General features: G+C 64.7%; 78 protein-coding genes, 1 tRNA gene and 1 pseudogene. 49 read left to right on the plus strand and 31 right to left on the minus strand.

The window, feature by feature from the left end; all coding sequences use genetic code 11:
* Window positions 1-760: 760 nt before the first annotated feature.
* Genes edd through zwf form a run of 3 tightly spaced genes read right to left on the minus strand, consistent with a single transcriptional unit; the run spans window position 761 to window position 4,766 of the window.
* Complete coding sequence (edd, locus tag L610_RS06815; RefSeq protein WP_144703744.1) at window positions 761-2,587, minus strand: phosphogluconate dehydratase; 1,827 nt, start codon at window positions 2,585-2,587, stop codon at window positions 761-763.
* A gap of 15 nt (window positions 2,588-2,602) precedes the next feature.
* Window positions 2,603-3,295, minus strand: a complete 693-nt coding sequence (gene pgl, locus L610_RS06820) for a 6-phosphogluconolactonase (protein WP_246658954.1) — start codon at window positions 3,293-3,295, stop codon at window positions 2,603-2,605.
* Window position 3,296: 1 nt separating this feature from the next.
* Complete coding sequence (zwf, locus tag L610_RS06825) at window positions 3,297-4,766, minus strand: glucose-6-phosphate dehydrogenase (protein ID WP_144703750.1); 1,470 nt, start codon at window positions 4,764-4,766, stop codon at window positions 3,297-3,299.
* A gap of 204 nt (window positions 4,767-4,970) precedes the next feature.
* Between zwf and L610_RS06830 the strand changes: the two genes are divergently transcribed.
* Together L610_RS06830 and L610_RS06835 are read left to right on the plus strand one after the other, a co-directional pair.
* Window positions 4,971-6,446: an aldehyde dehydrogenase family protein gene (locus L610_RS06830; protein WP_144703753.1), complete on the plus strand. Its 1,476-nt coding sequence runs from the start codon at window positions 4,971-4,973 to the stop codon at window positions 6,444-6,446.
* Window positions 6,447-6,455: 9 nt separating this feature from the next.
* Window positions 6,456-7,205 carry an SDR family oxidoreductase gene (locus tag L610_RS06835; protein WP_144703756.1) on the plus strand — a complete coding sequence of 250 codons (750 nt, stop codon included), beginning with the start codon at window positions 6,456-6,458 and terminating at the stop codon, window positions 7,203-7,205.
* Between the two features lie 48 nt (window positions 7,206-7,253).
* Here L610_RS06835 and L610_RS06840 read toward each other — a convergent pair whose 3' ends face one another.
* The 4 genes from L610_RS06840 to L610_RS06855 form a co-directional block, all read right to left on the minus strand.
* Window positions 7,254-8,552: an FAD-binding oxidoreductase gene (locus tag L610_RS06840; RefSeq protein ID WP_144703759.1), complete on the minus strand. Its 1,299-nt coding sequence runs from the start codon at window positions 8,550-8,552 to the stop codon at window positions 7,254-7,256.
* Window positions 8,553-8,615: 63 nt separating this feature from the next.
* On the minus strand, window positions 8,616-8,999 hold the full coding sequence (locus tag L610_RS06845; RefSeq protein ID WP_034330242.1) for a four helix bundle protein: 384 nt from the start codon (window positions 8,997-8,999) through the stop codon (window positions 8,616-8,618).
* 44 nt (window positions 9,000-9,043) lie between these two features.
* Window positions 9,044-10,477, minus strand: a complete 1,434-nt coding sequence (locus tag L610_RS06850; RefSeq protein ID WP_024848602.1) for a glutamine synthetase family protein — start codon at window positions 10,475-10,477, stop codon at window positions 9,044-9,046.
* Window positions 10,478-10,550: 73 nt separating this feature from the next.
* Window positions 10,551-11,969 carry a short-chain fatty acyl-CoA regulator family protein gene (locus tag L610_RS06855; protein ID WP_024848603.1) on the minus strand — a complete coding sequence of 473 codons (1,419 nt, stop codon included), beginning with the start codon at window positions 11,967-11,969 and terminating at the stop codon, window positions 10,551-10,553.
* A gap of 231 nt (window positions 11,970-12,200) precedes the next feature.
* On the opposite strand from L610_RS06855, the gene aceA reads away from it, so the two are divergent.
* From aceA to L610_RS06900, 9 genes are all read left to right on the plus strand, one after another.
* Window positions 12,201-13,490: an isocitrate lyase gene (gene aceA / locus L610_RS06860; protein WP_024848604.1), complete on the plus strand. Its 1,290-nt coding sequence runs from the start codon at window positions 12,201-12,203 to the stop codon at window positions 13,488-13,490.
* A 23-nt stretch (window positions 13,491-13,513) separates the two neighbouring features.
* Window positions 13,514-13,765 carry a hypothetical protein gene (locus L610_RS06865; protein WP_024848605.1) on the plus strand — a complete coding sequence of 84 codons (252 nt, stop codon included), beginning with the start codon at window positions 13,514-13,516 and terminating at the stop codon, window positions 13,763-13,765.
* Window positions 13,766-13,989: 224 nt separating this feature from the next.
* Window positions 13,990-14,427 (plus strand): hypothetical protein, encoded by a 438-nt coding sequence (locus tag L610_RS06870; protein WP_024848606.1) that lies wholly within the window; start codon window positions 13,990-13,992, stop codon window positions 14,425-14,427.
* Window positions 14,428-14,561: 134 nt separating this feature from the next.
* Window positions 14,562-15,503, plus strand: a complete 942-nt coding sequence (locus L610_RS06875) for a DMT family transporter (protein ID WP_024848607.1) — start codon at window positions 14,562-14,564, stop codon at window positions 15,501-15,503.
* Window positions 15,504-15,702: 199 nt separating this feature from the next.
* A complete protein-coding gene (locus L610_RS06880; protein ID WP_024848608.1) occupies window positions 15,703-17,046 on the plus strand; it encodes a glutamine synthetase family protein in 1,344 nt (447 codons plus the stop codon).
* Window positions 17,047-17,165: 119 nt separating this feature from the next.
* On the plus strand, window positions 17,166-18,263 hold the full coding sequence (locus L610_RS06885) for a polyamine ABC transporter substrate-binding protein (protein ID WP_024848609.1): 1,098 nt from the start codon (window positions 17,166-17,168) through the stop codon (window positions 18,261-18,263).
* 76 nt (window positions 18,264-18,339) lie between these two features.
* Window positions 18,340-19,479, plus strand: coding sequence for an ABC transporter ATP-binding protein (locus L610_RS06890; protein ID WP_024848610.1), 1,140 nt, complete (start codon window positions 18,340-18,342; stop codon window positions 19,477-19,479).
* A 15-nt stretch (window positions 19,480-19,494) separates the two neighbouring features.
* Window positions 19,495-20,466, plus strand: coding sequence for an ABC transporter permease subunit (locus tag L610_RS06895; RefSeq protein ID WP_144703763.1), 972 nt, complete (start codon window positions 19,495-19,497; stop codon window positions 20,464-20,466).
* A 1-nt stretch (window position 20,467) separates the two neighbouring features.
* Window positions 20,468-21,289 (plus strand): ABC transporter permease, encoded by an 822-nt coding sequence (locus tag L610_RS06900; protein WP_024848612.1) that lies wholly within the window; start codon window positions 20,468-20,470, stop codon window positions 21,287-21,289.
* Between the two features lie 9 nt (window positions 21,290-21,298).
* Here the strand turns inward: L610_RS06900 and L610_RS06905 are convergent, their stop codons facing one another.
* The gene (locus L610_RS06905; protein ID WP_186441374.1) at window positions 21,299-23,164 is read right to left on the minus strand and encodes an AsmA family protein; all 1,866 of its coding nucleotides are present in this window, start codon (window positions 23,162-23,164) and stop codon (window positions 21,299-21,301) included.
* A 188-nt stretch (window positions 23,165-23,352) separates the two neighbouring features.
* Between L610_RS06905 and L610_RS06910 the strand changes: the two genes are divergently transcribed.
* The 3 genes from L610_RS06910 to L610_RS06920 all read left to right on the plus strand — a co-directional run bounded on the left by L610_RS06910 (window position 23,353) and on the right by L610_RS06920 (window position 28,278).
* On the plus strand, window positions 23,353-25,311 hold the full coding sequence (locus L610_RS06910; RefSeq protein ID WP_144703769.1) for an acetoacetate--CoA ligase: 1,959 nt from the start codon (window positions 23,353-23,355) through the stop codon (window positions 25,309-25,311).
* A gap of 400 nt (window positions 25,312-25,711) precedes the next feature.
* On the plus strand, window positions 25,712-26,698 hold the full coding sequence (locus L610_RS06915) for an iron ABC transporter substrate-binding protein (protein WP_144703772.1): 987 nt from the start codon (window positions 25,712-25,714) through the stop codon (window positions 26,696-26,698).
* Window positions 26,699-26,784: 86 nt separating this feature from the next.
* Window positions 26,785-28,278 carry an iron ABC transporter permease gene (locus tag L610_RS06920; protein WP_246658949.1) on the plus strand — a complete coding sequence of 498 codons (1,494 nt, stop codon included), beginning with the start codon at window positions 26,785-26,787 and terminating at the stop codon, window positions 28,276-28,278.
* A 6-nt stretch (window positions 28,279-28,284) separates the two neighbouring features.
* On the opposite strand, the gene L610_RS06925 is transcribed toward L610_RS06920, so the two are convergent.
* Complete coding sequence (locus L610_RS06925; protein ID WP_144703778.1) at window positions 28,285-31,812, minus strand: histidine kinase dimerization/phospho-acceptor domain-containing protein; 3,528 nt, start codon at window positions 31,810-31,812, stop codon at window positions 28,285-28,287.
* A gap of 256 nt (window positions 31,813-32,068) precedes the next feature.
* On the opposite strand from L610_RS06925, the gene L610_RS06930 reads away from it, so the two are divergent.
* The 3 genes from L610_RS06930 to L610_RS06940 all read left to right on the plus strand — a co-directional run bounded on the left by L610_RS06930 (window position 32,069) and on the right by L610_RS06940 (window position 33,348).
* The gene (locus L610_RS06930) at window positions 32,069-32,524 is read left to right on the plus strand and encodes a phasin (RefSeq protein ID WP_144703781.1); all 456 of its coding nucleotides are present in this window, start codon (window positions 32,069-32,071) and stop codon (window positions 32,522-32,524) included.
* A gap of 215 nt (window positions 32,525-32,739) precedes the next feature.
* Window positions 32,740-32,816 (plus strand) — tRNA-His (locus L610_RS06935).
* Between the two features lie 154 nt (window positions 32,817-32,970).
* Entirely contained in the window at window positions 32,971-33,348 is a 378-nt protein-coding gene (locus tag L610_RS06940) for a hypothetical protein (protein ID WP_144703784.1), read from the plus strand.
* Window positions 33,349-33,354: 6 nt separating this feature from the next.
* Here the strand turns inward: L610_RS06940 and xseA are convergent, their stop codons facing one another.
* Both xseA and L610_RS06950 read right to left on the minus strand, forming a co-directional pair.
* Window positions 33,355-34,926 carry an exodeoxyribonuclease VII large subunit gene (gene xseA / locus L610_RS06945; RefSeq protein ID WP_144703787.1) on the minus strand — a complete coding sequence of 524 codons (1,572 nt, stop codon included), beginning with the start codon at window positions 34,924-34,926 and terminating at the stop codon, window positions 33,355-33,357.
* Window positions 34,927-34,962: 36 nt separating this feature from the next.
* Window positions 34,963-35,919: a LysR substrate-binding domain-containing protein gene (locus L610_RS06950; protein WP_024848621.1), complete on the minus strand. Its 957-nt coding sequence runs from the start codon at window positions 35,917-35,919 to the stop codon at window positions 34,963-34,965.
* Between the two features lie 175 nt (window positions 35,920-36,094).
* On the opposite strand from L610_RS06950, the gene L610_RS06955 reads away from it, so the two are divergent.
* Window positions 36,095-36,385 carry a DUF1127 domain-containing protein gene (locus L610_RS06955; protein ID WP_144703790.1) on the plus strand — a complete coding sequence of 97 codons (291 nt, stop codon included), beginning with the start codon at window positions 36,095-36,097 and terminating at the stop codon, window positions 36,383-36,385.
* Window positions 36,386-36,488: 103 nt separating this feature from the next.
* Here the strand turns inward: L610_RS06955 and L610_RS06960 are convergent, their stop codons facing one another.
* The 4 genes from L610_RS06960 to L610_RS06975 all read right to left on the minus strand — a co-directional run bounded on the left by L610_RS06960 (window position 36,489) and on the right by L610_RS06975 (window position 40,397).
* The gene (locus tag L610_RS06960; protein ID WP_144703793.1) at window positions 36,489-37,406 is read right to left on the minus strand and encodes a DUF937 domain-containing protein; all 918 of its coding nucleotides are present in this window, start codon (window positions 37,404-37,406) and stop codon (window positions 36,489-36,491) included.
* A 52-nt stretch (window positions 37,407-37,458) separates the two neighbouring features.
* Window positions 37,459-38,832: a glutamate--cysteine ligase gene (locus L610_RS06965; RefSeq protein WP_144703795.1), complete on the minus strand. Its 1,374-nt coding sequence runs from the start codon at window positions 38,830-38,832 to the stop codon at window positions 37,459-37,461.
* A gap of 126 nt (window positions 38,833-38,958) precedes the next feature.
* On the minus strand, window positions 38,959-39,696 hold the full coding sequence (locus tag L610_RS06970; RefSeq protein WP_144703797.1) for a 16S rRNA (uracil(1498)-N(3))-methyltransferase: 738 nt from the start codon (window positions 39,694-39,696) through the stop codon (window positions 38,959-38,961).
* Window positions 39,697-39,764: 68 nt separating this feature from the next.
* Window positions 39,765-40,397, minus strand: coding sequence for a hypothetical protein (locus tag L610_RS06975; RefSeq protein WP_144703869.1), 633 nt, complete (start codon window positions 40,395-40,397; stop codon window positions 39,765-39,767).
* Window positions 40,398-40,476: 79 nt separating this feature from the next.
* On the opposite strand from L610_RS06975, the gene L610_RS06980 reads away from it, so the two are divergent.
* The 7 genes from L610_RS06980 (at window position 40,477) to L610_RS07010 (ending at window position 46,150) form a co-directional block, all read left to right on the plus strand.
* Complete coding sequence (locus L610_RS06980; protein ID WP_144703800.1) at window positions 40,477-41,193, plus strand: type 1 glutamine amidotransferase; 717 nt, start codon at window positions 40,477-40,479, stop codon at window positions 41,191-41,193.
* 140 nt (window positions 41,194-41,333) lie between these two features.
* The gene (gene groES, locus L610_RS06985; protein WP_024848629.1) at window positions 41,334-41,630 is read left to right on the plus strand and encodes a co-chaperone GroES; all 297 of its coding nucleotides are present in this window, start codon (window positions 41,334-41,336) and stop codon (window positions 41,628-41,630) included.
* 82 nt (window positions 41,631-41,712) lie between these two features.
* A complete protein-coding gene (gene groL, locus L610_RS06990) occupies window positions 41,713-43,353 on the plus strand; it encodes a chaperonin GroEL (RefSeq protein ID WP_144703802.1) in 1,641 nt (546 codons plus the stop codon).
* A gap of 126 nt (window positions 43,354-43,479) precedes the next feature.
* Entirely contained in the window at window positions 43,480-43,668 is a 189-nt protein-coding gene (locus L610_RS06995) for a CsbD family protein (protein ID WP_186441376.1), read from the plus strand.
* Between the two features lie 103 nt (window positions 43,669-43,771).
* Window positions 43,772-44,188: a YqaA family protein gene (locus L610_RS07000; RefSeq protein ID WP_246658950.1), complete on the plus strand. Its 417-nt coding sequence runs from the start codon at window positions 43,772-43,774 to the stop codon at window positions 44,186-44,188.
* 68 nt (window positions 44,189-44,256) lie between these two features.
* On the plus strand, window positions 44,257-45,648 hold the full coding sequence (gene fumC, locus L610_RS07005; RefSeq protein ID WP_024848633.1) for a class II fumarate hydratase: 1,392 nt from the start codon (window positions 44,257-44,259) through the stop codon (window positions 45,646-45,648).
* A 130-nt stretch (window positions 45,649-45,778) separates the two neighbouring features.
* Entirely contained in the window at window positions 45,779-46,150 is a 372-nt protein-coding gene (locus L610_RS07010) for a DoxX family protein (protein WP_144703806.1), read from the plus strand.
* 293 nt (window positions 46,151-46,443) lie between these two features.
* Here the strand turns inward: L610_RS07010 and hisG are convergent, their stop codons facing one another.
* From hisG to hisS, 3 genes are read right to left on the minus strand one after another with little or no spacing between them, the layout of a single operon-like run.
* Entirely contained in the window at window positions 46,444-47,139 is a 696-nt protein-coding gene (hisG, locus tag L610_RS07015; RefSeq protein ID WP_024848634.1) for an ATP phosphoribosyltransferase, read from the minus strand.
* The gene (locus L610_RS07020; protein WP_144703808.1) at window positions 47,136-48,251 is read right to left on the minus strand and encodes an ATP phosphoribosyltransferase regulatory subunit; all 1,116 of its coding nucleotides are present in this window, start codon (window positions 48,249-48,251) and stop codon (window positions 47,136-47,138) included. Before L610_RS07020 ends, hisG begins: the two co-directional genes overlap by 4 nt.
* Window positions 48,248-49,669, minus strand: a complete 1,422-nt coding sequence (gene hisS / locus L610_RS07025; RefSeq protein ID WP_144703810.1) for a histidine--tRNA ligase — start codon at window positions 49,667-49,669, stop codon at window positions 48,248-48,250. Before hisS ends, L610_RS07020 begins: the two co-directional genes overlap by 4 nt.
* Before the next feature lie 250 nt (window positions 49,670-49,919).
* Between hisS and L610_RS20185 the strand changes: the two genes are divergently transcribed.
* On the plus strand, window positions 49,920-50,057 hold the full coding sequence (locus L610_RS20185) for a hypothetical protein (RefSeq protein ID WP_186441378.1): 138 nt from the start codon (window positions 49,920-49,922) through the stop codon (window positions 50,055-50,057).
* 13 nt (window positions 50,058-50,070) lie between these two features.
* On the opposite strand, the gene L610_RS07030 is transcribed toward L610_RS20185, so the two are convergent.
* The 4 genes from L610_RS07030 to L610_RS07045 are packed head-to-tail and all read right to left on the minus strand — an operon-like array spanning window position 50,071 to window position 53,541.
* A complete protein-coding gene (locus tag L610_RS07030) occupies window positions 50,071-50,823 on the minus strand; it encodes a metallophosphoesterase (protein ID WP_024848638.1) in 753 nt (250 codons plus the stop codon).
* Window positions 50,824-50,832: 9 nt separating this feature from the next.
* On the minus strand, window positions 50,833-51,984 hold the full coding sequence (locus L610_RS07035) for an alpha-hydroxy acid oxidase (RefSeq protein WP_024848639.1): 1,152 nt from the start codon (window positions 51,982-51,984) through the stop codon (window positions 50,833-50,835).
* Window positions 51,985-51,995: 11 nt separating this feature from the next.
* Window positions 51,996-52,760, minus strand: a complete 765-nt coding sequence (locus L610_RS07040; RefSeq protein ID WP_024848640.1) for a (Fe-S)-binding protein — start codon at window positions 52,758-52,760, stop codon at window positions 51,996-51,998.
* A 10-nt stretch (window positions 52,761-52,770) separates the two neighbouring features.
* Window positions 52,771-53,541, minus strand: coding sequence for an FCD domain-containing protein (locus L610_RS07045; RefSeq protein ID WP_144703812.1), 771 nt, complete (start codon window positions 53,539-53,541; stop codon window positions 52,771-52,773).
* 170 nt (window positions 53,542-53,711) lie between these two features.
* Here L610_RS07045 and L610_RS07050 point away from each other — a divergent pair, with 170 nt between their 5' ends.
* Genes L610_RS07050 through glcF form a run of 3 tightly spaced genes read left to right on the plus strand, consistent with a single transcriptional unit; the run spans window position 53,712 to window position 57,723 of the window.
* Window positions 53,712-55,208, plus strand: a complete 1,497-nt coding sequence (locus L610_RS07050; protein ID WP_024848641.1) for an FAD-linked oxidase C-terminal domain-containing protein — start codon at window positions 53,712-53,714, stop codon at window positions 55,206-55,208.
* Window positions 55,208-56,413, plus strand: coding sequence for a glycolate oxidase subunit GlcE (gene glcE, locus L610_RS07055; protein WP_144703816.1), 1,206 nt, complete (start codon window positions 55,208-55,210; stop codon window positions 56,411-56,413). The genes L610_RS07050 and glcE overlap by 1 nt, the downstream gene beginning before the upstream one ends.
* The gene (gene glcF / locus L610_RS07060; protein ID WP_024848643.1) at window positions 56,413-57,723 is read left to right on the plus strand and encodes a glycolate oxidase subunit GlcF; all 1,311 of its coding nucleotides are present in this window, start codon (window positions 56,413-56,415) and stop codon (window positions 57,721-57,723) included. Before glcE ends, glcF begins: the two co-directional genes overlap by 1 nt.
* 642 nt (window positions 57,724-58,365) lie before the next feature.
* Here glcF and L610_RS07065 read toward each other — a convergent pair.
* Complete coding sequence (locus tag L610_RS07065) at window positions 58,366-59,178, minus strand: L,D-transpeptidase (protein ID WP_144703819.1); 813 nt, start codon at window positions 59,176-59,178, stop codon at window positions 58,366-58,368.
* Window positions 59,179-59,332: 154 nt separating this feature from the next.
* Between L610_RS07065 and L610_RS07070 the strand changes: the two genes are divergently transcribed.
* From L610_RS07070 to L610_RS07095, 6 genes are all read left to right on the plus strand, one after another.
* The gene (locus L610_RS07070; protein ID WP_144703822.1) at window positions 59,333-59,971 is read left to right on the plus strand and encodes a DNA-3-methyladenine glycosylase I; all 639 of its coding nucleotides are present in this window, start codon (window positions 59,333-59,335) and stop codon (window positions 59,969-59,971) included.
* Between the two features lie 96 nt (window positions 59,972-60,067).
* Window positions 60,068-60,919: a TIGR01459 family HAD-type hydrolase gene (locus L610_RS07075; RefSeq protein WP_246658951.1), complete on the plus strand. Its 852-nt coding sequence runs from the start codon at window positions 60,068-60,070 to the stop codon at window positions 60,917-60,919.
* Window positions 60,920-60,922: 3 nt separating this feature from the next.
* Window positions 60,923-61,909, plus strand: coding sequence for a bifunctional riboflavin kinase/FAD synthetase (locus L610_RS07080; protein WP_144703828.1), 987 nt, complete (start codon window positions 60,923-60,925; stop codon window positions 61,907-61,909).
* Window positions 61,910-61,989: 80 nt separating this feature from the next.
* Window positions 61,990-62,787, plus strand: a complete 798-nt coding sequence (locus L610_RS07085; RefSeq protein ID WP_144703831.1) for a MipA/OmpV family protein — start codon at window positions 61,990-61,992, stop codon at window positions 62,785-62,787.
* 232 nt (window positions 62,788-63,019) lie between these two features.
* Complete coding sequence (ileS, locus tag L610_RS07090) at window positions 63,020-65,929, plus strand: isoleucine--tRNA ligase (RefSeq protein WP_144703834.1); 2,910 nt, start codon at window positions 63,020-63,022, stop codon at window positions 65,927-65,929.
* 188 nt (window positions 65,930-66,117) lie between these two features.
* The gene (locus L610_RS07095) at window positions 66,118-66,663 is read left to right on the plus strand and encodes a hypothetical protein (protein WP_034330272.1); all 546 of its coding nucleotides are present in this window, start codon (window positions 66,118-66,120) and stop codon (window positions 66,661-66,663) included.
* A gap of 36 nt (window positions 66,664-66,699) precedes the next feature.
* Here L610_RS07095 and L610_RS07100 read toward each other — a convergent pair whose 3' ends face one another.
* Entirely contained in the window at window positions 66,700-67,128 is a 429-nt protein-coding gene (locus L610_RS07100) for a nucleoside deaminase (RefSeq protein ID WP_246658952.1), read from the minus strand.
* A gap of 97 nt (window positions 67,129-67,225) precedes the next feature.
* Here L610_RS07100 and L610_RS07105 point away from each other — a divergent pair, with 97 nt between their 5' ends.
* From L610_RS07105 to lpxK, 11 genes are all read left to right on the plus strand, one after another.
* Entirely contained in the window at window positions 67,226-68,752 is a 1,527-nt protein-coding gene (locus tag L610_RS07105) for a pseudouridine synthase (RefSeq protein WP_051473244.1), read from the plus strand.
* 27 nt (window positions 68,753-68,779) lie between these two features.
* A complete protein-coding gene (rsmD, locus tag L610_RS07110; RefSeq protein ID WP_024848652.1) occupies window positions 68,780-69,334 on the plus strand; it encodes a 16S rRNA (guanine(966)-N(2))-methyltransferase RsmD in 555 nt (184 codons plus the stop codon).
* Window positions 69,335-69,437: 103 nt separating this feature from the next.
* The gene (locus L610_RS07115) at window positions 69,438-70,790 is read left to right on the plus strand and encodes a pitrilysin family protein (RefSeq protein WP_144703837.1); all 1,353 of its coding nucleotides are present in this window, start codon (window positions 69,438-69,440) and stop codon (window positions 70,788-70,790) included.
* The gene (locus L610_RS07120; protein WP_084465979.1) at window positions 70,790-72,154 is read left to right on the plus strand and encodes a pitrilysin family protein; all 1,365 of its coding nucleotides are present in this window, start codon (window positions 70,790-70,792) and stop codon (window positions 72,152-72,154) included. The genes L610_RS07115 and L610_RS07120 overlap by 1 nt, the downstream gene beginning before the upstream one ends.
* Window positions 72,155-73,015, plus strand: coding sequence for a patatin-like phospholipase family protein (locus L610_RS07125; protein ID WP_024848655.1), 861 nt, complete (start codon window positions 72,155-72,157; stop codon window positions 73,013-73,015).
* Window positions 73,016-73,126: 111 nt separating this feature from the next.
* Entirely contained in the window at window positions 73,127-74,470 is a 1,344-nt protein-coding gene (locus L610_RS07130; RefSeq protein ID WP_144703840.1) for a TldD/PmbA family protein, read from the plus strand.
* Complete coding sequence (locus tag L610_RS07135) at window positions 74,457-75,257, plus strand: 3'(2'),5'-bisphosphate nucleotidase CysQ (protein ID WP_024848657.1); 801 nt, start codon at window positions 74,457-74,459, stop codon at window positions 75,255-75,257. The genes L610_RS07130 and L610_RS07135 overlap by 14 nt, the downstream gene beginning before the upstream one ends.
* Window positions 75,258-75,400: 143 nt before the next feature.
* Window positions 75,401-75,637 carry a DUF4170 domain-containing protein gene (locus L610_RS07140; RefSeq protein ID WP_034330257.1) on the plus strand — a complete coding sequence of 79 codons (237 nt, stop codon included), beginning with the start codon at window positions 75,401-75,403 and terminating at the stop codon, window positions 75,635-75,637.
* A 15-nt stretch (window positions 75,638-75,652) separates the two neighbouring features.
* A complete protein-coding gene (locus L610_RS07145) occupies window positions 75,653-76,438 on the plus strand; it encodes a lysophospholipid acyltransferase family protein (RefSeq protein WP_024848670.1) in 786 nt (261 codons plus the stop codon).
* The gene (gene waaA / locus L610_RS07150; protein ID WP_144703843.1) at window positions 76,435-77,757 is read left to right on the plus strand and encodes a lipid IV(A) 3-deoxy-D-manno-octulosonic acid transferase; all 1,323 of its coding nucleotides are present in this window, start codon (window positions 76,435-76,437) and stop codon (window positions 77,755-77,757) included. The genes L610_RS07145 and waaA overlap by 4 nt, the downstream gene beginning before the upstream one ends.
* Window positions 77,758-77,763: 6 nt before the next feature.
* Entirely contained in the window at window positions 77,764-78,795 is a 1,032-nt protein-coding gene (gene lpxK, locus L610_RS07155) for a tetraacyldisaccharide 4'-kinase (protein WP_024848659.1), read from the plus strand.
* A gap of 14 nt (window positions 78,796-78,809) precedes the next feature.
* Here the strand turns inward: lpxK and L610_RS07160 are convergent, their stop codons facing one another.
* The 5 genes from L610_RS07160 to L610_RS07180 form a co-directional block, all read right to left on the minus strand.
* Window positions 78,810-79,049 carry a DUF2093 domain-containing protein gene (locus L610_RS07160; RefSeq protein ID WP_024848660.1) on the minus strand — a complete coding sequence of 80 codons (240 nt, stop codon included), beginning with the start codon at window positions 79,047-79,049 and terminating at the stop codon, window positions 78,810-78,812.
* A 76-nt stretch (window positions 79,050-79,125) separates the two neighbouring features.
* Window positions 79,126-80,949, minus strand: coding sequence for a DNA mismatch repair endonuclease MutL (gene mutL, locus L610_RS07165; RefSeq protein WP_144703846.1), 1,824 nt, complete (start codon window positions 80,947-80,949; stop codon window positions 79,126-79,128).
* Window positions 80,950-81,016: 67 nt separating this feature from the next.
* Complete coding sequence (locus L610_RS07170; RefSeq protein ID WP_246658953.1) at window positions 81,017-82,069, minus strand: amino acid ABC transporter permease; 1,053 nt, start codon at window positions 82,067-82,069, stop codon at window positions 81,017-81,019.
* Window position 82,070: 1 nt separating this feature from the next.
* Window positions 82,071-82,898, minus strand: a complete 828-nt coding sequence (locus L610_RS07175; RefSeq protein ID WP_024848663.1) for a transporter substrate-binding domain-containing protein — start codon at window positions 82,896-82,898, stop codon at window positions 82,071-82,073.
* A gap of 98 nt (window positions 82,899-82,996) precedes the next feature.
* Complete coding sequence (locus tag L610_RS07180; protein ID WP_186441380.1) at window positions 82,997-84,175, minus strand: acyl-CoA dehydrogenase; 1,179 nt, start codon at window positions 84,173-84,175, stop codon at window positions 82,997-82,999.
* A gap of 258 nt (window positions 84,176-84,433) precedes the next feature.
* On the opposite strand from L610_RS07180, the gene L610_RS07185 reads away from it, so the two are divergent.
* The gene (locus L610_RS07185; RefSeq protein WP_144703853.1) at window positions 84,434-86,485 is read left to right on the plus strand and encodes a bifunctional diguanylate cyclase/phosphodiesterase; all 2,052 of its coding nucleotides are present in this window, start codon (window positions 84,434-84,436) and stop codon (window positions 86,483-86,485) included.
* Here the strand turns inward: L610_RS07185 and L610_RS07190 are convergent.
* The gene (locus tag L610_RS07190; RefSeq protein ID WP_144703856.1) at window positions 86,482-86,931 is read right to left on the minus strand and encodes a MarR family winged helix-turn-helix transcriptional regulator; all 450 of its coding nucleotides are present in this window, start codon (window positions 86,929-86,931) and stop codon (window positions 86,482-86,484) included. The two genes, L610_RS07185 and L610_RS07190, sit on opposite strands and share 4 nt — an antisense overlap.
* 110 nt (window positions 86,932-87,041) lie before the next feature.
* On the opposite strand from L610_RS07190, the gene hmgA reads away from it, so the two are divergent.
* On the plus strand, window positions 87,042-88,403 hold the full coding sequence (gene hmgA, locus L610_RS07195) for a homogentisate 1,2-dioxygenase (protein ID WP_144703859.1): 1,362 nt from the start codon (window positions 87,042-87,044) through the stop codon (window positions 88,401-88,403).
* A 55-nt stretch (window positions 88,404-88,458) separates the two neighbouring features.
* Window positions 88,459-89,472: a fumarylacetoacetate hydrolase family protein gene (locus L610_RS20330; protein ID WP_144703862.1), complete on the plus strand. Its 1,014-nt coding sequence runs from the start codon at window positions 88,459-88,461 to the stop codon at window positions 89,470-89,472.
* A 113-nt stretch (window positions 89,473-89,585) separates the two neighbouring features.
* On the opposite strand, the pseudogene L610_RS20485 reads toward L610_RS20330, so the two are convergent.
* Window positions 89,586-89,859, minus strand: a pseudogene (locus L610_RS20485) (transposase); the annotation flags it as partial.

The following is an 89,859-nucleotide window of genomic DNA, read 5'->3' on the forward strand; positions in this document are numbered from 1 at the left end:
ATCGAGGGTGTCCTTGGAGACGTCGCAGCCGATGAAGTTTGGGTGTAAGGTCATGGGGCCTGTTCCTGTGGTGCGAGGTCTGGGTAAGCAGCCTCGTGCAACTGTTCAGGTTCAAAGCAGCACTGCGGGAAGGGGCCAGGCCATGCCACGGTCTGCTTTCCCAAGCGGAGGCGACCAGGATSCCMKCGGCCTCCTTCCCGCAACCATTCTACACCTCCGCAAACACACAGGACCCCCGGGTCGAGCCCGAGGGTGACGAGGGAAAAAAGTTTCGGAACAGGTCTGCGGCGTTGGCGCGTTCCATCAGGTAGTTTAGCGGGTGAGAACTTGATAAGGGTTTGGGGCCTTCCCTGCTCCGTCACTCGCGGGCTGCGGTAGCCGATCCCGCAACGCTGGCACGCTGCCGAAGCGTTCCGGCATGGACCCTCGGGTCAAGCCCGAGGGTGACGATAGGAAGAATGTTTCGGAACAAGTCGGCAGCGTCGGCGCGTCCCAATGGGCGTTCGGGAGTCAAGGGGTTAGAGGCTCCCGACCGAAACTACATTTGCGGCTTCTCCCCCGCTGCGTCAGATGAGGGTTGCAGCTCCTCCCCGCTCGTCACCCTCGGGCTTGACACGAGGGCCCATGCCTGAAGGGCAAAGGTGAACCGGCGGGGCAGGTATGACCGCGGTGCGGCGGCGTTTTCGGGATCGCGACCCGAAGCTCGCGGATTGCCGCTGCGCCGGCATAACGGCTTTTCAGGCCACGTCACTACCCCTCGTCACGCCGCCTCGCCGAATGCCGAGGCGCCCTGATCGGCGCGGGAGGCAAGGGCGCGCATGCCGGCGAAGAGCTCGCGGCCGAAACCGAAGCTGTTGCCGGAAAGGTCAGCGACGACAGGCTCGCGTGCGGAAAATTCGGCCTCGTTGACCATGACTTCCAGCGTGCCGGCTTCCGCGTCGAGACGGATGATGTCGCCGTTTCGGATGCGCGCGATGGGGCCGCCGTCGAGCGCCTCGGGCGTGACGTGGATCGCCGCAGGGACCTTGCCGGAGGCGCCCGACATGCGCCCATCGGTGACGAGCGCGACCTTGAGGCCGCGATCCTGGAGTACGCCGAGCACCGTGGTGAGGCGGTGCAGCTCTGGCATGCCGTTCGCCTTCGGGCCCTGGAAGCGCACCACCGCGACGAAGTCGCTGGTAAGCTCGCCCGCCTTGAAGGCGGCGTTGAGCTCTTCCTGGCTATGGAAAACGCGGGCAGGCGCCTCGATGATGCGGCGCTCCGGCTTCACGGCCGAGGTCTTGATGATCGCGGCGCCCAGATTGCCCCTGAGCACCTTGAGGCCGCCTGTCGGCTGGAACGGCGCGCTGGCGGTCGCAAGCACCTTCGGATCGCCGCTGACAGCAGGTGCCGGCACGCGGGCGACGGTGCCGTCGTCGGCAAGGTGCGGCTCGATCGTGTAGGCGCGCAGGCCATCGCCCCAGACGGTCTTCACGTCCTCGTGCAGGTAACCCGCGTCGAGCAATTCGCGGATCAGGAAGCCCATGCCGCCGGCCGCGTGGAAGTGGTTCACGTCGGCAAGGCCGTTCGGATAGACGCGCGCCAGCAGCGGCACGACGTCGGAGAGATCAGAAATGTCCTGCCAGGTCAGCCGGATGCCAGCAGCAGCCGCCATCGCGATCAGGTGGATGGTGTGGTTGGTCGAGCCGCCGGTGGCATGAAGGCCGACGACGCCGTTGACGATCGAGCGCTCGTCGATCATGCGACCGACAGGCGTGAACTCGTTGCCGAGCGCAGTGATCGCGAGCGCGCGCTTTGCCGCCTCGCGGGTGAGCGCATCGCGCAGAGTCGTGTTCGGGTTGACGAAGGACGAGCCCGGCGTGTGCAGGCCCATGATCTCCATCAGCATCTGGTTGGAGTTGGCCGTGCCGTAGAAGGTGCAGGTGCCGGGGCCGTGATAGGACTTCGACTCGGCCTCGAGCAGCTCGGCGCGTCCGACCTTGCCCTCGGCGTAAAGCTGGCGCACGCGCGCCTTCTCGTCGTTCGGCAGGCCGGAGGTCATCGGCCCGGCGGGGATAAACACGGCAGGGAGGTGGCCGAAGGTGAGCGCGGCAATGACGAGGCCCGGCACGATCTTGTCACACACGCCGAGGAAGACGGCCGCGTCGAACATGTTGTGCGACAGGCCGACAGCCGCCGCCATCGCGATCACGTCGCGCGAGAACAGCGACAGCTCCATGCCGGGCATGCCCTGGGTGACGCCGTCGCACATTGCGGGCACGCCGCCCGCGACCTGCGCGACGCCGCCGGCTTCCGCGGCTGCCTGCTTGATCAGCGCCGGGAAGGTCTCGAACGGCTGGTGCGCCGAGAGCATGTCGTTGTAAGCGGTGATGATGCCGAGGTTGGGCACGCGGTCGGCGGCAAGCAGCGCCTTGTCAACGGCGCCGCAGGCGGCAAAGCCGTGGGCGAGGTTGCCGCATGAAAGGGTGGTGCGATGCGGGCCCTGCTCGATCGCGGCGTCGATGCGCGCAAGATAGGCTTCACGCGTTGGCTTCGAGCGCTCGGCAATGCGGGCCGTGATCGCTGCGATTTCCTGTCTGACTGTCATGGCGTCACCGATTGCTCAGCCGGCCCAGTAGACCGGCAAGGGTTCCCGTGCGTGCCTCAGGACGGCGCTGACCGGGAGTTCCGATCCCGGCTGCATTGCCGCGTCCAGCACGCTGCGCTTTTCCTCCCCTTCGATATGCAATGCGACGAAGCCGGCATCGATCAGCCGGGCAAGCGGCAATGTCAGGCGCGGCTCTCCTCCCGCGACCGTGTCGACCGCTTCCACTAGCGTCGGACGCGCCGGGTCGAGCAGGGTGGCAAGGTTTGGCGCGTCCGGAAAGAACGATGCCGTGTGGCCATCCGTGCCCATGCCGAGGATCGCGACGTCGAGTGGCCAATTTTGGACGACGAGGTCCTCGGATGCCTGATGCGCGGCAGAATTGGCGTCGCGCGCATTGTGGTAGAGGCCGATGAAGCGGGCCGCCGCCGCCTCGTTCTGCAAAAGGTTGTTGCGCACCAGCGAGGCGTTGGAACGGTCGGACGCTTCATCGACGAAACGCTCGTCGACGAGGGTGACGGTCACCTTCGCCCAGTCGAGCGGCTTGCGCGACAGCGCCGCGAAGAACTTCTTCGGCGTCGAACCGCCCGAGACGGCGATGAACGCGCTGCCGCGCGTGGCGATGGCCTCGCCGAGCTTCGCGGCCACGGTCGAGGCGAGTGCCTCGGCGAGCGCCGCGGAATCCGGATAGGTCTGCCAGTTCACCTGCATCTCAGACACTCTCATGCCAGGTGCGGCCGTCGCGCTCGATCAGCGCGATCGACGAGGAGGGGCCCCAGGTGCCGGCGGTGTAGCCCTGCGCACTCTGCTGGTTGGTCGCCCAGGCAGCGTGGATTGGATCGATCCACTCCCACGCAGCCTCAATCTCGTCGCGGCGCATGAACAGCGTCTGGTTGCCGCGCACGACGTCCATGATCAGGCGCTCATAGGCATCCGGATTGCGGACCTCGAAGGCGTCGGCAAAGCTCATGTCGAGCGGGACGTGACGCAGGCGCATGCCGCCCGGGCCCGGATCCTTGATCATGATCCACTGCTTGACGCCTTCGTCCGGCTGCAGGCGGATGACCAGCTGGTTGGCCTGCATCACCCCGGCGCTTTCCGGAAAGAGCAGGTGCGGCACCGGCTTGAACTGGATGCAGATTTCCGAGACGCGCTCGGCAAGTCGCTTGCCAGTACGCAGGTAGAACGGAACGCCCGCCCAGCGCCAGTTGCCCACTTCGGCTTTGATGGCGACGAAGGTTTCGGTGTCGCTGGGGGCGCCGAGCTCCTCGGCATATCCCTTAACGACGCCGCTCGCCGAAGCGCCGGCGCGGTACTGGCCGCGCACGGTGAGCTTGGCTGCGTCACGCTCGGAGATGCGGCGCAGCGAGCGCAGGATCTTCAGCTTCTCGTCGCGCACCGCATCGGCATCCATCGATGACGGCGGCTCCATGGCCGTGAGGCAGAGCAGCTGCAGCATGTGGTTCTGCACCATGTCGCGCAGCGCACCAGCCTTGTCGTAGTAGCTGACGCGGTCCTCCAGGCCGACGGTCTCGGCGACGGTGATCTGCACGTGGTCGATATGCGCCGAGTTCCACAGCGGCTCGTAGAGCGCGTTGGCAAAGCGCAGCGCCATCAGGTTCTGCACCGTCTCCTTGCCGAGATAATGGTCGATGCGGAAGATCTGGTGCTCGCTGAAGACGCTGCCGATGGCGTCGTTCAGCTGCTTGGCGGTCTCAAGGTCGCGGCCGATCGGCTTTTCGACGACGATGCGGACATTGCCCCGGTTGAGTTCGTGCGCGGCAAGGTTCTTCGCGATGTCGCCGAACAGGCTTGGCGCGACGGCCAGGTAGAATACCCGAACAGCTTCGCTGGTGCCGAGCGCCTGCTTGAGATTGTCGAAACCCTCGCCGCTCCTGGCGTCGACCTGCTGGTAGCTCAGCCTTGCGAGGAAGGATTCGAGCTGGCCATTGTCGATCTCTTCCTTCTTCACGAAGGAAGTGATGGCGGTGCGGGCAAAATCCCTGTAGGCGTCGTCGCTGAGCGGCGAGCGCGAAGCGCCGATGATCCGGGTCGGTTCCTGGAACTGGCCTGCCATCTGGCGCTGGTAAAGGGCCGGCAGCAGCTTACGTTCGGCGAGGTCTCCGGTACCGCCGAAGATGACGAAGTCGAACGGGTCGACGGGGATGATCTGGCTGCTCATGTAGGTCGTGAATCCTGCTTCCGCATTTGCACTGCGGTATAATCTAATCGATTTAATAAGGCCAGAGCCAATTGCCTGAGCGCCTTAGGTCCCGGTCTTTTTCTTGACACTACGGCGTGCGCTGGTTTTGTCACGAGTAAGAACTGGTCCATGGTCCGCCGGCTTTCAAGCCGCTATGGGCAGGGACAACGGGAGGATATTGGCATGAGTACAGCCCTTTCGCAGACCGTCGCCGAAGGCGTGGCCTTCATGAACCTCATCGACGGCAAGCCGGTCGACGCATTGTCCGGCGAGCGAATCGACGTCGTCTGCCCGTCCGACGGCAAGGTGTTTTCCTCGATCCCGGCCTCCGGTGCCGCAGACGTCGACCGCGCGGTGAAAGCCGCGCACAAGGCGTTCTATGAAGGCCCGTGGAGCAAGATGCCCGCGGTTGAGCGCGGCCGGTGCCTGACGCGGCTTTTCCATCTGGTCGAGAAGCACGGCGACGAGCTCGCGGCACTCGAATCCCGCGATACCGGCAAGCCGGTGCGCCAGGGCAAGGCAGACGTCGTAGCCACCATGCGCTACTACGAGTTCTATGGGGGCGCGGGCGACAAGATCCACGGTGACACGATACCGTTCCTAGATGGCTATACGGCGCTGACGCTGCGCGAGCCCCACGGCGTCGTCGCCGGTATCATCCCCTGGAACTACCCGATGCAGATTCTGGCGCGCGTTGCGGGCGCGGCACTTGCGATGGGCAATACGCTGGTGGTGAAGCCAGCCGAGGATGCCTCGCTGACGGCGATCCGCATCGCGCAGCTGGCGCTCGAAGCCGGTGTGCCGGAGGGCGTGTTCAACGTTATTACCGGCTATGGCCGCGACGCGGGCGCGGCGCTTTCCTCGCATCCGCTCGTCGATTACGTCACCTTTACCGGATCGACCGTGACCGGCACGGCGATCCAGCAGGCAGCTGCGGTCAACAACCGCGGGACGACGATGGAGCTCGGCGGCAAGTCGGCGCAGATCGTCTTTGCCGATGCAGACATCGAGGCGGCGCTGCCGGTGCTCGTCAATGCGATCATCCAGAACGCCGGCCAGACCTGCTCGGCGGGCAGCCGCGTGCTGATCGAAAAGCCGATCTACGAAAAGGTCGCCTCGGCGCTGGCCGACCGCTTCTCGAAGTTGATCGCCGGTCCGCATGAGGCCGATCTCGACCTTGGCCCGCTCATCAACGCCAAGCAGCGCGACCGCGTCGCCGGCATGGTGAATGCCGCGCGCGAGGCCGGCATTGCGGTGCTCGCCGAAGGCTCAATCCATCCGGATGCGCCGGAAGGCGGCTTCTACCACCCGGCGGTGTTGTTCGGCTCGGTCGACCCGAACGCGACAATCGCGCAGGAGGAAGTGTTCGGGCCGGTGCTGTCGCTGTTCTCGTTCGAGGGCGAGGAGGAGGCCGTTCGCCTTGCCAACGGCACCGACTACGGCCTCGTCGCCGGTGTGTGGACGAAGGACGGCTCGCGCCAGCACCGCGTCGCCAAGCGCGTGCGCGCGGGACAGGTCTTCGTCAACGGCTACGGCGCGGGCGGCGGCATCGAACTGCCGTTCGGCGGCTTCAAGAAGTCCGGCTTCGGGCGCGAGAAGGGTTTTGAAGCACTCTATGACATGAGCGCGACCAAGACGGTCGTGTTCAACCACGGCTAGGGGGAATTAATGGCACGTCTGAAAGACAAGGTTGCGATCGTCACTGGTGGTGCGTCCGGCTTCGGAGAGGGGATCGCCAAGCGTTTTGCCGAAGAGGGCGCGAAGGTGGTGGTGGCGGACCTCAACGCCAGGGGCGCGGAACGCGTGGCCGAGGAAATCGGCGAGAATGCCGTCTGGGTGCAGACCGACGTGTCCATGAAGTCCGAGATCGACGAGATGGTCGCCAAGGCGATGGACGCCTTCGGCCGCATCGACATCATGGTCAACAATGCCGGTTTCACGCACCGCAACGGCGACCTGCTGGGCGTCAGCGAGGACACCTTCGACCTCATCAATGCCGTCAACATGAAGGCGATCTACTACTCAACGCTGGCGGTGGTGCCGATCCTGGAAAAGCAGGGCGGCGGTTCGATCATCAGCACGGCGTCGACGGCGGGCCTGCGACCGCGTCCGGGGCTGACCTGGTACAACGCCTCCAAGGGCTGGGTGATCACCGCCACCAAGTCGATGGCGGTGGAGCTCGCCCCGAAGAACATTCGCGTCAACTGCCTCTGCCCGGTGGCGGGCGAGACCGGCATGCTGGCGCAGTTCATGGGCGCCGACACGCCGGAGCTTCGCGAGAAGTTCAGGTCGTCGATCCCGCTAGGCCGTCTGTCGACCCCGCTCGACATTGCAAACGCTGCGCTGTGGCTGGCCTCGGAAGAAGCGGCGTTCATCACTGGCGTTGCGCTCGAGGTCGACGGCGGCCGCTGCATCTAAACTTGCAAGATTGCGATGGGCCGTGCCTGCGGGCGTGGCCCATTTTTCTCAGAACCTGTCGCGCAGGGCGTACCAGTTGAGCGCTAGGAAAAGCAGCGGCGTGCGCAGCTTCGTGCCGCCGGGGAATGGCGGGATCTTCAGTTCCTCGAAAAGTTTCAGCCGCTCGCGGTTGCCCAGCACCGTCTCGGCGAACAGCTTGCCGACGAAGTTCGACAGCATCACGCCGTGGCCCGAATAGCCGCCGACCGAGATGACGTTCGGCATCACCTCACGCACGAACGGCGTGCGCGGCATCGTGATGCCGACATAGCCGCCCCAGGTGTGAGTGAGCTCGACGTCCTTGAGCTGCGGATAGACCTCGATGATCTGCCGCCGGATCGGCCCGTGCAGGTCCTTCGGATCGCCCGGCGCGTAGATCTCGCGGCCGCCGAACAGCAGCCGCCCGTCCTTCGAGCGGCGGAAGTAGCGGACGACGAAGCGTGAGTCGTCGACGGATTCGAAGCCCGGCAGGATCGGACTGTCGTCGCCGAGCGGCGGCGTCGCGCCGATGAAGGAGCCGATCGGCATCACATGCGCGGAGGTGATCGGCTCGAGCTTCTCGTTGTAGGCGTTGACGGCGATCAGCGCCTTTGACGCAGCGATGGTGCCGCGCGCGGTCGTCACGCGCACCTTGCCGCCCTGCGAAGTGATACCGTTGGCACGCGTCTTTTCATGCAGCCGCGCGCCGGCCGCCGCGGCCACCTCGGCCGTTCCGACGAGCAGCTTCAGCGGGTGGATATGGCCGGTGCCGGTGTCGCGAATGCCGCCATAGTAGTGGGTCGAGCCCAGCCGCTCCGCCGTCTCCTTCTGGTCCATGAAGGAAATGTGCGGGTAGCCGTAGCGCGTCGCCATGACTTCGGCATGCTCGCGGTAGTGGCGCACGTAGCGCGGCTTGTGCGCGACCGAAAGCTGGCCCGGCATGAAGTCGATATCGATGCCGTTGCTCTGCGCAAAGGAGAGGAGGTGCGACTTGGCTTCCTCAGCAAGGTCGAACAACGCCTTGGCGCGGGTAAAGCCGAGCGCGGCTTCCGTATCCTCGGCCCATTCGCGCTGGCCGGTGCCCATCTGACCACCATTGCGGCCCGACGCGCCGTCGCCGAAGCGATGTTCCTCGATGAGGACGACACTTGTGCCGGCTCTGGCGAGATGAGCAGCCGCGGACAGTCCGGTAAACCCGCCACCGATGATGACGACGTCAGCGGTCACATCGCCGTCGAGCGGCGGATATTCCGGCCGCTCGCCGACGGTGTCCTCGTACCAGGAATAGCCGGGCGAGATTGGGGAGAGGTACTTGGGTGAATGGGACATTAGGTGCTTCGGGGCTTAGGTGAATAAGTGAGTAGGTGCTTAGGGACTTATGTAATTAGGTAGCTAGGGCTGATCGGGCACGAGTTTCCAGATCAGAAGTCGTAGTAGCTTGCCGACACTTTCCGTTTGGGCCAGCAGCGGCTCAATTTCGGCCTCAGGAGCAATTTCGACGCGGACAGCGAGCAGCACGTGTGTCTCCAGTTCCTTCAGCGATCCCTGCGCAATGCGGAGGAACTGGACGTAGGAACCGCGGTTCCCCCGTCCAAAGCCCTCGGCAATGTTGGCCGGAACTGAAGCTGCTGCTCGCCGGGCCTGGCTGGTCAGGCCGTACAGTTCTTCCTTCGGCCAGCGGGCAGTGAGGCGGTAGGTGTCGGCGGCGAGCTGCATGGCCTGCTGCCAGACCAGAAGATCCTTGTATGACCTGATCTTCTCGACGCTTCCAGCCACTCCCTAACGCCCCTAGCCCCCTAAGCCCCTACTCCCCTAAATCATCACACGTTCAGCAGCAGATACTCTCTCTCCCAGGGGCTGATGACCTCCATGAAGGTCTCGAACTCGGCCTTCTTGATCGCGGCGTAGGTGGTGACGAACGAGTCGCCGAGGATTTCACGCAGCGTCGTGTCCTTCTCGAACAGTTCGACCGCTTCGAGCAGGCCGCGCGGCAGGTCGATGGCGTCCTCGTTGGCGGCTGACTGCACCGGCTGGTCGCAGGCCTCGTTCAGCACCATGCCGATCAGGCCGCAGGCGAGCGATGCCGCGAGCGCCAGATACGGATTGGCGTCCGACGACGGGATGCGGTTTTCGACGCGGCGCGCGGCCGGGTCCGAACGCGGCACGCGGAAGGCGACCGTGCGGTTGTCGTAGCCCCACTTGGTGTTGACCGGTGCCGATGCTGCCTGGGTGAGGCGGCGGTAGGAGTTCACGTACGGAGCCAGCATCACCAGCGCATTCGGGATATGCTTCTGCATGCCGCCGATGAAGTTGCGGAATTCGTCGGTTTCCTCGCCGTTCCGGCCGGTGAAGATGTTCTGGCCCGTCTTGATGTCGACGATCGACTGGTGAATGTGCATCGCCGAACCGGGCTGGCCCTGAATGGGCTTTGCCATGAAGGTCGCGTAGGTGCCGTGCTTCAGCGCCGCTTCGCGGATCGTGCGCTTGAACATGAATACCTGGTCGGCGAGCTCGATCGGGTCGCCATGGCGTAGGTTGATCTCGAGCTGTCCGGCGCCTTCTTCATGGATGAGCGTGTCGATCTCGAGGCCCTGGCCTTCCGAGAAGTGGTAGATGTCGTCGATCAGTTCGTCGAACTCGTTGACGCCGGCGATGGAATAGCCCTGTCCGCCACCGATGGCGCGACCGCTGCGTCCCACTGGCGGCTCCAGCGGATAGTCCGGGTCGGGGTTCATGCGCACGAGATAGAATTCAATCTCCGGCGCGACGACCGGCTTCAGGCCGCGCTTTGCATAGGCATCGACTACGCGGCGCAGCACATTGCGCGGCGTAAATTCGACGAAGCGGCCGTCCTGGTGGACGAGGTCGCAGATCACTTGCGCGGTCGGGTCCGTCTCCCACGGCACTACCGACAGCGTCGACAGGTCCGGCATCAGCTTCAGGTCGCCGTCGTCTTCCGGATAGACGAAGCCGTCGCCATCCTCCGGATAGCGGCCGGAGATCGTGGTCATAAAGACCGCCGAAGGAAGCGCCAGCGAGGTATTGGAGGTGAACTTCTTCGTCGGCATCATCTTGCCGCGGGCCACACCGGCCTGATCGGGCGTGATGCACTCGATGTCTTCGATGCCCCGCCATTCAAGCCAGGACGAGGCTTCCTGCCAGTTCTTCACGCCTCGCTGCTTTTCGACGAATTCCGGGACGCGCGGACGGGCACCGCGATTTGAGGAGCGGATTTCCTTTTTCTTGACTGACATCAATCACCAATAGAGTTGGAATGATGCGACTATAAACGCGGCATGCGAGGAAAGGGAAGGGTGACAAACCGCGCTACTGGAAGTCAAAAGCGCTCAGTCCCGTCACCATTTCATCAAGCCCCAACGGTCGCGTCACCGGCGGTTCCGCGCGGGCAAGGCAGCCGACACGCTCGCACAGCCGGCAGGCCGGGCCGATCGGCGTTGGCGGCGAAGCAAAGGGCAGGGCGGCGGCATAGACGATTTCGTCGCAGTGCTCGATCTCGCAGCCGATCAGGATCGCGGTGCGGCGCGGCCGCTCGTTGAACGCGCCCTGCGGGCCTTCGAGGGTGCGGGCGATGGTAAGGAACTTCCCTCCGTCCGGCATCTCGACCACCTCGACCAGCACCTGGCCCGGCTGGGCAAAGGCAGCATGCACGGCGAGCTTCGGGCAGCCGCCGCCGAAGCGGCCATGCGGAAAGCCCTCCGCGCCGGCGCGGCGAAAGCGGTTGCCGGCATTGTCGACCTCCTGCATGAAGAACGGAACGCCGGACGCGCCCTTGCGCTGCAGGGTCGTCAGCCGGTTCGCGGCCTGTTCGAACGAGACGCCGAAGCGCGAGCGCAGCACGTCGATGTCGTAGCGGGCGCGCTGGGCAGCGGAGAGGAACGGCTGGTAGGGCATCATCAGCGCATGCGCGGCGTAGCGGGCGAGCTCGAAGCGGGCGAGGCGCCGTGCTTCATCGCTCGATAGCTTCAGCGCCTTGAGTTCGGCGGCGATCGCCACCTGCATGCGGATGAGGCACGCTTCCATCGCTACTTCGCGCAGCTGATCGAACGGCGACAGCCGCTCGGAGATGAACAGGCGCTGCGAGTGGCGGTCATAGCGGCGACGCCAGTTCGGCATTGTGGCGACTGGGAGCGTGCGCACGACGATGCCGTATTCGCGCTTCAGCCATTCTTTCAGCGCGCCGAACAAATCATCGCCCGGATCGAGCAGCTGGACGAAGGCCTCGGCCTCTTCCTCGATCGACTGGAAATAGTTGGGCCGGCGCTCGAACGTCTCGCGCACCTCGTCGACCGGCAGCCGCGCCGAGATCAGCGACGTCGCGCGGCCCTCGCGCGCAAGCATTTCGGAGAGGTCCGACAGCCGCTCGGCCTGCTCCTTGTAGGCGCGAAAGAGCTTCACCATCGCCGCCGCCGCATTGGGTGCCGAGTCGGCCACCTCGATCAGCTCCTGGTCGCCGGGTAGTTCGCCGACCAGGAGGGGATCGGCGAACACCTCGCGCAGCGCCGTGACCGTGCCGCCAGCCTCGCCCTGCAGCTCCTCGGGTTCGACGCCGTAGACGGAGGAGAGTTTCAGCAGCAGCTGCACGGTGAGCGGCCGCTGGTTGCGCTCGATGAGGTTGAGATAAGAGGGCGAGATGCCCAGCCCCTCGGCCATCGCCGTCTGGGTCAGCCCCTTGGCGAGGCGCACGCGGCGGATGCGGGGGCCCGCGAAGATCTTCTGCTCGGCCATAACGACGCCTTTTGTATGAGCGTTTTACAGCTGCGGCTGATGCTCATGTTTTACAGTTTTCACAAATTTACAACCGGCATCTGTGAACCGCAATACAAGTTCACCCGAATTTTCGGAGCCGAGATCGCATTTTCCTCGTTGGTTTTCGCACCGCAATGTAAATCAAGGCACGAGAGAGACGCGGGCAAGGGCGCTTCCGACGACGAACGCCAGCGACGGAGTAATTTCATCATGACTGATTTTTACAACTTGATCCCGGGTGCAGCTGAAGGCCGCTTCGACGGCATCGAGCGGCCGTACACGCCGGCGGATGTCGAGCGGCTGCGCGGCTCGGTCCAGATCAAGTACACGCTCGCGGAGCAGGGGGCGAACCGCCTGTGGAAGCTCATTCACGAGGAAGATTTCGTCAACGCGCTGGGCGCCCTGTCGGGCAACCAGGCGATGCAGATGGTTCGCGCCGGCCTCAAGGCGATCTATCTCTCCGGCTGGCAGGTCGCTGCTGACGCCAACACCGCGTCGGCGATGTATCCGGACCAGTCGCTCTATCCGGCGAACGCGGCTCCTGAGCTGGCGAAGCGCATCAACCGCACCCTGCAGCGCGCAGACCAGATCGAGGTTTCGGAGGGCAAGGGCCTGTCGGTCGAGACCTGGTTCGCGCCAATCGTCGCCGACGCGGAGGCCGGCTTCGGCGGCCCGCTGAATGCCTTTGAGATCATGAAGGCCTTCATCGAGGCCGGTGCCGCTGGCGTTCACTTCGAGGACCAGCTGGCTTCGGAAAAGAAGTGCGGCCACCTCGGTGGCAAGGTGCTGATCCCGACCGCGGCGCACATCCGCAACCTCAACGCGGCGCGTCTTGCGGCTGATGTGATGGGTGTGCCGACGCTGATCATTGCGCGCACCGATGCGGAAGCGGCGAAGCTGCTGACCTCGGACATCGATGAGCGCGACCGTCCGTTCGTGGACTACGATGCCGGCCGCACGGTCGAAGGCTTCTACCAGGTGAAGAACGGTCTCGAGCCGTGCATCGCCCGCGCCATCGCCTACGCGCCGCACTGCGACATGATCTGGATGGAGACCGGCAAGCCGGATCTCGAGCAGGCGCGCAAGTTCGCCGAGGCCGTGCACAAGGTGCATCCGGGCAAGAAGCTCGCCTACAACTGCTCGCCGTCGTTCAACTGGAAGAAGAACCTCGACGACGCGACGATCGCCAAGTTCCAGCGGGAGCTGGGCGCGATGGGCTACAAGTTCCAGTTCATCACGCTCGCCGGCTTCCACCAGCTGAACTATGGCATGTTCGAGCTGGCCAAGGGCTACAAGGAGCGCCAGATGGCGGCCTACTCCGAACTGCAGGAAGCCGAGTTCGCGGCCGAGGCCTATGGCTACACCGCGACCAAGCACCAGCGCGAGGTTGGCACCGGCTACTTCGACGCCGTTTCGCTCGCCATCACCGGCGGTCAGTCCTCGACCACGGCGATGAAGGAATCCACCGAACACGAACAGTTCCGCCCGGCGGCGGAGTAACAAGCTCCAGGAAGGAGAGCATCATGAACACGACACCCAGGACACGCGTCAGGGAAAGGGCGGAGGAACAGGCCTCGGCCATGAACGAGGACCAGCAGGTGGTCATCCGCATGGTGGCAAACGACCTCCATCGCCTGAACCAGTCGGTGATGAAGGCGGTGGAAGCCGGGGTGTCCGTCGAGCTGGTGCGCTCCGCCCGTCATCACAGCGGCGAAGGCAACTGGGGAGATCTTCTGATCCCGGTGATCGTAACCCAATCGCGCAACGCGGCCTGAAAACGGCCTGTGCACATGCGTCCCGGCACCATTGCCGGCAGGTAGGGTATGAGGAGCACCCAAGGAGCGGCATGTCATCCATGCTGCTCTTGCCTGTTTATTGTTAAGTAATGTTCATATTCGCAAATACGAACGGTTGACTTTACGTCACCCGTGAAAACAATGCCGCCATTCCGTCTGAGTAGAATCCCAATCACGATTTCAGAAGAAGTGGTGGCAGTCTCATGCCGAACCAAAACATGGCGGGTTCCGATATAAAGGAACCGCGTTTTCCTCTGCCAGATACGAAGCTCGCGCTTATCGTCGGGTCTTCGCGGGTAAATCAGATCGTCGTCGCCAAGATCGCCGAGCGCGCGGGTCTGAAAGTACTGAGCGAATCACCTGACAAGGCGCGGCTTGTTCTTCCGGCAAAGGAGCCAGGCTTCGTCATAATTGACGCCGGTCAAGACGAAAAGGAATGGGAGCATCTTCTGACCCCGCTGGCCGAACGCCGGCGCGAGCGAGCACAAAAGCTTCCCTATGTGATCATCCTCTGCACCTCGCCGCACTGTCCGCGCGCCGCGGACAATGACACCATCTTCGACGCCGTCGTGGTGAAGCCGATCACGCCCGAACGCCTGCAGCCCGTCATCGAGAGCCTCCTCGTCCGCATTTCCGACTAAGCGGGCGAGTGGCCCGCAGCAGGGAATTTTCGGCCCCGTCGCGTGTGCCAATCCGCCGGTCGCTTTTGGACCACCAAGGCGACCGTGGAACTCGCTAGCGATCGTCCCGATAGTTCTCGATCCGGGCCCCTCCGATGACCAGCGTAGTCTCCCCGACACCGGCGCCTGCCACTCAGGATGAGCGGCTGGGGTTCGTCCTCGTCTTCCTTTCGGCGTTGTGCTGGAGCTTCGGCGGCACGGTGGCTCGCTTCATCGAGACGGGTGACTCCTGGACCGTGATCTTCTGGCGCTCTTTCTGGGCTGCTTCCTTCCTGTTCGGCTTCATGGTCTGGCGCGACGGTCTGCGCGGCACGCTCAGCCTGTTTCGCGGCATGGGGCTCGTCGGCGTCGCGGTGGCGGCGTGCCTTGCCGTCTGCACTTCCTCGTTCGTGGTGGCGCTTGGCCATACCACGGTCGCCAACATCCTTCTCATCCAGGCTGGCACACCGCTGGTTGCCGCGCTGCTCTCGTTCATTTTCCTTGGCGAGCGTATCTCGCTTTCGACCTGGATCGCGATCTTCGCCGTGATCTTCGGCGTTGGCGTCATGGTATCGGACTCGCTCGGCTCCGACACTTCGCTGATCGGCAACGGGCTTGCGGTCCTGATCGTCATCATGTTCGCCATCGTGACCGTGCTGACGCGCCGCTTCTCCAACGTGCGCATGACCCCGGCGATGTGCCTCGGAACGGCGCTGGCGGGCGCGTTTGCAGCGAGCCAGGCGTCAGGACTTGCGGTATCCGGCCAGGACATGGGCTTCCTGTTCGCCTTCGGCGCGGTGACGCTTGGCCTCGGCCTTGCCCTGTTCGCCACGGGCGCGCGCATGATCGCTGCCTCCTATGCCGCGCTGCTTGGCACCTTCGAGACGCTGCTTGGTCCCGTGTGGGTCTGGCTGGTCCATGGCGAGGTGCCGGCGACGCGCACGCTGATCGGCGGCGCGATCGTGCTCGGCGCACTCATGTCGCATATCCTGCTTCAGTTCGCGCGAATGTCTCGTCCGCAACGTCCCGGCGTAACCGGTATTGCGGGGCCGAAGTAGCAAAGGTTTGCCCCGTTGACAGCCGCAAGACGCACGGGCACCCTGCTATAATCGGCAACAACGATACAGGTTTATCTTGCGAGAAACTTTAGCTGGGGCTCCTGGAAGCGGGAGTCTGAAACTTGCGGAAATAGAGAGAAAAGCCCCTGAACTAGAAAATACCAAAACCGTCGATCCCGGCGGCTCAAGCGGTCCGGGTATGTGCGAACATGAGCACGAATATCACGCCTTCATGCAGGAACATCCTGACCTTGAGGCGGTAGAATTTCTGCTCGTTGACCCGAACGGGGTCATGCGGGGGAAATGGGCGCCCGCAGACGCGCTCAAGAAGGCCTTCCGGGAGGGCGTTAATTTCCCGATGTCGCTGCATGGCCTCGACGTCTGGGGCCGCGAAGTTACCGAAACAGGGCTTCATATCGAGACTGGCGACCAGGACGGCTACTGCCGTGCCACGCGAGACACCCTCGCCATCGTTCCCTGGGCCAAGCGCAAGACTGCTCAGGTCCTTCTCCAGACCTTCACGCCCGAGGGCGAGCCGTTCCTGGCCGACCCGCGCCAGGTGCTCAAGAAGAAGGTTGCCGAGGTGAACGCCAAGGGTTTTTACCCGGTCGTCGCCTTCGAGCTCGAATTTTATCTCCTCGATCCGGAAACCGACTGGGACGACGGCATGCCGGCGCCGGTGGGCGCGATGGCAGGCCCGGACCGGTTGCGCATGTACGGCCTCGACGATCTCGCCGAGCATGCCGACCTGTTCGAGATGATCCGCGACGCGGCCCAGGCGCAAAAACTGCCGATCGACACGATCATCAAGGAGGCGGCTCCCGGCCAGTTCGAGGTCAATCTCAAGCACCGCGCCGATCCGCTCAAGGCGGCCGATGACGTCATCCTGCTGCGCCGCATCGTGATGGGCTGCGCCCGCGCGCATGGGCTGACCGCGACGTTCATGGCGAAGCCTTTCCTGGAATATGCCGGTAACGGCATGCATGTGCACGCTTCGATCCTCGATGCCGAAGGCAAGAACATCTTCGCCGGCAAGGAAGGGCGCCCCGTGCTGGAGTCGGCGGTTGCCGGGCTCCTCAAGACCATGCCGGAGTCGCTGCTTCTCTTCATCAACACGTGGAACGGCTTCCGCCGCATCACCCCCGGCTCGTATGCGCCGACCCGTGCAGTCTGGGCCGAGAACAACCGGTCGGTCGCGCTGCGCATTCCAGTGTCGAACGACGAGAACCGGCGTGTCGAGCACCGCATCGCCGGTGCGGATGCCAACCCCTATCTCGTCATGGCCGCGGTCATCCAGGGCATGATCGAAGGCATCGAGAACAAGCAGGTCCCGCCGCCGCCGATCCAGGGCAATGCCTATGACGACGAAGGCCTGCATCTGCCCGACGACATGGACGAAGCGCTTCAGCTGATGGAGAAGGGAGACTTTGCCGAACGGGCTCTCGGGCCGCTGCTAGCCAAGGTGTACAAGGACCTTAAGCGTGCGGAAATCATGGCATTTTGGGGCGAAATCACTCCGCTGGAACGAACAACTTATCTTTGAAGTTGAATGACGTTTTTCCCGCTTGTCGCACTGCAAAAACGTCAATAGGCTTTCCACAAAATGCAGCGGGAGGGCAGGGTGTCGGCCCGGGGCAAAAACACTTTTCAGAGGAGAACATCATGATCCGCAAAGCGCTGTTGCTTTCGTCGGCTGCACTCGCCGCTGTGGCTTTTTCGGCGGCAGCTCAGGCACAGGACCGCGTCGTCAACGTCTACAACTGGTCCGACTACATCGACGATTCCATCATCAGCGAGTTCCAGGAGAAGACCGGCATCCGCGTCGTCTACGACGTGTTCGATTCCAACGAGCTTCTGGAAACCAAGCTTCTGTCGGGCGGCTCGGGCTATGACGTCGTCGTGCCGACCGGCAACTTCCTCTCGCGCCAGATTCAGGCGGGCGTGTTCCAGAAGCTGCAGAAGGACAAGCTGCCGAACCTCAAGCACATGTGGGACTTCGTCAGCCAGCAGACCGACAAGTACGATCCGGGCGGCGACTACTCGATCAACTACATGTGGGGCACGATCGGTCTGGGCTACAACGTCCAGAAGATGACCGAGATCATGGGCACCGACAAGATCGACTCGTGGGACGTCCTCTTCAAGCCGGAGAACGCGGCGAAGTTCGCCGACTGCGGCGTCTACATGCTGGATTCCCCGAGCGACATGGTGCCGATCGTGCTGCAGTATCTCGGCATCGATCCGAACAGCCATGAGGCCGAGGACCTGGCCAAGGCCGAGGAAGTGCTGCTGTCGATCCGTCCGCACATCCGCAAGTTCCACTCGTCGGAATACATCAACGCGCTCGCCAATGGCGACATCTGCCTGGCCGTCGGCTGGTCGGGTGACGTGCTGCAGGCGCGCGACCGTGCCGCCGAGGCCGACCAGGGCGTGACCGTCGCCTATGTGGCGCCGAAGGAAGGAACCCAGATGTGGTTCGACCAGATGGCGATCCCGGCCGACGCGCCGCACATCGAGGAAGCGCACGAGTTCCTGAACTTCATCATGGAGCCGGAAGTCATCGCCAAGGCGACCAACTACGTCTACTTCGCGAACGGCAACCTCGCCTCGCAGGAATTCATCGACGAGGAAGTCCTCGAAGACACGGCGATCTATCCGGACGACGAGGCGAAGAAGACGCTCTTCACGCACCTGCCGTATGACAGCCGCACGCAGCGTCTGGTGACGCGCCTGTGGACCAAGGTCGTCACCGGCCAGTAAGCAACATAGCGCGGCGCCGGCACAAGCTGCCGGCGCTGCCTTGCCAGCGCAATGATCGGGACGGGGAACCTCGACAATGAAATCGCTTGGTAGCATCCGCAGGAGCTTCGCACCCTGGAATGATCCACAGGCGCGGCCCTACATCTCGTTCCAGAATGTGACCAAGCGTTTTGGCGACTTCACTGCGGTCAACGACCTGTCGCTGGACATCTACGAACGCGAGTTCTTTGCGCTGCTCGGCGCGTCCGGCTGCGGCAAGTCCACGCTGCTGCGCATGCTGGCCGGCTTCGAGACGCCGACTTCGGGTCGCATCCTGCTCGACGGCCAGGACCTTGCCGGCATTCCACCCTACAAGCGGCCGGTCAACATGATGTTCCAGTCCTATGCGCTTTTCCCGCATATGACCGTGGAAGCCAATATCGCCTTCGGCCTCAAGCAGGACGGCATGCCGAAGGCTCAGATTGCCGAACGTGTCGCCGAAATGCTCAAGCTCGTCCGGCTCGAGCAGTTCGCCAAGCGCAAGCCACATCAGCTGTCGGGCGGCCAGCGCCAGCGCGTCGCGCTTGCCCGCTCGGTCGCCAAGCGCCCGAAGGTGCTGCTCCTCGACGAACCCCTCGGCGCGCTCGACAAGAAGCTGCGCGAGGCAACCCAGTTCGAACTCATGGACCTGCAGCAGGATCTGGGCCTTACCTTCGTCGTCGTCACGCACGACCAGGAGGAGGCCATGACCATGGCCGACCGCATCGCCATCATGGACAAGGGCAAGGTGATGCAGGTCGCAACGCCCGCCGAAATCTACGAAGCGCCGAGCTCGCGCTTCGTCGCCGATTTCGTCGGCAGCGTGAACATGCTGGAAGGAACCGTCACCAGCCGCAACGGCAACAGCGTCGTCATCAAGGGTAACAGCGGCGCGCAGATTTCGGTCGAGAACGCCGGCGACGCCGCCCCCGGCGCGGACGTCGCGTTTGCGATCCGTCCGGAAAAGATCAGGGTCACGTCCAAGCGGCCGGAGACCGCCGCCAACGCGATGGAAGGCGAGGTCTGGGATATCGCCTATCTCGGCGACATGACGGTCTACCACATCAAGCTCGGCGACGGTCAGGTCGTGAAGGCGAGCGCGCTTAACAGCGCCCGCGTCAGCGAGGACCCGCTGACCTGGTCCGATCGGGCATGGATTTCCTTCGCGCCGGATGCCGGCGTGGTTCTGACCCGCTAGCCTGGAGTAGATGACATGTCCCAGGCGAGCGCAGTGACCCGACCGGCGAGCGAGGCAAGTGCTTCGCACGGGCCGGGCGGAACCGTCCTGTCGGCTATCCTCAGCCGGCTGGTGATCGTCGTCCCCTATCTCTGGCTGCTGGTCTTCTTCCTCGCGCCCTTCGCGATCGTCTTCAAGATTTCGCTGTCGGAGACGGCGATCTCCATGCCGCCGTATTTCCCGGTGTTCAGCTGGGAGGACGGGCTTTCGGGTTTCTGGGAGAACGTGAAGGAGCTGTCCTTCGCCAACTATCTGTGGCTGGTTGACGATCCGCTCTACTTCAACGCCTACATCTCCAGCGTCGTCATCGCCGCGATCTCGACCTTCCTTGCGTTATTGGTCGGCTATCCGATGGCCTATGCTATGGCGCGCGCGCCGAGCTCGATCCGCATGGTGCTGCTGATGCTGGTCATCCTGCCGTTCTGGACGAGCTTCCTGATCCGCGTCTACGCCTGGATCGGCATCCTCAAGCCGGAGGGCCTCCTCAACCAGTTCCTGATGTGGGCCGGCGTCATCGACTCGCCGCTGCAGATCATGAACACGCACACGGCGATCTACATCGGCATCGTCTATTCGTACCTGCCGTTCATGGTGCTGCCGCTCTACGCTACGCTCGAGAAGATGGACTTCTCGCTGATCGAGGCGGCGCAGGACCTCGGCTGTCCGCCGATCTCCGCCTTCTGGAAGATCACTTTCCCGCTGTCGCTGCCGGGCGTCGTCGCGGGCTGCCTGCTGGTGTTCATCCCGGCTGTCGGCGAGTTCGTCATCCCCGACCTACTCGGCGGCTCGCAGACGCTGATGATCGGCAAGACGCTGTGGAACGAGTTCTTCGGCAACCGCGACTGGCCCGTGGCATCGGCGGTGGCGGTGGTCCTGCTTTTGATCCTGGTGGTGCCAATGATGTTCTTCCAGCGTGCCCAGGCGCGTTCTCAGGAACAGGAGCGCTGACATGCAGGGCAAGCTCAGCCGCTTCAACATCACCGCGCTCGTCCTCGGCTTTGCCTTCCTTTACCTGCCGATCGTGCTGCTGGTGATCTATTCGTTCAACGACTCCAAGCTGGTCACGGTCTGGGGAGGGTTCTCGACGAGGTGGTACGCCTCGCTGCTGTCGAACCACCTTCTGCTGGATGCGGCATGGGTTACGGCGCGCGTCGCCTTCATCTCGGCGACGGTTGCCACGGTGCTCGGCACGCTCGCGGCCCTTGCGCTCGTGCGCTACACACGCTTCCGCGGCCGTTTCCTGTTCTCCGGCATGGTATTCGCGCCGCTGGTGATGCCGGAGGTGATCACCGGCCTGTCGCTGCTGCTGCTGTTCGTGGCAGTCGGCCTCGATCGCGGGTTCCTGACCATCGTTCTCGCGCACATCACATTCACCATGTGCTTCGTGGCGGTGGTGGTGCAGTCGCGCCTGATGAGCTTCGACCGTTCGCTCGAGGAAGCGGCGATGGACCTTGGCGCCACGCCGTTCAGGACCTTCATCCATGTCACGCTGCCGGTGATCCTGCCTGCGGTCGTTTCCGGCTGGATGCTGGCCTTCACCCTGTCGCTCGACGACCTGGTGATCGCGAGCTTCACCTCGGGTCCAGGCGCAACCACGCTGCCGATGCGCATCTACAGCCAGGTCCGCCTCGGCGTGACGCCGGAAATCAATGCGGTCTGCACGCTGCTGATCGGGGTGGTGACGATCGGCGTGCTGGCGGCGGCGATCGTCAACAAGCGGCGCGACATCCAGCGCCAGCGCGACGAGCAGGCGGCGGCGCAGGCAAACTAGGCCTGCGCTCTACTGCTGCTGTTCTGCCTGCGGTTGTGGCCGGGCCTCTTCCTGCTGCTCAGAGGGAACGACCGGCGCGACATAAGGCGAATCCCAAGCCCCACCGATGAAGAACGGCAGCTCGGCAAGGCCGCGCGTGCCGTCCGGCAGGATCGGCTCGAGCTTGCCTGAGATTGCAAGCGCGCGCCCGAAATAGGGGATGATGCCAGTAAAGGAGAAGACGCGCTGGTCGTCGAGGAAGACGTCCGCCTTCTCGATCCGCGCAACGCCACCGGTCACCTTGGCCTTGAAGTCGGCACCCTTGAGGGCGATGGGACCGCCCGCCACTTCCGACAGCGCGAAGAAGCCGCCGGCCGCCCAGCGGTTGCGGAACTTGGCGAGGTCGAGGCCGCCGAGTGAGCCCTGGCCAAGGGTTGTGGTGACGGAGCCTTCCGCCGAGCCAAGCACGGCGTTCCAGTCATCTCCGGTGCCCTTGAGCATGACGGAAATATTGGTACGGCCCTGCGGCAGCAGCTTTTCTGCTCCCGCCGCCTTTGCAAGCTGCAGCGCCTCCACCTCGGTGGCTATCATTCGGATCTCGACTGTCTTCTTGTCGTCGGCCTTGTCGATGCGAAGGCCCGCCTGCAACTCGCCGCCGAAGCCGTTGGCGTGCGACAGGTCGAGCGCCATCAGCGGCCCCTTGACCTGCGTCGAGGCGGCGACGTCGGTGAGCTCGGCGTTGCCGAGCGTGGCCGTTGCCGCAGACAGCCGCAGGTCGAGGGCCATCTGGTGGGCGATGCCGGTCTCAAGCGGTTGCGACAGGCTGCCCCTGCCGGTTGCGATGGAGGTGAAGCCGGCGAGGTAGGTGCGAAGGTCCAGCTTGTCGAAGGCGAGCGTGCCGGAGATCGCGGGAACGGGATCGGCAAAGGCGATGTCGATGACACCGGTGCCGTTATTGCCGCCGAAGTTGAGCGCGACAGATTCAAGACGCACGCGCTGGGCGTTGCCCCGGATGTTGCTGGTCAGCGTAACCGGGCCGATGGTGCCGCTCGGCGTGATCGGTATCTGCGCCCAATCAAGCATGCGCCGCAGCGCCGGCGTGTTGATCTGCCCGTTGCCTTCGAAGAAGCGCTCGCCGCTGAAGTTGACCTTGCCCTCGAATGAGGCCTCCACCAAGGCCGATTTGAGCGATGCCGTCACGTCGCCGTTGCCGCCGCCCATCAGGATCAGCGGCGTAGCCGCCGACGCCTCGACATTAACGGATTCCCCGCGCCAGACGCCGTTTGCAGTGATGCGCAGCGTGCGGTTGAGCGCCGGCCAGGTGATCTTGCCGGTCAGGTTCGTCAGGCTCTCGATATTGTCGCCGTCAACGAGGGCGATCCTGCCGTCAGAGAATTCCACGGTGCCGAAGGCGTCAGAGGGGAGGGAGGTGACATCCGGGTTCTTCGGATCCGCGGTGATCAGCCGTTTGGCCGCCTGGATCGCCTGAACAATGCGGCCGCCGCCGGGGGAAGCGGGGAGCTCCAGTGAGGTCTCGGTACGCGTAAGCCGCAGCGACGGACGGTACATAGCGATCGCGGACATCTCGATGCGCCCGCGTACCGCAGCAAGCGGCGACAGCGACACGACGAGCCGGTCAGCCTCCAGGACCGCTTGCGATTCGCCCGACCATTCATGGAACGAGACGTCGCGCAGGGTCGCGCGGAAGGCGGGCCACACCTCGAGCTGCGGCGCCTCGCCGAGCGCGACGCGATAACCGCTCCAGAGGGAGAGCTCATAGGCGATGCGGTCGCGCACGATCTGTGTCGACGCGATCCATGGCAGGATAGTCACGAACAGCAACGCGAGCAGAAGGAGCAGTGCGAGCGCAGCGATACCCTTCTTGACCGTAGACAAGCCCATCCGACCTCGCATTCACCCTGAGCGTGGAGCGTATTACGCCCTTTCGTTCCCACCTATAGGCAATTTCAACCTTTTGTGGCCCCGAGGTGGCGTTTTCCAACAGGACATCTGCCGGTCGGGTGCTTGCGTAGTCCGTTCGGCCTGTGCTTAGTCCGACGCGACATGCATTTGGAGGAAGGCATATGTCGCAAGCATCCCCGCTCTGGAGTCCGTCACCCGAGGCTATCGCAAGCGCCGCGATCAGCCAGTTTGCAAGGCGGGCAGAACAGCTAAGCGGCACGAAGCTGGACAGCTACCGGGCCCTCCACGACTGGTCGATCAACGACCGCGAGGCCTTCTGGTCGCTCATTTGGGATTATTGCGGCATCGTCGGCGAGCGTGGCGAGCGGGTGCTGGTCGACGGCGACAAGATGCCGGGCGCAAAGTTCTTCCCCGACGCGAAGCTGAACTTCGCGGAAAACCTCTTGAAGAAGAGCGGCAGCGCGGAGGCGATCGTCTTCCGCGGTGAGGACAAGGTTGAACGCGTACTGTCGTGGGACGAGCTGCGCGCGCTGGTCTCGCGCATACAGCAGCTGTTCCGCGCTCATGGGGTCAAGGCGGGCGACCGCATAGCGGCGATGATGCCGAACATGCCGGAGACGGTTGCGGGCATGCTGGCGGCTGCATCGCTGGGGGCGATCTGGTCGTCCTGTTCGCCCGACTTCGGCGAACAGGGCGTGCTCGACCGCTTCGGCCAGATCGAGCCGGTGCTGTTCATTGCGCCCGACGGCTACTGGTATGCCGGCAAACGCATCGACGTCGGCGCCAAGATTGCGGCGGTGCTCGACAAGCTGCCGACGGTGCGCGCGGCATTTGTCGTTGACTATCTGGGAGCGGCGGCAAGCGTTGCTGCGAAAATCGACAAGGCCGAGGCGCTTGAGGCGGCGCTTGCACCTTATCAGCCTGCGGAACTCACCTTCGAGCGGCTGTCGTTCAGCCACCCGCTCTACATCCTGTTTTCGTCGGGAACGACTGGCGTGCCGAAGTGCATCGTCCACTCGGCCGGCGGCACGCTGCTGCAGCATGTGAAGGAGCACCGGCTGCACGCCGGGATTCGCGACGGCGACCGCTTCTTCTACTTCACCACCTGCGGCTGGATGATGTGGAACTGGCTCGTCACCGGCCTCGCCTCCGGCGCGACGCTGCTGCTCTACGACGGCTCTCCGTTTCATCCGGACGGCAATGCCATCTTCGACTACGCCCGCGACTGGAAGATGACCTACTTCGGCACCTCGGCGAAGTTCATTGACAGCGTACGTAAGGCGGACCTGCGCCCGATCGACACGCACGACCTGTCGTCGGTTCGCGTCATCTCTTCGACCGGCTCGCCGCTTGCGCCCGAGTGCTTCCGCTTCGTCTATGAGGGCATCAAGGAAGACGTGCATCTTGCCTCGATCTCGGGCGGCACCGACATCGTCTCCTGCTTCGTGCTCGGCGTGCCAACGCTGCCCGTATGGATCGGCGAGATCCAGGGGCCGGGCCTCGGCATGGCGGTGGACGTGTGGAATGACGACGGCAAGCCGGTGCGCCTGGAGAAGGGCGAGCTCGTTTGCACGAAGGCGTTCCCGTCGATGCCGGTGATGTTCTGGAACGACCCGGAGGGCAAAAAGTACCGGTCGGCTTATTTCGAGCGCTTCGACAATGTCTGGTGCCATGGCGACTTCGCCGAATGGACCGAGCACGACGGCATGATCATCCATGGACGCTCGGACGCGACGCTCAACCCCGGCGGCGTGCGCATCGGCACGGCGGAAATCTACAACCAGGTCGAGCAGCTCGACGAGATCCTCGAGGCTATCTGCATCGGTCAGGATTGGGAGGGCGACGTGCGCGTCGTCCTGTTCGTGCGGCTGGCGCCGGGCGTGAAGCTCGATGCGGCGCTCGAACAGAAGATCCGCACGAAAATCCGCACCGGGGCGAGCCCCCGCCACGTGCCGGCGAAGATCGTTACCGTCGCCGACATTCCTCGCACCAAGTCCGGCAAGATCACTGAGCTGGCGGTACGTGACGTCGTTCACGGCCGCGAAGTGAAGAACAAGGAGGCGCTGGCAAATCCCGAGGCGCTGGAGCTTTTCCGCGACCTGCCGGAACTGCAGAACTAAGGGTTAACGGTTCCTTGCCCCGGAATTTACCTAGATTTCAGGGAGACTATCGATCGGTAAAACTGTCAGGACCCCGGCAAGGATTTGTTAACTCCGGCGGCCCGATAGTCGCACACAACTTGAGGGACATTGTTGTCCGTCGCTCCGGCGAAGGGTCGCTCAAGCCCTTGTGTGACAGCCTTTCTGAGAAAACTTTTCAGGCGCTCCTTCGGGAGCGCTTTTTTTTATTGCTTAGCGGGTTAAGCAAGTAGTTCTGGTAGCAGAATGGGCCGTTCCGAATAAAACTTGAACTTCTCGCTCATCTAATGTACCGGTCTTTCAGGGCATCTAAAGGAGAGGATGGTTGTCCCGCCGTGATGCTCCCAATGTCATCTGTTCAACCTTGAACTGGAGCATGAGCATGAGGAGCCTTATCGCAGGTTTTATTGCGCTGGCGCTAAGTATTCCGGCTGCTGTACAGGCGCAGGAACTGACGATCTATTCCGGTCGCGGCGAGGCGCTGATCGGCCCTGTCATCAAGAAGTTCGAGGAAGATACCGGCATCAAGGCCAACGTCCGCTATGCCGGCACGGCCGAGCTCGCGACGCTTCTGCAGGAAGAGGGCGATCAGTCGCCGGCCGACGTGTTCTGGGCGCAGGATGGTGGCGCGCTTGGTGCCATTGCCCCGCTGTTTGCTGACCTTCCGCCCGAGATGAACCAGGGCGTGGCCGAGGCCTTCAGGAACGTCAACAACAAGTGGGTTCCGACCAGCGGCCGCTCGCGCGTGCTCGTCTACTCGAAGGAGCGCGTGCAAGAGGCCGATCTTCCGGCCTCGATCGACGACCTGACCGACCCGAAGTACAAGGGCAAGGTTGCCTGGGCGCCGACGAATGGTTCGTTCCAGGCGTTCGTGACCGCCTACCGCGTCGCCAATGGCGACGACGCCGCCAAGAAGTGGCTCGAAGGCATGATCGCCAACGAGGCCAAGGTCTACAAGAACAACGGCGCGCAGATCGAGGGCATCGCCAATGGCGAGGTCGATTTCGGGCTGGTGAACAACTACTACCTTGGCCGCTACCTCGCGACGGATCCGGACTATCCGGTGGCGATGACGCACTTCAAGGCAGGTGACATCGGTAACCTCTTGAACGTCGCCGGGGCCGGCATCGTCAAGGCGAGCGACAACCAGGAGAACGCGAAGAAATTCCTCGAATATCTCCTGTCGCCGGTCGCGCAGCAGTACATCACGCTGCAGGGCAACGAGTATCCGGTGATCCCGGGCCTCATCGTCAACACGACGCTGGAATCCTTCGCGACCGTGCAGGAGATCAGCCCCAAGATCGACATCGACCAGATCAGCGACCTTGAAGGAACGCTGGCTCTGCTGCGTGAAGTAGGCCTGCTCTGACAACCATGCTTGCATCCTCGCGGGCGTCGCAGAAGCGGCGCCCGCATCTGTTTCTGCTGGTCCCTGCCGTGATTGTAGCAGTGGGGATGCTTTTGCCCTTCGTCTACCTCGTTGCCCGCTCACTCGAGGCCGACGCCGCGACGCTTGCCGAGATTGTCTTCCGCGAGCGCAATCTGCTTCTCCTGCGCAACACGCTGGCGCTCACGCTTGGTGTCCTGTTGATGACGACGCTGATCGCGCTGCCGTTGGCGTGGCTCGTCGTGCGCAGCGACCTGAAGTTCAAGAAGTTCCACGCCACCATGGGCGTGCTGCCGCTGGCGGTGCCGGGCTATGTGATGGCCTATGCGCTCATCGGCCTGTCGGGCTACTACGGCTTTGCGAGCCACTTCTTCGGCATCCGCCTGCCGCGCCCGGAGGGCCTGACGGGCTCGGTGCTGGCGCTGTCGCTCTACACATTCCCCTATCTCTTCCTGAACCTGCGCGCCTCACTGCTCGGTCTCGATCCCGGTCTCGAGGAGACCGCCCGCAGCCTCGGCCGCACGCCGTGGCAGACCTTCTTCGCGGTGGTCGTGCCGCACCTTGTGCCGGCACTGCTGTCCGGCTGGCTGGTGATCGGCCTCTATGTCCTCGGCGACTTCGGCGTCATCGCACTGATGCGCTACGAGGTGTTCAGCTACGCCATCTACACGCAGTATTCCGGCGCCTTCGACCGCGTCTATGCGGCCTGGCTGTCGCTGATGCTGATGGCGGTGACGCTCTCCTTCATCCTGATCGAAGCGCGGCTGCGCGGGCGCCGCTACGTCCGCACCGGCAAGGGCGCGGCGCGACGGGCTGCACCGATTCCCCTCGGCCGGGCGCGCCCGCTCGTCTGGCTGTTCCTCACCTCAGTCTACATTGCCTCGATCGGCCTGCCGCTGATGGTGCTGAGCTACTGGATCTGGCGCGCCGGCCCGCTCGTCGACCCTGGCGAGGTCGCGACTGCCTTCTACCGGACCGCGCTGGTCGCCGTGCCGGCGGCACTGATTGCAATCTCCCTCGCGGTGCCGGTGGTCTACCTCACCGTCCGCTTCCCGTCGCCTGCGTCCTCCGCGCTCGACCGACTGGTCTATCTCGGCTACGCGGKCCCGCCGCTCGCCTTCGCCCTGTCGATGGCGTTCTTCGCCCTGCGTGCAGCACCCTGGCTCTACCAGACCGCGACGCTGCTGATCTTCGCCTATGTGATGACGTTCCTTGCGCTTGCGATCGGCCCGGTGCGCAGCCGGTTGCTGCAGATCGGCCCGCGCTACGAGGAAGTGTCGCGCTCGCTGGGGCACGGGCCGTTCGCGTCCTTCATGCTGACGACCTTCCCGCTACTGCGCACCTCGATGCTGTCCGGCGCGCTGCTGGTCTTCATCATGATCGTGAAGGAATTGCCGATCACCTTCCTGCTCGCGCCTATTGGCTACAGCACGCTGGCAACGACCGTGTTCTCCCGCACGTCAGAAGGCATGATGGCGGAGGCGGCTCCGCACGCGCTGATGATCGTGCTGTTCTCCAGCCTGTTCGTGGGACTGATCCTGCGCCACGAGGGCCGCAGATAAGGCTCGCTATTCTGCGAGCACGCGGGTCGACGGGAAGACGACTTCCACCATCGTGCCTTCGCCCGGCGTCGAGGTAATCGTGAAGCGGGCGCGGTTGGCTTCCACCATGGCCTTCGTCAGCGGCAGCCCGAGGCCGGTCCCGTCGCGGCGGCCGCGCTTGAGCGCATTGATCTGCTTGAACGGCTTCAGCGCCTGGTCGATCTCGGCGAGCGTCATGCCGATGCCGGTGTCGCGCACCCGCATCACCACATCGCCCGACGGCTCGTAGGAGGTGGAGACGATCACCTGGCCGCCCGCCTGCGTGTAGCGGATCGCGTTGGAGAGAAGGTTCAGCGCGATCTGGCGCACGCTGCGCAGGTCCGCCACCACTTCCGGCAGGTTCGAGGCGAGCGACGAGCGGATGATGACGCGCTCGCGATTGGCCTGCGGCTGCATCATCGCCACCGTCTCGGCGAGCGAGTCGTTCAGCGACACCGCCTCGTAGTGCATCTCCTGCTCGCCCGCCTCGATCTTAGAGATGTCGAGGAGGTCGTTGACGAGGTCGAGCACGTGATTGCCCGAGCGGTTGATGTCGCGCAGGTAGTCGCGGTAGCGGTCGGAGCCGATCGGCCCGAACTTTTCGTCCATCATCAGCTCGGAAAAGCCGATGATGGCGTTCAGCGGCGTGCGAATCTCGTGGCTGACTCGCGCCAGGAACTCGGTCTTCTGTGAGGAGGCGCGTTCGGCCTGAGCGCGGGCCTGGGTCAGCTGCTCCTCGGCGCGCTTCCACTGGGTAATGTCGCGCAGAACGGCGCAGTAGCCGCTGTCTTCCGGCAGCTTGCCGATGGTCATGAACAGCGGGATGAAGCGCCCCTGTGCCTCACGACCGATCACCTCGCGCCCGTCATTGAGGATGCTGGCGACGCCGTTGCCGTAGAGGCCGGCGAGGTAGTCCTGCGCCGCCTTGCGGCTTTCGATGGCAAACAGCGTGTGGAATGGCTTGCCTTCGACCTGCGCGCTGTCGAAGCCGAACAGGGCCTCGGCGGGCTTCGAGATCGAGCGGATCGTCGTGTCCGCATTGATGAGGACGACGCCGTCGGTGGCCGTGTCGATGATGGTGCGCAGCATCGCGACCTCGCGGTCGACGTCTTCCTGCCGCGGCTCCGCCGCGCGCGCCGGCTCGGGCTGCTGCACGATCACCTGTTCCGGCTCCTTGCGGCGCAGCGACAAAAGCAGCGCCGAGCGGCCGTACCAGCGCACCGACTGCAGGTGCGCGTCGACGGGAATTTCCTCGCCGCCGAGCGTTCGGACGGTGACGCGGCCGGCGTGGCCCTCGCGCTCCTCGCCATTGCAGTCGACGAACAGCCGGTCGAGCCCGCCCTCGCGGCGGATCTGGTCGAGGCTGGCGTAGCCCGTCAGCGACAGGAACTCGCGGTTGGCGAAATAGAGCTCGTCGCCGGCGTGAATCAGCAGCGGGATCGGCAACCCGGCCACCAGCTCGGGATCGACGCTCGGCCGTCCGCCACTGCTGGCGAAGGCTGACGGCATCAGGCCCTGGAGCGTTGGCGGCGTCTGCGTCTCGGCCTCAACAGGTTGCGGGCGGACAGGCTCGGGCTGGACCGGTTCCTCGGCGACGGCTTCGGGCTCCGCCTCTGCGTCCTCTGCCTCAGCCGGTTCGCCCGCTTCGGCTTCTCTAGTCTCTTCAGACTCCGCTCTTACGGTTTCGGCTGACTCTTCGGCGTCTTTGGCCTCGACGGGCTCTTCTGCAAGCTCTGCCGACAGGGGCTCCTCGGTAACTTCCGCGTCGGAGCCGCCGTCCATCTCGGTCAGGTGATTGACGGGTTCGGGCGCGGGAGATGTGTGCTCTTCCTGCGGCGCGAGAGTCTCGGGCTGGATTTCCTCGGGAAGCTCCGTGATCGTCGCGGCCTCTGGTTCCTCAGCCGGAGCCTCAGCTTCTTTCGCGGTCTCCTGCTCAGCCTTTTTCTCGGCCTCGCTGGCCAAGAAATCCTGCTGCAGCCGCGCGCGGATTTCTTCAAACGCCGAGCGATCAGAGGGCGACAGACGGCGTTCATGCCGCTGCTGCGAGCGGTGCTCGGCGAGGCGGATCACCTTGTTGTCGTTGGTCTGCACAACCTGCGGTGCCGCTGTTTCTTCAGGCGCAGCGTCGGCCGTAACCGCAGGCTGCTCTGTTCCAGCCGGCGGCTCTCCCTCGGCTGTTTGCGGGATCTCGAACGCCGGGGGGCGAAGTTTCAGGCCGCGCGCTGCCGGATCCTCCACGGCATCGCCGATACGCACCACGCCAAACCCCCGAAAGCCTTCGAACACCCGGTCGCGGTTGTAGACGGGCAGCGCTGCGAGATCGACGGGTGCGGCGCGGTCAGTGCCGGCAATTGGCCACAGCACCGTGCGGCCAGACCAGGTGTCGCGCCGCTGCAAGAGCTTGATGATCTCGCCGGACGGGTCCAGCGCCAGCTGTTCGGACACTTCCCCGAACGGGCGGCCGATCACGTTCGCCGCCTCGGGGCCGACTGCCTGCACGAACTCATCGGATATAGAGCTGAACGCGTCGTTCGCGTCCGTGCGCCAGACGAAGCGGACCGGGTCCGGCTTTGCCGGGGCAGGGGCGGGCGAAGAACTGACGGTGTCGTCCGCTTCAGCGTCCGGTTCCGCTCCCTGCTTGTCGCCGGCAAAGTACCAGTCGTCGGGTTCGCCGGGGGCCGCAGCTTCCAAACGCGGCGCTTCCGGAGCCGGTGCAGCCTCTGCAACGAGATCGGGAAGGTCGGCATCGGAAGGGAGGGGAAGATCGTCCACCGGCTCTGATTCGGAAACCGGCTCGACCGGCGCGGCTGCCGCTTCCTGCGCGGGGGCGGGGATCTCCGCCTCCGTCTCCACCGGCGTCTGTGCCGTGATCAACAGGTGAGTCGCCGGCTCGTCGGTGAGGCGGGCAAGACCCGCCGGAATCATCCCGCCCCTAGCTGGGATGAGACGCTTGACCAGCCGGTCGCGCTCCTGCGCGACGTCGGCGACCAGTGTCTCCAGCGTCGCGGGTGCAATACCGAGCTCGCCGAAGCCGGGGGACGAGGCTGACAGCCTGCCGGATGCATCCAGCATCGCGGCGAAATAGCCGGCCTCGCCAAAACCCTGGATCGCCCGCGCGGCCGCTTCCGATTCGTCGAGCGAGGTGCTGACCTTCGCGGGCTCCGCCAGCAGGATCACCGGTGTTCCGTCGGGAAGGGTGATGCCGCTTGCAAGGAAGGGCACGAGCCGGCTGCCGGTCCCGCTGGCAAGGCGCACGGCAACAGGCCGGTTGCGGCCGATTCGCGGAAAGCCGGGCGTGGCCTCGATCTGCCGGCGTGCGGCGAGCGCGAGGCCGGGTGAAGCGCCCATCACGGTTTCGATGTCGGGATAGCCGAGCAGCGCGGCACCCGGGCCGTTGGCCCAGATCACCTCCTCAAGGTCGATCGACAGAATCGCCAGCGCATCGCCCGTAGCAAAGCGCGCCCGTACATCTTCCAGGACGGCGATGTCGATAAACGAGACTGCACCAGACGCCATTCACGAACCTGAACTGCTCGGGCCGCAGGGCCCCCGACACTTAACTGATTGTTAATAAAGGGCCCAGGCCCCAACGTCCAGAAAACGCGCTGTTGTGCGCCTTCAATTCTCGCGTGTTGGTTAACGCCGGCACGGTTGCTGCTTTGTGCGTCGCAACATCATTGTTGCAATGCAGCAAAAAATGTCCTATATAGCATTCAACATGTTCTGCGGCGCCTATCCTGCTGTTGACACAGAGAGTTTGAAGGACAGAGCTATGAATAAAGCCACTGCCAATACCGCCGAGACTATCGAATTCCCGACTTTCGACGCCGCCAGGACCACGGAACAGTTCCGTGCTTTCACCGAGCAGAGCGTCGAACAGTCGAAGGAAGCCTACGCCAAGTTCAAGTCCGGCGTCGAGACCGCACAGAAGGCCTTCGAATCGACCTTCGAGACCGCACGCAACGCCGGCACCGAGATTTCCCTGAAGTCAATTGCCGCCGCCCGCGCCAACACCGAGGCTGGTTTCTCGCACCTCGAGGCGCTGGCGAAGGCCCGCACGTTCTCGGAAGTGATCGAGCTGCAGACTTCGTACTTCCGCAAGTCGGCCGAATCGGTTGCCGAGCAGGCCAAGGAGTTCCAGTCGCTGACCCAGAAAGCTGCGGCGGACGTCTCCAAGCCAATGAAGGACGCTTTCGACACCACCCTGGCGGAACTTAAGTTCGCCTGAGGCATTAGTTCGACAAGTTCCCTGCGAGACGGATCCTCCTCCCTCCCGATCGCAGGATAGAAGGCCGGCTCCTCCTCCCGCCGGTCTCTCACAGAGAAAGGCCGGGTCCTCCTCCCCCCGGCCTTTTTCTATTTCTCTACAAACTTCGTGCGGAACGGGCTTGAAATCTGATCCGATAGCCCGTAATAGCCAGCCAGCCCGTGAGGCTGCCGTGTGCGGTTGTAGCTCAGCTGGTTAGAGCGCCGGATTGTGGATCCGGAGGTCGCTGGTTCGATCCCAGCCAACCGTACCATCTCTTCCCCCTACATTCAGTTTTTCCAAGGCATTTCCTGGCTTTGGTCGTGCGTGGCTCGCCTCCATGGTGATCCCGGAGCGGACGGAGGCAAGGCGAGGAACATTAGGCGACGCTAATCTGTTCGGTGCTCCCAGGATGAAAGGGCTCCGACATGAAACTTTTTAAGACGATGACGCTCGCAGCTGCGCTCACGGCTTTGCCAATGGGCATGGCGATAGCCGACTGTGTCGATCCAACCACCAGCGCCAGCACCTCAGACCAGCCGAAGACGGCACCGGTCGCCAAGGACGGCTCGACCGCGCCGCTCGAAACCGAGGCAACCAGCAACTCCACCACGACCGCAAATCCGCCCGCTCAGGAAGAAACGGCCCAGAAGGACGGCGGCACCATGCCGCTGGCCTCTCAAGAAGGTGGCGGCAACACCGACATCGCCACCTCGCAGCAGGACGTGGAAGCGCAGCAGGAAGGCGAGGAAACCGCGGCAGCCAAGGCCGCAGATCAGGCCGAGAACTGCCCGGATAAGGGATAGCTCGGCCTAGAACAGCGAGCCCTGCTCGCCACCTGGCGCTTTTGCGGCGGGTTTTMCCTTCGGCTTTGGGGGCTGGCCGCCGCCGGAGGCGATGACCGCGACCTTGCCGTCACAGAATTCGAGAGCCAGCTCGTCGCCGCGCGTAACGTTCGCGGCGCGGCGGACGAGTTCGCCGGAAGGGGTTGTCACCAGCGCAAAGCCACGGTCGAGGATCGACTGGTAGGAAACGCTGCGCAGCAGGCGTCCGGCCTGTTCGAGCCGGCGGCGGCGTTCGCGCAGCTGGACTTCGATGGGTTCGATGCGCAGGCGCAGCGATGCGCGATGCAGGCGCTCGGCAGAGCGTTCCAGACGGCGCTCGAGGCAGGCGTCGCCCCGGCGCGTCAGCAGGCTAAGCGACTGTGCATGCTGGGAAAGTCGGCGCGACAGCGCTTCCGGCGAAACCCGGGCCGCGTCGCGGTCGAAGCGGCGACGTGCTTCCCGAACGCGGCGGTCGAGGATAGCCGGTGAAAGGCGCAGGCCCCGCAGCTGCAGCCGTTTTGCTTCGGTGTTGCCAACGAGCGCACGTTCCAGCCGGCTTGACGCTTCATCGAAGCGGCGGCGCGGCAGAGCAAGCAACTGGTCGGGCGAGGGGAGGGCGCGCGCGGCCGCGCGCAGCGACTGCCGCTTGCGGTCCGTGCAGCGAGAGATCGCGCCTTTGAGGCGCGCCGCAAGGCTCGCCACCGTGGCTTCGAGTTCTGCTTTCACCGGGACCGCAAGCTCGGCCGCACCCGTCGGTGTCGGTGCACGCACATCGGCAGCGTGGTCGATCAGGGTCCAGTCGGTTTCGTGACCCACCGCGGAAATAACGGGGATGGCAGACGCAGCGACTGCCCGCACCGCCGCCTCATCATTGAAACCCCAAAGATCCTCAAGGCTGCCACCGCCGCGCGCCACGATCAGCACGTCGGGGCGCGGGATCGGCACGTTCGGGTCGAGCGCGTTGAAGCCGGCAACAGCCGCGGAGACTTCCGCGCCGGTCGTCTCGCCCTGCACGCGCACCGGCCAGACGATGACGTGCAGCGGGAAGCGGTCGGAGATGCGGTGGATGATGTCACGGATGACGGCGCCCGTCGGCGAGGTCACCACGCCGACGACCATCGGCATGAATGGCAGCCGCCGCTTGCGGGTGTCGTCGAACAGGCCCTCGGCGGCAAGCTTGCGGCGGCGCTCTTCGATGAGCGCCATCAGCGCGCCGGCGCCGGCGGGCTCGAGGCTTTCAATGACGATCTGGTATTTTGAAGAGCCCGGATAGGTGGTCAGCTTGCCGTGAGCGATCACTTCCATGCCCTCTTCGGGCCGGAATTTCAGGCGGGCGAAGCTGCCCTTCCAGATCACCGCCTCCAGGCGGGCACGCTCGTCCTTCAGCGCGAAATAGGCGTGGCCCGATGAGTGCGGTCCGCGATAGCCGGAGATTTCGCCGCGCACCCGTACATTGCCAAACGTGTCCTCGACGGTGCGCTTCAGCGCGCCGGAGATCTCGCTGACCGTGTATTCGGCAGCGTTGGTCGGCGAATCGTTGCCGGGGAAGAAATCGCTCATCCGCTGATTGGGCAGAGCCAAGCAGGTGAGGTCAAGTCACCATCCCGGCAATATGTGGCTGGGGCGCAGGCGTTTTCCCCGGCCGTAGGTAACGCCGGCGAAGTCGAACTGGCCTGCCTCGTCGACCTGCGGCAGCGAGATGTTGTCGAGGCTTTCGGCGATATGGCGCGCAAGCGCGTCGACCAGCTCCGGCTGGCTGGTGTGACCGCGCATGATGCCGATGCGCACGTCGGGCAGCTGGCCGAAGCCGTCCGCCTCGCCGAGCACGCGCATGCCGGGACGGAGCGCGCATTCCGGCAGCACCGACACCGCCTGGCCGGACAGCACCGCTGCGATGATGACCGTCGCCGACCAGCTGGTGAAGAGGATGCGGTAGTCGCGCCCCATCGCGTCGAGCATGTCGCAGGCAGCGCGACGCCACATGCATGTGGTGCGCCCGACGGCGATGGGCAGCACCTCTTCCTTGTGGATCGAATGGTTGGCCGAAGTCACCCACAGCAGCGGCTCGCGCCGGACGACCTCGGAGGTGCCGCGATCGTTGTCATGCGTGACGATGGCGATGTCGAGCTGGCCACGCCGGATCTGCTCCTGCAGGTTGATCGTCGGCTCGCACGTTACCGAAAGTTCGACGCGAGGATTGGAGCGGGCAAATCTCGCCATGATCTCGGGGAGGAACCGGTCGGCATAGTCGTCCGGCGTGCCGATGCGGATGCTGCCCTCCAGGCTGGTGTCATCGAAGGCGGCAAGGATTTCGCGGTTGAGGCGCAAAAGGCGTCGCGCATAGGTCAGCAGACGCTCGCCTTCTTCGGTAAGACGGTTGGTGCGTCCCTCCTTGACGAAGAGGTCCTTGCCGATCCGCTCCTCCAGCCGGCGCATCTGCATCGAGACGGCCGACTGGGTGCGGTGAACCTCTTCCGCAGCCTTGGTGAAGCTGCCGGAGTCGGCAATGGCGACGAATGTCTGCAACTGGTCGAGGTCGAGCGGCGCGGGCATTTGAGCAATCCATCAAAAATGCTGAACCCAAACATTAAAACATTCGTTGGATTAATCAATGCGCCTGTGCGATCCATAATTCGCACAACAGCTGGCATTGAGAGAGTTTTTTAGCGCTGCGGGATGGTCCCGGAGAGCGGCTCTGCTCGTGCCTTCGTCAAAGAGGAGAAAGACGATGATCGCCCTGGAATCCGCCCCGAAGGTAGCCGCCGCACCCGCGCGCCCGGTTACGACCTGGGAGCAGGTATTCAACGGCCTGCGCGCCATTATGCGTGCTCTCATCAATCGTCGTCATCTCAGCGAGCTCAATGACATGACGGATATTCAGCTCGAGGACATCGGCCTGGACCGCGAAGACCTGCGCGCGGCAATGAACATGCCGCTGCATGTCGATCCGACAACCCAGCTTGGCCGCCTCGCACACGAGCGCGCGCAGATCATGGCCGCCGCACGGCATGTCTGCTGACAAAGGTTTACGCAGGCACAGAGCTCCCAAGCCCCGATGTCCCCTTCGGAATGCCTGCAGCCTGCCCGGCCGTCGCAAGATGGCCGGGCTTTTTTATTGAAGCCTAGTTGCGCCTCATGCCCTGCAGGAACTGGTCGAAGATCGAGCCGACATTCTTCTCGTAGTCGTCGCGCGTCTTGCGGCCGGCCTCGAACATGTCGCCGAACAGGTCGTCGTAAGGACTGCGCTGGCGCCCGCTGGGGTTCGCGCGCGGCTGGGCGCGCTGCGTCGTCTGGCGCGGCGCAGGCTCCTCTTCCTCGGCCTGGCGTCCGCCGCGCAGCATGTCGCTGAAAATCCTTCCGAGCGGATTGTCGGCAAACGGGTCCTGCGGTTGCGTCCGCGAGGTCGGCCGCTGCGGCTCGCTTGCCTGGCCGCCGCCGAACATGCCCTCAAGGATCTTGCCAAGCGGATTGTCGAAGGGAGAAGCCTGCTCGGGTTCAGGCTCCGGCGCGCGGCGCTGCTGTTGGGGCGATGCCCCGCCGCCTGCCTGGCGCATCATCTGTTCGATGATTTCCTGCAGCGGATTGCCTTGACCGCCAAAGCCGGCCGCCGCCTGCGTCTGGCCGGCGGTCTGCTTGAACAGTCCGCCCATGATCATGGTGGCAAGCGCCGGCAGCATCTGCTTCAGGATTTCCTGGCCGATGCCGGTCATCTGCGAGGCCTGCGCGGCGACTGCGCGCGAAAGGTCCTTGGACCCGAACAGGTGGCCGAGGATGCCGTTGCCTTCGGCGACGCCCTGCGGCGAGAAAGCGTTGGTCGCGTCATCGAAGTACCTGGCGTGCTGGCCGGATGCGAGCGCCTGGAGAAAGGAGCCGAGGTCGTAGGGGTTCGACGCGTTGCGCTTAAGCCCCTGACTGAAAGCAGGCAGCAAGGCTTCCAGCGCGGCCTCAACCTGCTGTTGCGAAAGACCGAACTGGCGGGCCATCTGCTGGATGGCCTGGCCGTTCTGCGCGCTGGTCAGCATGTCGAATAGTGACGACATGGCATTCTCCCTCGTTGTCGATCCGAGGGAGCGTAGCGCAATCGCGCCGGACTCAATAGGCGAATTCGAGGAACACCGGTTCGATCGAACCGCCCCAGCGGGTGTGGAAGGCCTTGACCATTTCCTCGGCGCTGGTGCTGCCGCGCGCGACGATTTCCTCAAGCGGGGCAAGATAGCCGGTCTCGTCGTAGCCTTCGCGGTTCTTCTGGTTGCGGGCGGCAAGGCCCGAACGGGAAATTTCCAGAACCTCGCGCGCGACTTCGCGCAGCGTGCGATTGCGCAGCTTGGTGGCGAGCCCCTGTGCCGGCACCTCGTCGCGCATCTGGATGACTTCGTTGTAGGTCCAGTCGCTGGTCAACGTCTCGGCGGCATCGAGTGCGGCGTCGTCGTAGAGCAGGCCGACCCAGAAGGCAGGCAGCGCGCAGATGCGCCGCCACGGGCCGCCGTCCGCGCCGCGCATCTCGAGGAAGCGCTTGAGGCGCACATCGGGGAACAGGGTCGACAGGTGGTTCGCCCAATCGCCCATCGTCGGGACGCCGTTCGGGATTTCGTCCTTCAGCGCGCCGTTCATGAACTGGCGGAAGGTAACGTGGGTAGCGTCGAAATAGCGGCCCTCGCGGATGATGAAGTACATCGGCACGTCGAGCGCCCACTCGACATAGTCGGCAAAGCCGAAGTTCGGCGCGAGGAAGAACTCCTTGATGCCGGCGCGTGCATTGTCGGTGTCGCGCCAGATGTCGCCGCGCCAGCTCTGCAGGCCATTCGTCGTGCCCTCGGTGAAGGGCGAGCTCGCAAACAGCGCCGTCGCAAGCGGCTGCAGCTTCAGCGAGGTCTGCATCTTGCGGCGCATGTCGGCTTCCGAGGAGAAGTCGAGATTCACCTGGATCGTGCAGGTGCGGTACATCATGTCGAGGCCCTTGGTGCCGACCTTGGGCATGTAGGCGGTCATGATGTCGTAGCGCGACTTCGGCATGCGCGGCGTTTCCGCCAGCGTCCATTTGGGGCTGCCGCCGAGGCCGAGGAAACGGATGCCGAGCGGCTCGGCGATTTCGCGCAGCTGCGCAAGGTGGGCGTTGCCCTCGCGGCAGGTCTGGTGGATCGTCTTCAGCGGTGCGCCGGACAGCTCGAACTGGCCGCCGGGCTCGAGGCTGATCGCGCCCTGGCCGGTCGGCTCTACAAGGCCGATTATGTGGCCGGCATCGATGATCGGCTCCCAGCCGAGCAGGCGCTGCATGCCTTCGAGCAGGGCACGGATGCCCTTGTCGCCGCCATAGGGGACCGGCCGGTTGCCGTCGACGTAGAACGGGAACTTCTCGTGCTCGGTGCCGATTCGCCACTCTTCCTTGGGCTTGTTGCCGGCTGCGAGGTAGGAAACGAGTTCGTCAAACCCCTCAATCGGCCGAAAATCGGTCGTGTCACGCGCCATTTCGTTTCCTCAACTCGTGGGGCCGCCCTCAATATACGGCAGCGAGGCGAGTGTTGACCGCAAGAGAGGCTGGCGATCAAGTGAAAAATCCTGAGCGTTCGATGACAGGAAGTTGATCCTGAACCTCTACCGCCAGTCGCCCAGCGTCGCCTGCATCACCGCCATCGCTGCAACCGCAGCCGTATCGGCGCGCAGGATGCGCGACCCGAGCGGGATAGCTGTGACGAAGGGGAGGGCGGTCAGCATCTTCCGCTCCTCGTCCGAAAAGCCGCCTTCGGGGCCGACCAGCAGGCCGAGTTTCCTTTCCTCTATCGTCTGCAGGATCGGCAGCGGATTGTCGCCCGCCGCGCTCTCGTCGCAGTAGATCAGCCGCCGGTCTTTCTCCCATTCGGCGAGCAGCCGCTCGAGCTTCACCGGCTGGCGCACCGCAGGGACGGCCAGTACGCCGCACTGTTCGGCTGCCTCGATGACGTTGGCCTCGTATTTCTCGACCGGCACCTTCGGCGCCTGCGTGTGCTGGGTCAGCGTCGGCTGCAGCACGCCCGCGCCCATCTCGACTGCCTTTTGCACGAGATAGTCGAGGCGGCCCACCTTCAGCGGCGCGAAGGCGTAGATGAGGTCCGGCGTTTCGGGCTGCGGGCGCGTCTGCTCCTCGACGGCGAGCTGCACCGCCTTCTTGCCCACCGCCTTGACCGTGGCCTTCCACTCGCCGTCGCGGCCATTGAAGACGAGCAGCTCCGCGCCTTCGGCCATGCGAAGGACGTGAGCGAGGTAGTGGCTCTGGCTCTTGTCGGCGTCGAAGGAGACGCCGGAGCTGAGGTCGTGCGGCACGAACAGCCGCTGAAGACGATAGTTTGCACGCATCGGCTGGTGATGCGGCGCGCGCGCGGCCGGGTCAAGTCCTGGCGCGTTCCCCGTTGAGAGTTCCCTTGTCAGCGTTCGGCGGCAGTAGGATGCCAGGTGGGGGAGTAGCCGTTGCGCAGCACGGCGACGGTCGATGGTGGCGTCAGCAACCAGCAGTCGGCGCTCTGAAGAACGGGCATCGGGCCGCCGTACCCGCCGAAGCTCCATGGAAGCAGCTGGCCGGAGCGAACAGCAAATGCTCTTTCGCTGTCCGCAACGAATGCACCGTCCGGCAGGACGGCGACCTTGGCGGGCGTAAGCTGCTGCGCAGTGCCGCCGCTTGCGAGTCGTTCCGCATGGAGGACGGCGTCCATTTCCGGCGCGGACGGCGAGCCGGAAAAGCACCGGCGAAACAGCTTCGCCGCCTCGCGCCGGCAGTAGAAGCAGGGGCGATGCCCGGCAGCAAGGGCGGTCGGCTCATCGAGAAAGAAAAGCTCGGTCCAGCCCGCGCCGCCGGAAGGCGAGTTCCTGCCCATGGGCTCGCGGCGGATGCCTCGCGGATGTTCCAGCGTGCAGATGATCCAGGCCTTCGTCGTCCATCGCCGCCGAAGCAACGTCCGGGTTTCAGGATCGTGGATCACGCCTCGATTGCCGGTGAATATCCCGCGCTGCTGTGCCGCATGAATTTGTCCGTACGGATCCACCCGATTTTGCAGTGGCACAGGCCATCTCTCTTTCTGTCGCGCGAGCCTCATGCTATCGCTCGCAGCGCTTTTTGCACCACATGAAGAAGAGGCTTTGATGCGCGTCCTTGTCGTCCAGAATTTCCAGGGCACTGGTCTTGGTCTTCTCGGAACAGCACTGGATGAGGCCAAAGCGCAAATAGAGACGATTTTCCCCTATCTCGGCGACCCGTTGCCGAAGGATGCCTCGGCGCACGATGCGCTGATCGTGCTCGGCGGAGGCCAGAATGCGCTCGCGGACGACACCCATCCCTACTTCCCGGACCTGCTCAAGCTGATCCGCAAGTTCACCGACGCGGGTCGCTCTGTGCTCGGCATCTGCCTCGGCAGCCAGCTGCTCGCCCGAGCCTACAACGCGGAAAACATCATCGGTGGCGCGACGGAATTCGGTTGGCAGAACATCGAGCTGAACGATGAGGGTGAGTCGGATCCGATCTTCAGGGGCGTCGACCCGTCCTTCCCGATCTTCCAGTGGCACGATGACACCTTCATCCTGCCGCGCGGCGCCACCCGCCTTGCCGGCTCGATCAAGGTGCACAATCAGGCGTTCCGCCTTGGCCGCGCCACATATGGCATTCAGTTTCACTTCGAGGCTGACCGCAAGGTCGTCGAGCAGTGGAGCGCCGAGTTCGCCGACTGGATTGCGGAGAAGCAGCCCGACTGGCCCGAGCGCCACCCGCAGGATGCCGCGCGTTTCGGCCCGGCTGCCGATGCGGTGGGCCTGAAGATCGCCCGCAACTGGGTGGCGACGATCAGGCGTTCTTCCGCCCGGTAACCAAAACGTTGCCCTCGATATTGACTCCCCTTGGGCCCCTCACTATCTCTCGCGGCATGTTAGCACTCTCCCTCGGTGAGTGCTAAACAGCCGGCGCCCTGCCGGAAGAGGGAACCTTTATCCTGTTGAGGAACCAAGAGATGGCAAATACGAATTTCCGCCCGCTCCATGACCGTGTCGTTGTGCGCCGGGTTGAGTCCGAGGAGCGGACTGCTGGCGGCATCATCATTCCGGACACTGCCAAGGAAAAGCCGCAGGAAGGCGAAGTCATCGCGGTTGGCTCGGGCGCTCGCGACGAGACCGGCAAGCTGCTTCCGCTGGACGTCAAGGTTGGTGACCGCGTCCTGTTCGGCAAGTGGTCGGGCACCGAGGTCAAGCTCAATGGTCAGGACCTCCTGATCATGAAGGAATCCGACATCATGGGCATCATCGGCTGATTTCAGGCCGCCCCCTCTCGAATTCTCATTTCTCATTCCGGCTGGTTCGTTTCGCGAACGGCCGTGAAAATTGGAGCTGAATATGGCTGCTAAAGAAGTACGTTTCTCCCGTGATGCTCGTGAGCGCATGCTGCGCGGCGTCAACATCCTCGCCGATGCGGTGAAGGTTACCCTCGGCCCGAAGGGCCGCAACGTCGTCATCGACAAGTCGTTCGGCGCTCCGCGCATCACCAAGGACGGCGTCTCGGTCGCCAAGGAAATCGAGCTTGAGGACAAGTTCGAGAACATGGGCGCCCAGCTGGTCCGCGAAGTCGCTTCGAAGACCAACGACCTCGCTGGTGACGGCACCACCACCGCGACCGTTCTCGCTCAGGCGATCGTCCAGGAAGGCCACAAGGCTGTCGCAGCCGGCATGAACCCGATGGACCTGAAGCGCGGTATCGACCTCGCTGTCGCTGACGTCGTCGCACAGCTGGCCGCTGCCACGAAGAAGATCAACACCTCGGAAGAGGTTGCTCAGGTCGGCACCATCTCGGCTAACGGCGAGAAGGAAATCGGCGAGATGATCGCGTCGGCCATGCAGAAGGTCGGCAACGAGGGTGTCATCACCGTCGAGGAAGCTAAGACCGCCGAGACCGAGCTCGAGGTCGTCGAGGGCATGCAGTTCGACCGCGGCTACCTGTCGCCGTACTTCGTGACCAACCCGGAGAAGATGGTCGCCGATCTCGAGGATGCCTACATCCTCCTGCACGAGAAGAAGCTCTCCAACCTGCAGTCGATGCTGCCGGTCCTCGAGGCTGTCGTCCAGACCTCGAAGCCGCTCGTCATCATCGCTGAGGACGTCGAGGGCGAGGCTCTTGCCACGCTCGTCGTCAACAAGCTGCGCGGCGGCCTCAAGATCGCTGCCGTCAAGGCTCCGGGCTTCGGCGACCGCCGCAAGGCCATGCTCGAGGACATCGCGATCCTCACCGGCGGCCAGGTGATCTCGGAAGACCTCGGCATCAAGCTCGAGAACGTCACTCTCGACATGCTCGGCCGTGCGAAGAAGGTGCAGATCTCCAAGGAGAACACCACCATCGTCGACGGCGCTGGCCAGAAGGCCGAGATCGAGGGCCGCGTTGCCCAGATCAAGCAGCAGATCGAAGAGACCACTTCGGACTACGACCGTGAGAAGCTCCAGGAGCGTCTCGCCAAGCTCGCTGGCGGCGTTGCCGTCATCCGCGTCGGCGGTGCGACCGAGGTTGAGGTCAAGGAGAAGAAGGACCGCGTCGACGACGCTCTGAACGCAACCCGCGCCGCTGTGGAAGAGGGTATCGTTCCGGGTGGTGGCACCGCGCTCCTGCGCGCTTCGGCCAACCTCTCGGCCAAGGGCGCCAACGCTGACCAGGAAGCCGGCATCAACATCATCCGTCGCGCTCTGCAGGCTCCGGCTCGCCAGATCGCCACGAACGCTGGTGACGAGGCTTCGGTCGTTGTCGGCAAGATCCTCGAGAACGCGTCGTCCACCTTCGGCTACAACGCCCAGACCGGCGAGTTCGGCGACATGATCGCTGCCGGTATCGTCGACCCGACCAAGGTCGTCCGTACCGCTCTGCAGGACGCTGCTTCGGTTGCCGGCCTGCTGATCACCACCGAGGCCATGATCGCCGAGGCTCCGAAGAAGGACACCCCGGCTCCGGCAATGCCGGGCGGCATGGGTGGCATGGGCGGCATGGACTTCTAATAAGTCCGGCTACCAGCCAGTTATCAGCGGGGCGGCAGCGATGCCGCCCCGTTTTTTTGTGCCCGCGCGCAACCAAAGCGACATGAGCCCGTTTTCCTGCACGGCCGCGATCGGCTGTTATGAAGGATGGAAAACATGCCCAATACAGATCAGGTCAAAGGTGTGGCCAAGCAGGCCAAAGGTGCGGTGAAGGAAGCAGCCGGCAAGGCGACCGGCTCCCGCAAGATGGAAGCTGAAGGCAAGGTAGATCTGGTCGCTGGCAAGACACAGAAGGCCTACGGCGACGTGAAGGACAAGGTTAAGAAGGCGCTCTGAGGCGTCCCACTCAGGCAACGTAAACTGAGGAGCGATCCTAGCGGCTCGCTCCTTTTTATATTTCGCGGTGGACCTGCTGCTGCCTGCCAGCTAACCACGTCCGGTGCTCACCGACGCTTCCCTCATTGGCCTTGCGCTTTCCGCCTTCACCTCGGCGACGATCCTGCCCGGTGCGTCGGAGGCGGTGCTGGCGGCAATGCATGCCGCCGAAGTGCGGCCTGCGGGGATGCTGCTTGCAATCGCCAGCATCGGCAACATCACCGGATCGTGCGTCAACTGGATTCTCGGCCGCTATCTCTCCCGTTTTTCGGACCGCCGCTGGTTCCCGGTTTCGCCCGCCCAGTTGGAACGCGCGAGTGGCTGGCCGAGCCTGTTGCTTTCCTGGCTGCCGGTCATAGGTGATCCTCTGACGGTCGTTGCCGGCTTGCTGCGCACGCCGTTTCCGGTGTTTCTTTTGGTGGTGGCAATCGCCAAGACGGCGCGGTATGCAGCAGTACTGTGGCTGATCGACCAGATTTGACCACCCACTGCCGGCCTCGCCAGCCAACGGACGAGCAAGCCAAGGACGGCTCTGAACTGGAGACCGACATGAGCAGTACCCGCACCGAAACAGATACCTTTGGCCCGATTGAGGTTCCCGCCGATCGCTACTGGGGCGCGCAGGCGCAGCGTTCGCTGGGCAATTTCAAGATCGGCTGGGAAAAGCAGCCGCAGCCGGTCATCCGTGCGCTCGGCATCGTCAAGCGCGCCGCCGCCGAAGCCAACCGCGAGCTCAGCAAGCTGGACGCACAACTTGCCGACGCCATCATCGCCGCGGCGCAGGAGGTAATCGACGGCAAGCTCGACGATCATTTCCCGCTGGTCGTCTGGCAGACCGGTTCGGGCACGCAGTCGAACATGAACGCCAACGAGGTGATCTCGAACCGCGCGATCGAGATGCTTGGCGGCGAGAAGGGCTCGAAGAAGCCGGTCCATCCCAACGACCACGTCAACATGAGCCAGTCTTCGAACGACACCTATCCGACAGCGATGCATGTTGCCTGTGCTGAGGAGATCGTTCACCGCCTGCTGCCGGCGCTGAAGAAGCTGCACGCCGCGCTCGACGCCAAGGCGCAGGCCTGGAACCACATCATCAAGATCGGCCGCACCCACACGCAGGACGCGACCCCGCTGACGCTCGGCCAGGAGTTTTCGGGCTACGCGGCGCAGGTCGCGAACGGCATCGCCCGCATCGAATCTACGCTTCCCGGCCTGATGCAGCTCGCGCAGGGCGGCACCGCTGTCGGCACCGGCCTCAACGCGCCGATCGGCTTTGCCGAGAAGGTGGCGGAACGGATCGCGTCGATCACCGGCCTGCCGTTCACCTCGGCGCCGAACAAGTTCGAGGCGCTGGCGGCACACGACGCGATGGTGTTCTCGCACGGCGCGATCAACACGGTCGCGGCCTCGCTGTTCAAGATCGCCAACGACATCCGCTTCCTCGGCTCCGGCCCGCGCGCGGGTCTCGGCGAGCTGGCGCTACCGGAAAACGAGCCGGGCTCGTCGATCATGCCGGGCAAGGTGAACCCCACCCAGTGCGAGGCGATGACGCAGGTCTGTGTGCAGATCTTCGGCAACCACGCCGCGCTCACCTTCGCCGGCAGCCAGGGCCATTTCGAGCTCAACGTCTACAACCCGGTGATGGCCTACAACTTCCTGCAGTCGGTGCGGCTGATGGCCGACGCGGCCGTCTCCTTCACCGATAATTGCGTGGTTGGCATAGAGCCGCGCGAGGACAACATCCGGGCAGGCGTCGAGCGCTCGCTGATGCTGGTCACGGCGCTGGCGCCGAAGATCGGCTACGACAATGCGGCAAAGATCGCCAAGACCGCGCACAAGAATGGCACCACGCTGCGCGAGGAAGCGCTGGCGACCGGGCTGGTGACGGCGGAAGAGTATGACGCGATCGTGCGCCCGGAGGCGATGACTCGTCCGGGCTGAGCAACACAAAAATCTGTGAACGACCGTTTACCTGCCGTTCTCTTTTTGTGAACGATGAGTTCGGCATTAGCTGGCTTGTTGTTGCGTCGGAAAGCTTTATTTCCGGCGGGACCAAACGGAGAGCCTTTGCATGTCCAACGCCAACGATATTCTTCTTCTTGCTGCCCGCATTCTGCTGGCGCTGATGTTCCTCGTCTCGGGCTTCCCGATGATCTTCGGTGCGGCTGGWTTTGCCGGCTMCCTCGGCAGCCTCGGCATGCCGATGCCGCTGGTCGTGACCTGGCTGGTCATCGCCCTCAAGGTCCTCGGCGGCATTGCCCTCGTCATCGGCTTCCAGACGCGCCTCGTCTCGTGGGCGTTCATCGCCTTCTGTGTCGCCACCGCCTTCATCGGCCACTTCCCGGCGGAAATGACGGTGTTCTGGAAGAACATTGCCGTTGCCGGCGGCTTCCTCGCCCTTATCGCCGCAGGCCCCGGCGCGCTGTCGGTCGACAAGCGCTAGGCGGCTGCAGCACTGAACACGAAAGGCCCGGAGCGATCCGGGCCTTTTTTGTCTGTGGGCGCGGGTCTGATTTGCGCCTGGCTTCGGACGCGTTGCGAGTGGAGAGGTTCAGGCCTGGATGCCCCGGTCGAGCCGGGGCATGACGAAGAAGGAGAGGCAGGCGTGAAGGTCGGTAGTGGAGAGGGGTGCGCTCATCTCACGGCTTTTGCGCGCCAGATCTCAGCCTTCGTCATCCTCGGCCTTGAGCCGAGGATCCATGCCGGAACGTTTGCCGTAGAACGAAGCGGTGGAGACTACCTGCCGTTCAGCGCCGCGAAGACCGAGGTGATCGTTGCCTCGTCCTCGGCGTTGCGCGGCTTGAGCGACTGCACCAGGCAGGCTTCCGAGCGCAGAATGACGCCATCCTCGAGAATCTTCAGCTTGTTCGCGCGCAGCGTCGAGCCGGTCGAGGTGATGTCGACGATGACGTCTGCCGAGCCTGCCGCCGGGGCGCCCTCGGTCGCGCCGAGGCTTTCGACGATGCGATAGACCTGGATTCCGTGCTGGCTGGAGAAAAACCTTTGCGTCAGCCGCCAGTACTTCGTCGCAATCCGCAGCCGGCGGCCATGCCGCTGGCGGAATTCTGCTGCCACGTCATCGAGGTCGGCCATTGTGTCGACGTCGAGCCAGGCTTCCGGCACCGCAACGATGACGTCGGCACGGCCAAAACCGAGCCGTGCGCCGATGGCGACGCGGTTCTCCCAGTCGGCGATGGTTTCCTGCACCAGGTCCTCGCCGGTAACGCCGAGGTCGATCGTGCCGGCGCCAAGCTCGCGCGCGATCTCCGAGGCCGACATGAAGGCGATCTCAACGTCGCTGCGGCCCTCGACCGTGGCGCGGTAGCTGCGTGCATCGGTCGGCGCGTTGACCTTCAGCCCCGCACGTTCGAGCGAGGCGATCGACTCGTCCTTGAGGCGGCCCTTGGAGGGGAGGGCGATCGTGATCGTCATGCCGCGTCTCCCCTGAGGTTGGCGATGCGGTCGAGCCACACCGAGAAGCCGACGCCGGGGATCGGCTCCTTCGCGCCCAGCATGGTGAGCAGGCGGTCGTAGCGGCCGCCGATCAGCGGGCGTCCGTCGCCCGAGGTGATCTCGAAGACGAGGCCGGTGTAGTAGTCGAGCGGGCGGCCGAAGGCGGCGTCGTAGACGACCAGCCCTTGCGGCAACTCATGCGCGGCGATCGCCGCCGCGCGGGCGCAGAACAGCTCCATCGCCGAGCCCAGCGACACGCCGGTGTCCTTCGCGAAGGCTTCGAGCGCGTCGGTCGCCTGCTCCAGCGGCGCGCGGATGGCGAGGAAGGTCTTCAGCGCGTCGAGCGCTTCCTTCGACAGGCGCACGCTGCGCAGCTGCTGCTTTTCGGTGAGGCGCTGGGCGATTTCCTGCGGCGTGCGGCCGGCGGAGGCGGAAAGCCCTGCTTCCTCCATTCGCTCGGTCACATAGCGCACCAGCCCGTCGTGGTCGCCCATGGCGATCAGTTCCGCCGCCTTCTGGTCGGTGGTCGCCGAGTGCGACGGGTTCGCAAGGTCTTCGAGCGCGCTGGCAAGCTGCGGTGCCGAACCGAAGGCGCGCGCAAGGCGCTTCTGCCAGCCGCGCGGCAGCCCAAGAGCAGCAAGCACCGCTTCGAACACGCGCTGGTCGCCAAGCGTGATCTTCAGCGGCACGCCGGGAAGCGTGCGCGAGATCAGCGCGTGCGCGTCGGCAACGGAACGGGCGTCTGCTTTGGCAATGTCCGTCTCGCCGAGATCCTCGATCCCGGCCTGCAGGAATTCCGCCTCGCCGTCGCGGCGCTGGCGGAACACGTTGCCGAGATAGGCATAACGGCGCGGGGTGCCGGCCTGCGAGGCAATGTGGTCGAGGCAGACCGGAATGGTGAATTCCGGACGCAGGCAGAGCGTCTGCCCGGTCTCGCTTTCGGTCAGGAAGATGCGGCGGCGCAGGTCCTCGCCCGCCATGTCGAGAAAGGGGTCTGCCGGCTGCAGCACGGCGACCTCGGTGCGGGTCGCGCCGCGTTCATCGAACAGAGCGAGGATGTCGGCGGCAAAGGGTGGCAGGCGCTGGATCATTGCGCCCCGCTTTGCTCGGCCTTCTGCGCTTCGAGAACGCCCCGGACTGCGGCGACCAGCTCCTCTTCCTTGACGGAGAACTGGGCCGGGCGGCTGGCGCGCCATTCGGTGTTGTCGGTGATTTTGGCCGCGGCCTTGGCGCCGGCAACAAGGTCCTTGATCTGCACTTCGCCATTTGCGCGCTCGTCGCCGCCCTGGATGACGACGCACGGCGCGCCGCGACGGTCGGCGTACTTCATCTGCGCCTTCATACCCGAGCCGCCGAGATACATCTCGGCGCGGATGCCCGCCTGGCGCAGCGCCGACACCATCTTCTGGTAGCGGCCAAGCGACTCGGTGTCCTTGTCCATGACGAGGACAACGACCGGAGCGGTCACATCGGTGTTTTCGAGCTTGCCGAGGTTCTTGAGCGCGGCCGTCAGGCGCGACACGCCGATCGAGAAACCGGTGGCCGGGACGGGCCCGCCGCCGGCGACCGAGCCGAAGCGGACGATCTCGCCCTGGTCGTTCGGCACCTCGAACAGCAGCTCGGCCTCGTAGACCGGGCCGGTGTAGTATTCGAGGCCGCGCACGACCGACGGGTCGATCTTGATGCGGCCGTCATCATAGCCGGCAGCCGCGATCAGCTCGCGGATCTGGGCGAGTTCCTCAACGCCCTCGTTGCCGGCAACCTCGCCGGTTTCGATATAGGCGAGCACCTTGGAGATGGCGTCGTCGTCGAGCTGGGCGCCCTTGGTAAAGTCGCCGCTTTCGTCGAGGCGGCCCTTGCCGAGGAGCAGGCGCACGCCTTCCGGCCCGAACTTGTCGAGCTTGTCGATGGCGCGCAGGACGGTCAGGCGGCGGCCTGCGTTCTCGTCGCCGCCGAGGCCAATCGACTCGAGCACGCCGTCGAGCACCTTGCGGTTGTTGATGCGGATCACGTAGTCGCCGCGCTTGATGCCGACCGCCTCGAGCGTGTCTGCCATCATCATCGCCATTTCGGCGTCAGCGGCGAGGCCCGGCGTTCCGACGATGTCGGCGTCGAACTGCATGAACTGGCGGAAGCGGCCCGGGCCCGGCTTCTCGTTGCGGAACACGTAGCCGGAGCGGTAGGAGCGGAACGGCTTCGGGATCGACTCGAAGTTTTCGGCGACGAAGCGCGCCATCGGCGCGGTCAGGTCGTAGCGCAGCGACAGCCACTGCTCGTCATCGTCCTGGAAAGAGAAGACGCCTTCGTTGGGGCGGTCCTGGTCGGGCAGGAACTTGCCGAGCGCGTCGGTGTATTCGATCATCGGCTGCTCGATCGGCTCGAAGCCGTAGAGCTCGTAGACCGCACGGATTTTCGCGGTCATGGCGTCGACCGCGCGGATGTCGGCCGAATGGCGATCGACGAAGCCCCGCGGGAGCCGCGCCTTCATCTTTTCCGCCTTCTCAGCCATCGCCGTATTCCGTCCGTTCTGTGTTGGAGATCTTGTGCCGAATGAGCGCCGGTTTCCTACCCGATAAGAGGAAGAGCGGCAAGGAGAGGACGCAGTTGCATTTCAGCAACTCTGCAAAATATCCAGATGAAACCAAAGCGGGGGCTATGGAGTTTGCCTCAAAGCAGGATTATGAGCCCCCCAACCTCGCGCCACGTCCTAACCGGATCGTAACCAAGGCGCCCTAAAACTCCGCTGAGAAGCAACCGAGATGACCCCCGTGAAAGCCGCATTTTTGTCCGTGTTCATGCTGTCCGGCATTCTGATGTGGGGCGCAGCCATTTATTCCGCAGATGCCGCAAGCGGCCACCGCGTGGTCGATGGCTACGGGGTCGCGGAAGCCCGCTGATCGCTGAGCCTGGCTAGCGGCCGAGATCGGTCGCGATAAAGCGCTTTTCCTTTCCGTCTATCACCAGTGCCGTCAGCCTGCCGGTGGCGAATGCCTTCGTGTCGACGTTGACGCGGCTGGGCAGCACCTCCGGCTCGCGGCACGGCGTGTGCCCGTGCACGATGACCTTGTCGTACAGGCCGCGGTGGTTGTGGAACTCGCCCCGGATCCAGCACAGATCGTGCGTCGACTGCGAGTCGAGCGCGACGCCCGGCCGCACACCCGCATGGCAGAAGAAGAAGTCGCCGAACGTGACGGAGTGCTTCAGGTCGCGCAGGAACTGCAGGTGCGAGTCCGGCATCGCCGAAAGAAGCTGGCAATGGCTCTCGAAGAGCTCGTCGCGCCGCATCGTTCTTAGCTCCACGCCGTAGGACGCGGCCGTGTCGAATCCGCCATAGTCGATGAAGAGATAGGCGTCCTGCGGATTGGCGAGGAAGTCGAGGAAGCCCTCATCGTGATTGCCGCAGAGGGCAATGATCCGCTCGTCGCGCGCTGAAGCCCTCGCCAGGAAATCCAGCACTTCGCGTGACTGCGGCCCACGGTCCGCATAGTCGCCAAGATGGATGATGCGCCAGTCAGCGATGTGATCGCGGGCGATCTCGTCCGCGATCATCTCGTGCATCCGGCTCAGGCAATCGAAGCGGCCATGCACGTCGCCGATGGCATAGATGCGTATGCCATCGGGACCTGTCGCGTTCGTATAGTCGATGCCCTTGCCGAGGTTCATGCCCCCAGTCTAGCCGCGTTCCCTCGGCTTGTAGAGCATGTCTGGTCCTGCATCGCGGATGTCGCGTTTGCCACAGAGTGCCAGCGTGATGTCGAGCTCGCGACGGATGATCTCGAGCGCGCGCGTGACGCCCGCCTTGCCCCCGGCGCCGAGGCCATAGAGGAACGGGCGGCCGATGAAAGTGCCCTTCGCGCCGAGGCACAGCGCCTTGAGCACGTCCTGGCCGGAGCGAATACCGCCGTCGATATGGACCTCGATGCGGTCGCCGACCGCATCGACGATCTCCGGCAGCACCGAGATCGACGACGGCGCGCCGTCCAGCTGGCGGCCGCCATGGTTGGAGACGATGATCGCGTCGGCGCCCGTGTTGGCCGCCATCTTCGCGTCCTCGACGTCGAGGATGCCCTTGATGATCAGCTTGCCGCCCCAGCGTTCCTTGATCCAGGCAACGTCCTTCCACGACAGCTGCGGATCGAACTGCTCGGCGGTCCACGATGAAAGAGAGGACAGGTCCGTCACGTTCTTCACGTGGCCGGCGATGTTGCGGAAGGTGCGGCGGCTGGTGCCGAGCATGCCCATGCACCAGGCTGGGCGGGTCGCCATCTGCCAGATGTGCCTGGGCGTGAACTTGGGCGGCGCGGACAGGCCGTTGCGCAAATCCTTGTGGCGCTGGCCGAGGATCTGCAGGTCGGCGGTGAGCACCAGCGCAGAGCATTTCGCCGCCTTGGCGCGGTCGATCAGGTCGGCCACGAAGTCGCGGTCGCGCATCACGTAGAGCTGGAACCAGAACGGCTTCTTCGTGACCGAGGCGACGTCTTCGATCGAGCAGATGCTCATGGTCGACAGCGTGAACGGCACGCCGAACTCCTCAGCGGCCCGGGCCGCGAGCATCTCACCGTCGGCGTGCTGCATGCCTGTGAGGCCCGTCGGCGCGAGCGCGACCGGCATCGAAACTTCCTGGCCGACCATGGTCGTCTTCAGCGAGCGGTTGGTCATGTCGACCAGTACGCGCTGACGCAGCTTGATCTTCTGAAAATCTTCCTCGTTGGCCCGGTAGGTGCCTTCCGTCCATGCGCCCGAGTCGGCGTAGTCGAAGAACATCTTCGGCACACGGCGGCGCGCGCACTCCTTCAGGTCGGCGATAGTCAGGTACTTGTCCATCCTTGCCTCATTCATGTTCGGATTTGTCTGGTCGCGCCGCCGATCGGCGGTGTCTCGTTCATGCCGGCAAGAACTTCGGCAATGTGCCGAACCTCGATTGCCGAACCATCCCGCTTGAGCTTGCGGGCAATGCCAAGCAGGCAGCCGAGTTCGCTGGAAACCAGCATGCCGGCGCCTGCGTCACGAATGTCGTCGGTGAGCGCGGCGGAAGAGGATGAGCAGGCGCTGGCGCCGAAGCCGCAGCATTTTGCGGCGCCGGGAAGCTCCCGGAGCGCGACGCCCTCGACTGCCGAAAGCAGCGCGCGCGGTTGTTCGCGGATGCCGAGTTCTCCGAGTGCCGTGCAGCTGTCGTGCAGCGCAATGCTTGCATCGACGCGTGTCGAGCCGGGTTCAGCCTGCATCACGTCGGCGAGGAACGCCGTCAGCTCATAGGCCTTTTCGGAGAAGCGTGCGGCGCGTTCCGCCCATTCCGGCTCATCGGCAAGGAGCGCGGCATAGCGCTTCAAAACGCTCGCGCAGGAGGGGGAAGGCGCAACGACGAAATCATAGCCGTCGAAGGTGTCGATCACCCGTTCGGCATGGCCACGCAAATCGTCGAGGTCATCCGCTCGCAGGGCAGGGCGGCCGCAGCAGTGCTGCGCCTCTGGCACTTCAACCCGGCAACCGGCCTCTTGCAACAGCCTGATCGCGGCGTAGCCAACGGCCGGCCGGAACGACTCGACCAGGCACGTGGTGAACAGGCCCACGCGCGGACGAAGGTTTTCTGATAGCCCCATTGCCGCTCGCCTAACCGCCGCGCTGGCGAAGGCGCAGGCGCGAGACGCGCTGCCATTCGCCACTCCGCTCGGCTTCATTCATTGCCCGCTCGACATAGTCGATATGCGCCCGCGCCGCCTCGCGCGCGGCATCGGGATCGCCGGCGACGATGGCGTCGTAGATCGCTCGGTGCTGGGCAAGCAGCACCTCCTGCGTCGCCGGGGTCTTGTAGATCAAGGTGCGGCTGAGAAAGACGCCGTCGGCCAGCAGCCGGTAGCAGGAGCGCAGCGTGTGGAGGAGAATGATGTTGTGCGCGCACTCGCCGACCGCGTTGTGGAACTCGACGTCGATGGCAACCTCGTCCTCGAAATTGCCGCTGGCGTTGGCCTCCTCCATCCGCTGCATGATGCGTGCAAGCAGGGCACGGTCGTCCTCGGTTGCACGGCGCGCGGCGAACTCGGCTGCGACGCCTTCGATTTCCCGGCGGTATTCGAGATAATCGGCCGCGGCCTTGCGATTGCCGGCAATGAGGTCCATCACCGGCGGCGCGAACACCTCGCCGATGACGTCAGCGACGTGGGTGCCGCCGCCCGGCCGCGTCACAACCAGCCCGCGTTGTTCGAGTTCCTTGAGCGCATCGCGTACAATGGGCCGCGACACGTCAAACTGCCGCGCCAGCTCGCGCTCGCCCGGCAGCTTGTCGCCGGGGCGCACGACGCCCTCGAGAATCAGCATCTCGACCTGGCCGATCACGTCGTCGGCGGTGCGGGAGTGGGTAACGCGGGAGAATATCTCGTTCACGGCTTATGAGGCCCGTTCTTTGTGGCCAAGTATAAGAAGTGGGTGCCGACCGGTCAAATTTATTATCCGGTTGGCGAAGCGTCACGGCGTCGCGGTGCATGAATGCGTTCGTGGATTGCCGTCTGCGGCGCACACTGGTAAAGAGATTTTACCACTTTCGGAGTTTGCCGATGTCCGGTCTCGTCATGCCCGCGCTCAACGCGCAGACAATCGCCCGCCGCGATGAAATCATCGCCGACATGAAGATCATCGTCCCGGGCGAGGGCGTCGTTCACACCGAGAACGGCATGCGCCCGTTCGAGACGGACGCGCTGACCGCTTACCGCCAGATGCCGCTGGTCGTTGTCCTGCCGGAGACGGTACAGCAGGTCTCGCGCATCCTGAAATATTGCCACGACCGCAATATCCGCGTCGTGCCGCGCGGCTCGGGCACGTCGCTGTCGGGCGGTGCGCTGCCGCTGGGCGACGCGGTGCTGCTGGTGATGACCCGCTTCAACCGCATCCTCGACATCGACTACGCCAACCGCACGGTGACCGCGCAGCCGGGCGTGACCAATCTCGGCATCACCAATTCCGTCCAGCACGAGGGCTTCTACTACGCGCCGGACCCGTCGTCGCAGATCGCCTGCTCGATCGGCGGCAACATCGCCGAAAATTCCGGCGGCGTGCACTCGCTGAAATACGGCCTCACCGCCAACAACGTGCTCGGCATTGAGATGGTGTTGATGAACGGCGAGGTGGTGCGCATTGGCGGCAAGCATCTCGACGCGGAGGGCTATGACCTTCTCGGCATCATGACCGGCTCGGAAGGCCTGCTTGGCGTCGTCACCGAGGTCACGGTCCGTATCCTCAAGAAGCCGGAGACGGCGCGCGCCGTGCTGCTCGGCTTTCCGTCGAGTGAGCAGGCCGGCCAGTGCGTTGCCGACATCATCGGCGCGGGCATCATTCCCGGCGGCATGGAGATGATGGACCGGCCCGCGATCCACGCGGCCGAAGACTTTGTTCACGCCGGCTATCCGCTCGATGTCGAGGCGCTGCTGATCGTCGAGCTCGACGGCCCGGCGGCCGAGGTCGACCACCTGATCCAGCGCGTCGAAACGCTTGCCAGAGCGAACGGCTCGACCACCTGTCTCGTCTCGAATTCCGAAGCCGAGCGCATGACCTTCTGGGCCGGCCGCAAGGCCGCGTTCCCGGCAGTCGGCCGCATCTCGCCCGATTATCTCTGCATGGACGGCACCATTCCGCGCAAGGAACTGCCGAAGGTGCTGGCTGGTATGCGCGAGCTCTCGGAAAAGCATCGCCTGCGCGTCGCCAACGTCTTCCACGCCGGCGATGGCAATCTGCATCCGCTGATCCTCTACGACGCCAACAAGGACGACGAGTTGGAGCGTGCCGAGGCGTTTGGCGCCGACATCCTGCGGCTCTGCGTGAAGGTCGGCGGTGTTCTGACTGGCGAGCACGGCGTTGGCGTCGAAAAGCGCGACCTGATGCCAGAAATGTTTTCCGAGGACGACCTCAACCAGCAGATCCGGGTCAAGTGCGCCTTCGACCCCAACCATCTGCTCAACCCCGGCAAGGTGTTCCCGCAGCTGCACCGCTGCGCCGAGCTTGGCCGCATGCACGTGCATCGCGGCCAGATCGCCTTTCCGGACATTCCGAGATTCTGATGACCCGTTTCACGCCAACCACACCGGAAGAAGTGCTCGAGACCGTCCGCTGGGCGGCCGCAGAGGAAACACCCGTCGAGGTGCTGGGGCACGGGTCGAAGCGCGGGATCGGCCATGTCACCCAGACCGAGCACCAGATCGACCTGTCGAAGCTGACAGGTGTCACGCTCTATGAGCCGGAGGAACTGGTGCTTTCGGCGCGCGCCGGAACGCCGCTCGCCGAGATCGAGGCGCTGCTGGCCGAGCACAACCAGGAGCTCCAGTTCGAGCCGCTCGACTACGGCCCGCTGCTCGGCGAGGCTGAGGGCCGCGGTACGATCGGTGGCGTGCTGGCGGCCAACCTTTCCGGCCCGCGCCGGCTGAAGGCGGGTGCCGCGCGCGACCACATCCTCGGCATTCATGCCGTCTCCGGTCGAGGCGAAGCGTTCAAGTCGGGCGGGCGCGTCGTCAAGAACGTCACCGGCTATGATCTTTCCAAGGCCATGGCAGGTTCCTGGGGCACGCTTGCCGTCGTCACCGACGTCACCTTCAAGGTCATGCCTCGCGCGGAGACGGAAGCAACGCTCGTCCTGCGCGGCCTGACCGAAGAACAGGCGGCGGAAGCGATGTCGATCGCGATGGGCTCGAGCGGCGAGGTCGCGTCCGCCGCGCATCTGCCCGAAAGCGTCACCGGCCGCGTGCTCGACGGCGCCTTGCGCGGCAAGGGCTCGACCCTGCTGCGCCTCGAAGGCTTTGGCCCCTCGGTCGACTACCGTTTCGAGCGCCTGGCCGCCCTCCTGCAGGGCAGGGGCACGCAAGGGCGCATCGATGGTGATGAGTCGCGAAAACTCTGGCGCGAGATCCGCGACTGCCGGCCCTTCGCCGACGGCACCCCGCGCCCTGTCTGGCGGGTGTCGATGACGCCGTCGGAAGGCCACCGCATGGTGATGGCGCTGCGCATGGAAGCAGCCGTCGATGCCTTTTACGACTGGCAGGGCGGCCTGATCTGGCTGCGCATGGAGGCCTATCCGGAAGCGGAGGCCGTGCGCCGCCTCATCGCGCAGTTCGGCGGCGGGCACGCAACGCTCATTCGCGCGCATCCGATGGTTCGCGACGGCGTTCCCTTGTTCCAGCCGCCGGCGCGGGGCCTTGCCGCCCTGTCGCAGCGCCTCAAGGAACAATTCGACCCTAAGGGTATCCTCAATCCCGGCAGGATGGGTTTCTGATGCAGACCAACTTTTCGCTCGCCCAGCTCGCCGATCCGCACGTCGCGGAGGCCGAATCCATCCTGCGCAAATGCGTCCACTGCGGCTTCTGCACGGCGACCTGCCCGACCTTCGTCACGCTCGGCAACGAGCTCGACAGCCCGCGCGGGCGCATCTACCTGATCAAGGACATGCTCGAGAACGGTCGTGCGGCCGATGACGAGATCGTCACCCACATCGACCGCTGCCTGTCGTGCCTGTCCTGCATGACGACCTGCCCGTCGGGCGTGAACTACATGCACCTGGTCGATCATGCCCGCACGCATATCGAGAAGACCTACAGGCGCCCGCTGATCGACCGCATGATCCGGTCGCTTCTGGCGGCGGTGCTGCCCTACCCGTCGCGGTTCCGCGCAGCGCTGAAGCTGGCGGCGCTCGGACGCCCGTTCACGGGGCTGTTCGACAAGGTCCGGCCGCTGCGCCCGCTTGGTGCCATGCTGCGGCTGGCGCCCGAGACGGTTCCGGCGGCCTCGAAGATCTCCGAGCCTGCGACCCATGCCGCCGCCGGCACGAGGCGTGGCCGCGTTGCCATCCTTACCGGCTGCGCGCAGTCGGTGCTGGAGCCAGGCATCAACGACGCGACCGTTTCCCTGCTCAACCGCATCGGCGTCGAGGTCGTGGTGCCTGAGGGCGAGGGCTGCTGCGGCGCGCTGGTGCACCACATGGGCCGCGAGGAGGAGTCGCTTGCAGCTGCCCGCCGCAACGTCGACGCCTGGACGCGCGAGATCGACAATGGCGGGCTCGACGCCATCATCATCACCGCCTCCGGCTGCGGCACGACGATCAAGGATTACGGCTTCATGCTGCGCCTCGATCCGGCCTATGCGGAAAAGGCCGCGCGCGTGTCTGCATTGGCGAAAGACATCACCGAGTACCTTGCCTCGATCGAATTGCCGGAGCCCGCGATCCGTCCGGGCCTCACCGTTGCCTATCACTCGGCCTGCTCGATGCAGCACGGCCAGAAGGTCGTGCGTCAGCCGAAGGAGCTGCTTCAGAAGGCAGGGTTCATTGTCAAGGAACCGGCGGAAGGGCACCTCTGCTGCGGCTCGGCCGGCACCTACAACATCCTGCAGCCGGAGATTTCGGCAAAACTCAAGGCGCGCAAGGTGAAGAACATCGAGGCGACGGGTGCTGCACTCGTCGCCACCGGCAATATCGGCTGCATCACCCAGATCGCCTCGGCGGCCAGGTTGCCGGTGGTGCATACGGTAAAACTGCTCGACTGGGCCTATGGCGGAAGGAAGCCGGAGGGTGTGCCGTCGGCGGGGTAGGGACGGTCGACGGTCCGCAGCTGTCGTTGGCGCTGTGCATTGAATGCAAGCGCAGAGCAGCTGAGAAGCAGCGTCTGCATCTGAAATGCAGCATCCGGCAGCCCCCTCCGCCGCCTTCGGCGGCACCTCCCCCGCTTCGCAGGGGAGGATCCTGAGGTCGCAGCTCACGGCCAGGCCCCGCTTATCTTGGAGCGTCTCTGGCATGGATCCCCTGCTCGCGCCCGCTTCGCGGGCTTGGCGAGGATGACGAAGAGGAAGGGGCCCGGAAAATCAGCAACGTTTCAGCAGCTAGGGATCGGACCGCTGCATCATTTCCGCTTCGTCATGGCCGGGCTTGACCCGGCCATCCATGCCGGCACGCTGATGCTCTCGCGGCCGTGCAGAACTTTGCGCAACGGTTCCGGGATCCTCCCCTGCGAAGCGGGGGAGGTGCCGCCGAAGGCGGCGGAGGGGGCGTCTGGCATGAACCATGGCAGGCTCAAGCTTGCGCTAAATCGCGACGCTCCAAGACGTTTAACCCCGGCACAAAAAACGAAAAGGGACGGATGGCCGATGCCATTCCGCCCCTTGGCGTCGCAGCTTTCGCTGCGCCCCGGTCAGGCTTGTCCCCGAACCTGACCGGCCATCCCCCCTCCGGGATATTCAGATCACGATCACCGTCGCCCCCACCGGCACGCGGTCGTAGAGGTCGATCACGTCCTCGTTGCGCATGCGGATGCAGCCGGACGACACGTTGCCGCGGATCGTGTGCGGCTGATTGGTGCCATGAATGCGATAAAGTGTCGAGCCCAGATAAAGCGCTCGCGCGCCAAGCGGATTCTCAGGGCCACCCTTCACGAAGGTCGGCAGGATGCGGCCCTTCTTCTTCTCGCGGGCGATCATTTCGGCGGGCGGGCGCCAGTCCGGCCATTCGGCCTTGCGGGTGACCTTGTGGGTACCCGCCCACTCGAAGCCGGGCTTGCCGGTGCCGACGCCGTAGCGGCGCGCCTTGCCGCCTTCCTCGACAAGATAGAGGAAGTGCTCGCGCGTATTGATGACGATCGTGCCTGGCTTGTGCGGGCCGTCATAATCGACAACCTGCGGCAGGAATTTTGGATCGATCTCCCGCGGCTTTGGGATGTCGCGCGGCGCGCTCGGCAGCGCGGCGGTCCGCACCTCGTCCGGCTTGCGCTCGCGGGCAACGATATTCGGCTTCGGCGTGGCACCCGAGCGCACCACCGGATCGGGTGCAACGCGGGCGCGGAGCGTAGGTGCCGGCTGCGGCTGGCGGCGGGGCTCTGCCCGGTGAACAGGGCGGCCCTGCGGGGCCCGCTGCAGCTGGATGACCCATGGCGCGGAAAGATCGGGACTGACGAGCAGCGGCGGCGCCTCCCGGTAGCGGTCGCTTGCTGCTGCCTGCTGCAAGCCAAGACCCGAGATCGCAGTCGCGATCAGGAAGGACAAAGTCAATCTCATGCGACGTACCCTCAAACCCATCGTCGTGACGCGGATTGTCAGGAGAAGCGCCGCAAAAAGTGTGAACAACCTTCCATAAATTGCCAGCCATCGCATAAACCTTTCCGCATGGTTACCTTCGGGTTTCGCGGCTTGGTAAAGGAAGGATTGCGGGATGAGCATCGGCGAGGGGCTGGTCGCAGGCGAGGATGGCGCGCTTCGTTGCGCATGGCATGGCAACCTGCCGGACTATCTGCGCTACCATGACGAGGAGTGGGGCCATCCGGTCGACAGCGACATCCGCCTGTTCGAGAAGCTGTGCCTCGAAGGTTTTCAGTCCGGCCTCTCCTGGCTGACGATCCTGCGCAAGCGCGAGAATTTCCGCGCCGCCTTCCACGGCTTCGACTTCCGCAAGCTGGCGGAAGAAGACGAGGCGGCCGCCATCGAGCGGAACCTGCAGGATGCCGGCATCGTCCGCCATCGCGGCAAGATCGCCTCGGTCTACAACAACGCCCGCCGCGCGGTGGAGCTCGCGGAAGAACAGGGTTCTCTCGCGCGCTTCTTCTGGTCGTTCGAGCCGGGCCCGGACGAGCGGCCGCAGGTGCTCGACTGGGCGACGCTGCGCACCCTTGGCAAGACGCCGACCTCGATTCGCATCTCGAAGGAGCTGAAGAAGCGCGGCTGGAGCTTCGTCGGGCCGACCACCGTCTACGCCTTCATGCAGGCGATGGGGCTGGTCAACGACCACATCGAGGGCTGCGTCTGCCGCGTCCGGATCGACCAGAAGCGCGCGGCCTTCCGCCGTCCCGTCTGACGCATGCACGCGAAAGCGGGTGACACCAGCGGCACGTTAAGCTAATTCCCTGACGCCGGCGGCGAGGCTGGTGATGACAGGAGAATGAGCGGGTTCATGGCGAATTTGATCGAGAGCTTGGACGACATCGCCGGGAACTATTCCGCTATCCTGTGTGACGTCTGGGGCGTGATCCACAACGGCGTCGCCTCCTTCCCTTCCGCGGTCGCGGCCCTGCAGCGGGCGCGCCAGAAGGGGCTTCCCGTCATCCTCATCACCAACGCGCCGCGCCCGAGCCCGGACGTGCGCGAGCAGATCGCCTCGCTCAGCGTACCGGACGATGCCTGGGACCGCATCATCACCTCGGGCGACGTGACGCGCGAGCTGATCCGCCACGCCCCGCGAAAAATCTTCCACATCGGCCCCGACCGCGACCTGACGCTCTATGATGGCCTGGACGTCGAGATCGTCGAGGAGTTCGAGGCGGCCGCCGTCGTCTGCACCGGCCTGTTCGACGACAACACCGAGACGCCGGAAGACTATGCCGAGATGCTGCAGCGTCTGCGCATGCGCAACCTGCCGTTCATCTGCGCAAATCCGGATATCGTGGTCGAGCGCGGCGACAAGCTGATCTGGTGCGCGGGCGCCCTTGCGCGCGACTACGGCCAGCTTGGCGGCCGCACCGAGATCGCCGGCAAGCCGCACCGCCCGATCTACGAGGCAGCACTTGCCGCCGCGAGCGAGGTGCTCGGGCGCGAGGTCTCCCGCTCGGAAGCGGTCGCCATCGGCGACGGCGTCCTGACCGACGTCAAGGGCGGCGTGACCAACGGCATTGACGTCCTCTACGTCTCCGGCGGCATCCACGCCGCCGACTATGGCGACACGCTGTCCCCGGACCCGGTGCGTCTCGCAGCCTTCCTTGACAAGCATGGGTTCGCGCCGGTGGCCGTCATTCCACGCTTGAGATAGCTGATGACCGAAACTCGCATCCAGCGCATACCCTCGACGACTGCGCTGCCGGCAGCGTTGCGCGGCGGCGTCGTGGCAATCGGCAATTTTGACGGTGTGCATCGCGGGCATCAGGCCGTGCTGGAACGCGCGCTGGATGAGGCGCGCAGGAAGAACGTTCCGGCGCTGGTCCTGACCTTCGAGCCGCACCCGCGCGAGACCTTCAGGCCCGACACGCCGCTGTTTCGCCTCACCACCGCGCCGGTGCGCGCAAGGCTTCTCGATGCGCTGGGCTTCGATGGCGTCGTCGAGCAGCACTTCGACCAGGAATTCTCCGCTTGCACCGCGATCGAGTTCGTCGAGCGGGTGCTGCTCAAGGAACTCGGCATCAGCCACGTCGTCACCGGCTACGACTTCCATTTTGGCAAAGGCCGCGAGGGAACCCCTGCCTTCCTGTTGGAGCAGGGCAACGCGCGCGGCTTCGGCGTGACGCTCGTCGACGCCTTCTGCGACGAGGGCTCCGGTGTCATATCGTCGAGCCGCATCCGCGGCCTGCTGACAGAAGGCGACGTGACCCAGGCCGCTGGCCTGCTTGGCTACCGCTATACGGTCATGGCCGAGATCAGCCACGGCAAGAAGCTCGGCCGCGAGCTGGGGTTCCCCACCGCCAACATGGAGCTTGCGGCCAGCAACGGCCTGAAGCACGGCATCTACGCCGTGCGCCTGCGACATCCGGACGGCTCGCTGCATGACGGCGTCGCCAGCTTCGGCCGGCGTCCAACCGTTGACGATGATGGTGCGCCGCTGCTCGAAACCTTCGTCTTCGACTTTTCCGACAGCCTCTACGGCGAATGCTGCTCGGTGTCGTTCTTCGGCTATCTGCGCGGCGAGGTGAAGTTCGACGGGCTCGATCCGCTGATCGTGCAGATGAAACGCGACGAGGAGGAGGCGAGGGCGCTTCTTTCGGGTGTGAGGCCCCTGTCGGAAATCGACCTCAAAATCGCGTTCTGACGTAACGTCGATTCATTTAAATTTTACTCAATCTGCGCAGTGCTGTGGGTCACCCCATTGTATTGCGTAGGCGGGTTATCATGAAATTTGGAACTCTGATTTGCTCCGTGGCCGTACTGGGCCTCGGCGTGGTCCAGGCATCAGCCCAGAACCTGTTTGAAGGCGACTGGTACCTCAAGGTCGGTGGCGCCATCATGTCGAAGCCGAAGTTCGACGGCGCGTCGAAGAACAAGTTCGCGTTCCAGCCGCTGATCTCGCTTGGCAAGTCCGGCGGCTCGGCTCGGTTCACCTCGCGCAACGACAACATTTCGCTGTCGCTGATCGACACGGGCACTTTCCGCGCAGGTGCTACCGGCAAGCTGATCTTCAAGCGCGATGAGGACGACCACCGCGATCTGCGCGGCCTGTCGCAGGTGAAGTTCGGCGGCGAGGCTGGTGCCTTCGCCGAAGTGTATCCGACCGACTTCGCGCGCATCCGCGGCGAGGTGCGCCATGGCATCCGCACGCACGACGCGGTCGTGCTCGACGTTGCTGCCGACGCCTTCTTCGACATGACCGACACCGTGCAGATTTCTGCCGGTCCGCGCATGTCCTTTGCGACCAAGGATTATTTCGAGACCTACTACGGCGTGAACGCAGCCGAGTCTGCGGCTTCGGGCCTTTCGGAGTACAAGCCGGGCGGCGGCATGAAGTCGTTTGGTGCCGGCGGCGCGGTCAACTGGCGCGCGACCGACGAGATCACCACCAGCGTCTTCCTCGAGTACGAGCGGCTGGTCGGCCCCGCCGCCAAGTCGAGCCTCGTGCGCGAGCGCGGATCGAAAAACCAGGTCACGGTCGGCGCTTCGGCGACCTACCGCTTTGATTTTTCGTTCCAGTAAGCGGCGCCTTCGGCGAATCGCCTCTTTATTCCCCGGTCAGGCTCGGCTAAAAGCGCGGGCCATGACCCAGCGCGCACCTATCTTCGCGTCGATACGAATTAGTGGCCCGGCTTTCCGGGCGGCCTGAAGGTCGCCGGAAGGTCCGGGATTCTTGCGCGTCTTCCACGCGCCCTGCCGTTTGACCATAGCCTTGCCCGCGAGCCGCTGCCCGGGCTGACGATGCGATGAGACCATGACCACCGCCGAAAAGATCGACTATTCGAAAACCCTCTATCTGCCGCAGACCGAGTTCCCGATGCGCGCGGGGCTGCCGGAGAACGAGCCGAAGCTCGTTGAACGCTGGCAGAACATCAATCTTTACAAGAAGCTGCGCGAGAGCGCCGCTGGCCGGCCGCTGTACGTGCTGCACGACGGCCCTCCCTACGCCAACGGCAACATCCACATCGGCCACGCGCTGAACAAGGTGCTCAAGGACGTCATCACCCGCTCGTTCCAGATGCGCGGCTATGACTCCAACTACGTGCCGGGCTGGGACTGCCACGGCCTGCCGATCGAGTGGAAGATCGAGGAAAAGTACCGCGCAGCCGGCAAGAACAAGGACGAGGTTCCGGTCAACGAATTCCGCCAGGAATGCCGCGAATTCGCGCAGCACTGGATCGACGTGCAGACGGCGGAGTTCAAGCGTCTCGGCATCGAGGGCGATTTCGAGAAGCCCTACACGACGATGAACTTCCACGCCGAGGCGCGCATCGCAGGCGAGCTGCTGAAGTTCGCGATGTCGGGCCAGCTCTATCGCGGCTCGAAGCCGGTGATGTGGTCGGTGGTCGAGCGCACCGCGCTCGCCGAGGCCGAGGTCGAGTACCACGACTATGAGAGCGACACGATCTGGGTGAAGTTTCCGGTCGTCAGCGGTTCGGACGAACTCGCCGGCACCCATGTCGTGATCTGGACGACCACGCCGTGGACGATCCCCGGCAACCGCGCCGTCGCCTTCTCGCCGCGCATTGCCTATGGCCTCTACGAGGTCACCGCTGCCGAGAACGATTTCGGTCCGCAGCCGGGCGAGAAGCTGATCTTCGCCGATGCGCTCGCCGAAGAGTCCTTCGCCAAGGCCAAGCTGCAGTACAAGCGCCTCGCCGATGTCTCCGGCGAAACGCTCGGTGCGCTTGAGCTCTCCCACCCGCTCAAGGGTCTTGGCGGCGGCTACCAGTTCCGCGTGCCGATGCTGGCGGGCGACCATGTCACCGACGATGCCGGTACCGGCTTCGTCCACACCGCGCCGGGTCACGGCCGCGAGGACTTTGATGCCTGGATGGATGCGGCAAAGGATCTTTCCGCGCGCGGCATCGACACCCGCATCCCGTTCACGGTCGACGATGCCGGCTACTTCACCAAGGACGCGCCGGGCTTCGGTCCGGACCGCGAGGGCGGTGCCGCACGGGTCATCGACGACAACGGCAAGAAGGGCGATGCCAACAAGGCCGTCATCGAGGCGCTGATCGGCGCCAACATGCTGTTTGCCCGCGGCCGCCTGAAGCACTCCTACCCGCACTCCTGGCGCTCGAAGAAGCCGGTCATCTTCCGCAACACGCCGCAGTGGTTCGTCTACATGGACAAGGACCTCGGCGATGGCACCACGCTGCGCACTCGTGCGCTCAAGGCGATCGACGAGACCCGCTTCGTGCCGCCGGCAGGCCAGACGCGCCTGCGCGCCATGATCGAGGACCGTCCGGACTGGGTGCTGTCGCGCCAGCGGGCGTGGGGCGTGCCGATCTGCGTCTTCGTCGATGCCGACGGCAACGTGCTGAACGACGAAAAGGTCAACGCCCGCATCCTCGAGGCATTCGAGGCCGAGGGCGCCGATGCCTGGTTCGCAGAAGGTGCGCGCGAGCGCTTCCTGGGCGAGCGCGCCGGCGAGCCGTGGCAGATGGTGACGGACATTCTCGACGTCTGGTTCGACTCGGGCTCGACCCACACCTTCACGCTGGAAGATCGACCGGACCTCAAGTGGCCGGCCGACGTCTACCTCGAGGGTTCGGACCAGCACCGCGGCTGGTTCCACTCGTCGCTGCTCGAAAGCTGCGGCACCCGCGGCCGCGCGCCGTACAACGCGGTCATCACCCATGGCTTCACCATGGATGAGGAAGGCCGCAAGATGTCGAAGTCGCTCGGCAACACGGTCGTCCCGCAGGAAGTCATCAAGCAGTCGGGCGCCGATATCCTGCGCCTGTGGGTGATGACGACCGACTACTGGGAAGACCAGCGCCTCGGCAAGAACATCATCCAGACCAACGTCGACGCCTACCGCAAGATGCGCAACACCATCCGCTGGATGCTGGGCACGCTTGCGCATGACGAGGGCGAGGACGTGCCGCTGGCCGAGATGCCGGAGCTGGAGCGCCTGATGCTCCACCGCATCGCCGAGCTCGACGAGGTCGTGCGCAAGGGTTACGACGCATTCGACTTCAAGCGCGTCACCCGCGCGCTGATCGACTTCATGGTCGTCGAGCTGTCGGCCTTCTACTTCGACGTTCGCAAAGATGCGCTGTACTGCGACGCACCGTCGAGCATCCGCCGCAAGGCATCGATCGTTGTTGTCCGCCACCTGTTCGACAACCTCGTCACCTGGCTGGCGCCGATGCTGCCGTTCACGACCGAGGAAGCGTGGCTTGCCCGCTACCCGAACGCCGTGTCCGTGCATCTCGAGCAGTTCCGCGACATTCCCGCCGAGTGGAAGAACGAGGAGCTTGCCGCCAAGTGGCGCAAGGTCCGTCAGGTCCGCCGCGTCATCACCGGCGCGCTGGAAATCGAGCGGCGCGAGAAGCGCATCGGCTCGYCCCTCGAGGCTGCCCCGGTCGTCTATGTCACCGACGCGGAGCTGCGCGCCGCGATCGCCGACATCGACATGGCCGAGGTCTCGATCACCAGCGACATCACCATCCTCGACAGCGATGCGCCGGAAGGCGCGTTCACGCTCGACGATGTGAAGGGCGTTGCCGTCGTGCCGGCCATGGCGAAGGGCACCAAGTGCGCCCGTTCCTGGCGCTATACGACGGACGTGGGTTCCGATCCGGAGTTCCCGGACGTTTCGGCCCGCGACGCTGCGGCACTTCGCGAACTGAAGGCGCTCGGCCGCCTGTAGACAAATCCTCAGCGCGTTGTCCGCAATTGCGCTATGGGTTAGCTATAGGTTAAAAGGCGGCGCGGTGGTGCCGCCTTGTTGTCGCCGGATTGTCTGGCAAGAACAGGTCAGTTTAGGCGTTCAACGCCGGTTTGAGAGGCTGTGCAGTGAAGATCGATCGCATTGAGACGCGCGGGCGCATCCCGCTGATGATTGGCCTTTCCGCGTCCTGCGCTGCTGTTCTTCTGGCTGGCTGCATGTCCTCGCCGACCTACGGCACCGGAAAGACCGCCAACCAGCAGCTGATGGAAGACGTCACGGGCATCCTCGCGCTCGGTCCGCAGGACAAGCCGGACATCCGCTACACGCCGCGCGGCGAGCTGGTGCGTCCGCCCACCACCACGGTGCTGCCGGAGCCGCAGCAGGAAGTCGCTTCCGCCGAGAACCCGGCCTGGCCGGAATCGCCGGAGGAGCGCCGCCGCCGCATCCGCGCCGAGGCTGACGCCAACAACGGCGCAAGCCCGTCGGTCGTCAATACCAAGGACCAGCGCATCGAGCTGCAGCGCCGCATCCGCGAGGGCCAGCAGGGCGAGGCGACCAACCGCCGCTACCTCAGCGAACCGCCGCTCACCTACCGCCAGCCAGAGGCCGGCGCCGCCGCAGGTGACATCGGTGTCGACGAGGCCAAGAAGGCGCGCGATGCCAAGCGCGCTGCGGGTAAGTCGTCCTGGCGCGATTACGTTCCGTGGCTCTAGGCTGATTGCCTGACTACCGGCGCTGAACCTGTAGACTCAGCGCCTTTCCTTGAAAAAGGACTTCAGCATTTCGGCTGATCTGATTTCGCCGATGCCCGAATAAACTTCGGGCGCGTGATGGCAGGTCGGCAGGTTGTAGAGCCGCGCGCCGCTCACGACGGCACCGCCCTTTTCGTCAGCCGCACCGAAATAGAGCCGTCTAATCCGCGCAAACGAGATAGCAGCAGCGCACATCGGGCATGGTTCGAGGGTTACGTAGAGATCCGCGCCGGGCAGGCGCTCGCTCATTTCCTTGCCACAAGCCTCCCGGATGGCAAGGATTTCCGCATGGGCGGTCGGATCGTTCAGTTCCCTTGTCCGGTTGCCGCCGCTGCCGATAATCTGCCCGTCCAGAACCACGACGGCGCCGATCGGTACTTCTCCCCGCATGGCAGCGGCCTCCGCCTCGGCGAAGGCGGCATCCATGAAGGACACAGGTTTCATAGACAACGTGTCGATGACATTTCACTCGCAAGGGCCAACGTGCTCTGATAGTTACCCGCGCTGAAAGGCGATTGCCACCATGGTTGATGACAAAAACAAACCCGCCGGCGCAGGCGGAAAGGGGCGTGGCCCCAAGAAGCCGTTTGCCGGTGGGCGTAACGGCGACAAGAAGCCGTTCCAGCGCCAGGATGGCGCCAAGCGTGCCTTTGCCGGCAAGGACGGCAGCGCGCCGAGAAAGCCGCGCCCCGGCAAGCGCGAGCGCCAGGAAGAGGTGGCAGGCGCGGCTGGCGAGCGCCCGCGCTTCCAGAAGCGCGACGGCGACAAGCGTCCGGCCGCTGGCCGTGGCGGCGACAAGCCGCGTCCGTTCAAGCGTGACAATTTCCGGCGCGACAATGCAGATGCCCCAGCCGCGGCAGATGGCGGCGAGCGTATCGCCAAGCGCCTTGCGCGCGCGGGCATTGCCTCGCGTCGCGACGCCGAGGGCCTGATCGTCGACGGCCGCATCAAGGTGAATGGCAAGGTGCTGACCAGCCCGGCAGTCAACGTGAAGCCGACCGACAAGATCGAACTCGACGGCAAGGAAATCCCGCCGATCGAGCGCACGCGCCTGTTCCTGTTCCACAAGCCGGCCGGGGTGGTGACGACCAGTCGCGATCCGGAAGGCCGCAAGACCATCTTCGACGTGCTGCCGGAAGGGCTGCCGCGTCTCGTCACGGTCGGCCGCCTCGACATCAACACCGAGGGCCTGATCCTGCTCACCAATGATGGTGGTCTCGCCCGCGTGCTCGAGCTGCCGTCGACCGGCTGGCTGCGCCGCTACCGCGTGCGCGTCCACGGCAAGGTGGAGCCGAAGGCGCTCGAAGGCCTCAAGGACGGCATTGCCATCGACGGCGTGTTCTATGGTGCGATCGAGGCGACGCTCGACCGCGAGCAGGGCACCAACGCCTGGCTCACCGTTGGCTTCCGCGAAGGCAAGAACCGTGAGGTCAAGAACGTGATGGGCGCGCTCGGCCTCGAGGTGACGCGCCTGATTCGCGTCTCCTACGGTCCGTTCCAGCTGGGCGAGCTTGCCGAAGGCGAGATCCGCGAGCTGAAGGGCAAGGCACTGCGCGACCAGCTCGGCGAGCGTCTGATCCAGGAATCGGGCGCGAACTTCGACGCGCCGATCATCAACGTCTTCTCCAACAAGCCGGTATCCGCAAAGACCCAGCAGCAGGAAGAGAAGGCGGCGGAGCCGGTCGAGCGACCGAACCGTAAGCGCGAGCGCGAGCAGAAGCGCGAGGACGCACTTGGCCGTCTCGACACGCGCAAGCCGCCGCGCGCCGGTGGCGACAGGAGCGCAGGCGCCGGCAGAGGTGCAGGTGCCGGCAGGAAGCCGTCGCGCCGCCGCGAGGATGAGATCGTCGAACAGCGTCCGCGCAAAGCCAATGTCTGGATGGCGCCGGGGGCGCGTCCCGTCGGCGAAAAGAAGGCGTCGGAGCTTTCCGAGCGCCGCTATGCCGGCAAGCCGCGCCCGCAGGGCAAGTCAGGGAAGCCGGGCAAGCCGGCGGGCGGTCGCCCGTTCAAGCCGGGTTCCGGCCCGCGCAAGCCGCGCGGCGACAAGTAAATCCAGAGGGAAGAAGCGGGGCAGGCGATGCGGATCGTTGGCGGGGATATGCGTGGACGGGCGCTGGCAACACCTCGTTCCAGCGCCATCCGCCCGACGACCGATCGCACCCGCGAGGCGGTGTTCAACGTCATCGCCCATAGCTATCCGGAGCATCTCGAGGGCGTGCGCGTCCTCGACCTGTTCGCGGGCACCGGGGCACTCGGCCTCGAGGCGCTGTCGCGCGGGGCTTCCTACTGCGTCTTCGTCGAGGAATCGGCGGAAGGACGCGGCCTCATCCGCACCAATGTCGAGACCTTCGGCCTGCAGGGCCGGACAAAGATCTTCCGGCGCGATGCGACGACGCTCGGCAGCGCCGGAACGCTGCAGCCGTTCAAGCTCGTCTTCGCCGACCCGCCCTACGGCAAAGGATTTGGCGAACTTGCCCTGGCTGAGGCCATCAAGGGTGGCTGGCTCGAGCCTGACGCGCTGATCGTGGTGGAAGAAGCTTCCGCCACGCCTTTCCAGCCGGTTGCGGGCCTGAAGCTCGTCGATCGCCGCGACTACGGCGACACGACGGTCACGTTCTGCCGCAACGCCTGACTTTCGTCACTCTTCGCCGCGAAGACGGTGGCAGTCGCGCGGGGATAGGCGCGCGACGGTGGAGGCGCTATGTCTTCCATGGCGTCAGCAGAAGGAAGATCAGATGAATTTGATTCCCGGCGCGGTGCGGCGAGCCGCAATCGCAGCGGTCTTCATGACAGTGCCCGTCACTGCATTTTCCGAGCAGGCACCCAGCGTAGATTATTTCAGCCTCGACAACGGGCTTGAGGTTGTCGTCATTCCCGACCGGCGCGCGCCGGTGGTCACGCACATGCTCTGGTATAAGGTGGGCAGCGCCGACGAGGATCCGGGCAAGTCCGGCATCGCCCACTTCTTCGAGCACCTGATGTTCAAGGGCACGACCAACCACGCCCCCGGCGAGTTCTCCGCGCGCGTGGCAGAGGTTGGCGGCCGCGAGAACGCCTTCACCTCCTACGACTACACCGCCTATTACCAGCAGGTCGCGCCGACCGAGCTGCGCACCATGATGGAGTTCGAGGCCGACCGCATGGTCAATCTCGTCCTCACCGACGAGGTGATCGGGCCCGAGCGCGACGTCATCATCGAGGAGCGCAACTCGCGGGTCGAGAACGATCCGTCGTCACTTCTGAGTGAAGAGGTTTCGGCGACCCTCTACCAGAACCATCCCTATCGCATCCCGGTGATCGGCTGGATGCACGAGATCGAGCAGCTGAACCGCGAGGACGCGATCGACTTCTACAAACGCTACTACGCGCCCAACAACGCGGTGCTGGTCGTCGCCGGCGACGTCGATCCCGGCGAAGTGCGCGAGATGGCGACCGAGATCTATGGCAAAATCCCGCGTGGTCCCAAGCTCGAGGAGCGCGTGCGCCCAACCGAGCCGGAGCAGAACACCAAGCGTACCGTCCAGCTGACGGACGACCGCGTCGCGGTGCCGAGCTTCTCCAAGCGCTGGGTGGTGCCGTCGTACCGTACCGCCGAGCCGGGCGAGGCCGAGGCGCTGGACATCCTTTCCGAAGTTCTTGGCGGCGGCCTGCGCAGCCGCATCTATCAGGAACTGATCGTCAAGCAGGGCATCGCTTCGTCGGCTGGGGCGTTCTACCAGGGCGTCTCGCTCGACGACACCAGCTTCGGCGTTTACGGCTCGCCGCGCGGCGAGGCGACGCTCGAACAGGTCGAGAAGGCGATCGATGCCGAGATCGCTAAGATCGTGGACGAGGGAGTTACGCAAGACGAGGTCGAAAAGGCTAAGAAGCGTTACCTCCGCTCGATGATCTTTGCCCGCGACGACCAGTCCGGCATGGCGCGCATCTACGGTTCGGCCCTGACCACGGGCAGCACCGTCGAGGACGTCGCCAAGTGGACCGACAGGATCCGCGAAGTCACCCCCGAGGCAGTGCAGAAGGTGGCGAAGAAGTACCTCGATGACCGGCGCTCGGTTGCCGGCTACTTGCTGCCCGAGGAGGCGAACTGATGGCGAGCATTATGATGAAGAACAGGCAGGGCACGAGCCGCCTGACGCAGCTTTGCGCGACTGTCCTGCTCGCGGTCGCCTTCGTGACCATGCCGGCGGTGCTGGCCGCGCGTGCGGGCGTCGACATCCAGGAGGTGAAGTCCGACAGCGGCGTGACCGCGTGGCTGGTCGAAGACTATACGGTCCCGATCATCACCGTTCGCTTCGCCTTCAAGGGTGGTACCACGCAGGACCCTGCCGGCAAGGAAGGCATCGCCAACCTGATGACCGGCCTGTTTGATGAGGGTGCGGGCGACCTAGACTCTGACGCCTTCCAGCAGCGCCTCGATGAGGTCGGCGCCGAGATGAGCTTCAGCGCGACGCGCGATGCCATCTACGGCCAGATGCGCATGCTGGCCGAGGAGCGCGACAACGCGTTTGACCTCTTGCGCCTTGCGGTCAACTCGCCGCGCTTCGACCAGCAGCCAGTCGACCGTATCCGTGCCCAGCTCAACACCCAGATCCAACGCGCGCTGCGCGATCCGAACGAGCAGGGCATGGAGAAGTTTGCCAAGGCGCTCTACGGCGACCACCCTTACGCCCGCCGCTCGGATGGCAGGCTGGAGTCGCTTGGCTCGGTGACACCGGACGACCTGCATGCACTCCACAAGCGCATCTTCGCTCGTTCGAACCTGCATGTCGCCGTCGTTGGCGCCATTGATGCCGAGACGCTGAAAAAGGAACTCGACCGCGTGTTTGGTCCGCTGCCGCAGGACCCGGATCTCGTGCCGATCGAGCGTACGCAGCCGAAGCTCGGCCAGGTGGTGCACCATCCGTACAACCTGCCGCAGGCGACGCTGCAGCTGGTCTATCCCGGCCTCGAACGCGAGGATCCGGAGTTCTTTGCCGCCTACATCATGAACCATGTTCTTGGCGGCGGCACCTTCTCGTCGCGCCTGTTCAACGAGGTGCGCGAAAAGCGCGGCCTTGCTTATGGCGTCGGCTCCGGCCTGCAGACTTCCGATTATTCGGATGCGCTGGTGATCGGCACCTCGACCCGCGCCGACCGGGCTGAGGAAGCGCTCGCGGTCATGCGCGAGACGATCTCAAAGCTCGCCGAGGAAGGCATTACCGAGGACGAGCTGACTACCTCGAAGACATATCTGATCGGCGCTTACCCGATCAACAACCTCGACTCCTCGTCCGCCGTTGCCTCCACGCTGCTTGAGCTGCAGCGCGACAACCTCGGCATCGACTACATCGACCGCCGCGTCGGCTATATCGAGGCGGTGACGAAGGAACAGGTGAAGGCCGCCGCGCAGCGCCTGCTGAAGTCGGAGCCCGCCATCCTCATCATCGGACCGGAGCTGAAGAAGGAAGAGTAGATGGACGCACGGCCGCGCGACCCCACCTTCGCTATCGCTTTCGGCGGCGGAGGCGCGCGCGGCCTTGCGCACATCCACATCGCCGAAACGCTGGATGAGCTCGGCATTCGCCCGGTTGCGATTGCCGGCTCGTCGATCGGTGCCATCGTCGGCGCGGGCGTTGCCGCCGGCATGAGCGGCCGCGAAATCCGCGAGTATACGGTCGAAACCCTCGGGCGGCCGGCCGAAGTGGCGGCAAGGGTCTGGCGCTCGCGTCCCAGCAACATCGCCGGGGTGTTCGGCGGTGGCGTGCGCATCGGCCAGTTCGACATTTCGCGCATCCTGCGGGCCTTCCTGCCCGCGGCATTGCCCGAACGCTTCGAGGATCTGACGATCCCGCTCGCGGTGACGGCGACCGACTTCTACGGCAATGAGGAGATCGTCTTCGACAGCGGCGAGCTTTTGCCGGCCGTGGCCGCATCGGCGGCGGTACCCGGCATCTTCCGGCCGGTCGAGCGCGGCGAGCAGCTCTTGATCGACGGCGGCATTTCCAACCCGGTGCCGTTCGACCTTTTGATGGACAAGGCCGACATCGTCATCGCCATCGATGTCGTCGGCACGCCTAACCCCAACCGCGAGGGACGCCCCGGCTCGATCGATCTGGTGTTAGGCGCGGGCCAGATCATGATGCAGTCGATCACCTCGCTGAAGCTGCAGCGCTCGCGCCCGCACATCATGCTGCGCCCGCCGGTGTCGAAATTCCGCATCCTCGACTTCCTGAAGGTAAAGCAGGTGCTGGAGGAGACGGCGGCGATCCGCGACGAGCTCAAGTTCGCCATCGAGCAGGCTGTCGAGCGCTTCAACGCCGAGGACCTTGCCTGAAGCCGGTGCTTTCGGCGCGGAGCAACCGTCCGGCCATTGCATCCGGGCGGCCCGGGCCATAGATGGAAAGATAATCCCGCCTAGCCCTTCCGGGCGCAGATGAGAGTGACAATGAGCGGACCTATCAATTCAAGCAGCCTCGTTGATCTCGTGGCGCGCCTCGTGGAAGCTGGGCGCAAGGCAGGCGCCGTTGCGTGTGATGCTGTCGCCATTCGCTCGCGCTCAACCAACGTCTCCGTCCGCCTCGGCAAGGTCGAGGGAACCGAGTCGTCCGAAAGCGACGACGTCGCCCTGCGCGTCTTCGTCGGCAAGCGGGTGGCAAGCGTGTCCGCAAACGCGTCCGCCGATGTGAACAGGCTCGTCGAGCGCGCCGTCGCCATGGCACAGGCCTCGCCTGAAGATCCCTACCAGGGGCTCGCCGACGAAGCGCTGCTTGCCCGCGCGCCGAAGGATCTCGACCTGTTCGACGCGACTGAGGTTTCCGCCGACCGGCTGCGCGAGGACGCGCTGGCGATGGAAGAGGCGGCCCTTGCCGTGAACGGCGTCACCAACTCCGGCGGCGCCGGAGCCTCGGCCGGCATGGGCGGGCTGGTGCTTGCCACCTCACACGGCTTCCTCGGCCAGTACATGGCGACCCGCTTCACGCGTTCGGTCAGCGTCCTCGCAGGCGAGGGCACCGGCATGGAGCGCGACTACGACTATTCCTCGCGGCTGCACTTTGCCGACCTCGACGCCAGCGCCGAGATCGGCAAGCGTGCGGGCGAGCGCGCGGTGCGCCGCCTTGGCGCGCGCAAGGTGAAGACCGGCCCGGTTACCGTCATTTACGATCCGCGCGTGGCGCGCGGCATTGCCGGACATCTGGCCGGTGCGATCAACGGCGCCTCTGTTGCCCGCAAGACCAGCTTCCTGCGCGACCGCATGGGCCAGCAGGTGGCTTCCGCCGCCATCACCGTCACCGACGAGCCGCTGAAGATCCGCGGCCAGTCCTCGCGTCCGTTCGACGGCGAGGGTATTGAAGGCCAAAAGCTGACGATGATCGACCGGGGCGTCCTGAACCACTGGTTCCTGTCGTCATCGGCCGCACGCGAGCTAGGCCTCGTCACCAACGGCCGCGGTTCGCGTTCGGCGTCTTCCGTATCGCCGTCCTCGACCAACCTTGCGATCGAGCCGGGCGAGCAGTCGCCGGAAGAGATGATCCGCTCGCTCAAGTCCGGCTTCTACGTCACCGAGGTGTTCGGGCAGGGCGTCGACATGGTGACGGGCGACTATTCGCGCGGCGCGTCGGGCTTCTGGATCGAAAACGGCGACCTGGCCTTCCCGGTCGCCGAGGTCACCATCGCGGCAAACCTCAAGGACATGTTCATGAACATGCTTCCCGCGAACGACCTCGACCGCAACTACGGCACCGCCGCTCCCACACTCCTGATCGAGGGCATGACGCTTGCCGGCGAATGACGCACTTCTGGCCGACCTTGAGGCAGATCTCCGGCTGATCCGGGATGCGGCGCGCGAAGCCGGCGAAATCGCCATGCGCCACTTCCGCAACGATCCCGAGACCTGGTTCAAGGAAGGCTCCTCGCCGGTCAGCGAAGCCGACATCGCCGTCGATGAATTCCTTCGGCGCGAACTTTTGTCGGCGCGGTCGGACTATGGCTGGCTCTCCGAGGAAACCGCCGACAACCGCGAGCGCCTGAAGGCGCGCCGCACCTTCGTGGTCGATCCGATCGACGGCACCCGTGCCTTTATCGAGGGCAAGCCGACTTGGTGCGTGTCGATCGCGGTGGTCGAAAATGGCATCTCGCTGGTGGGCGTGCTCGACTGTCCGGCCAAGCAGGAAATCTACGAGGCGACGCTGGCGAGCGATGCGCTGCTGAACGGCGAGAAGATCACTGTCTCAGCCAATCCCGTCGAGCCTCGCATCGCGGGCCCAAAGCAGATGATCTCGCTCGCTCCTCCCTATATCCGCCAGGGGCCGGTTATCCCTTACGTGCCGTCGCTGGCCTACCGCATCGCGATGGTCGCGAACGGGCAGCTCGACGCTACCTTCGTCAAGCCGAACTCGCATGACTGGGACCTTGCCGCTGCCGACGTGATCCTGCGCCGGGCGGGCGGAAAGGTGCTCGACACCAACGGGGCCGCACCGCTCTACGCGGGCGAAAATCCGCGTCATGGCGCGCTGGTGGCAGGTAGCGGCAAGCTTCTGGGTGATATGGCCGGAGTGATTTCCGGCATGGAATCCTAGCGATTCGACTGTTGCCCAATTGGTGACATTTGGACGTGATGTTACCTAAATGGTTACATATTTGCGCAAATTGATTCCGATCCAGCGCGCGGGCAATCCCTGTTCGCCTGGCAACCTCAATCAACCGGCGGGCGTTATTCATCATGGCTGATGAGAAAGAAAACAAACAGCTTTTGCACCTCGTATTCGGCGGCGAGTTGAAGTCGCTTTCCGGCACGGAGTTCCGGAACGTGAATGAGCTCGACATCGTCGGGATCTATCCGGACTACAAGTCGGCGGAAGTCGCATGGAAGGCGAAGGCGCAGGCGACCGTCGACAACGCGCACATGCGCTACTTCATCGTGCATCTGCACCGTCTGCTCGACCCGCAGACAGCCTGAGGCGTGCACCAGCGGATGAGAGAGAATTTGCCGTCAGCGGAAGTGACCGCGCACACCCAGGAGAAACGCAGCAAGCGTCCCCTGAAGCGCTTCTGGCAGAAGGTACGTCACCCTCTGACCAAGTCGCCGTTCGCGCGCACCGTGCTGACTTATCTCATCACATTCGCCGTCAAGCTGGTCTACAAGACCAACCGCATTGCCCGGGATTCCGATGACGTCGAGCTGGCGATCACCAAATACTCGCCGGCGATCGCGGCGCTGTGGCATGGCCAGCACCTGCTGGCCCCGGCCTTCAATCCGCGCAGGAACAAGATCGTCGCGCTGTTTTCCCGCAGCGCCGACGCGGAGCTGAATGCCCGCGTTGCCGAAAAGCTCGGCTTCGGTGTCGTGCGCGGCTCGGGCGGCCGACAGGACGCAGCCTCGGCAGGCAAGGGCGGCGCGCGTGCGCTGTTGGCGCTCAAGAAGACGCTGGACCAGGGCATCAATGTCGCGATGATCGCCGACATCCCGCACGGCACGCCCCGTTCTGCTGGCCTCGGCATCGTGACGCTGGCAAAGCATTCCGGCCGACCGATCCTGCCGGTCGCGATTGCCACAAGCCGCCGCAAGGTGCTTGAAAGGAGCTGGGACAAGACGACGATCAACCTGCCGTTCGGCAGGCAGGCGATCGCGCTGGGAGAACCGATCCATGTGCCACCGGAGGCCGACGAGGCAATGATGGAAGCGAAACGCCTCGAGGTGACGGCGGCGCTGAACGCGGTTACCGAGCGCGCCTACAGACTGGTCGACAATCCGCGATGAGCGAGCGCTGGGCACGGTTCATCCTCGGGGCCTACCGCTGGGCCGGCGCTGCCGCCTACCCGATGGTCGGCGGCTACGTTGCCTGGCGCGCCTCCAAGGGCAAGGAAGACCGCAGCCGCCGCCGGGAGCGCTATGGCCGTGCGAGCCACGACCGGCCCGATGGCCCACTGATCTGGGTGCATGCGGCGAGCGTCGGCGAGACCATTGCCGTGACGCCGCTGATCCGCGAGATCCACAGCTACGGCATCAACATCATCCTGACGACCGGCACGGTAACTTCCGCGCAGGTCGTGCAGGAGCGGCTCGCCGACGTCGTCATCCACCAGTACGTGCCGCTTGACCTGAAACCGGCGATCAGCCGCTTCCTCGACCACTGGACCCCGGATCTTGCCATCATCGCCGAGTCCGAAATCTGGCCGATGACGATCATGGAGCTCGGCCGGCGCCGCATCCCGCAGGTGCTGGTGAACGGCCGCATGTCCGACCGCTCCTTTGCAAGCTGGAGCCGCCGCAGCTATCTCGCCGAGGCCCTGTTCGAGAATTTCGCGCATGTCGTCGCCCAATCGGACACCGATGCCGAGCGCTTCCACACGCTCGGCGCGCGGCCCGTCTCCGTCTCCGGCAACCTTAAGGTTGATACCGTTCCGCCGCCGGTCAACGAGGCCGAGCTGCAGCGCCTGCGCCGCTCGATCGGCGAGCGCAAGACCTGGGCCGCCGTTTCCACCCACGACGGCGAGGAGGCCGCAGCCTCGGAAGTTCACCGGCTGGTGCGGACCCGTCATCCGGACCTTCTGACGATCATCGTCCCGCGCCATCCCGACCGCGCCGACGCCATCGAGGAAGCATGTGCTGCGATGGGGCAGTCGGTTGCCCGCCGCAGCCGGCGTGACGAAATCACCGACGAGACGGACATTTTCCTTGGCGACACCATCGGCGAGATGGGGCTCTACCTGCGCCTCACCGAGATCGCATTCGTGGGCCGCTCGCTGACCGCACAAGGCGGCCAGAACCCGCTCGAGCCTGCCATGCTCGGCACGGCGGTGCTGTCGGGCCGCAACGTCCAGAATTTCCGCGAGTCCTACCAGAAGCTCGCCGCAGCCGGTGCCGCCCGCTTCGTTCGCGACAAGGAGGTGCTGGCGGGTGCCGTCAACTACCTCCTGATCAACGATGCCGAGCGCGAGAAGATGATGCAGGCAGGCATAAGCACCGTCGAGGAAATGCGCGGTGCGCTGGTCAAGACACTGCAGGCGCTGCAGCCCTACATCGACCCGCTCATCGTCCAGTCGCGCCTCGGCGCGGGTTCCCATGGCGGGCGCTGACGGCGGATGGTGAGCGAGGCGCCTCCCTTCTGGTGGACGAAGGCCGATTGGCGCGCATGGGCGCTGTGGCCAGCATCGGCCATCTATGGCGCAGTCGCCCGCAAGCGCCTCGTCAATGCAAAGCGCGAGAAGATGCAGGCGCCGGTGCTCTGCGTCGGCAACCTGACGGTCGGCGGCTCGGGCAAGACGCCGGTCGCCGTGGCGCTGGCAAAGACGGCGCGGGAGATGGGCCTCAACCCCGGCATCCTGTCACGCGGCCATGGCGGGTCGGTCGGCCCGCATCCGCATCTCGTCGATCCGCATCATGACAGCGCCCGCCATGTCGGCGACGAACCGCTGCTTCTCGCACGCGCCGCACCCGTCGCGGTGACGCCTGATCGTGCTGCGGGCGCTCGGCTGCTGATCAACCACGGCTGCGACCTGCTCATTATGGATGACGGCTTCCAGAGCGCGCGCATTCACATCGACTATGCGCTGATCGTCGTCGATGCGCGGCGCGGGATCGGCAACGGCCACACTATTCCCGGCGGTCCGATGCGCGCGCCGCTGATCGACCAGATGCGCTTTGCCGATGGCGTGCTGAAAATGGGCAAGGGCAACGCCGCCGACATCGTCGTCCGCCAGGCCGCACGTGCCGGCCGCCCGTTCTTCCAGGCGTCCGTTAAGCCGTTTTATCCCGAGGGGCTGGCTGGCTCGCGCTGCCTTGCCTATGCCGGCATCGGCGATCCGTCAAAATTCTTCGACACGGTCCGCGGTTCAGGCGCGGAACTCGTGGTCGCGAAGTCCTTCGGCGACCACTACTTCTTCAGCGAGTTCGACGCGCAGGAACTTCTGTCCACTGCCGACGAGCAAGGGCTGGAGGTGGTTACGACCGCGAAGGACTACGTGCGCCTCGATCATTCGGGCCCGGCGCTGGAGGAATTGCGCCGGCGCTCGAAGGTGATCGAAATCGAGGCCGTGTTCGAGCTGGATCGGGCGCCGCGAACGATCATCCAGTCGACGCTCGAAGCCTGGCGCCGCCGGCGGCTCGGCAATTAATTGGAGGTAGGGCGTCAGCCCTTGCGGCGCTGGCGCAGCTCCGGGTTCATCTCGAGCTCGCGCTGCAGCGAGACCTCGGCATTCACGTAAGGCTCCTGCCGCGCGACGCTCCAGTACTTCAGCTCGTCGATCGGAATGATCTCGCCGGTGACGGCGCAGCGAACGAACGAACCGGGCGTCAGGACCTGAAAGTCGCCGTCCAGATAGCGAATACGTGCTTCCTTGCCGCCAGGGCCTTCAAAACGGTTCATCATTCTGCGTCACCTTTCTGAGAGCCTTCCACCACCAAAGCGCCTCGCGGTCAAGCTTCCGGCTTCTCAGTCTCCATGTCTAGCGCCGGCCGAACAATCGTTCGATGTCGGCAAGCTTGAGTTCTACATAGGTCGGCCGGCCGTGATTGCACGTGGCTGACCCTGGGGTAGCCTCCATCTGTCGCAGCAGCGCGTTCATTTCCTCGGGCCGAAGCCGGCGGCCGGAGCGCACCGAACCATGGCAAGCCATCGTTGCCGCAATGGCGTTGAGACGCTCGGTCAGCGTCTCGACGGTGTCGTGCTCGGCGATCTCGTCGGCGAGGTCGCGGATCAGCTGCTGCACGTCGACTTCGCCCAGCATCGCCGGCGTCTCCCGCACGGCCACGGCGCCGGGGCCAAAGCGCTCGAGGCCGAGGCCGAACTTGCGCAGCATGTCGGCATGGCTCGCCAGCCGGTCGGCATCCTCTTCCGGCAGGTCGACGATCTCCGGCAGGAGCAGCATCTGCGCTGGCATCGGGCGGGAGGCAAGCGCCCCCTTCAGCGCCTCATAGACCAGCCGCTCGTGTGCCGCGTGCTGATCGACGATGATCAGCGAGTCCTCGGTCTGGGCGATGATGTAATTCTCGTGGATCTGCGCGCGCGCCGCACCGAGCGGCATCGCCTTCAGCTCGGGCGCGGGCTCGACGGTAGCCGCGCGCGCATCGGCGGACGGGCGCATCGCCTCCGCAAAGGCCGCTTGCGCAGCCTCGGCGAACTCCATCGGCCGGTGGAACGAGGTCTGCGGATTGAAGCCAGGGGAGGGCTGCGGCCGCCAGTTGTAGCCGTTGCTGCCGCCGGGGCTGGTGTTAGCATAGCTGTTGCCGGAGCCACCGGGGCGGAAGGCGTCGACCATGGCGCTTGCCGCCGAGGTGGAGGGCCTGATGCCGGCGCCCGAAAGCGCCTGGCGGATCGAGCCGACGAACAGGCCGCGGATGAGGCCCGGGTCGCGGAAGCGCACGTCGGCCTTCGCCGGATGGACGTTGACGTCGACGAACATCGGCTCGACATCGAGGAACAGCGCCGTCACCGCGTGGCGGTCGCGCGGCAGGACGTCGGCATAGGCGCCGCGGATCGCCCCTGCCAGTGCCCGGTCTCGCACCGGACGGCCGTTGACGTAAAGATACTGCAACAATGCATTGGCGCGGGTGTAGGATGGGATCGAGGCAAGGCCGGTGAGGGCCGCGCCTTCCCGGTTCGCGTCGATGCGAAGGGCATTGTCGACGAATTCGCGGCCGAGGATCTGCGCAATGCGTTCCTCGATCGTGTCGCAGGCGGGAAGGTCCAGCGTCGAGCGGTCGGTGCCCGACAGAGTAAAACGCACCTGCGGGAAGGCGATGGCGATGCGGCGCACCAGCTCGGTGATGGCGCCTGCTTCGGCGCGCTCGCCCTTCATGAACTTGAGGCGGGCAGGGGTGGCGTAGAACAGGTCCCGCACCTCGACCATCGTGCCACGGTTGGCCGCAACCGGCCGCACGGAGGAGACGCGCCCGCCCTCGACGGTGATCTCGTGGCCGCTGTCGGCATCGGCAGTGCGCGAGCGGATCGTCAGCTTGCCGACTGAGCCGATCGACGGCAATGCCTCGCCACGGAAGCCGAGCGAGCGGATGTCGTGGATGTCTTCGCCGAGCTTGGAGGTGCAGTGCCGCTCGACGGCGAGGGCAAGGTCCTCGGCGTCCATGCCGCTGCCATTGTCGGTGACGCGCAGGAGCGTGAGTCCACCGCCAGCCGTCGCGATCTCGATGCGGGTCGCGCCCGCGTCGAGCGCGTTCTCGACGAGTTCCTTGACGACGCTGGCAGGGCGTTCGATCACCTCGCCGGCGGCAATCTGGTTGATGACGGTCTCTGAGAGGTGACGGATTCGCATCCCTTCATCCTAGAGGGATTCGGGCTGGAACGTCAGGTGTTGAGGTCCGTCATCAACCGGAGGAGGGTTAGTTGCGGCGGTTGGCGTAGCCCTTGCCGTAGTAGCGCTCGATCCGTGACTGGATCAGCTCGAAGCAGATCGACAGCACCCAGTAAATGATCGCGGCTGCGATCAGCATCTCGAACACGCGGAAGTCGCGGCGGCCGACGATCTGCGCGGTGCGTGTCAGCTCCCACACGCCCATCACCGAGACGAGCGACGAGTCCTTCAGCATGGCGATGAACTGGCTGCCCGTCGGCGGCACGATGAAGCGCATCGCCTGCGGCAGGATGATCTTGCGGAAGGTCAGGCTCTTGTTGAGGCCGAGAGCGGCGGCGGCATCATGCTGGCCGTGCGGGACCCCGAGGATGCCGGCGCGGAAAATCTCAGCGAGATAGGCGCCGTAGCACAGCGACAGGGCAAGGATGCCCGACGGCACCGCATTCAGCGCGAACTGTGGCCCGAGCTGAGGCAGGCCGAGATAGATCACGTAGACCTGGAGCAGCAGCGGCGTGCCGCGGAAGAACGAGGTGTAGAAGGTCGAGGCAGCGTAGGCGAGGCCGTTGTTCGACAGGCGCGCGAGGGCCGCGGCCATCGCGAGCACGCTGGCGAAGGCGATGGAGATGATCGACACGTACAGCGTCGTCACCGCGCCAGTGGTGATCAGGTAGGCGAAATTGGTCTGGCCGTCCTGGCTGCGCTGGAACCATATCGAGAAGTCGCGGTCGAAGCTGCTGACGAAGGCGACGAAAACGATCAGGAGTTCGACCCAGACGATGGGTACCTGATACTTGAACGGCAGCAGCCGCAGCAGCATCAGGTTGATCCAGACGGCGGCGGCGATCAGAATTCCGGTGAGGGCGTGCAGAAAAAAGCCGGGCTCCGTATCGGGCCCGGTCGCTCCCGCTGTCAGCGGCGCGATCAGCCCGCCGAGCCGGGTTCCGCCCAGTTGCAGCCATATCAGCGCGACCGCGAGGCAGCAGATGACGATCGCTTCGGCGCGCGAGGGCTTCAGCCTTTCGAGAATCGAGCGCGCGGGGTCGTCCCCGCGCAGCTCATCGTGTGTAAGTGGAACCGTCACCTTACTTGACCGTGGTAAGATCCACCCCGTACCACTTTTCCGACAGCGCCTTCAGCGTGCCGTCCTTGTGCATCTCCGCGATGATCTCGGCGATCTTCGCGTCGAATTCGGGGTCGCCCTTATCGGTTGCGACGGCCAGCGGCTCGTAGAAGGCCGGCTCGCCGACGACGCGCATCGGATAGCCGTTCTTGATCGCTTCCTGGATCGTAGGCAGCGCCGAGAACACGGCGTCGAGGCGCACCCCGTCGCCGAGGCGCAGGTCGTCGAAGGCGTTGGTGTCGGACTCGTAGGTCTTCAGCTCGCCGGCCTTGACCTGGTATTCGAAGGGCGGGGTACCCTCGGCGTCGATCACCAGGTCCTGCATCAGGTAGGCGTCATAGGTGCAGCCACCGCAGGAACCGATCACCTTGCCGTTAAGCTCGTCGAGGCTCTGGACCTTGGAGTCGGTATGCACGGCAAACGCAGCCGGGGTGTAGTAGTAGATCGCCGGGAAGTTCAGGACTTCCGCGCGCGCCTTGGTCGGGGTCATCGAGCCGACGGCGACGTCCCAACGGCCCGACCAGCCGCCCGAAACCATCATCTCCCACGCCGGCGTAACGCTGGCGAACTCAACGCCGAGGCGCTTGGCGATTTCCTTGCCGACGCTGACGTCGAAGCCGTCCATCTCGTTGTTGTCGTTGAGGAACGACTGCGGCGGGTAATCAGCCTCGGAAGCCATCGTCAGCTTGCCGGTCTTCATGACGCGGTCGAGCGTCTCGCCGGCGAGTGCAGGCGAAGCCAGCATCGCCACTGCCGCGGCGAGAACTGCCAGTTTGGTCTTCATGTGAATGCTCCCATTTGCCTGGGGATGCTCCCCTTGTTGAAATCCCCGAATCTCATCTGGCGGGTGCCTCTTGGGAGGCACCCTTCATGGTGTTTGCCGGACGCCTAGAAGAACGCCTGCAGGCCGGTCTGCGCGCGGCCAAGGATCAGCGCGTGGACGTCGTGCGTGCCTTCGTAGGTGTTGACCGTTTCCAGGTTCTGCGCATGGCGCATGACCTGGTACTCGATCTGGATGCCGTTGCCGCCGTGCATGTCGCGGGCCATGCGAGCGATGTCAAGCGCCTTGCCGCAATTGTTGCGCTTCACAAGGGAGATCATCTCCGGCGCGAACTTGCCCTCGTCCATCAGCCGGCCGACGCGCAGCGATCCCTGCAGGCCGAGCGCAATCTCCGTCTGCATGTCGGCAAGCTTCTTCTGGAAGAGCTGCGTCTGCGCGAGCGGACGATTGAACTGCTTGCGGTCGAGGCCGTACTGGCGCGCGCGGAACCAGCAGTCCTCAGCCGCACCCATCACGCCCCAGGAAATGCCGTAGCGGGCGCGGTTGAGACAGCCGAACGGGCCCTTGAGGCCGGAGACGTTCGGCAGCAGCGCATCTTCGCCGACCTCGACATTATCGAGGACGATCTCGCCGGTGATCGAAGCGCGCAGCGAAAGCTTGCCGCCGATCTTCGGCGCGGACAGGCCCTTCACGCCCTTTTCGAGCACGAAGCCGCGGATCTGGTTGTCGTGAGCGGCCGACTTCGCCCAGACCACAAAGACGTCGGCGATCGGCGCGTTCGAGATCCACATCTTCGAACCGATCAGGCGGTAGCCGCCGTCGATCTTCTCGGCGCGGGTCTTCATGCCGCCGGGATCGGAACCGGCATCCGGCTCGGTCAGGCCGAAGCAGCCGATCCACTCGCCGGAGGCGAGCTTCGGCAGGTACTTCTTGCGCTGCTCTTCCGAGCCGTAGGCATAGATCGGGTGCATGACGAGCGAAGACTGCACACTCATCATCGAGCGGTAGCCGGAATCGATGCGCTCAACCTCGCGCGCGACGAGGCCATAGGAAACGTAGCCGGCGCCGACGCCGCCATACTCTTCGGGGATGGTGACGCCGAGGAGGCCGGCTTCGCCCATTTCGCGGAAGATCGCCGGATCGGTCTTTTCCTCGAGATACGCTTCTTCGACGCGCGGTGCGAGCCGGTCAGCCGCGAATGCCGCCGCTGTGTCACGTATCATGCGCTCGTCTTCCGTCAGCTGGTCGTTCAGCAGAAACGGATCGTCCCACGCGAAAGAGCCCATTTTGTCGTGGAGCGGGGCATTCATGTTCATTCACTCACCACAAGAAAAATTAATTCCAGATCGCCAGATTAAAGAGGTTCAGGCCGTTGGCAACCAGCTTGTGTGGCATAGCCCCCGGCTAAGTCGCTGTACCACCATTTCTCTGTAAGACTTCATTTGCCGGAATCTATGGTTGCACGCTCTGCCGTAGCACGGTTCCCCCGGTGTTAACCAGTTGCCTGCATGGTGCGCTGGGGCCAAGAAGTTTGGGGTCAATACATGGCGGGCGGGAATGCCGGTGGTGCGGAGCGTCTGGTCGCGAAGATCAAGGCGGCCTATTGGCTGGCGCTGATGATCATCGTCGCGATGGTGCTGGCTGCTTACGTCATGCTGCAGAGCATGATGGCCGACCACCGCCGCTATGAGGAAGTCATCGCCCTGATCGGCTCCCAGAAGGCGCTGTCGCAGCGCATCGTATTCCTGGCGAACGCGGCCACATTGCGGGAGCCGGAGCGGACCGGACCGCTGGTCGGGCTGCTGCGCGACGCCACACGCCAGTTCGAGACCAACAACGCCTGGCTTGCGCAGTGGGTCGACAGCGTCGATGCCCCGCAGATCAGGGAGATCTTCTACCGGCAACCCTTCCACCTCGAATTCTTCTCGCTGAACCTGGTGGCAAATGCTCAGAGATTGATTGCTTCGCTGGAGACGATGCTCGGGCTACGCCGGTCAGATGGAGTCTACGTCGGGGGCAGGGAGCGGGCGCACCTCGACGAATCCGGCGCCAACGCCACCCTCAACGGTTTCGAGGCACTGGAGACGGAGCTGCAGAAGCAGTCGCGGGCCGGCCTCGACGATATGCTCAAATTCCACCGCTACCTGTTCCTGGCGACGATCGGCGTGATCTGCATGATCGCGCTGTTCATCTTCAGCCCGATGGCCGAGCTCATCCGCCGCCGCACGACCCAGCTGGTCGAGGCGCGCAACGCGATGGCTTACCTCGCCGTCCATGACGGCCTCACCGGTCTCTACAACCGCAGCTTCATGCGCGAGAAATTCACGAAACTGATCGACGCGACGCTGAGCCGCGATAAGCAGCTCGCCGTGGTCCAGCTCGATCTCGACCGTTTCAAGCAAATCAATGACACGCTCGGCCACGCCGCCGGTGACTATGTGCTCGCCACTACCGCGCGCCGCCTCAAGGCAAGCTGCAGGCCCTCGGATGTCTGCGCGCGTCTCGGTGGCGACGAATTCCTGATCGTCCTGCCGGATGCCGGCACCCGCAGCGACATCGAGCGCTTCGTGCGCGGCGTCCTCGAGCGGGTGAACGAGCCGATCGTCTACAAGGGATCAACCATCTTCTCCCGGGCAAGCGCGGGCGTTGCCATCTGCCCACCGGATGGCATCGACCCCACGGTCCTCGTCGTTCATGCGGACCTTGCGCTCTATGCGGCCAAGAAGAATGGCGGCTCGTCGGTCGAATTCTTCTCCGACGAACTGCGCCAGGACCTCGAGCACAAGCGCCAGCTTGAAGCCGACCTCATCGAGGCAATCGCGGCGGAGGCGTTCGAGGTCTACTTCCAGCCGCAGGTGTCGCTGTCGACCGGCCGCACGACCGGCGTCGAGGCGCTGGTGCGCTGGCGTCACCCGAAGCGCGGCATCGTCTCGCCGGGCGAATTCATTCCCGTGGCCGAGCGCGCCGGAATCATGCACTCAATCGGCCGCATCATCATGAAGAAGGCGATCGGCGAAGCCGCCAACTGGTATCGCAGCGGCATCGAATTCGGCCGCGTCGCCATAAATGTCTCCGGAACCGAACTGCGCGAGAGCGACTACACCACCTTCCTGTTCTCGGTCATCGAGGAGTCCGGACTGCCGGCGAGCCATTTGTCGCTGGAGATCGTCGAGTCCGTCATTCTTGACGACGACAAGACCGGTGTCGCCTCGAAGCTGCGCCAGATCCGCGCAGCCGGCGTGCATCTCGAACTCGACGACTTCGGCACCGGCTACGCCTCGCTGACCCATGTCAACCCGCAGGAGATCGACCGCCTCAAGATCGACCGCCGCTTCGTCCAGAACATCGACCTAGACGGCGATCATGCCAAGATCGTCCGCGCGCTGGCGGAGCTTGCCCGTTCGCTCGGCATCTCGGTCGTGGCCGAGGGCGCGGAGACGGAAGCGGAACTGACAGCGCTGATGACGCTTGGCTGCGACGAGGTGCAGGGCTACGCGGTCGCCTTCCCGATGCCGCCTGCCGAGGCCCGCGACTGGCTGCAGGCGCGCATGCCGCGCAAGAGCCGGACGGCCGAAGGCCAGACCCTGTCGGTTTAACCGGCGGCGATCACCTTGCCTTCAAGCGCTGCGAGGCCTGCGACCAGCGATTTGCGGTCTTTTTCGGTGAGCATTGCAAGCAGTTTCGCCTCGAACTGTCGCGCAACCGGCACCATCTCGCGATAGGCTTCGTGGCCCGCGCGAGTCAGCGTCAGGTGCTCGGTCCGGCGATCCTGACCGTCCGGCTCGCGCGTCAGCCATCGCCGTTTTTCCAGCGCCAGCACCGCGCGCGACACCTTGGTCTTGTGCATCGACGAATGCCGCGCGACGGCTGTTGCCGTCATCGTCCCGTACTGGCCTAGCGTTGCCAGCAGCCGCCACTCTGGCCGGGTGAGGCCATAGCGGCTGCGATAGAGCTGGGAGAATTCGCGGCTAACCGCATCGGCCAGCCGGTTGAGCCGGTAGGGCAGGAACTCTTCCAGCGAAAGAACGGCATCGTCGTTCATCGGCGTCTTCGTTGATAGTTACATTTTCGACGGTTACAGATGTAACTATCTCAGCAGAAGTCAACAGGTTGCCTGATCCGGGGAGGGCGGGAGGCAACCGGGAGGAAACGATGAACGACCTGAGCACGCCTTCAGCCGCGCGCGCTGCGCAGCAGACGACCGCCTTTGCTTACATGCCGGGCTTCGGCAACGACTTCGAGACCGAGAGCCTGCCGGGCGCCCTGCCGCAGGGCATGAACTCGCCACAGCGTCCTGCCTACGGCCTTTATGCCGAGCAGCTGTCGGGGTCGCCCTTCACCGCGCCGCGCGGCGCCAATGAGCGCTCCTGGCTCTACCGCATCCGCCCGAGCGTGCGGCACCACCAGCGGTTCAGGCCGTATGCGCTGCCGCTCTGGAAGTCGGCGCCCAATGCCGGCGACAACGAGCTGCCGCTCGGCCAGCTGCGCTGGAATCCGACGCCGATGCCGGAGGAGCCGACCGACTTCATCCACGGCATCCGGACCGTCACCACTGCCGGCGATGTATACGGCCAGGCCGGCATGGCCGCGCATGTCTACGTCGCCAACGCCGACATGATCGACGACCACTTCTTCAATGCCGACGCTGAAATGCTGGTCGTGCCGCAAATGGGCGGCGTGCGCTTCCGCACCGAGATGGGCGTCATCGAGATTCAGCCGGGAGAGATCTGCATCCTGCCGCGCGGACTGGTGTTCAAGGTCGAGCTGATCGACGGGCCGGCGCGCGGCTACATCTGCGAGAACTACGGCGCCAAGTTCACGCTGCCGGACCGTGGCCCGATCGGCGCCAACTGCCTCGCCAATCCGCGCGACTTCAAGACGCCGGTTGCCTGGTTCGAGGAGAAGGAGACGCCCTGCCGCATCTTCGTCAAATGGTGCGGCAGCTTCCACGTCACCGAAATCGGCCACTCGCCGCTCGACGTCGTCGCCTGGCACGGCAACTACGCGCCCTACAAATACGACCTTTCGACCTACTCGCCGGTCGGCGCGATCCTGTTCGACCATCCGGACCCGTCGATTTTCACCGTGCTGACCTCGCCCTCGGGCGAGGAGGGGACGGCCAATGTCGACTTCATCATCTTTCCGCCGCGCTGGCTGGTCGCTGAGAACACTTTCCGCCCGCCCTGGTACCACCGCAACATCATGAGCGAGTTCATGGGCCTGATCCGCGGCCAGTACGACGCCAAGGAAGAAGGCTTCGTTCCTGGTGGCATCAGCCTGCACAACATGATGCTGGCGCACGGGCCGGACGCGAGCGGCTTCGAGAAGGCATCGCGCGTCGAACTCAAGCCGGTGAAGCTGGAGAACACGATGGCCTTCATGTTCGAGACTCGCTTCCCGCAGATGGTCACGCGTTACGCGGCAGCGCTCGATACTCTGCAGGACAACTATCTCAACTGCTGGTCCGGGCTGAAGAAGCGTTTCAACGGCACGCCGGAAGGCGATTGGAGTTGATGCGTTCTGCTGCAATACTGCAGCGGAAACTTCGCTGGTCAGGGACGGAGACAGCATGAAACTTGCCACACTGAAGGACGGCATGCGCGACGGAAAACTCGTCGTCGTGTCGCGGGATCTGACCCGCTACGCAGACGCTTCCTTTCTCGTCCCGACGCTGCAGGCAGCGCTGGATGACTGGCAGCGAATTTCGCCGCATCTCGAGGCGCTTTACGAGGGGGTCGAACACCGCTCGATCCCCTACGACCGTTTCCATGAGCACCATGCCCACTCGCCGCTGCCGCGCGCCTACCAGTGGGCGGATGGCTCGGCCTACGTCAATCACGTCGAGCTGGTGCGCAAGGCGCGCGGCGCCGAAATGCCGGCCAACTTGTGGACCGACCCGCTGATGTACCAGGGCGGCTCGGACTCCTTCCTTGGCCCCCGCGACCCGATCCTGATCGGGGACATCACCTGGGGCGTCGACATGGAGGGCGAGATCGCCGTCATCGTCGGCGACGTGCCGCAGGGCGCCACTGTCGACGAGGCACGCGCGGCGATCCGGCTCGTCATGCTGGTGAACGACATCTCGCTGCGCGGGCTCATTCCCGGCGAGCTGGCGAAGGGCTTCGGGTTCTTCCAGTCGAAGCCGTCATCGGCCTTCTCGCCCGTGGCGGTGACGCCTGACGAACTCGGTGAGGCCTGGGATGGCGGCAAGGTCCATCTGCCGCTCTTGGTCGAATACAACGGCAAGCCGTTCGGCCGCGCGAATGCCGGCGTCGACATGACCTTCGACTTCCCGACGCTGATCGCGCATGCGGCGAAGACGCGGCCGCTCTGCGCCGGCACGATCATCGGTTCAGGCACGGTGTCGAACAAGCTCGACGGCGGCCCCGGCAAGCCGATCGCGGAAGGTGGAGCGGGCTATTCCTGCATCGCGGAAATCCGCACCATCGAGACGCTGGAGCACGGCGCGCCAAAGACGCCGTTCATGCACTTTGGCGACACGGTGCGCATCGAGATGAAGGACAAGGACGGCCACTCCATCTTCGGCGCGATCGAGCAAAAGGTGGAGAAGTACGAGAGGTAGGGGGGGCGTCCGCGGAGCTCGGGGCGGGGCTACGATGTGCCGTGCAGGGCAGTTGATCGTTTTGCCTTCACTGCTGATGCGGTTGAGGTGTTCCGGCATGGCAACTGTGTTTGTCATGCGAAGGCTTTGCCGTCTCGGAGCATGGCGTTGAGCACGGTGACGAGCTTTCGGGCAACGGCGATGATGGCGACCTTCTTCGATCCGGAGCGCCGGGCAATGGCGCTGTAGAAATCCTTGAAGCGCTGGTTTTGCCCGGATGGCTCCAAGCGCTGCCATGTAGAGTGCCTTGCGCACCCGCGGCCTKCCGCCRGCAATGGCGCGSCGGCCGCGCTTCTGACCGCTGTCGGCGTTGAACGGCGCAAGCCCGGCAAGCGCCGCCGCCGTCTT

The organism is Aminobacter sp. J44, from assembly GCF_007829415.1.
GTDB lineage: Bacteria > Pseudomonadota > Alphaproteobacteria > Rhizobiales > Rhizobiaceae > Aerobium.

Excerpts from the sequence above, each read along its gene's own strand:
- edd (WP_144703744.1), bottom strand. The coding sequence starts at position 2,587 with ATGACAGTCAGACAGGAAATCGCAGCGATCACGGCCCGCATTGCCGAG.
- pgl (WP_246658954.1), bottom strand. The coding sequence starts at position 3,295 with ATGCAGGTGAACTGGCAGACCTATCCGGATTCCGCGGCGCTCGCCGAG.
- zwf (WP_144703750.1), bottom strand. The coding sequence starts at position 4,766 with ATGAGCAGCCAGATCATCCCCGTCGACCCGTTCGACTTCGTCATCTTC.
- L610_RS06830 (WP_144703753.1), top strand. The coding sequence starts at position 4,971 with ATGAGTACAGCCCTTTCGCAGACCGTCGCCGAAGGCGTGGCCTTCATG.
- L610_RS06835 (WP_144703756.1), top strand. The coding sequence starts at position 6,456 with ATGGCACGTCTGAAAGACAAGGTTGCGATCGTCACTGGTGGTGCGTCC.
- L610_RS06840 (WP_144703759.1), bottom strand. The coding sequence starts at position 8,552 with ATGTCCCATTCACCCAAGTACCTCTCCCCAATCTCGCCCGGCTATTCC.
- L610_RS06850 (WP_024848602.1), bottom strand. The coding sequence starts at position 10,477 with ATGTCAGTCAAGAAAAAGGAAATCCGCTCCTCAAATCGCGGTGCCCGT.
- L610_RS06855 (WP_024848603.1), bottom strand. The coding sequence starts at position 11,969 with ATGGCCGAGCAGAAGATCTTCGCGGGCCCCCGCATCCGCCGCGTGCGC.
- aceA (WP_024848604.1), top strand. The coding sequence starts at position 12,201 with ATGACTGATTTTTACAACTTGATCCCGGGTGCAGCTGAAGGCCGCTTC.
- L610_RS06865 (WP_024848605.1), top strand. The coding sequence starts at position 13,514 with ATGAACACGACACCCAGGACACGCGTCAGGGAAAGGGCGGAGGAACAG.
- L610_RS06870 (WP_024848606.1), top strand. The coding sequence starts at position 13,990 with ATGCCGAACCAAAACATGGCGGGTTCCGATATAAAGGAACCGCGTTTT.
- L610_RS06875 (WP_024848607.1), top strand. The coding sequence starts at position 14,562 with ATGACCAGCGTAGTCTCCCCGACACCGGCGCCTGCCACTCAGGATGAG.
- L610_RS06880 (WP_024848608.1), top strand. The coding sequence starts at position 15,703 with ATGTGCGAACATGAGCACGAATATCACGCCTTCATGCAGGAACATCCT.
- L610_RS06885 (WP_024848609.1), top strand. The coding sequence starts at position 17,166 with ATGATCCGCAAAGCGCTGTTGCTTTCGTCGGCTGCACTCGCCGCTGTG.
- L610_RS06890 (WP_024848610.1), top strand. The coding sequence starts at position 18,340 with ATGAAATCGCTTGGTAGCATCCGCAGGAGCTTCGCACCCTGGAATGAT.
- L610_RS06895 (WP_144703763.1), top strand. The coding sequence starts at position 19,495 with ATGTCCCAGGCGAGCGCAGTGACCCGACCGGCGAGCGAGGCAAGTGCT.
- L610_RS06900 (WP_024848612.1), top strand. The coding sequence starts at position 20,468 with ATGCAGGGCAAGCTCAGCCGCTTCAACATCACCGCGCTCGTCCTCGGC.
- L610_RS06910 (WP_144703769.1), top strand. The coding sequence starts at position 23,353 with ATGTCGCAAGCATCCCCGCTCTGGAGTCCGTCACCCGAGGCTATCGCA.
- L610_RS06915 (WP_144703772.1), top strand. The coding sequence starts at position 25,712 with ATGAGGAGCCTTATCGCAGGTTTTATTGCGCTGGCGCTAAGTATTCCG.
- L610_RS06925 (WP_144703778.1), bottom strand. The coding sequence starts at position 31,812 with ATGGCGTCTGGTGCAGTCTCGTTTATCGACATCGCCGTCCTGGAAGAT.
- L610_RS06930 (WP_144703781.1), top strand. The coding sequence starts at position 32,069 with ATGAATAAAGCCACTGCCAATACCGCCGAGACTATCGAATTCCCGACT.
- L610_RS06940 (WP_144703784.1), top strand. The coding sequence starts at position 32,971 with ATGAAACTTTTTAAGACGATGACGCTCGCAGCTGCGCTCACGGCTTTG.
- L610_RS06950 (WP_024848621.1), bottom strand. The coding sequence starts at position 35,919 with ATGCCCGCGCCGCTCGACCTCGACCAGTTGCAGACATTCGTCGCCATT.
- L610_RS06955 (WP_144703790.1), top strand. The coding sequence starts at position 36,095 with ATGATCGCCCTGGAATCCGCCCCGAAGGTAGCCGCCGCACCCGCGCGC.
- L610_RS06960 (WP_144703793.1), bottom strand. The coding sequence starts at position 37,406 with ATGTCGTCACTATTCGACATGCTGACCAGCGCGCAGAACGGCCAGGCC.
- L610_RS06965 (WP_144703795.1), bottom strand. The coding sequence starts at position 38,832 with ATGGCGCGTGACACGACCGATTTTCGGCCGATTGAGGGGTTTGACGAA.
- L610_RS06970 (WP_144703797.1), bottom strand. The coding sequence starts at position 39,696 with ATGCGTGCAAACTATCGTCTTCAGCGGCTGTTCGTGCCGCACGACCTC.
- L610_RS06980 (WP_144703800.1), top strand. The coding sequence starts at position 40,477 with ATGCGCGTCCTTGTCGTCCAGAATTTCCAGGGCACTGGTCTTGGTCTT.
- groES (WP_024848629.1), top strand. The coding sequence starts at position 41,334 with ATGGCAAATACGAATTTCCGCCCGCTCCATGACCGTGTCGTTGTGCGC.
- groL (WP_144703802.1), top strand. The coding sequence starts at position 41,713 with ATGGCTGCTAAAGAAGTACGTTTCTCCCGTGATGCTCGTGAGCGCATG.
- L610_RS06995 (WP_186441376.1), top strand. The coding sequence starts at position 43,480 with ATGGAAAACATGCCCAATACAGATCAGGTCAAAGGTGTGGCCAAGCAG.
- fumC (WP_024848633.1), top strand. The coding sequence starts at position 44,257 with ATGAGCAGTACCCGCACCGAAACAGATACCTTTGGCCCGATTGAGGTT.
- hisG (WP_024848634.1), bottom strand. The coding sequence starts at position 47,139 with ATGACGATCACGATCGCCCTCCCCTCCAAGGGCCGCCTCAAGGACGAG.
- L610_RS07020 (WP_144703808.1), bottom strand. The coding sequence starts at position 48,251 with ATGATCCAGCGCCTGCCACCCTTTGCCGCCGACATCCTCGCTCTGTTC.
- hisS (WP_144703810.1), bottom strand. The coding sequence starts at position 49,669 with ATGGCTGAGAAGGCGGAAAAGATGAAGGCGCGGCTCCCGCGGGGCTTC.
- L610_RS20185 (WP_186441378.1), top strand. The coding sequence starts at position 49,920 with ATGACCCCCGTGAAAGCCGCATTTTTGTCCGTGTTCATGCTGTCCGGC.
- L610_RS07030 (WP_024848638.1), bottom strand. The coding sequence starts at position 50,823 with ATGAACCTCGGCAAGGGCATCGACTATACGAACGCGACAGGTCCCGAT.
- L610_RS07035 (WP_024848639.1), bottom strand. The coding sequence starts at position 51,984 with ATGGACAAGTACCTGACTATCGCCGACCTGAAGGAGTGCGCGCGCCGC.
- L610_RS07040 (WP_024848640.1), bottom strand. The coding sequence starts at position 52,760 with ATGGGGCTATCAGAAAACCTTCGTCCGCGCGTGGGCCTGTTCACCACG.
- L610_RS07050 (WP_024848641.1), top strand. The coding sequence starts at position 53,712 with ATGTCCGGTCTCGTCATGCCCGCGCTCAACGCGCAGACAATCGCCCGC.
- glcE (WP_144703816.1), top strand. The coding sequence starts at position 55,208 with ATGACCCGTTTCACGCCAACCACACCGGAAGAAGTGCTCGAGACCGTC.
- glcF (WP_024848643.1), top strand. The coding sequence starts at position 56,413 with ATGCAGACCAACTTTTCGCTCGCCCAGCTCGCCGATCCGCACGTCGCG.
- L610_RS07065 (WP_144703819.1), bottom strand. The coding sequence starts at position 59,178 with ATGAGATTGACTTTGTCCTTCCTGATCGCGACTGCGATCTCGGGTCTT.
- L610_RS07070 (WP_144703822.1), top strand. The coding sequence starts at position 59,333 with ATGAGCATCGGCGAGGGGCTGGTCGCAGGCGAGGATGGCGCGCTTCGT.
- L610_RS07075 (WP_246658951.1), top strand. The coding sequence starts at position 60,068 with ATGGCGAATTTGATCGAGAGCTTGGACGACATCGCCGGGAACTATTCC.
- L610_RS07080 (WP_144703828.1), top strand. The coding sequence starts at position 60,923 with ATGACCGAAACTCGCATCCAGCGCATACCCTCGACGACTGCGCTGCCG.
- L610_RS07085 (WP_144703831.1), top strand. The coding sequence starts at position 61,990 with ATGAAATTTGGAACTCTGATTTGCTCCGTGGCCGTACTGGGCCTCGGC.
- L610_RS07095 (WP_034330272.1), top strand. The coding sequence starts at position 66,118 with ATGATTGGCCTTTCCGCGTCCTGCGCTGCTGTTCTTCTGGCTGGCTGC.
- L610_RS07100 (WP_246658952.1), bottom strand. The coding sequence starts at position 67,128 with ATGGATGCCGCCTTCGCCGAGGCGGAGGCCGCTGCCATGCGGGGAGAA.
- L610_RS07105 (WP_051473244.1), top strand. The coding sequence starts at position 67,226 with ATGGTTGATGACAAAAACAAACCCGCCGGCGCAGGCGGAAAGGGGCGT.
- rsmD (WP_024848652.1), top strand. The coding sequence starts at position 68,780 with ATGCGGATCGTTGGCGGGGATATGCGTGGACGGGCGCTGGCAACACCT.
- L610_RS07115 (WP_144703837.1), top strand. The coding sequence starts at position 69,438 with ATGAATTTGATTCCCGGCGCGGTGCGGCGAGCCGCAATCGCAGCGGTC.
- L610_RS07120 (WP_084465979.1), top strand. The coding sequence starts at position 70,790 with ATGGCGAGCATTATGATGAAGAACAGGCAGGGCACGAGCCGCCTGACG.
- L610_RS07125 (WP_024848655.1), top strand. The coding sequence starts at position 72,155 with ATGGACGCACGGCCGCGCGACCCCACCTTCGCTATCGCTTTCGGCGGC.
- L610_RS07130 (WP_144703840.1), top strand. The coding sequence starts at position 73,127 with ATGAGCGGACCTATCAATTCAAGCAGCCTCGTTGATCTCGTGGCGCGC.
- L610_RS07140 (WP_034330257.1), top strand. The coding sequence starts at position 75,401 with ATGGCTGATGAGAAAGAAAACAAACAGCTTTTGCACCTCGTATTCGGC.
- L610_RS07145 (WP_024848670.1), top strand. The coding sequence starts at position 75,653 with ATGAGAGAGAATTTGCCGTCAGCGGAAGTGACCGCGCACACCCAGGAG.
- waaA (WP_144703843.1), top strand. The coding sequence starts at position 76,435 with ATGAGCGAGCGCTGGGCACGGTTCATCCTCGGGGCCTACCGCTGGGCC.
- lpxK (WP_024848659.1), top strand. The coding sequence starts at position 77,764 with ATGGTGAGCGAGGCGCCTCCCTTCTGGTGGACGAAGGCCGATTGGCGC.
- L610_RS07160 (WP_024848660.1), bottom strand. The coding sequence starts at position 79,049 with ATGATGAACCGTTTTGAAGGCCCTGGCGGCAAGGAAGCACGTATTCGC.
- mutL (WP_144703846.1), bottom strand. The coding sequence starts at position 80,949 with ATGCGAATCCGTCACCTCTCAGAGACCGTCATCAACCAGATTGCCGCC.
- L610_RS07180 (WP_186441380.1), bottom strand. The coding sequence starts at position 84,175 with ATGGGCTCTTTCGCGTGGGACGATCCGTTTCTGCTGAACGACCAGCTG.
- L610_RS07185 (WP_144703853.1), top strand. The coding sequence starts at position 84,434 with ATGGCGGGCGGGAATGCCGGTGGTGCGGAGCGTCTGGTCGCGAAGATC.
- L610_RS07190 (WP_144703856.1), bottom strand. The coding sequence starts at position 86,931 with ATGAACGACGATGCCGTTCTTTCGCTGGAAGAGTTCCTGCCCTACCGG.
- hmgA (WP_144703859.1), top strand. The coding sequence starts at position 87,042 with ATGAACGACCTGAGCACGCCTTCAGCCGCGCGCGCTGCGCAGCAGACG.
- L610_RS20330 (WP_144703862.1), top strand. The coding sequence starts at position 88,459 with ATGAAACTTGCCACACTGAAGGACGGCATGCGCGACGGAAAACTCGTC.